The sequence below is a fragment of the Bacillus sp. UNC322MFChir4.1 genome (genome assembly GCF_000746135.1).
GTDB lineage: Bacteria > Bacillota > Bacilli > Bacillales > Bacillaceae_G > Bacillus_A.
This window is the reverse complement of record NZ_JQKQ01000001.1, coordinates 288,358-403,700: the sequence shown is the minus strand read 5'-3', so window position 1 is coordinate 403,700 and position 115,343 is coordinate 288,358. Positions and strand designations below refer to the sequence as shown.

Here is a 115,343-nt window from a genome sequence, read left to right as displayed (position 1 = left end):
GATGCTCTACGTCTTGCAAAAGGTATGACATATAAAAATGCAGCAGCTGGTTTAAACTTAGGTGGTGCAAAAACAGTTATTATCGGCGATCCACGCAAAGATAAGAGCGAAGCAATGTTCCGTGCATTAGGTCGTTACATTCAAGGATTAAATGGTCGTTACATCACAGCTGAAGATGTTGGTACAACTGTAGATGATATGGACATTATTCATGAAGAAACAGATTTCGTAACAGGTATCTCACCTTCATTCGGTTCTTCTGGTAACCCATCTCCAGTAACTGCTTACGGCGTATACGTTGGTATGAAAGCAGCTGCAAAAGAAGCGTTTGGTACAGATAGCTTAGAAGGTAAAGTAATTGCTGTTCAAGGTGTGGGAAATGTAGCTTATCACTTATGCAAACACCTACATGCAGAAGGTGCGAAATTAATCGTTACAGATATTAATAAAGAAGCAGTACAACGTGCTGTAGAAGAATTTGGTGCAAGTGCTGTTGAGCCAAATGAAATTTACGGTGTAGAATGTGACATCTATGCACCATGTGCATTAGGAGCAACAGTAAACGATGATACAATTCCACAATTAAAAGCGAAAGTAATTGCTGGTTCTGCAAATAACCAATTAAAAGAAGATCGTCACGGTGATATCGTTCATGAAATGGGCATCGTATATGCACCAGACTATGTAATTAATGCAGGTGGTGTAATTAACGTAGCGGACGAGTTATACGGATACAATAGAGAGCGTGCATTAAAACGTGTAGAAGCAATTTATGACACAATTGAAAAAGTAATCACAATTTCAAAACGTGATGGTGTGCCAACATATGTAGCAGCAGATCGTCTTGCTGAAGAGCGCATCGCAAGCTTAAAAAATACACGCAGCACATTTTTAAGTAACGGCCATAATATTTTAAGCCGTCGCTAATTCATAGAAAAAATAAATGTGAAAGCAGTAGCGACTTCATTTTGCAGTTGCTACTGTCTTTCTGAATAAATGGTGGAGGGAGCAGCCTTGTCCGTGAATCGAATTCTTGTCATTAATCCTGGTAGCACATCTACGAAGATTGGTGTTTTTGATAATGAAAGACCTGTTTTAGAAGAAACAATTCGTCATGATGAAGAACAGATTGGGAAATATAAGCGTATCATTGATCAATATGAATTTCGTAAGCAAACTATTTTAGAGGTTCTTCATTCTCATGGCATTAATATTTCTAAGTTAAATGCTGTATGTGGTCGCGGCGGACTACTTCGTCCGATTAAAGGCGGTACGTATACAGTAAACGAAGCAATGCTAGAAGATTTGAAAAATGGTTATAGTGGCCATCATGCTTCTAATTTAGGTGGGATTTTAGCGTATGAAATTGCTTCTGGACTTAACATTCCATCGTTTATTGTTGATCCAGTAGTTGTAGATGAAATGGAAGATATTGCTCGTATTAGTGGGATAGCAGGCATGGAGCGAAGAAGTATTTTTCATGCGCTAAACCAAAAAGCAGTAGCTCGTACAGTTGCAAAAGAACTTGATCGTAAATATGAAGATTTAAATTTAATCATTGCACATATGGGCGGCGGTATTTCAGTTGGTTCTCATAAAGAAGGAAAAGTTATTGATGTAAATAACGGTTTAAATGGAGAGGGACCATTCAGCCCAGAGCGTGCAGGAACGGTTCCAGTAGGTCAGCTTGTAGAAATGTGTTTCTCTGGCGACTATTACCGTGATGAAATGATGAAAAAAATCGTTGGACAAGGTGGCTTAGTAAGCTTACTTGGTACAAATGATGCAATTAAAGTAGAGAAAATGGTAGAACAAGGCGATCCAGAAGCAACGCTTGTTTATACAGCAATGGCATATCAAGTTGCAAAAGAGATCGGTGCGGCAAGTGCAGTTCTTCATGGTAAAGTAGATGCCGTTGTTTTAACAGGCGGGCTTGCATACAGTAAAATTCTTGTTGATGAAATTAAAGAACGCGTTCATTGGATTGCAGATGTTATTGTGCATCCGGGTGAAGATGAATTACAAGCATTAGCAGAAGGTGCACTTCGTGTACTTCGTGATGAAGAAACTGCAAAAGAGTATGCACTGCGTGAAAAAGAAACAGTAGCTAGGGGTTGAGTGATATGGCAAAAGAATACGATTTAGTCATCGTTGGCGGTGGTACAGGCGGATATGTCGCTGCTATTCGTGCATCACAATTAGGATTAACAACAGCGCTTGTTGAAAAAGAAAACCTAGGTGGTACTTGCTTACACAAAGGATGTATTCCTAGTAAAGCGTTACTTCGCAGTGCTGAAGTTTTTGCAACTGCGAAAAAAGGTGAAGAATTCGGCGTTGTAACAAGCAATGTAGAATTGAATTTTGCAAAAGTACAAGAACGTAAAGAAAAAATCGTTAGCCAACTTCATAAAGGTGTTCAGCATTTAATGAAGCAAGGGAAAATTGATGTGTACGAAGGAATTGGTCGTATTCTAGGTCCATCTATTTTCTCACCGATGCCAGGTACGATTTCTGTTGAATTAGCAAGCGGAGAAGAGAATGAAATGCTTATTCCGAAAAATGTAATCGTTGCAACAGGATCACGTCCAAATTCTTTACCAGGACTTGAACTTGATGGTGAATATGTCATGTCATCCGATCACGCCCTAAAAATGGAAACACTTCCTAAATCTATTATTATTGTTGGTGGCGGCGTAATTGGTATTGAGTGGGCATCTATGCTTGCAGATTTCGGCGTAGAAGTAACTGTACTTGAATATGCAAAACACGTCTTGCCGCTTGAAGATCAAGATGTTTCTAAGGAAATGCAACGTTTGCTTAAGAAAAAAGGCATTAAAGTTGTAACTGGTGCAAAAGTGTTACCAGAAACTTTAGTAAAAGATAACGGTGTAACGATTCAAGCTGAATTGAATGGTGCAAATAAAGAATTTAAAGCTGAAAAAATGCTTGTATCTGTTGGCAGACAAGCAAACACACAAAATATCGGCTTAGAAAATACAGATATCGTTGTTGAAAAAGGCTATATTCAAACAAATGAATATTATCAAACGAAAGAATCGCACATCTATGCGATTGGTGATGTAATTGGTGGCCTACAACTTGCACATGTTGCTTCACATGAAGGAATTGTAGCGGTTGAACATATTGCTAGAAAAGAACCGATGCCAATTGATTACTCGATGGTATCTAAATGTGTATATAGCAGCCCAGAAGTTGCTTCTGTCGGTTTAACAGAGCAAGAAGCAAAAGAAAAAGGTTACAAATTAAAAGTAGGTAAATTTTCATTCCGTGCAATCGGTAAAGCGCTTGTATATGGAGAATCTGATGGTTTTGTAAAACTTGTTGTTGATGAAGAAACAAATGATATTCTTGGTGTTCATATGATTGGACCGCACGTAACAGATATGATCTCAGAAGCAGGTCTTGCAAGAGTATTAGACGCAACACCTTGGGAAGTTGCACATACAATTCATCCACATCCATCATTATCAGAAGCGATTGGTGAAGCTGCGTTAGCAGTTGATGGGAAAGCGTTACACGGCTAAAAGAAATAGCGAGTGTATTGTTCTTGCTTTATAATAGAGCGGGGTAAAAAGGATTTAGGAGGGTGTTAAAATGGCTGAAGTAAAAGAAAAACGCCATGAAGAGCTTGGATTAAGCGATGAGCAAGTATTAGAAATGTATCGCACGATGTTACTCGCACGTAAAATTGACGAGCGTATGTGGTTATTAAACCGCGCGGGGAAAATCCCGTTTGTAATTTCTTGTCAAGGACAAGAAGCTGCACAGGTAGGAGCAGCGTTTGCGCTGGATCGTGAAAAAGACTACGCACTACCTTACTATCGTGATATGGGTGTGGTGTTAGCATTCGGTATGACAGCGAGAGAGCTTATGTTATCTGGATTTGCAAAAGCAGAAGATCCAAACTCTGGCGGACGTCAAATGCCTGGACACTTTGGACAAAAGAAAAATCGCATCGTAACAGGTTCTTCACCAGTTACAACGCAAGTACCACATGCAGTAGGTATTGCGTTAGCAGGAAAGATGGAAGGAAAAGATTTAGTAACATTTGTTACATTTGGTGAAGGTTCTTCCAACCAAGGTGATTTCCATGAAGGTGCAAACTTTGCTGGAGTACACAAGTTACCTGTTATTTTCATGTGTGAAAATAACAAATATGCAATCTCGATTCCTGTTGAAAAACAATTAGCATGTAAAAATGTATCTGACCGTGCAATCGGTTATGGTATGCCAGGATACACAGTAGACGGAAATGATCCGCTTGAAGTATATAAAGCTGTAAAAGAAGCAGCAGGTCGCGGACGCCGTGGTGAAGGTCCAACATTAATTGAAACAGTATCTTATCGTTTAACAGCACACTCTAGTGATGACGATGATCGTGTTTATCGTGACCGAGAAGAAGTAGAAGAAGCTAAGAAAAAAGATCCAATCTATACATTTGCAAATTACTTAAAAGAAGTAGGCATTTTAACAGAGGAATCTGAAAAACAAATGTTAGATGATATCATGCATATCGTAAACGAAGCAACAGAATATGCAGAAAATGCTCCGTATGCAGATCCAGAGTCTGCATTAAAGCACGTATACGCGGAATAAGGGGGAACGTTTCATGGCTGTTATGTCTTATATTGACGCGATTACATTAGCAATGCGCGAAGAAATGGAACGCGATGAGAAAGTATTTGTATTAGGAGAAGACGTTGGTAAAAAAGGCGGCGTATTTAAAGCGACAAATGGATTATATGATCAATTTGGTGAAATGCGCGCACTTGATACACCACTTGCAGAATCTGCAATTGCTGGGGTAGCAATCGGTGCAGCGATGTATGGAATGCGCCCAATTGCAGAAATGCAATTTGCTGACTTCATTATGCCAGCGGTGAACCAAATTGTTTCCGAGGCAGCAAAAATTCGTTATCGCTCTAACAATGATTGGACTTGCCCAGTAACAATCCGTGCACCATTTGGCGGCGGTGTTCATGGTGCATTGTATCATTCTCAATCTGTAGAAGCACTTTTTGCGAACCAACCTGGTTTAAAAATTGTAATTCCTTCTACACCATATGATGCAAAAGGTTTATTAAAAGCAGCAATTCGTGATGAAGATCCAGTATTGTTCTTTGAACATAAACGTGCATATCGCTTAATTAAAGGTGAAGTGCCGGAAGATGATTATGTATTACCAATTGGAAAAGCAGACGTAAAACGTGAAGGTGACGATATTACTGTTATTACATACGGATTATGTGTTCACTTTGCTCTTCAAGCTGCTGAAAAATTAGCACAAGATGGCATCTCTGCTCACGTTCTTGATTTACGTACTGTATATCCATTAGATAAAGAAGCAATTATTGAAGCAGCTTCAAAAACAGGTAAAGTTCTTCTTGTAACGGAAGATAATAAAGAAGGAAGCATTATGAGTGAAGTAGCGGCAATTATCGCTGAAAATTGCTTATTTGATCTTGATGCACCAATTGCTCGTCTTGCAGGTCCAGACGTTCCAGCAATGCCATATGCACCAACAATGGAAAAATTCTTTATGGTGAATCCAGATAAAGTTGAAAAAGCAATGCGCGAACTTGCGGAATTTTAATCGGGGGGACTATACATGGCTGTAGAAAAAATTACAATGCCTCAGCTTGGGGAGAGTGTAACAGAGGGTACAATTAGTAAGTGGCTTGTTTCTGTTGGTGATCACGTAAATAAATATGATCCACTTGCAGAAGTAATGACAGATAAAGTAAATGCGGAAGTACCTTCCTCTTTCAGTGGGGTTGTAACAGAATTAATCGCTGGCGAAGGTGATACACTAGCTGTCGGTGAAGTGATTTGTATGATTCAAGTTGAGGGAGCAAATGAAGTAGCTGCAACAGCTGTAGAAGAGAAAACGAAAGAGGCGCCAAAAGCAGAGGTAGCTGCACCGGTATCAGCACCGAAGGCAAAGCAACCAACTGATGGTAAACCGCGTTTTTCACCAGCTGTATTAAAGCTTGCAGGTGAACATAATATTGACCTAGATGCAGTAGTAGGTACAGGAGCAAATGGTCGTATTACACGTAAAGATATTTTAACATTAGTTGAGTCTGGCAATATTCCACAAGTAGGTGCGAAGCAAGAAGCTACGCCAATTACACAAGAAGCACCAAAAGCAGCAGCTGCATCGGCACCAGCAGCTCCTAAAGCAGAAGTGGCAAAACCGGTATCTGTACCAACAGTACCTGGAGATATTGAAATCCCAGTGACTGGTGTTCGTAAAGCAATTGCTGCAAACATGCTACGCAGTAAACATGAAGCACCACACGCCTGGATGATGATTGAAGTGGATGTAACAGATCTTGTTTCATACCGTAATTCAATTAAAGGTGAATTTAAAAAGCGTGAAGGCTTTAATTTAACATTCTTTGCATTCTTCGTAAAAGCTGTTGCACAAGCTTTAAAAGAATACCCACAAATTAATTCTATGTGGGCTGGCGATAAAATTGTTCAGAAGAAAGATATTAACCTTTCGATCGCAGTTGCAACTGACGATGAATTATTCGTTCCAGTTATTAAGCATGCTGATGAGAAAACAATTAAAGGTATCGCTCGTGAAATTACTGAACTTGCAACAAAAGTACGTACGAAATCATTAAAAGCTGACGAAATGCAAGGTGGAACATTTACGATTAATAACACAGGATCATTTGGTTCTGTTCAATCTATGGGTATTATTAACTATCCACAAGCAGCAATTTTACAAGTAGAATCTATCGTGAAACGTCCAGTAATTATGGATAACGGTATGTTCGGTGCACGTGATATGGTTAACTTATGCCTATCCCTTGACCACCGCGTATTAGACGGATTCATTTGCGGTAAGTTCTTAGGACGCGTAAAAGAAATTCTTGAAAATACATCTGCAGATAATACTTCTGTATATTAATGAAAAAAGCTCGCCAATTGGCGGGCTTTTTTACATATTCAATTTCTCCATATAAGTCGCTCCAGAATGTACACACGGAGAGATCATACGTCATGTCATTGTTCAAGAAATTCACCATATCGGTCAGTTATCTATATGGGCACGTGAAATAGGTAAGGAGCCTGTTTCCGCAAATTTGAGAGGAAGAGGGCTATTCGATAATTAGACTGCCTTTGCCAATTTCGCAATCGGGCCATTTAGTGTAAGAAGAGAAATGAAAATCCATCTCCCTTTATGTCTTAGTTAACACAAACTGTGAATAAAATATTAAAAGAAAACAAGTGAACAAACTGATTTTTTTGAATGTAATGTTCGAAACTAAAATAAGTAGGGAGACGGTGCAATGAGCGAAATAGATAAACAAAATAGATTAAGTAAAGAACCTTTTGCCCATCAAATAACGAAAAAAGGAACGGTAATAATCTATTACGAAGGTAAACAAATTAAAATTGTTAAGGATAGGGAGGCAGAGCGTCTTATAGCAAGAATCAAAGAGGTTGAAGATAATATAACAGCAGTACAGTTATTGTTAGCTAAAATTACGGGTAACTTTAAACGTGGTAATGAGAAATTTGGTAAAAATAAAAGTAAATAAACTAAGCCTTTACTTTGTAGTTCGCAAACAATGTTGGAGGGTTTAATAATCGGATGTTATTTTTTGAATAAAACTTAGATTTTTAAACGACTGTATTGTTATATTTTTTAGTGTAGTGAAGTGAAGTATCTTACATCAAGAGTAAACAACTATATTTTTAACCTCGTCCTAAATTTAGAACGGGGTTATAGTTGAAACTTTATAATGTTTTTTACATAGACAATATAATTAAACGCAAACTAAAAGGAGGAATTTAATTAAGGGGTGCCATCTATTATGCATATGCACATATTTGAAGGAGCAAAGCATCTTTCGAGTTTCGAGTGGATGCTCCGTGCTATAGTGGCATATATATTTTTAATTATTGTGGCAAAAGCGATGGGACAACGCTCTATTGCCCAGCTTCGTTTTTTAGATCTTATTCTCGTGCTATTATTAGAGGGAAATCTAACGAATGCATTGTCTGATGAAAAAGTAGGTCTTTTGGGTTCTATGATTACATCGTTTATTCTCGTCGTACTTCATATAGTAAGTTCTATTTTGACATTAAAGTGGGATCGGTGGAGACGGTTTTTAGAGCCTGCACCCATTATTCTTATACATAATGGTTCCGTTCAGTTAAATAATTTAAAGAAAGCGCGGATTACAGTCGAGTATTTATTTTCTGAGCTGAGATTGCAAGGTATAACAGATATTCAAACAGTAAAACTAGCTTTATGGGAAGCAAGTGGGGTTGTTTCTGTATTTCAATATGCGGCACATGAAACAGTGTCTCGAAAAGATATGAAAATATACACAGAACAATCACCTATTACATTTATCTTAATAAAGAATGGGAATATTCAAAAGGATGTTCTCGCTTTAATAGAGAAAACAGAAGAGTGGGTAAAAGACGAGTTAAAGCAGAAAGTACCAATTCAATCGATTCAATTAGCAACGGTAGATGAAAAGGGACAAATAAATATTTTGCTTAAAAAGTAAAAAAATGATCATTTTTCCATTTTATACATATGATACAATGGTGTGGACAAGGAAATAAAAAGAAGGGTTTGTTGAAATGGGATATGTGGAGGAATTACGGAAAGTAGTTGGTCATCGCCCGTTAATTTTAGTCGGTTCAGTTGTTCTTGTATTGAATAAAGATGGGGAAGTATTATTACAACAAAGACAAGAACCGCATGGAAAATGGGGCCTTCCTGGTGGATTAATGGAGCTGCGGGAGTCACCAGAAGAAACTGCATACCGTGAAGTGTATGAAGAGACAGGCATTCATGTGAAGAATTTGCAGCTTATTAATGTGTTCTCAGGTGCAAAACATTTTGTGAAACTAGAAAACGGCGACGAGTTTCAAGCAGTAACGACTGCATATTATACGCATGATTATGAAGGAGAACCTACTGTAAACAAAGAGGAAGCGATACAAGTAAAGTTTTTTCCGATTACAGAATTGCCAGAGTATATTGTAGGATCGCATAAAAGAATGATTGAAGTATATGTAGAAATGATGCAAAATAAGTGAAAATTGTAATATAATGGTGAAAGAGATGCGAAAACACAGTTCCGGTTGGTAGTCCGGACGCATAATTTTTTTAATCCCGCTACTAACGGGCAGTAGCCCCCTACCTTAAGATTCAGAGAAAGCGAAGAGGGAAGGGGATAACTGCCCGTAAGAGCCCGATTGGTTCAACTAATTAGCAGCAAAAAATCGTGCTGCTAAAAGTTTCACTTTATGTCAGTAACCTTCCCCTCCGGGATGTCCAGCATTTCTGAATATGCTTGTAAAGGAGGGACTGTCAGTGAAATTGACAGTATATCATGACGGTCAGTATTTTGTAGGAATGATTGAGCGAGAAGAAAAAGGGAAGTTGTATGCAGTACGGCACATTTTTGGTGCTGAACCGTCTGATGAAGAAGTGTTTTTGTTTGTAAATGATACGTTATTACCGTATTTTAATCGTTATGCGAAATGCGGAGTAGAAATGAAACAGCAAAAGCGTCCGAAAAATGTAAAGCGCATGATTCGGCAAGCAGCAAAGGAATTAAACAGTTCAAAGTTTACGAAAGCACAAGAAGCGATTCAGTTATCGTATGAAGTGCATAAGAAAGAAAAGCAAGTGCAATCGAAAGAAATACGAGAAATGGAAAAGCGGAAAAAGCGTGCGTTAAAAGTGCAAAAAGCGAAACAGAAGCATCGTGGTCATTAAGGAAAACGTCTTAGAGTCCTTTCTCTAAGACGTTTTTCTTAATGGCAAAGCAAGTAAGTTTACTTGTGTTTTCGAAATCATTACTGGTAATATACAAATAGGTATATAAGAGGAGGGAAAGCTTTGATTAACTTCAACTTTTTTATGAATGACGTTGTTCGTCAAGCGCGTGAAGAAATCGTGGCAGCTGGTTATGCAGAATTAACAACGCCAGAAGCTGTAGAGGAAGCACTGCAAAAGAAAGGTACAACACTTGTAATGATAAATTCTGTATGCGGCTGTGCAGGAGGAATTGCTCGTCCAGCAGCAGCTCATTCTATTCATTATGATAAACGTCCAGATCATCTTGTTACTGTGTTTGCAGGTCAAGATAAAGAGGCAACAGCACGTGCCCGTGAATATTTTGAAGGATATCCGCCATCTTCTCCATCGTTTGCACTATTGAAAGATGGAAAGATCATGACGATGGTTGAGCGTCATGAAATTGAAGGTCATGAGCCAATGCAAGTTATTGCGAAATTACAATCGTATTTTGAAGAACATTGTGATGAAATGTAATATGCGTTTTTGGAGCCGTTAAGAATATAATCTTAGCGGCTCTTTTTTATGCATAAAATAAGTTCATTATGCATATAATTATGCAGTGTATAATGATTGATTTCCGTTATGGAGAGAAAAATAAATTTATTTTTATTTTATTTATTGCATAAAAATAAATTTATTGCTACAATACATTCATCGAATAAGTATTCTATAAAATAAATAAATATGCATCAATTAGGAGGGACAGTAATGAAGAAGTTTTTATCAATTTCAGTTGCACTTATTTTAATCATGAGTATATTCACTGCTTGTAGTAAGGATGGAAATGCAGGAAGTGATAATAAAAAGAAAGTGTTAGTTATGGGAACGTCTGCAGATTACAAACCGTATGAATACGTGGATGCAAAAAAGAGTGAAGACATTATCGGTTTTGATATCGATGTTATGAACTATATTAGTAAAGAATTAGGTTATAAAGTGAAAGTCAAAGATATGGACTTTGGTGGGCTGTTAGCATCATTAGAGGCTGGGAAAGTTGACTTTGTTATGGCGGGAATGACACCGACAGCAGAGCGTAAGAAAAATGCTGATTTTACAGAAATTTATTTTGTCGCTAAAAATGTAATCATTTCTAAAGAAGGTTCAAATATTAAAACGTTGCAAGATCTACAAGGAAAAAAAGTAGGAGTACAAACAGGATCTATCCAAGAAGAAAAGGCGAAAGATTTACAAAAACAAGTATCGTTCCAATCTGAAGGACGTGATCGTGTACCAGAACTAATTCAAGAAATTCAAGCAGGACGTTTTGATGCAATTATTTTAGAAGATACAGTAGCAAAAGGATATTTAGAAAAAAATAAAGCGTTAAAGAGTGTGGAAATTCCAGAAGCTGCAGATGAAGCTGGTTCAGCAATTGCGCTTCCGAAAAATAGTGATAAGACAGAAGAATTTAATAAAGTAATTAAGAAAATGAAAGAAAATGGAGAAATGGATAAATTAGTGAAGAAATGGTTTGGCGGCGATAAATAAGCCGCCTTTCCTTCTTCTGGAGAGGACTGACTGAAAATGAACTTGGATTTTTCGCAAATAGCGCCTTCAATACCATATATATTGAAGGGGTTAGAAGTTACATTAAAAATTGTTGTGGTTGCTTCTTTGCTTGGTTTTGCGCTAGGTACGTTATTAGCGCTTTGTAAAATTGCTAGAATAAAAGTTTTAAGTATAATTGCTGATTTTTATACATCTCTTTTTCGTGGTACACCGCTTGTACTACAATTAATGATTATTTATTACGGATTTCCGCAAATAACAGGATATGATATTTCAGCGTTTTTAGCAGCAGTGTTAGCATTTAGCTTAAATTCAGGCGCATACATGTCAGAAGTGATTCGTGCTGGAATTCAAGCGGTTGATAAAGGACAAACAGAAGCGGCAATGGCACTTGGTATTCCATATGGTAAAATGATGCGAAATATTATTTTACCGCAAGCATTAAAAAATATTTTACCGGCACTAGTAAATGAATTTGTTACATTAACAAAAGAGTCTGCGGTTGTGACTGTAATCGGTGCAACAGATTTAATGCGCCGTGCGTATATTGTTGGCGGTGAGACATTGTCTTATTTTGAGCCGCTTTTATTTGTCGGCATGATTTATTATATTCTTGTTATTATTCTTACATTCGTTGGGAAAGCAGTTGAAGGGAGAATGAAGAAAAGTGATTAAAATTAATGACCTTCACAAATCATTTGGAAATAACGAAGTATTAAAAGGGATTACAACAACAATTGGACAAGGTGAAGTGGTTGCAATTATTGGACCATCTGGATCAGGGAAATCAACGTTTTTACGTTGCATGAATGTATTAGAAGTACCATCTAGTGGACAAATTTTGATTGGTGGTCAGGATGTAACGAATCCGAATACAAATATTATGGAAGTTCGTCAGCATGTTGGAATGGTGTTTCAGCATTTTCACTTATTTCCTCATATGACAGTGCTAGAAAATATAACGTATGCTCCTCTTACTGTAAAAGGTACCGTAAAGGAAGAGGCAGTAAAAAAAGCTGAAGAATTATTAGAAAAAGTGGGATTACTTGAGAAAAAGGATGCCTATCCGAATCGCCTTTCTGGTGGACAGAAACAGCGTGTTGCAATTGCAAGAGCATTGGCAATGGAACCTGACGTTATGCTATTTGATGAACCGACTTCAGCACTAGATCCGGAAATGGTGAAAGAAGTATTAGAAGTTATGAAATCTCTTGCAACGACAGGAATGACGATGGCAATCGTTACGCATGAAATGGGATTTGCAAAAGAAGTAGCAGACCGTGTGCTCTTTTTAGATGGTGGAAAACTTGTAGAAGATGCGAAGCCGGAGAAATTTTTTACAGCACCGGAAAGCAAACGTGCCCAAGAATTTTTGCAAAAAATGTTGTAACATGTAAACGTTACGTGAATAATAAGGGAAAAAGGATGACATTATGTCATCCTTTTCTTTATACTTACTTTATGTTGAAAGGTAACTACTCAGCCATACATTTCATTTTTCATTTTCCGGCATATAAATTGCTACCATGAAGATAAAAATGGCAATGCATCTCGCTGCCTGTCTTTGTTTTAAAACTTTGCGAGTGGCAGGAAAAGGCACTGACCGCTACTATACATAGCCAGTCCCTCCCAGGCCATTTAAAAAGATGCTTTTCTATCGTTTTTTCATAGAGTGACTGAGTAGTTATGTTGAAAGTACATAATAGGAGCGTTAACATGTTTAAAATTGGATATCGAACAGTGAAAACAGCAGCTGGAACTGCCTTGGCTGTGTGGATTGCTCAATTACTTCATTTGGAGTTTAGTAGCACGGCTGGCATTCTTGTCATTTTATGTGTACAAAATACAAAAAGAAAATCATTAGAAGTATCTATTCATCGCTTTGTAGCTTGCTTACTTTCTCTGGTGTTTGCATTTTTTATTTTTGAATCGATAGGATATACACCGTTGGCACTTGGAGTTTTATTACTTCTGTTTATTCCAAGTGCAGTTATGCTTAAGATTCAAGAGGGGATTGTTACAAGCGCTGTTATTGTTATGCATTTATATTCATTGCAAAAAATTACGTGGTCCATTGTTGGAAATGAGATTGCCATTTTAACGGTTGGAATTAGCGTTGCTTTATTAATTAATTTGTACATGCCAAGTGTTGAAAATGAGTTGGAAGCGTATCAACAAAAAGTAGAAGCGAATTTTAAAACGATCCTTTTGGAAATGGCCGCATATTTAAGAAATCGTGAAAGTGTGTGGAATGGAAAAGAGTTAATTGAAACGGTAACATTACTTGAGAGAGCAAAAGAAGTATCTTTTATAAAGCTGGAAAATCAGTTTATGCGTGAAGATGATTATTACTATCGTTATTTTCAAATGCGTCAGCAACAGTTTGAAATTTTAGAAAGAGTTATGCCGCTAGTTGCTTCGTTATCTTGGTCATATGAACAAGCGGGTATGGTAGCGGATGTAATTGAAAATGTCGGGAATGCAATCCGCCCAGAAAGTACAGGGGTTATATCATTAAGACAGCTTCAAGAGATGCGAGAAATCTTTCGAGAAATGCCGCTCCCAGAAACACGAGAAGAATTTGAAACGCGTGCTAAGCTCGTTCAGCTCGTCTATGAAATAGAACAATTTATACTCATTAAAAGTCAATTTATAGGGAAATATAACATCAAAGAATTAATATAAGAAGGACGGAATGAGCTATGCCATATCTTCTTTCATTTCTATTATTTATTTCCCTATCGCCTCTTTGGCCGCTCGGTGATAATCCGCGTGTTGGCGATCCACTTATAGTCGTCAATAAACAAACGAACCGACTTGCATATATTTATGATGGAAAAGTACAAAAAACATTTCCAGTCGGGACGGGTAAAACGAATGATTTAACACCGGAAGGTACATTTGATGTTGTGATGAAGGCGAAAAATCCGTATTATATTGCGAAGAATATTCCAGGTGGTTCACCGGCAAATCCGCTCGGTTCAAGGTGGATAGGTTTTAATGCTAGGGGTACAGATGGTAGTAAATATGGGATACACGGAACGAATCAGCCAAGCTCCATTGGCAAGTATGTTTCGCAGGGGTGTATTCGAATGCATAACAAAGATGTAGAGAAGTTGTACGATCTTATCCCCATTGGAACAAAAGTATGGGTTGTAAAATCAAAAAAATCATTTGAGCAGCTTGCGAAAGAAAAGGGTGCAATTGCTTACGAAGAAAGCCAACAGTATATGTTGGCTTTTTGCTATATTATATCTTGTCTTGACATGTGTACATATAACATGCGTTAATGATAGTAAAAAGTAAAATTTCTATCAGGAGAACTAGTACTTCTCGTGAATACAATATAAGAAAAGATTATATGAAAAGGAGTTGCAACGATGCATACGAATCATAGACTGCCATACATTCAGTTCTTAATTGGTGCTCTTGCAATTATTACTTTCATATTGGCAACTTTTAATATATGTCCATTTTCGTTATCTGTCTTTTCTATTGCTCTTCTTAACTTTACTTTTGCACTAAGCGCTTTTTATGAGCAGCAATATCCAAACTTTGTTCTTTCGCTCGGAATGGGAATTGCCTTTAGTATTGCAGGAGTTATTATTATGACAACATAAAAGGGAGAAAATATCTCCCCCTTTTTTACCAAAACATGCTTATGCCAGTAAGCAGTGTTGTAACAAGCATTGAAATTAACATGACATAAACCATAATTTTTTGCATTTTTTTACTCATCATGATCCTCCTTGCGAATCTCCTTAATCCTATTGTATATACAAACGAAATTTGGTACAAGGGTCTATTATGAGACATTTTCCGCATAAATGCATTTTAACCTTTCAACATATAAGTCTTTGCTATGTTGTAATAAAACATAAGCTGTACTTGCTTTCGTCTTTGGTTTTCATCCTTGCCCGTGGCAGAAATAGGTCCTGATCGTTTCTATGCATGGCCAGATGCTCTCGCCCTCCTAAAAAAGAGCTTTTTTATCTGTAAAATTTGAATTGTAACTAGCAGAGATAAAGAAAGCTTTAATTGATCAAAATTTCACTTTATATATCTTCTCCTTCGAAACTTTTCCAGAATTCTGTTATAATAGTCATTGTTACATACATAACAGGAGGCGCATTCTCATGATTAATCAAGAACGTTTAGTGAATGAATTTATGGAACTTGTGCAAGTAGACTCTGAAACAAAATACGAAGCTGAGATTTGCAAAGTGTTAAAAGAAAAATTCTCTTCTTTAGGCGTTGAAGTATTTGAAGATGATACAATGGGTGAGACTGGTCACGGTGCTGGAAACTTAGTTTGTACATTACCAGCAACAAAAGAAGGCGTAGATACAATCTACTTTACTTCTCATATGGATACAGTTGTTCCTGGTAAAGGAATTAAGCCTTCTATTCAAGATGGTTATATCGTATCTGACGGTACAACAATTTTAGGTGCCGATGATAAAGCTGGACTTGCATCTATGTTTGAAGCAATTCGCGTGTTAAAAGAGAAAAACATTGCGCACGGAAAAATAGAATTCATCATTACAGTTGGTGAAGAATCAGGTCTTGTTGGTGCAAAAGCATTAGATCGTGAACGCATTACAGCGAAATATGGTTATGCATTAGATAGCGATGGAAAAGTTGGAGAAATCGTTGTTGCAGCACCAACGCAAGCGAAAGTAAATGCAATCATTCGCGGGAAAACAGCTCACGCTGGTGTAGCACCAGAAAAAGGTGTATCTGCAATTACAATTGCAGCAAAATCCATCGCGAAAATGCCACTTGGCCGCATTGATTCTGAAACTACTGCGAATATCGGTCGTTTTGAAGGTGGTACACAAACAAATATCGTTTGTGACTATGTAGAAATCTTTGCTGAAGCACGTTCTTTAGTAGACGAAAAAATGCAAGAGCAAGTTCGCAAAATGAAAGAAGCATTTGAATTTACAGCGAAAGAAATGGGCGGAGAAGCAGAAGTAGAAGTAAAAGTAATGTACCCAGGATTTAAATTTGCTGATGGCGACCACGTTGTAGAGGTTGCGAAACGTGCTGCTGAAAAAATCGGTCGTACACCATCACTTCACCAAAGCGGTGGCGGTAGCGATGCAAACGTAATTGCAGGTCACGGTATTCCAACAGTAAACTTAGCAATTGGTTACGAAGAAATTCATACAACAAACGAAAAAATTCCTGTTGAAGAACTAGTGAAAACAGCAGAATTGGTTGTTGCGATTATTGAGGAAGTAGCGAAGTAATCAAAGAATCGACCAAGTTGAAACGCATGGGTGAAATAACCCATGCGTTTTTTATTGCTTTACGCAAATGATTTTCAGCCATATAAATACAAGTTGAAAAAAAGACATATAAACCCTTTTCTTTTTAGATGGGCAAGAGCATCGGGCTGTGCATAGTAGCGGTCAGGGCCTTTTCCTGCCACATGCGAGATTTTAAAATAAAGGGAGAAAATGAGTACAGGTCAATTTTTTTCTCCATAGCAGCGGCTTTTACGTCGGAAAATTAAAATGGATTTGTACAGCTTAACAATGCAATAGTTCTTTTATTGTTTTTACATTTTGGTGATAAATTTGCGGAGAAGGCCAATTTTTGTAGTCGTTAGGTAACGGAATCGTTTCGATCTCATTGTGTTTTTGTGCAGTGGCAGTTAAGTTATGTATATAATCGATTATTTGTAAGAAATTCAGCTTTGTACCTACCGAGCCATGACCTGGTATAGCTATATCGATATCCATCCGTTCAACCTCTTTTAAAATATGAATCCAATTTTGCGGATTTGATTCTTCAAAAAATGTAGGATGGCAATCAACAAATAATAAATCACCCATGAATATCACTTTATCTTCTGGGATGTATAGCATAGCATCGCAAAGGGAATGTCCCCCTCCTAATGTGAAAAGCTTTGCACTACGTTTCGTCCCAAGGAACATAACTTCATCTTTAAATGTTTGTTGAGGTAGTACTAACTCGAGTGTAGGTAATGAAATTTCTAACTCACTTAAAAAATTAATTTGATGTTCTAAATTCATATCATAAGTTTGCGTTACTTGGTTCTGTAAAGATTGAATATAATTTCTTAGACCATGAATATCATTTTTTTGTTTTGTGATTCTTGATGGATGAGTGGTCTTCATTTTGTTATATGTCATTTCACTTGAAATAATCGTGCTATCTTTAAACGTTTGGTTCCCTCGAATGTGGTCTCCGTGCCAATGACTGTTGATTACCCAAGTAACGGGCTGATTTGTTATCGCTTCTGCTGCATATTTTAAATCCTCAGAAGCTTGTTGGGTATTAAATGTATCAAAAACAATAGTTGTATCCCCTAAATCAATAAAGCCAGCATTTGCTGCAGCACCGCTACCTTCTTTTGCAATTGCCGCATAGATCCCGTTACGAATTTTTTCGAGCCTAAAGTGTTTGCTATCAAATTCTTCGTTCATTTTCTTCTCTCCTTAAGTGTGTTCGTTATTTTGATTCTATTGCCTTTACAAGACGAATAAACCAGTACAGAAAAATCCATGGAAGAATGTACAAAGTTGAAAAAGACAATAGAGATGAAAGAAGCCAGTAAGCATTAATTCCTATGATTGGAAGTAGGAAATAGATGAGCAACAAAAAGAAAATAGAAAGTAAAATGAGATAAAGAGGTTTTAGATGTGTAGTCATTTCTATTTTGCCTCCTTAAAATTCCCGTGTGGACATACTTCTATATAGTAACGATTCCATCCTTTTAAATATTGATTTTTTTACAAGTTTTTTGATAAAATAAAGAACAAACGTTCCTTTGGTGGTGAGAAAGATGCGTGAAATGTATCCGAAAAATGGCCGTGTCATTTTACATGTTGATATGAATTGTTTTTATGCATCTGTTGAAATTGCCCGTGATGCATCGTTGCAAGGAAAACCATTAGCGATAGCTGGCAATGCGAAAGAACGAAAGGGTATTATTGTAACGTGTAGTTATGAAGCAAGGGCGAAGGGAGTTCGTGCAACAATGCCTGTTTGGGAAGCAAAGCGGCTATGCCCAGATCTCATTATAAAACATCCAAACTTTGAGTTATATCGAGAGGCTTCTTTTGCATTGTTTCAAATTCTGGCACGGTTTACAGAAAAAATTCAACCAGTCTCAATTGATGAAGGATATTTGGATATTACAGATTGCTACGGGCTCGGTTCACCGTTAGAAATTGCTCAAATGATTCAACAAACATTACTTACAGAATTACAACTTCCGTGTAGCATTGGGATTGCTCCAAACTTATTTCTAGCTAAAACAGCCTCTGATATGAAAAAACCTCTAGGTATTACAGTACTTCGTAAACGTGATATACAAGCGGTGCTTTGGCCACTTCCAGTTGGGAAAATGCATGGGATCGGAAAGAAAACAGCAGAAAAATTAAAAGATGTACATATACATACGATTGGGGATTTAGCTACTGGAACAGCCTCTATTATTCGTTCTGTAATTGGAAATCATGGATTGGATTTACAACAACGGGCAAATGGTATCGATAATAGAGATGTTGATCCAAGTCAAATGGGGCAATATAAAACGATTGGAAATTCTATAACGCTGCCAAAAGATGTAGACGAAGAGCAGGAGTTGTTAAGTACGTTAGAGCACTTGTCTCAATCTGTTAGCAGGAGATTACAAAAACGTACCCTTGTTGCATATAATATTCAAATTACGATTAAATATTATAATCGCCGAACGATTACGCGCAGTAAAATGTTAGAAAATGCAATTTGGGAATGGCGGGATATTTTTCAGGCGACAATACGGTTATGGAAAAAACATTGGGATGGTGACCCTGTCCGATTACTTGGAATAACTGCTTGTGAATTAGAGTGGAAAACAGAAGCAATTAAGCAGCTTGATTTATTTTCATTTGAAGAAGATGCGAAAGTAGAACCACTTTTGACAGTGATGGAGCAATTAAATGATAAATATGGAACGAAGATTATTCAGCCTGGTAGTCAATTGCTTCGGCAACAAGAGAGAACATTTCAACAAAATTTAGAGAATAAATTTACATAAAAAAATTCGTATGTAAGTTTATGTACTATATATACAAGTTAAAAACCGATATAAAAACTCTTTTTTTAGAGGAGGACGAGAGCGTCTGGCTGTGCATAAAAGCGGTTGGGGCCCTTTCCTGCCACATAAAGGGAAATGCAGGTCATCATGTTATATTCTACATGGCAGCGATTTATACGTTGAACAATGAAAATGTATTTGTATATACTAAAAATCTCGCAGGAGATATCTTCTGCGAGATTTTTAGTATATTTGTTCTTCTTAAGAAACGTAATCAATCTTATACTCGTGTTTGGCTAATACTAGTACTTTTTTTGCTATTTGGAGTTATTTCATTAGCGATTTCCATACTTGCCAAGTTTAAATTTGTTGGCATAACTGCTCTTGTTCTATTTTGCATGTCCCGAAATAACCGCTGCAACGGTGTTATCATATTGAAGTTTCGGCTTGCTACTAATCCAAAAACTGTTCCTATACCTAGTAAAGAAATCCAAATCCAATTTCTATTAGTTCGTCTAATTCCAAATAATTGAAACACTCGGCGCGTTCCTCTTCCGAAATTGAATAATGATATCAACCAATTTAAAATGTTCATTTTCGACTCCTTATAAAAAAATTAGGGATAGATAATTAACGCCACTCCCTATGGTTTATATTGTTGATATTTATAAGGATTTATGATGGCAACTTATGTTAATATTTGATATTCTTCTTGCCTAAATATTTTAAATAAAAAGGTAACGGAGGCAGCATCAATGTTTTTTGGATAATTGATTTGTGTGCATAAGTACTGCACTTAATCTGTATTTCCTATTCATATAAAACATAAAAAGATATCGGAAGCTGATACCTTTTTATGTTTTATATAGAAGAGCTTTCGTAAATGACAATGTCTGTATTGGTTGGAGTAGAAATGCGCTGTGCATAATATGTGATAGAAGAAGGGATATATTCTGGTACGGTTTGAACTGTATGCAATGCTATATATTCATGAATTAACTCTTTTAACGTAGACCATTGTAATTCTGCTGGTGTTTCAGAAATAAATAAACTTACCCAACGATCAAAAGAAGAAGAAAAGTCAGTTTGTAAACGAAATGCTTCTTTCATGGTTTAGCCACCTTCTATAAATGATACTATTATTTTACTACAAAACACGAATGAATGTGTTTTTAAAAATTGTTAACGTTCGTTTTGTGTAGTTGTCTATATGGGCTGTTCATATAAAGTTGAGTTGCCATTTTTGTTTATATTCCGTAAGATAACAATAGAGATTATGAAATGCTTGGAGGATGCAACGTGGAATTTGTATTTTTAGGAACAGGAGCTGGCGTTCCGGCAAAAGGAAGAAACGTATCAGCAATAGCTTTGCAATTATTGGAAGAGATAGGTGAAACGTGGCTATTTGACTGCGGCGAAGCAACGCAGCATCAAATTTTACATACATCAGTGCGTCCGCGTCGCATCGAGAAAATATTTATTACGCATTTACATGGGGATCATATTTTTGGACTGCCAGGTTTGTTAGGGAGCCGTTCGTTTCAAGGAGGGACAACGCCGTTAACTGTATATGGTCCAAAAGGGATTAAACAGTTTGTTGAAGTCGCCTTGTCAGTAAGTACAACACATGTGAAATACCCACTAGAGATTATCGAAATTACCGAAGAAGGTATTGTATATGAAGATAAACAATTTCTTGTGGAAACAAAGCGATTATCACACGGTATTGAATGTTTTGGGTATCGCATTGTAGAAAAAGATATTCCAGGGCATCTTCTTGTAGATAAATTATTAGAAGAAGGAATTAAACCAGGACCACTCTTTAAGCGTTTAAAAGATGGAGAAACTGTAGAGCTTGAAGATGGACGTGTACTTTGTGGACAGGATTTCATCGGACCATCACAAAAAGGGCGAATTATTACAATTTTAGGAGATACACGTTATTGCGAAGCGAGTATTCAATTAGCACAAGATGCTGATGTACTTGTACATGAAGCGACGTTCGGTGCGGAAGATTCACAGCAAGCTCATGATTATTACCATTCTACAACAGAACAAGCGGCAAATATTGCGATGCAAGCAAATGTAAAACAAATGATTCTAACTCATATTAGTTCTCGTTATCAAGGGGAAGCATGTAATATGCTTCTTGAAGAAGCGAAGCGAGTATTTCCAAATACGGAAATTGCAGCGGACTTGAAACGTTTTCTCGTATCAAGATAACGAAAAAACAATGGAGCTGTCTCATAAGTCGAATTTTTGACTATGTGACACTCCTTTTTGTTTTAGAAGCGTTGATATATCAATGTTTTTAAAACAAAAAGAAGAAACTACGCTTGAACTGCATATGTGAAAAAAAGTATGTCCTTAATTTGAAATATAAAAAAATTTAAATTCTGCAAAAAAGGGGTTATAATGAAAGCGTATTCATTATAATTGTACAGTATAAGATTATATTTTGTTTGTTTTTGTAAAGAAAAGTAGTAAATCAACAAGTGACAAGAGAGCGCTTATATATTATGATAGCTGATGGTGTGTGTCAATTTAATGAATAATTTATATAAGTGTTTTGAATGAATTATATAAGTTTATTAGAACATATACAAAAGCAAAGAGAACAGCAATTTAATAGACTATTAGTAAGTAACTTTTTTGTAATGAAGATTTAGGGGGAACTATTATGAAATATCGTTCAGTTTTTGATATTATTGGTCCAGTTATGATTGGACCATCTAGTTCGCATACAGCAGGTGCAGCAAGAATGGGGCAAGTTGCTCGTCAACTGTTTCGCCATGAACCAGAAAACGTTACCATTTCGTTATACGGTTCGTTTGCAAAAACATATCGAGGTCATGGCACGGATGTAGCACTTGTAGGAGGAATACTAGGATTTGAAACGGATGATCCTCGCATTCCGCAAGCGCTTGAAATTGCAAAAGAACGTGGAATTAACGTTACGTTTATTGAAGAAGAAGCACAAGCAGTCCATCCAAATACAGCGAAAATTCGTTTATATAAAGATGAAGATGAAATTGAAGTCGTTGCTTGTTCAATTGGCGGTGGGAAAATTGAAGTAGTGGAGCTAAATGGGTTTGATTTGCAGTTAACAGGTACAAGTCCGGCGCTTCTAATTGTAAATAATGATCGTTTCGGAACAATTGCTTCTGTTACATCTATTCTTGCAAAGCACGAAATTAATATTAGTATGATGAGTGTTTCGCGTAAGGAAAAGGGAAGAAAAGCGCTAATGGTTATTGAAACAGATGAGTTGTTAGCAGATGAAATCATCGATGAAATGAAAGCGCAGCAAAATATTTGTCAAGTAACAATTATGGATTAATAGCAGGGGGGACACATCATGTTTCGGAATGTAGCGGAACTAGTTGCACAAGCAGAAGAGAAAAATGTAAAAATTGCAGAGATTATGATTCAATGTGAAATGGAAACAAGAAAGCTTTCTCGTGAAGAAGTAATCGCTGGTATGGAAAAAAACTTAGTTGTAATGGAAAAAGCAGTTGAGCGCGGAATTCAAGGTGTGAAATCTCCGACTGGACTTACTGGTGGAGATGCAGTGAAAGTCCAGGCGTATATGAAAAGTGGAAAAGGTTTGTCTGGGGATACAATTTTAGATGCAGTAAGTAAAGCTGTCGCAACGAATGAAGTAAATGCTGCAATGGGGATTATTTGTGCAACGCCAACAGCTGGTTCTGCGGGGACGGTACCAGGTGTGCTATTTGCATTAAAAGAAAAATTAGACCCAACGCGCGAAGAAATGATTGATTTTCTATTTACAGCTGGTGCATTTGGTATGGTTGTAGCGAACAATGCTTGCATTGCCGGAGCAGCTGGTGGATGCCAAGCGGAAGTTGGTTCAGCAAGTGGGATGGCAGCTGCAGCTGCTGTTGAATTGGCTGGCGGTACACAAAAGCAAGCAGCAACAGCAATGAGTATTGCACTTAAAAACATGCTCGGATTAGTATGTGATCCTGTTGCAGGACTTGTAGAAGTACCGTGCGTAAAACGTAACGCAGCTGGTGCATCAAATGCGATGATTGCAGCTGATTTATCATTAGCTGGTGTAACGAGTGTTATTCCGTGTGATGAAGTAATTGAAGCAATGTATCGCATTGGACAAACGATGCCAAGTGCACTTCGTGAAACCGCAGAAGGTGGTCTTGCAGCAACGCCGACAGGTCGTCGTTTACAGGAAGAAATTTTTGGAAAGAAAAGCGAATAGGGAAAAACCTTGCTAACTCAGCAAGGTTTTTTATTTTTCACTTACAAACTTCTCTAACGTTTCACCAAGCTCATGAGAACGTTTTGTTGCTTCTGTAATACATTGAATTAGTGCTTCTTGAAATTGAAAGCTTTGCAACACTTCAATGCCAGCTTCTGTCGTTCCTCCTGGCGATGTAATTTCTTTTCGTAATATAGAAGGGTGCTTTTCGTTTGTTTTTAACATCTCTGCGGCGCCAATCATTGTTTGGAGAATAAGTGATTTTGCAACAGTTTCCTCTAAGCCAATTTGTTTTGCTGCGTTTTCCATTGCTTCCACAACGTAATAAATATAAGCTGGACCGCTTCCTGATAAAGCGGTAACAGCATGCATATGCTTTTCTTCTACAACAGACACAAGACCGATTGTTTCAAAAAGCGTTTTTGCGAGCATAATATGTTCATCTTTTGCATGAGCAGAAGGAGAAATGGCAGTAGCAGATTTTAAAATTGCTGATGATGTATTTGGCATTGCCCTAATAATAGGGACATCCTTTTTCAGTAAAGTGACAATGGATGTCGTGGATACGCCAGCTAGTAATGAAATGATTAATTGATTTTTGGTAATATAATCTCGTAATGGAGTAAGAGCTTCCACAACATCTTTCGGCTTCATTGCTAAAAATATAATATCAGCGTGAGTAATCAGCTCTTTTTTATCATGTGTACCATGTACACCGTAACGGTGATGCAACTCTTGCAGCCTTTTTTTATTAGAGTGATTACTAACAACAATTTGTTTTCCTTTTACAACTTGGGCTTGTAATAATCCAGCAATTGTAGCTTCGGCAATTGAGCCTGCGCCGACAAAAGCAATTTTTTGTATTGACATGATGTGTCCTCCTTTTACTATGCGTATACGAAAAGCTTGTTTAAATTTACATACATTCGGCCCTTCATAGAAAATCCCTTCTTTTTATCTGAAAATAATGACAAATTTTCATGTTAGATGTAAACTGAAGGAAGATTCATTTTTGAAACGGAGAAACAGAGGGGGCTTATAGTATGACAGTTATTCATAGATTGGAAATTCCTGTTCCATTTGCGGTGGAAATCGTTAATGTTTTTTTAGTGGAGGGAGAGACACTAACATTAATTGATACAGGAACGAATACAGAAAAATCGAGACTAGCATTAGAGAAGCAACTAAATACACTAGGATATAAGGTAGAAGATATTGAAACAGTTGTGCTGACACACCACCATGCAGATCATTGCGGACTATTGGATATATTCTCTAATCAAACAAATATTGTAGGCCATCCGTGGAATGAACCGTGGATTACACAAGATCCGCAATTTCTAAAGCGATATCAACAATTCTTTTTAGAAGAATCTAGACAATTGGGCGTCCCAGAAACATGTTTAAAACAAAGTGCATCGTTAACGAAAACAATGATTTACTCTTGTAAACGTTCGCTTACACATACGGTGAGGGAAGGGGACCGCGTTGCTTCGTTGCCGGAATTTACGGTGATTGAAACACCAGGACATGCTTCTACTCATATTTCTTTATATCGTGAAAAGGATGGATTGCTAATTGGCGGTGATGCCTTAATTGGTCATATTTCCTCTAATCCAATTTTAGAACCGCCATACGAAGGAGAAACAGAACGAGCGAAGCCGATGCTGCAGTACAATGAGACATTAAAGCGCTTAGCTAGTATGAATATTTCACGCGTTTTACCAGGGCATGGGGAAGATGTTATCGATGTGAAAAAATTAGTAAACGAGCGTCTTCAAAAACAAGAGACACGAGCCTTTAAAGTGTTAAATTTATTAAAGGAACAACCGATGACAGCATTTGAAGTGTGCGTTAAACTATTTCCTGTGCTATATGAAAAGCAGTTACCGCTTACAATCTCTGAAACAGTTGGACAATTAGACTTTTTAGCATATAATCAACAGGTGATGATTGATAAGTCATCAGAGCAATGGATTTACTATGCAAAGTAGGTGACAGCCATGAATAGGCGTTTACAAGATAAAGTAATCGTCATAACAGGAGCTTCAAGTGGAATTGGAGAAGAGTTAGCGATGCAAGCAGCGGAGTGCGGTGCAATCCCTGTCCTAATTGCTCGTACAGAAGAAAAATTACGAGCGCTCAAACAAAAAATTGAAACCGCATATCGTACTTCTTGTCATTATTATGTGTTGGATGTAAGTAATGAAGAAGAAGTAAAACTTGTTTTTGCACAAATGCTTCAAGATATAGGACGTATTGATATACTAGTCAATAATGCTGGCTTTGGGGTGTTTAAAACGTTTGTTGATGCATCCGTTCAAGAAGTTAAAGATATGTTTGATGTAAATGTATTCGGTTTAGTAGCGTGTACGAAAGCGATTTTACCTTATATGATTGAACAAAATAGTGGGCAGATTGTGAATATCGCTTCACTGGCAGGGAAAATTGCAACGCCGAAATCAAGTGCATATGCAGCAACGAAACATGCGGTATTAGGGTTTACAAATAGCTTGCGTATGGAACTTGCCAATACAAACATTACGATAACAGCAATTAATCCAGGTCCAATTGACACAAACTTTCATACGATAGCAGATCAATCTGGTACATACGTAAAAAGTGTTGAACGTTACATATTAAAACCAAACTATGTAGCGCAGCAAATTGTAAAAGCAATCGTAATGAAAAAGCGTGAAGTAAATTTACCGAAGTGGATGAATTTAGGACCGATTATTTTTTCATTGTTTCCAGGGTTATTCGAGCGTGTTGCTGGAAAATCATTAAGTAAAAAATAGGAGATTCTCAAATAGAGAATCTCCTATTTTTTGTTGGTTAAATCTTCTATGGCTGATACTAATTCAGTATTTTCTTTGTAATAATATCCGTTAATTTCAGAAGTCGTGAAATGGCCTACTTCTTCGTCTTTGTTATACATTTTTATGGAATATAAATATCCAACTTTTTTCTCTTGGCTTTCTTCTGATGTAAATATAATTGACTGCATGTGATTGATCCATTCGTCGATATGTGTTTGATTTGTAATAATCGTATTTTCTCCATTGCCTTTCGTTATTTCTATTTTTGTTACATGAATACGAGGATAAATGTCTGTGAAGTTCATGGTGTTATCTTGGCAAGCTGTTAAAAAGAAAGTAAGTAATCCGAGAAGAATAAAAATTTTTTTCATTTTTCATAATCCTCCTTTTCATGCTTCATACTCCTTTAACATGTTATAAGTTTTTCAATTTTTACGATAGCGTAATGTATTCATATACGACATCCTCTATTGCTTCATACAAGTCAACCTCTGTATTACTAGAAAGTATGTTTTGAATACGTTCTATAAGCATTTTATAGTCTTCTTGTAAAGTTGGCGCACATTGATATTGTTGAAAACTTTTTGTAATCATTTTTTCGATTAATTTTTCATTCATGATTTTTCTCACCTATATGTATATATGTATTGTTTTTATTGTACTTGAATTTGAAAAGAAAATCTCCATATCTTTGTTTTTGCATAAAAATTCATTTGTTATAAAAGTTTTATCAGTAAAGTGTCTTTAAAACGTTAATTTTAATAGTTTATAAATTTATAAATATTTAATTGACTCTATAAATATACAATATTATAATCGTATTTAAATCTAAAAGGTAATGAGGAGGAATTATGAAGGCGGCGATTATTGGGGCAACTGGATATGGAGGTCTTGAGCTTTTACGGTTATTAACACATCACCCAATTTTTACGGTGACATCGGTACATTCTTATTCGCAAATTGGAGAAGTCATGACGATACCATATCCTCATTTATCTACTTTTGTTTCCCATTCATTAGCAGAGGTAGATGTTGAAAGGATTGCGAAAGAGGCGGATCTTGTGTTTTTAGCAACGCCGGCTGGGGTGTCGGCAAATTTGACACCGAGCTTACTAGAGGCTGGGGTAAGAGTGATTGATCTATCAGGAGATTTTCGAATTCGAAAACCGGCTATATATGAAGAGTGGTATAACAAAACAGCTGCGAAAGAAGCGGTATTACAGCAAGCGGTGTACGGATTAACGGAGTGGAAAAAAGGCGAAATCAGAGCTGCAAACTTAATTGCGAATCCAGGATGCTATGCAACTGCCACTTTGCTGGCGGCAGCGCCATTAGTAAAAAACCGAATCATCGAAGTAGATTCCCTTATTATTGATGCAAAATCAGGAGTTTCTGGGGCAGGAAAGACGCCGACAAGTATGACGCACTTCCCGGAAATTCACGATAATTTATACATTTATAAAGTAAATGAACATCAGCATATTCCAGAGATTGAGCAAATGTTGCAAGAGTGGGATGAGAACATGAAACCAATCACGTTTAGTACACATCTGATTCCAATTACGAGAGGAATTATGGTCACGCTCTATGCAAAGGCGAAGCAAGAAATAACAGATGTTGTGCTTCAGCAAGTTTATGAGGATAGCTATTGTCATTCACCGTTTGTAAGAATACGAGAAAAGGGAGTTTTTCCAAGTCCAAAAGAGGTAAGGGGATCCAACTTTTGTGACATTGGAACGGCTTATGATAAACGAACAGGCCGAATTACGATTGTGGCAGTCATTGATAATGTAATGAAGGGGGCAGCTGGGCAGGCTGTGCAAAATGCAAATCTATTAGCAGGGATAGCGGAGACGGAGAATTTACAATTCATGCCGTTGTATCCGTAAGGGGGAGAAAGCATGATTGAAACAGTATTATGCGCGAAGATAGAAAACGGTTCAATTGTAACACCAAAAGGATTTGCCGCGATCGGCATTCATGCAGGATTAAGAAAAGAGAGAAAAGATATAGGAGCAATCGTATGTGAAGTACCAGCGAGCTGCGGGGCTGTCTATACGCAAAATCAATTTCAAGCAGCTCCGATTATCGTGACGAAAGAAAGTATTGATACTAAGCAAAAATTACAGGCTATTGTTGTGAATAGTGCAAATGCGAATTCTTGTACAGGTGTAAAAGGTTTGCAGGATGCATATGAAATGCGTGCATTAGCAGCTAAACAGTTTCGTGTAGAGGAAAACTACGTTGCGGTAGCGTCCACAGGCGTCATCGGAGAGCCTTTACCCATGGAGAAAGTACGTAGTGGTATTTTTTCATTACAACCATCAACAGAAGTAGGGGTTGCGACATCGTTTTATGAAGCAATTTTGACGACAGATTTAGTTGCGAAACAATCATGTTACAAGTTTTCAATTGAAGGGAAAGAGGTTGCAATTGCCGGGGCTGCGAAAGGATCGGGGATGATTCATCCAAATATGGCAACGATGCTTGGGTTTATTACGACTGATGTGAATATAGAAAGTGAAACATTACAAAGAGCTTTATCTCAAGTTACAAATCATACATTTAATCAAATTACAGTCGATGGGGATACGTCGACAAACGATATGGTGCTTGTTATGGCGAGTGGGTTATCTAATACAACTGCAATATACGAAGAACATCCAGAATGGGAGAAGTTTTTATTTGCTTTTGGAAAAGTATGTGAAGATTTAGCAAAGCAAATTGCGAAAGATGGAGAAGGAGCGACAAAGTTAATTGAGGTAAATGTGCATGGTTCGCGAACTGTAGAAGAAGCAAATATGATCGCGAAGCAAATTGTTGGCTCCAATCTTGTGAAAGCTGCTGCATTCGGTGAGGATGCAAACTGGGGGCGGATTATTAGTGCAATTGGACAAAGTGGTATTGTGATTGAACCACGTGCGGTTGATATTTCTATTCAATCGATTGCGGTGTTAAAGAATAGTGAACCTCAATGTTTTTCAGAAGAGGAGATGAAACAAATGCTGCAACAAGAAGAGCTGGTTATCGATGTGTATCTACAAATGGGCAAGTCAAGCGGAAGAGCATGGGGATGCGATTTAAGTTATGAATATATCAAAATTAATGCTTGTTATCGCACATAGGGAGAGACGAGATGAGAGAACGTATTGTAATAAAATGCGGCGGCAGTATGTTGGCTCGTTTAGGCGAAACATTTTTTCAATGTATGAAACAAATTGCGCAAATGTATGATGTGATTATTGTTCATGGTGGTGGGCCTGAAATTGATGCGACGCTAAACAAATTAAGTATTCCCATTGAAAAGAAAGATGGATTACGTGTGACAACAACAGAGGTTATGAAAATTGTACAAATGGTATTATGCGGCAGTACAAATAAGACATTTGTTTCAAAATTAAATGACCAAAAAATTGATGCGATTGGACTATCTGGATGTGATGGAAGGTTATTGCAAGTCGCTCCGCTAGAAGCAGAATTTGGTTATGTTGGTGAAGTGAAATTTGTTCGAACAACATTATTACAGTGTTTGTTAGCAAATCAGTATATTCCTGTAGTTGCGCCCGTTGGAGTAATGGATGGACAGCTATATAACGTGAATGCAGATACAGCAGCGGCGGCAATTGCGACAGCAATGAATGCGGAGAAATTAATTTTTATTACAGATGTAGATGGCGTTATATATAAGGATAAGCTCATTGAGAAAGCAAATGAACAGCAACTTCTCGAACTTATCGATAATGGGGCGATTACTGGTGGGATGATTCCGAAAGTAAAAGCTGCACTAGCATCATTAGAGCTAGGTGTAAAGGAGGCTGTAATTGTGAACGGTACACAAGGTTTTTTGACAAACAAAGAGGAATGGATTGGCACAACAGTAACAAAAAGGGGGAGAGGTAGTGGGAAAACATGTTTTTCCAACATACAGTAGACGAAATATTGAAATTGTGAACGGAAACGGCACAAAGGTTACAGATAAACAAGGAAAGCAATATTTAGATTTTACTTCTGGCATTGCGGTATGTAATTTAGGGCATTGTCATCCAGTGGTCGTAAATGCTGTTGAAAAGCAATTACAAACAATATGGCACATTTCAAATTTATTTCCTCATACAGTACAAGAAGAAGTTGCTAAGTTATTAACAAACAATCGCGAGTTACACTATGCATTTTTTTGTAATAGCGGAGCGGAAGCAAATGAGGCAGCACTGAAGTTAGCACGTAAGTATACCGAGAAATCGGTTGTGATTACGTGTAAACAATCATTTCATGGACGAACTTTTGCGACGATGAGTGCAACAGGACAATCTAAAATTCATGATGGATTTGGACCACTTCTTCCAAGTTTTTTACACCTTCCATTTAATGATATCACCGCGTTTCAAGAAGCGATGAATGAAGAAGTCGCAGCTGTTATGGTGGAAATTGTACAGGGAGAAGGTGGTGTTCTTCCAGCAGATGTTACGTATTTACGTGAAATTGAGAAGTTATGTCATGCATACGGTGCACTTTTCATCGTCGATGAAGTGCAGACCGGAATGGGAAGAACAGGGACGTTATTCGCATATGAACAAATGGGAATTTCACCTGATATTGTCACAGTTGCAAAAGCGCTTGGAAATGGTATTCCGGTCGGAGCGATGCTTAGTAAAAAAGAGTTAGGATCTGTTTTTTCTCCGGGAACACATGGCTCGACGTTTGGCGGGAATTTTATTGCAATGGCAGCTGCAAAAGAAGTATTACAAATTGTTTCTTGTACCTCTTTTTTGAAAGAAGTACAAGAAAAAGGAACGTATTTTTTACGGAAATTACAAGAAGAATTAGAGGATAAGGAGTGGATCATTGATATTCGCGGAAAAGGACTCATGATTGGAGTTGTTTGCAAAGGAGAAGTTAGTGCGATGGTAGCCGCGTTAGAGAAAGAAGGTCTTCTAATTTTGCAAGCTGGCCCTAATGTATTGCGTATATTACCGCCGCTTATTGTAACGAAAGCAGAAATAGATGAAGCGGTGCAAATGATGAATCGTGTATGTAAACAAGCGCTGCTAAAATAGAGGAGGAATTTGGATGCAAATCGTGTCTGTACCAAAACTGCAAACAAAGGATATTTTAACATTAGAAGAATTAGCACAAGAAGAAATCATTGCAATTATTGAGTTTGCGATGTACGTAAAAAAAGAAAAAACATTACCTCTCTTAAATGGGAAAATCTTAGGATTGATCTTTGACAAACATTCTACTCGTACACGTGTATCTTTTGAAGCTGGAATGATTCAGCTTGGAGGATATGGTATGTTTTTAAATGGTAAGGAACTGCAACTTGGAAGAGGAGAAAGTATTGCAGATACTGCAAAAGTGTTATCACAATATATAGATGGAATTATGATACGAACATTTTCACACGCGGAAGTAGAAGAATTAGCAAAGGAAGCGACAATTCCTATTATTAATGGATTAACAGATGATCACCATCCGTGTCAAGCATTGGCAGATTTAATGACGATTTATGAAGAAGTAAATACATTTAAAAATATTAAGCTTGCTTACGTTGGTGATGGAAATAATGTTTGTCATTCATTGCTCCTTGCGAGTGCAAAAGTAGGGATGAACATTACAGTTGCAACGCCTCTAGGCTACGAAGCAAATGAAGAAATAGTGAAGCGTGCGATTGAAATTGCAAAGGAAACAGGAGCTAAAATTGAGATTACATATAATGCAAAAGAGGCGGTCAAAGAAGCAGATTTTATTTATACAGATGTTTGGATGAGTATGGGGCAAGAGGATAATAAAGAGAAATATAAATTGTTTCAGCCATATCAAGTGAATGAGCAACTTGTCCAAGAAGCAAAATCAACTTATCGTTTTCTACACTGTCTACCAGCACATCGCGAAGAAGAAGTCACCTCAGAAATTATTGATGGTCCACAATCCATTGTGTTTCAACAAGCGGAAAATCGCCTGCATGTACAAAAGGCATTATTAGTCAGTTTATTACAAGAAAAACAACCTTCTTCATAATAGAAGGTTGTTTTTCATTTGAAATGTCTTATCTAGCTTTCGCATTTTCTCGTTACATACTTTATAATAGTAAGAAACAGAAAAATATAAGAGAGATGGTGTAGATGCGAGTAAATAAGAAAACATATTCATTCTTTCAACGTATTTGGCGAGGAGTGAAGGTAAATTATTATAAATTATTGCGTGCACCAGAAGGCGCGAAAATTGTTTCACGCGGATTTGCTGTTGGTTTTGGAATGGAGATGTTAGTTATTCATACGGCTTCGCTCGTATATCTTATTTTTTATCCGCTTGTTCGATTACTGAAAGGTTCGTTTCCTGCAGCGGTTATCGGTAATATTATTGGTAAATTAACATTTTTACCTGTTCTGTTAATTCCCTTTGCGCATGCACTAGGAAAACTTATTTATCCTTTTGAGATAAAAAAAATACCGCTTCACCATTATACAATAAAAGATTTTTTTTCAGTAAATGGGTTAACAATCTTAAAAGGCTTATTACAAAGTGAAGTCTATGTAATAATAGGTATGACGATTTTAGGGATTGTACTTGGCGTAATTGCTTATTTTGTTATGTACTATTTGTACGAGAAAAATCGTAAATTACGACTGACGAAAAGAAAGAAACAAATAAAAAGCCCAATTGTACAACTATAATGAATGCACATCACATTTCCTTTTTGAATATGCTTCTAAAAAGGAGGAAATGTGATGTTTTTTTCTTATTATGATCCAAGGTACCATCCACAAGTTAAGTATTATCCTGTTCCATATATAAGGCAAACTGTGCAACCATTACAAGAAAGTAGACCGTATTTAACTACTTGGCCATATTCAAATGTATATTATGGAAATTATTACGAAGCATAAAGCTGCTGACCTAAAAGGCATATAAGTGCCCTTTAGATCAGTAGCTTTTTTCCGTTATCGACCGTTCTTTGCAATATACCGGCGCTTCGACACGATTTAAAGACCCCTTGACGATATTTGACATACAAGTAGTCGATTCGCTGAGTTGAATCATACCAAAAAGTGAAAGGAGGTGACTAAAAAGTAGACTTTTTAGTCACCTCCTTATATATTCGCTTTCAAAATTACATTTTGGATTGTTTGCAATGAATGGGTTAACTGTTCCCGATCGCTTGCTGATAATGTTTGTAAATTTTCTTTTAGTTTTTTTAAAAGGAATTGTTTGTATTGATTGACTAATGATTTTCCTTCAGCTGTAAGAGACATTAAAATAACACGCCGATCTTTTTCGCTATAGTGGCGCTCTACAAGCTTTTCTTGAATGAGTTTATTTAACAGTGGTGTCATATTCGGTCTTGAAATAGCTAACCGTTTGCCGATTTCTGAAACTGCTAATGTATCTCGCTCATGCAATAACAATAATACCTGCGTATGTGATGGCGGCATATGTCGCTGAGAAGAAAACTCTCCAGGAAGCATAAACTTGCGATAAAAAAGAGGCACTAGCGAAAGGAGATGATCAACAATGTGTTCCCACTCACGTGAATCCATATAACAGCCCCCTTCTGTCCTTATTGTAACAAAAAAATACAATGTTATAAAAATAGAATGATTTTTGTGTGAATCTAAGGCGAAAAACCGCCTATAAGGGTTCGATTAGTTCAACTATATAATTCCCTTTTGTTTTAAATATTGCACGTGGCAGGAAAAGGAACTGACCGCTACTATGCATGGCCAAATGCTCTTGCCTATCTAAAAAAGATGTTTTTAGGTCGTTGTATTTATATAACCATAGGTAGGAACGTCGCCTACTTATATGATAACACTTGTTTTGCAAACGATTCGGCGATTTTCTCATATCCTTTATCATTTGGATGAACTTGATCATATAGTAAATCTTTTTGATCATTTGGCAATAAATTACGAATCGGTAAGACGAGTGAAGGTTGATTTTCTTTTGAAATCGAATAGATCACTTTATTCCAATTGTCTAAGAAAACACTTGCGTAAGAAGCAATGGCATCCTCTAGTTTTAATGGATTATAGAGTTCAGAGAGAATGATGAGCGCATTCGGATTAGCGGCACGAATCGTTTTTACAATGTTTTGTAAGTCTTGTTCAAAATAATCTTTCTCTTCATTTAATAACTTCATTCCTTCTAAAGCACCGACGTTTCGGTTGATGTGTAAAACATTATTTCCGCCAATACTAATTGTAATCATGTTGGCTTCTTTTATTTTTTGCTTCATTTCTTCGGTTTGCATCATTTGAAGTAACCGGTCTGTTGTTAACCCATTTTTTGCAAGATTATCGACGATAATTTGTTTTTGTAATTGTGTTTCTAATATATGAGAAGCAACTTGTACGTACCCACCTTGTGTAGACCCGTAACCTTTTGCAAGAGAATCACCTAGAACAAGATGATGAAGCGTCGCATCAGTTTGTGTATCAATCCAGTGTGGAACGGTTGCTACTGAAGATTCTTTTTGAACATTTGTCTCATTTTTCTTGTCACAATACAAAAGTGTAATGATAAGAAGGAGGAGACAAACTGTAGATAAAAGAAGTTTTTTCATTATGTTATCCTCCTTATAAATGGTTATTTTATCATATTCATGATGAGAAGCAATGGAATACACATTACGTGTTCACAAAAATTTTACAATACTTTAACATAAAATTTGTAGAAGTACGTCAAAATTTGTTGACGATATAAACGACAGTTCGTTATGATGAACTTTAGATGGGGTAAATTTATCCAAATCGCAAAAGAAGTAGGACAACTAACGTCTTGGCAATTTGGGTGATTAAGAAGTAGGGACACTGATCCCATCGTATATTTTATAACTAGGGACTATGTTATAAGGGGGATTTTTTGTGAAGAAATCAACAAAAACGTTGGCTGGTGCTGCACTTGCAATAGGTGTTATTGCTCCGCAAGTATGGCCTACACCTGCACATGCAGAAGGAGAGGAAAGTGCTGTAAAACTAAGAATATTAGAAACATCTGATATTCATGTGAACTTAATGAACTATGATTACTATCAAACAAAAACAGATAATAAAGTAGGATTAGTTCAAACAGCGACTTTAGTTAATGAAGCACGTAAAGAGGCAAAAAACTCTGTTTTATTTGATGATGGAGATGCATTGCAAGGAACGCCGCTTGGTGATTATGTAGCAAAAGTAAAAGGTTTAGATGGAGGCTATGTCCATCCATTATATCGTTTAATGAATATGATGAAATATGACGTCATTTCTCTTGGAAACCATGAATTTAACTACGGTTTAGATTATTTAAAACAAGCAACTAGCAAAACACAGTTTCCTGTAATTAACTCGAATGTATATGATGCGAAAACTGGTGAAAATTATTTCAAGCCATACCATGTGTTTGAAAAAGAAGTAGAAGATGAGGCTGGTCAAAAGCATAAAGTAAAGATTGGTGTAATGGGCTTTGTTCCACCGCAAATTATGGGATGGGATAAAGCGAATTTAGAAGGAAAAGTAATAGCGAAGGATATTGTAGAAACAGCGAAAGAAATGGTACCGAAAATGAAAGCGGAAGGCGCGGATATCATCGTTGCGCTAGCTCATTCGGGTGTTGATAAAAGCGGTTACAATTCTGGAATGGAAAATGCATCTTATTATTTAGCAACAGAAGTTCCTGGTGTTGACGCAGTGCTGATGGGGCATTCTCATACAGTAATAACGGACAAGTATGAGAATGGTGTTCCTGTTGTAATGCCAGGTGTTTTCGGAAGTAATTTAGGAATGATTGATATGGAATTAAAGCAAGTGAACGGAAAATGGGAAGTACAAAAAGAGAAATCGAAACCTGCCGTTCGTCCAATTGCAGATAGTAAAGGAACTGCTTTAGTAGAATCAGACCAAAAATTAGTAGAAGCAATAAAGGATGACCATGAAGGAACAATTAAATATGTAAATACACCAGTTGGCGAAACGACAGCGCCAATTAATAGTTACTTTGCGCTTGTACAAGATGATCCATCTGTTCAAACTGTAACGAATGCACAAAAGTGGTACACAGAGCAGAAGATGAAGGGTACGGAATTTGAAGGGCTGCCAATTTTATCAGCAGGTGCACCGTTTAAAGCAGGTGGCCGTAACGGCGCTACATATTATACAGACATTCCAAAGGGAACGCTTGCAATTAAAAACGTTGCAGACTTATACGTATATCCAAATACATTATATGCAGTGAAAGTAAATGGGGCTCAGTTGAAAGATTGGTTAGAAATGTCTGCTGGTCAATTTAATCAAATCGATCCAAAGAACAAAGATGAGCAAAAATTAGTGAATGTTAACTATCCAACATACAATTTTGACGTATTAGACGGTGTGAAATATGAAATTGATGTAACGCAGCCAGCTAAATATGACAAAGATGGAAAAGTTGTAAATGAAGCTGCAAATCGTATTGTGAACTTAACGTTTGATGGAAAGCCAGTATCGGATAGTCAAGAGTTTGTTGTAGCAACGAATAACTACCGTGGTAGCAGTAAAACATTCCCAGGTGTAAGTAATGGGGAAGTAATTTTACAATCTCCTGATGAAACACGTCAAATTATTGTAGAATATATGAAACAAATAAAAACAATTAACCCGACAGCAGATAAAAACTGGGCATTTAAACCAATCACTGGTGAGAAATTGAATATTACATTTGATTCTTCTCCAAATGCTCAAAAATATATAACAAAAGACGGCAACATTTCTTACGTTAGTCCATCAGAAAATGAATTTGCTAAATATGCAATTGATTTATCAAAAAAAGATGAACCAGCTGGTGGCGATAATGGAACTGATGAGCCGAAAACGCCAACAGATAACAACAATGGCGGAGATCAGCCGAAAACAACAGAAGATAATAAAAACAACGAAGAGAAGCCGGCAGCAACAGACGCAGGTAAAGAGCAAGCGAAAACAGACAACAACTTGCCAAAGACAGGAGCGAATATGTTTACGACATTAGGAGCAGGTCTTGCGTTTATTGGGGCAGGTGCGATTGCGTTATTTAGAAGAAAGAAATTAAATAAATAAGAAAGAAAAAGTCCGCTGCTTAGCAGTGGACTTTTCTTTCTATTCCTTATTTCATGAAAGAATGTAGGAATCGTTCCAGCACTAATTAATGTATCAACCAGTAAAAAGATAAAAATGGCAAATTAGCTGAAATACCAATTCATACTTCGTTCTGTACTGGTTCGCACCATTCACCAGATTTCTGAAATCTTGAAGCGAAATACTACTAAATCCTATCATCGCCGATTCATATCGTGGTAGTAAATTTTTATTATATAAAATAGAAGGAATATCAACAGTTATTTTTGAAGTTATATGATAAAGAAAAGGATATAAATTATCTTTTTGTTCTTTATAATGAATATGAGGAGGGGAAAATATGAAGGTAAAGATCATAACGATTTCAATGGTGTTCACAGTCATTTTTGGTGCTGGAATTTATACAGCATTTGCGTCATCTCCTAATCCAATAAAGAAAAGTGTTGAAAAACCAAAAGAAACAGTGAGACAAGATGAAGAAGAAATAATGAAAAAAACAGCAGATAAATTCGGAATTTCTACAGAAGGAAAACCAAAAGAACAGATTCAAAAAGAAATAAGTGTAGTGCGTTCTGAAAAGCGACAAGAGCTTCTTCGTGAGCATGCGAAAGAGCTTGGAATCGACGTAGAAGGTAAAACGGACGAACAGTTAATTCAAGAGATTGGTAAAATTCAGAGCAAAAAATAGGGCGACTTATCATAGGATAAGTCTTCTTTTTTTAGAACATGGTTCCATGAAAAAGAATTGACAGTATTTGCCCTCTAATGTTAACCTTTTAAACAAACAAGTTAACATTAGAGGTGACAATCATGACTGTGAGGAGCATGGAGCAAACTTTTACATATGAGGAACTAGCTCAAAAAAATAAAGATTATGTATGGCATCCATTTACCCAAATGAAAGATTATTTGGAAGATGATCCTGTCATTATCGAACGGGGAGAAGGAAGAAAATTATACGATGTGAATGGAAAAGGCTATTGGGATGGTGTGTCTTCCATTTGGCTCAATGTTCATGGTCACCATGTTCAAGAGCTAGATGATGCGATTCGTGAGCAGTTAAACAAAATTGCGCACTCTACATTGCTAGGTATCGCGAATGTACCAAGTATTTTATTAGCCGAAAAAATTATTGAAATTGTACCTAATGGACTAAAGAAAGTTTTTTATTCTGATTCTGGTGCAACGTCAGTTGAAATTGCAATTAAAATGGCCTTTCAATATTGGCAGCATAAAGGAAAGCCTAATAAGAAGAGATTTGTTACGATGAAAGAAGCATATCACGGTGACACAATTGGAGCGGTATCTGTCGGGGCAATTGATATGTTTCACCAAGCATATAGTACGCTTTTATTCGATACGTTAAAAGTACCATATCCGTATATATATCGTTCTCCTTATGGGGAAGATGGGCAAATGATTGTGAAAAAACATTTAGAAGAAATGGAAGATTTATTACGAGAGAATCACGAAGAAGTAGCAGCTGTTATTGTTGAACCGATTGTCCAGGGGGCGAGCGGGATTATTACAATGCCAGATGGTTATTTAAAAGGATTAAGAGAGCTTTGTACAGCATACAATGTTCTTCTTATTACAGATGAAGTAGCAACGGGATTTGGCAGAACAGGCAAAATGTTTGCATGCGAACATGAAGGAATCACACCGGATATTTTAACTGCTGGAAAAGGGTTAACAGGAGGATATTTACCGGTTGCTATTACCGTAACGACAGATGAAATTTATCGTGCTTTTCTAGGTGATTATGAGGAACAAAAAACGTTTTTCCATGGCCATAGTTATACAGGAAATCCACTAGGCTGTGCAGTAGCGCTTGCAAACTTGAAATTATTTGAAACGACTAATCTTATAGAATCTGTTAGTCATAAAGCAGAATATATCGAAAAGCGCTTAGAAGTTTTGCATGGATTTAAGCATGTGGGAGATATTCGTCAGCGAGGCTTTATGATTGGCATTGAGCTCGTGCAAAATAAAGAAACGAAGGAAGCATATTCTTGGCAGGAACGAGTCGGTGTGAAGGTTTGTAGAAGAGCACGTGATTTAGGAATGATTCTTCGTCCACTAGGGAATGTTGTTGTCTTTATGCCGCCGCTTGGGTCAACGATAGAAGAGCTTGATGATATGATTGCAATTTTACAGCAAGCTATTCAAGAGGTAACGGAGGAGAAATGATGAGTGGTTTCTTTGTGACAGCGACCGATACGGAAGTAGGGAAAACGGTTGTAACAGGTGCATTAGCTGGTGTGCTTCGCGAGCGCGGATACAATATTGGCGTGTATAAACCATTGCAAAGCGGTCATCTTGCCTCTCATCCAGAAGGAGACGCTGCTCGGTTGAAAGCTGCTGCCGGTGTAACAATATCATGTGAAGAGATTTGCCCTTATTCAGTTGAAGAACCGCTTGCGCCTCGCTTAGCAATGAGGCGGGCAGGAAGGCAAGTGCTATTATCAGATATTACGAGTCATTACAATGAATTATCAAAACAATTCGACTCTTTGTTTGTAGAGGGCGCTGGCGGACTTGTCGTTCCTTACACAACTGATGCCCTCGTTGTCGATTTTGCGAAACAGCTGCAATTACCAGTGCTTATTGTAGCAAGGCCAACGCTTGGGACAGTGAATCATACTATTTTAACGGTTTCTTATGCAAAAGCACACGGTCTTTCAGTCGCGGGTATCATTTTATCTGGATGCCGAGAACATGAAAAAGAAAGAGTAATAGAAAACAAAGAAATGATAGAAGAATTAAGCGGCGTACCGGTTATTGGATTGCTGCCAGCGCTCCGTGAAAACTTTACGAGAAATGAACTATTACAAGCGGCAGAAGAGAGTATTGCTATCTCAAAATTAGAGGAGTTTTTACGCAATGAATCCAGTGTGGGAAACGCATTTTCAGTCTAAGCTATCGAGTCTTATAGAAACGTCACAGCACCGAAAATTGTTGGCAACGGAGCACGCCGAACAAGCGTGGCTCGTTCGAAATGGAAAGAGATTATTAAATTTAGCTTCAAACAATTACTTAGGATTAGCTGGTGATGTACGGTTAAAAGAAGCTGCAATTGAAGCGACAAAAACGTATGGGACCGGAGCGACGGCGTCCCGTCTCGTTGTCGGGAACTATCCGTTATATGAAGAAATTGAACAGCGAATATGCGCTTGGAAAGAAACTGAAAAAGCACTAATTGTGAATAGTGGTTATACGGCAAATGTCGGAGCAATTTCTTCACTTGTAGGTCGTCATGACATTGTATTTAGCGATAGGCTGAATCACGCCAGTATTGTAGATGGCATCGTATTAAGTGGTGCTGAGCATAAGCGCTATCGTCATAATGACTTAGAGCATTTAGAGCAATTACTGAAATCTGCTAAGGCAGACAAGCGAAAACTTATTGTGACGGATTCTATTTTTAGCATGGATGGAGATAGGGCTCATTTAGAAGATTTAGTGATGCTAAAAGAAAAGTACGGAGCGCTTCTTATGGTTGATGAGGCACATGCGGGCGGAATATACGGGAAAAACGGAGCGGGTCTTGCTCATGAGTATCCGAAATTAGCCAAGTCGATAGATATTCATATGGGTACATGTAGTAAAGCATTGGGTTGCTATGGTGCATATATTACCGGAAATGCTGTTTGCATCGAGTATATGATCAATACGATGCGTAGTTTTATTTTTACAACTGCTTTACCACCAGGAACGCTTGGTGCAATCGGAAAAGCAATTGACATTGTGAGAAAAGATGAAACACATCGTCATATATTAATAGAAAATGGCCGATATTTTCGAACAGGTTTGCAAGAAGCTGGTTTTCATATTGGAGACAGCACGACGCATATTGTTCCTGTAATTGTAGGGTCTAATGAAGCAGTGCTCCGTTTTAGTATGAAATTGCAAGAAGCAGGAATAGCAGCGATTGCTATTCGGCCGCCTACTGTTCCGCAGCATAGTTCTCGCATCCGCTTTGCCGTAACAGCTCACCATACGAATGATGATTTACAATGGGCAACGCAGCGGATTGTACAAATTGGAAAAGAAGAAGGAGTGATTTCATGACGCAGCCTAGTCTTATTCTCATTCCCGGATGGGGCATGGAAGAACTGGTTTGGGAAGCATTCCTTCCGCATTTACATGATTTTCCCGTACATGTTGTTCATTGGCGTAATAGTGAAGATAAACAGGAGTTTCAACGTCGAATTATAGAGGTAGCAGAAGGGAAAGAAGTAATTTTAGTTGGCTGGTCACTTGGAGCATTGGCCGCTCTTCAAGTACATCATTCATTGCAAACGAAAGGGATTGTGTTACTAGGAGGAACAGCGAAATTTACAACTGATTCCGATTACATACATGGCTGGAAAAACTCTTTTGTTGAACGAATGAATCGAAATCTTTTGAAACAAAAAGATGATACGTTGAAACGGTTTTATGTGAGTATGTTTTCCAAGGCGGAGCAGGAAAACGGACATGATATTGCATTCTTGAAAATAGCGGAACAATTTCAAGGTGATTCGATTCATTCTTTGCAATGTGGACTCCAATATTTAATAGAAACAGATGTTAGAGAACAGCTATTACAAATAGATGTGCCAGTATTACTCCTTCATGGAAAAGATGATATGATTTGTCCTCTCTCTGCTGCGGAGTATATGCAAGAAAAAATAAACGCATCACTCACGATTATAGAAGAAGCTGGACATGCACTTTGTTTCACACAAGCAAAGCGATGTGCAAAAGAAATGATACAGTTTGTAAAGGGGATAGAGCGAAATGATTAACAAGGCGTTATTACAAAAACGATTTAATCAAGCGGCTGTATCCTATGATCAATATGCAAGTGTTCAAAAAAAGATGGCGGATCGGCTGCTTGCTCGTATGAAAGAGCACTTCGATGAAGCGGCACAAATTCATATTTTAGAACTTGGCTGTGGCACAGGTTATGTCACAGAGCAACTAGCAACATCCTTTCCGAAGGCAACGATTACCGCTGTTGATTTTGCAGAAAGTATGATTACAAAAGCAAAAACAAGGTGTAATGTAGAGGCTGTTACATTTCGATGTGAAGACATTGAACGTATTACACTTCACGAGCGATATGATGTAATAATCTCGAATGCAACATTTCAATGGTTAAATGATTTATCAGCTACATTAGTACATTTATATAAAAATTTACGTGAAGATGGTGTGCTGTTGTTTTCAACATTTGGAAATGAAACGTTTCATGAGCTTCATACATCATTTGAGCGTGCGAAAACAGCGAATGCCATAGAGAATACTACAACTGTTGGGCAAAGATTTTTAACAGGGTTACAGCTGCAAGGGTTGTGTAAAAGAATAACAGGGGATATACAGATTACTGAAACATGTTACATAGAAACATTTGCTACAGTTCGTGAATTTTTACAATCGATTCGTAAAGTTGGAGCAACGAACAGTAATGAAGAATCTTATTGTCAAAGCCCTTCTATCTTTCGTAGTATGCTTCGCATATATGAACGAGATTTTACAAAATGTGAACGAATTGCAGCAACATATCATGCTTTATTTTCTTATATGAAAAAAGAGGGGAAGAGAAGAAATGAAACATGTCCAAACGAAAACAGATTGGAAGCAAATCGCATTTGAAGTAGTAGAGGGAAGAGATGTAACGAAAGAAGAGGCACTCAGTATTTTACAAGCAAATGACGAAGAAATTTTAGAAATTATGAATGCGGCGTATGTAATTCGTCATCATTACTTTGGGAAAAAAGTAAAATTAAATATGATTATTAATACGAAGTCAGGTTTATGTCCAGAAGATTGTGGGTATTGTTCGCAATCAATCGTATCCGAAGCGCCGATTGATAAATATGCTTGGTTAACACAAGAGAAGATTGTAGAAGGTGCGCATGAAGCAATCAAGCGTAAGGCAGGCACATATTGTATCGTTGCTTCTGGCCGTCGCCCAACGAATAAAGAAGTTGATCATGTTATTGGAGCGGTACAAGAAATTCGCGAAACGACTGATTTGAAGATTTGTTGCTGCCTTGGATTCTTAAATGAAGATCAAGCGGAGCGCCTTGCAGAAGCTGGCGTACATCGTTACAATCATAATTTAAATACACATGTAGATAATTACGAAAGCATTTGTTTAACCCATACATTTGACGATCGTGTAGATACAGTTGAAAAGGCGAAGCATGCGGGGATATCACCGTGTTCTGGTGCAATTTTCGGAATGGGTGAAACGACGGAACAACGCGTAGAGATTGCATTCGAATTAAAGCGTCTAGATGCGGATTCTATTCCATGTAACTTCCTTGTTGCTGTGAAAGGAACGCCGTTAGAAGGGCAAAAAGAATTAACACCAACGCAGTGCTTAAAAGTATTAGCGATGATGCGTTTTGTAAATCCGTCAAAAGAAATTCGTATATCTGGCGGACGTGAAATTAATTTGCGATCTGTTCAACCGCTTGGTTTATTTGCAGCAAACTCAATTTTCGTTGGAGATTATTTAACAACTGCTGGCCAAGAGCCAACAACAGACTGGGGAATGATTGAAGATTTAGGGTTTGAAATTGAGGAATGTGCATTGTAGGCCCTATGCTAACTTGAGAAGAAAGCTCTCTATGAAGGAGCTTTCTTTTTTTGTAAATAAAATGTAATAAAGCGTATATAAGTGTTGGAATCATTGGATCTGTAAAGAGATGACATAATATGTATTCGAATTTCCAATTCTGCAATTGTACATAGTAAGAGGGAGTTTAATCGTGATTTGGGGGATTCGAATGCATAAACATATATTAGCGTTTATGAGTTTTCTTATTTTATGGAAAGCAGTTAGTGCCGACCCAGTAAAAGCTGTTGAAAATCCTGAACAGAAAGATTTGCAAAAGAGGGTTGAACAGCATTTTCGGCACCAAGCTGCGTACTTTGGAATTGAAACAGAAGGAAAAAATTTAAAAGCAGTGCGTCAAGAACTACAAATTGTGCAAGAAGGAAAAGCAGAAAAATAAAAAGAGGCCGAAGCCTCTTTTTGTTCGAAATGTAATCAGTTGATCCCGCTCAAATGGCTGGTAAGAAGTAAGCGCAGGAAGAAAAACAAACCAGCCATAAGAGCCCGATTGGGTGGGCTAACTTCTTGTGAGAAAAAGCGTTTTACAAGAGGAAGTTTCACTCTATGCCCACTGGCGGGATAAGTTTGCCATTTCAATCGCTGCAATGGCTGATTCCCAGCCTTTATTGCCAGCTTTTGTACCAGCGCGTTCAATTGCTTGTTCAATCGTTTCTGTTGTTAACACGCCAAAGATAACAGGAATTTCTGTTTGTAATGAAAGAGAAGCTACGCCTTTTGCGACTTCATTGCAAACATAATCATAATGTGTTGTTGCGCCGCGTATCACTGTTCCAAGTGTAATGACAGCATCGTATTTTCCGCTGTTTGCCATTTTCTTTGCAATTAACGGAATTTCAAATGCACCAGGTACCCAAGCGACATCAATGTTATTTTCTTCTACCCCGTGACGCTTTAAACCGTCTAATGCACCGCCTAATAGCTTGCTTGTAATAAATTCGTTAAAACGACCAACGACAATACCTACTTTTAATCCTGTACCAACTAAATGACCTTCAAATACCATCATGTATCTCTCCCTTAATCTATTTAAATTTATATTAATTTTTCCAACATAGAAGTTGCTGCTATGCAAAGCAAAATATGATTTGCCCTCGCCTACCCAAAAAGAAAGGGTTTTTAATGACTGCTCCTTTTGTTTCAAACCTAGCATGTGGCAGGAAAAGGCCCCGACCGCTCCTATACGTGGCCAGACGCTCTCGCCCTCCCCTAAAAAAAGGGTTTGTATGTCATTTTTTTAATTTGCAGCTATATATTATAGATTTAATAAATGACCTAATTTTGTTGATTTCGTTTGTAAATATGCTTTATTTTCTTCTTTTGCTGGAATTTGGAGCGGCACGCGTTCTACAACTTCTAAATCATAACCTTGTAAGCCTGCAATTTTACGTGGGTTATTTGTTAATAGGCGAAGCTGTTGTAACCCTAAATCTTTTAAAATTTGTGCGCCAATACCATAATCACGAAGATCAGCTGCAAAGCCGAGTTTTTCATTTGCTTCTACAGTATCGTAGCCCTCTTCTTGCAGTTTATATGCTCGTAATTTATTAAGCAGTCCAATGCCTCGTCCTTCTTGACGCATATACAGAAGAACTCCTGTTCCTTCTCGTTCAATTTGAGCGAGCGCTGCATGAAGCTGCGGACCACAGTCGCAGCGGCAAGATCCAAACGCATCACCAGTTAAGCACTCAGAATGGACGCGTACAAGCACTGGTTCCTCTGTAGAAATATCACCTTTTATAAGAGCGATATGTTCTTGATGATCTAGAGAATTGGAGTAGCCGATGGCCCGAAATGTACCAAAGTCAGTTGGTAATGTAATTTCGACTTCGCGCTGCACTAATGTTTCATGATGGCGGCGATATGCAATTAAGTCTTCAATTGTAATCATTTTTAAATGAAATTGCTTTGCAATTTCTAATAAGTCAGGCACTCGTGCCATCGTTCCATCTTCATTTATAATTTCACAAATAACACCTGCTGGCTCGGCGCCGCATAATTTTGCTAAATCTACAGCAGCTTCTGTATGCCCAGCGCGGCGAAGAACGCCACCTGCTTTTGCGATTAAAGGGAATATATGTCCAGGGCGTTTAAAATCACTTGCTGCAGCTTCAAGATTTAATAGTTCACGTACAGTTGTCGCACGTTCATGCGCACTAATACCAGTTGTCGTCGAAATGTGATCGACGCTAACTGTAAAAGCCGTACCGTGTGAATCTGTATTTTGTGAAACCATAGGTCCTAACTCTAAACGATTGGCATATTCTTCTGTGATCGGAACGCATACAAGGCCGCGCCCATGTGTAATCATGAAGTTGATTGTTTCAGGGGTAATATACTCGGCTAAAGAAATAAAATCCCCTTCATTTTCTCTATTTTCATCATCGCATACGATAATAACTTTTCCTTGTTTTAAATCTTCTAGCGCTTCTTCAATTCGATGAAACATTTCATTTCCTCCTTTATAGGAATCCATTATCTTGTAAAAAGCTTTCTGTAATTGAGCTCTTTTTAGATGTTGGCTTTGTAATAAAACGCTCAATGTATTTTCCAATCATATCGCACTCAATGTTCACGATATCGCCAGCAGCTTTTATTCCGATTACTGACTGACTTAATGTGTGTGGAATGAGAGAGATCGTGATGGAAGATTCCTCAACTCCAAAGATTGTGAGACTTGTACCATCAATGGCAACAGCCCCTTTTTGTAAACAATAGCGAAGCAATTCATTTGGTAATTGAATTTTGTAATATACAGCGTTATAGCTTCTTTTTTTATCAATAATTGTTCCAATGCCGTCAATGTGTCCTGTCACAAAATGCCCACCAAAGCGGCCGTTTGCACTCATAGCGCGCTCTAAATTTACTGTTGAACCGCGAGTAAGTGACTGCAAAGACGTTGCGCGCATCGTCTCAGGCATGACATCAACGGTAAAAGAATGGGTTGTATAAGAAGTGACGGTTAAACATATTCCGTTAACAGCAATGCTGTCACCTAAGTTTACGTCTTCCAAAATGGTCTTTGCCGAAATTGTCAGTTTCATAGCTTCGCCAGTTTGCTGCATATTAGCGATTGTTCCAAGTTCTTCAACAATTCCTGTAAACATAAGGCACCTCTTTTCTTGGGGTGGCAACTATTTTAATATCATCACCAATTTGTTTCATCGATTGAATGTGCAGCGCGAGTGCATCTTCAAGTTGTGTAAAACCATTTCCGCCAAAACATGTTGGGGCCTCTTTACCACCAATTAGCTTTGGACTAATATAAGTAATCAGTTCTTGAAAACATTTTGCTTCTAAGAAACTTGCATGAACTGTTTGTCCGCCTTCGACAAAGAGAGAAAGAATATTTTTTTCTCCGAGAAGATCGAGCAGTTCGTTTATTTCAATACGATTCGTTTTCATTTGCAATACAGATACCATATCTGATTGAAATGTTGCGATTCTCTCTTTTGAAACGCCATTTCCAACGATAAACCATGTTGGGGCCTCGCCATCTGTAATTACATGAGATGAAAGCGGTGTTCGTAAATGTGTATCAAGTACGATGCGAATCGGATTTTTTCCGCCATTTACAATTCGCGTTGTTAAATGCGGATTATCAGTAATAATTGTATTTACACCAACGAGAATGGCATCGTGTGTATGACGATAACGGTGTACATCAGCGCGTGCTTCTTCACCGGTAATCCATTTACTTTCTCCTGTCCGAGTAGCAATTTTTCCATCTAAACTCATTGCTGTTTTTAGTGTGACAAATGGACGCCTTGTTTTCATGTAGTGGAAAAAGTAACGATTTAATTCTTTTGCTTCTTTTTCCAGAACACCAATTGTTACGTCAATCCCAGCTTCTTGTAATCGTTTGACACCTTGACCTGAAACGAGCGGGTTGCTATCTAGTGCTGCAACAACGACTCGGTTAACGTTCTTTGCGATGAGTAAATCACAACAAGGAGGCGTTTTTCCGTGGTGACTGCACGGTTCTAGTGTTACATATACTGCTGCACCGTGCGCATTTTCACCAGCCATGCGGAGGGCGTGAACTTCAGCATGTTCAGTTCCCGCTCGTAAATGGGACCCTACTCCAACGATATTCCCATCTTTTACAACAACAGCACCGACCATAGGATTAGGACTTGTTTGCCCAGCTGTATGTTTTGCTAATTGCAAAGCAAGTGCCATATATTCTTGATCTGTCATAAACTCACCTCTCCTAAAAAAAATCAAAAAACCCCAAGGATAGAATCCTTGGGGTGAGAGAGACGATGTTTCTAGAAATATAAGAAGGATACGAGAGTATACGAAAGAAACCTAGCGTTAATCGATATGTTTGCATAGAAAAGAATCCCAGCAAATATCTATTTTTTTACATGCTAGTGTTATTGTATGATTTCAGCAAAGAAAACAATGGTATACGAAAGAAAACATATGTATGTTTAAAAATAAACAGTACAAATGTGCATGCTGAAATAAACTTATCCTATTATACGTACTAGAAAACATATCCTTCTCCCATCCAGACTATACTGTCGGCTCTAGAGTCTCACTAGATCCACCGTTTTCAACTTGAAAACGGGTCACGGACTTAGAAGTGTGCACTTCATCACCGCCGGTTGGGAATTTCACCCGACCCCGAAGGATGCTGTTTGCTCACATTATAGCACAAAAAAGACAAAAGGCTATAAAAATATTTGAATGTGAAGAATTGTATGAAAATAAAAAGGACTTAAATCGTGCATTAGCAAAGAGAATAAATTTGTTATACTAGTGTAGAAAAATTTTATATAGTGTTTAAAACGAGGTGGAAGTATGAAATATATTGCAGTAGGAATAGGCGGCGTTATCGGAGCCTTAGCTCGCTATGGAGTAGGACAGCTTTTTGAAACAACATCTTTTACTAGTTTTCCATTAGCAACATGGTTAGCTAATATGAGTGGCAGTTTTTTGTTAGCATTTTTAACGATGTCTATCTTTCGGATGAAACAGGTTTCACCGCTTATGATAAGTGCTATTGGTACAGGGATAATTGGTTCATATACAACGTTTTCAACTTTTAGTGTAGACACGCTAAAGTTATTGCAGCATGAATCGTTCACAATGGCTTTTTTATATGTGAGCACAAGTATGATAGGAGGATTGCTTTTCTCTTTTGGCGGATTTTATGTTGGGAATAAGCTATATGAACGTAGTAGGAGGAAAGAAGGAAACATATGAATATATTACTTGTTAGTATCGGTGGTTTTTTCGGGGCAATTGCCCGTTTTTTTATTAGTACGATAGCGAAAGAAAAATATGGGGATTCTTTTCCTTATGGAACATTTTTTGTGAATATGATGGGTTCGTTTTTACTCGGTCTGTTATACGGTGCTGGAGTAGCTAAAATGTGGGTATTATTATGTTGCACAGGATTTATGGGAGCATTTACGACTTTTTCAACATATCAACTGGAATTGATCCAATTGATACATAAACGAGAAGGTCAAAAGGCATTATTATATTTTGTTATGAGTTATGTAATAGGTATTGGTATTGCTTTTTTAGGATTTTATGTGGGAAGTATGTAAAAAAACGCGCACATGTTTTTGTGCGCGTCTTGTGTTATTCTTTCGGTGCCCTTACAGCAGATTCAAATTGTCCTTTATGTGAACCATCGCAATACGGCATATTTTTTGATAACCCGCAGCGACATAGTGAAAATGCCGGCTTTGCTGGAAATGCATTTCCTTCCGCATCGATTAGTTCCACATCCCCTGTAATGCGAAACGAACCATTATCATTTACTTTAATTTGTACTTTCCCCATTGTTACACCTCCTCACCAAACGCATATGCTTATCATATACTTACTAGAATGACTTGACAATGTTTAGAAACAATGCTTTTTGTGAGAAAATAGAAATGATATAATAAGTTATATACTGAAAACATATTAAGGTGAACATAAACATGAAAAAACAATTACGTACATTACAAAATATCGCAACAGAGCGAACGTGGGTATCGTTTTTAAATGATAACCATCCCTACAGTTTACTTCATTGGTCAATTGCCGGTGTGCAGCAGGAAGTAAAGGATGTATGGTTATTACAAGATGAAGTAACATTTCAAACAACAGAGTTTTCATCACTTGATGAAGCAATAAAGTGGATTTCTGAAAATATGGATCAAGTTACAGATGTATTGGCGTAATAGGCCATTGTGAATCTAAGAAAACTTTTGCTGTTGGTTGGGATAGGAAAGAGGCTCATTCATTTGGAAATGAATGAGCCTCTTTGTGGTGTAGTTTCTAATGCATAAAAACATACAATGTGTGCAACATACAACCGATAGAAACAGCAAAGAAGGTGGAAGTTGTTGCGGAAACGATTGTTTATAATAAGTATTATCATTTCCTTTTGCATAGCCGGATGCAATAAAGAAGAGCAAGCTAATCGATCAAGTGTAAAAGGTATTTTATCCGCTCATCAAATAGATCTTGTTATTAAAAATATAAGTCGTGTACCGCATTATGATGTATGGACTGCAAAAAATGATTACACGCTTCTTGTCGTAAACTTTTCGTTAAAGAACAGTAGAAATAAAAGTATTATTGTAAAGCAGGCGCAGTTTAATGTTATTTCAGAGACCGGGAAAATATATGGAGCTGTTCAAACGAAAGGGAATACAAGCATATTGCATGATAGAAAGTTAAAATCATACGATACATTGCAATCGGGCATTATATTTGAAATACCTAAAGAAGAGAGAGCATCTGAATTATTGTTTGCTCCTTCGTTTGCTAAAGATAAACCAATTGTTATTTCGTTAAAATAAAAACAGGCTTATGCGAGCCTGTTTTTTGTTTCGTTTACGTATGTTGTTAAAAAGTGATCAACAGCATATTCATATTCTTCTCTATTTTCTGCATAAGAACAAGCATGAGCACCTTTTTCAGCAATAAAGAGTTCTTTTGCACCTTCCTTTGCCTCATACAATGATTGTGTCATATTGCATAAAATGTAATCGTCATCTTTACTATGGATGAACAATACAGGATTTTTTATGTTTTTCACACAATCAATTGGAGAAACCTCCCGAATTGTATAACCATCACGTACTTTCAAAAACGTATTAGCGAGTGGTAAAAGAGGCCATTTTGGTAAATGAAACTCAACCTTTAAACGATAATGAAGCTGTTCGTAAAAATCAGAGAACGGACAATCAGCGATGTAAAAATCAGCTCCGTCCTCGACCATACCTGCATATTGTAATAACGTTGCTGCTCCCATTGATTCACCATGGATACCAAGCGTAATATTTGAACCGAATCGTTGTTTGAGCCAATCTACCACCGTCTTTAAATCGTGTTTTTCGTAGTAGCCATAACTTGTTGTTTTGCCTCCTGTTTGGCCGTGGCGGCGATGATCATAAATAAATACGTTGAATCCTCTGTTTAAAAATAAATTTGCATACTTTATAGAATTTATTTTGTTGACGGTGACGCCGTGACAAAAAATCATGAACTTATTTGAATGGTTAACAGGAATAAAGTAACCATGAATGTTATAACCAAATTGAGAAGAGAGGCATACTTCTTCTTTCTGCATGGCTTCATAATCCTCCAAGCGAAAATGCTGTTTTGTTTCACGTTCTAAAATCTCTTCTTCTGTTTTTTTCTTTAAATACATAACTTTATTCGTAAAGAAAATGCCAATTCCAATAAGAGTACCAATTATCGTTAATAATGCTTTCGAAAACGCTTTCATACTCTCTCTCCTCCAAGTTACAGTACATATAATAATTACATTGTATCATAACCAAATAAAAAGGTGAGAACGGCAAGCGGAAAGGAGTGAGAAAAATAGAAAATTGACTACAATAGGGATATAATATTACATGAAATTTAGTTTGGAAATTTTTTTTGTAAGATTTATAAAGGGATTGAATAAGAAAAATATCTTTGTTTTATAAATAGGAAGTTTTTTTATAAGAAGAAATTATTGGAAATAAATAAACGCAATCATTACGTAAAGGTACATATTTGATAATTTCACAGACCAGTATAAATCATATATAGTTATTTTAATGAGTAAAATAAGAAAAGGAGCGATGAGATGATATTTTTCTTTCAATTAGCAGTAATTTTGTTAAGTACAAAACTTGCTGGTGACTTAAGTGTTAGACTAGGACAACCATCTGTACTTGGAAAACTTATTGTAGGTATTATAATTGGTCCTGCAGTGCTGGGGTTAATTGATAATACGGATTTACTAAGGCAATTAAGTGAGGTTGGGGTTATTCTTCTCATGTTTATGGCCGGTTTAGAAACGGACTTAAAAGAACTGAATGAAAACCGTAACTCTTCTTTTGCAGTAGCAGTTGGGGGAATTATTTTCCCGTTTGTAGGTGGCTATGTTGCCGGTCTTATTATGGGAATGGAGCAAGCGAATGCGGTATTTTTAGGCTTACTTCTTTGTGCAACTAGCGTTAGTATCTCAGTACAAACGCTTCGAGATTTAGGGAAAATGAAAACACGTGAAAGTACAACAATGCTTGGCGCAGCGGTGTTTGATGATATTCTTGTTGTTATTTTACTTGCATTTGCAATGAGCTTCTTAGGTGCAGATGATGTAAATTTAACTATGGTTATTTTGAAAAAAGTTGTCTTCTTTGCAGCTATTATCCTAATTGGATGGAAGGGCGTTCCGATGATTATGCGCTGGCTTTCTCCGCTTCGTGTGTCGGAATCTATTATTAGTACAGCTCTTATTATTTGTTTTTCTTTTGCATATTTCGGAGAATTATTAGGAATAGCTGGCATTATCGGAGCGTTTGCGGCAGGGATTGCAATTTCTCAAACAGATTATAAACATGAAGTTGAGAAGAAAGTTGAACCAATTGCATACGCAATGTTTGTTCCTATTTTCTTTGTAAGTATTGGGATGAATATTACATTTGCAGGAATTGGGGATAAAGTTGGGTTTATTGTCATTTTAACGGTGATTGCTGTATTAACGAAATTAATTGGCTGTGGTCTTGGAGCGCGTATGACAGGATTTGATTTACAGTCTTCTACAATCATTGGTTCTGGAATGGTTTCCCGCGGTGAAGTAGCGCTCATTATTGCTGGGCAAGGTCTTGCGTCAGGGTTATTAGCACAAGATTATTTTACAGCAATCGTTATTGTTGTTATTTTAACAACGATGATTACACCGCCGATGTTGAAGAAAACATTTGCGATAAAAGATAAACAATTGAAAGAGGGAAGAAGTGCTGTGTAAGCACTTCTTTTTTTATGTAACAATTTTCAGAAATATAAAATAATATTCTTGACGTACCATTTAATTTGTTTTACGGTGTAAATGTAAAGCATTTCCATGTTGAGGGGTGAAGAAGTGGCAACGATTCGCGATGTTGCAAAGTTGGCGGGAGTTTCAGTCGCAACAGTTTCACGAGTGTTAAATGAAAAAGGATATGTACATGAAGATACAGTCAAACAAGTGAAGAAAGCAATTGAGGAGTTGCAGTATAAACCAAATGCGGTGGCTAAAGCTTTATTTAAAAAGTCTTCCACCATGATTGCTTTACTTGTATCTAACATACAAGATCCAGCATCTTTATCCTTGCTTACGGTTATTGAAGAAGAAGCTTACAAAGAAGGATATCAAATCGTTATATGTAATATGGAGCACAAGCATGGTTATATGGATATATTGGAGCAAAATAATATTGCTGGTATCCTTATGACGCGTGATGTATATGAAGGATTACAAAAAGAAAGAGTATCAGTTCCGTTTGTAATTATCGATTCAAGCGAGGAAATGATTTCACAGTACTATAATGGAGCAATACAAGCTGTTTCGTTATTAAAAGAGAAAGGATGCCACTTTCTTGCTTATATTCATGAAGGACCGAGTCATGAAGCAATGGAGGAACATTTCGCTGGTTTTTTAGATGCGGTTTGGGAGAAAAACATATCTTACCGAGTGATCGAAATGTATAGAAGAGAGGAAAATTCAGAACAAATTGCTGCGGAAGTATTGCGAAAACATCCATATATAGATGGCATCGTCACTTGTAGTGATACCGCCGGAATTGATTTTATCCGTGCTGCGCAAACATTACATATCTCTATTCCAGAATATTTGCAAGTTATTGGTTTAAATGGAACTATGCAAGGAGAGTGGTCTACACCGTCATTAACGACGATTGCTCGGCCAATCACAAGTATAGGGGCAGTAGCTATCCAGAAATTAATTGCAAAAATAAAAAAGGTAGAAGATAACCATGAGATAGTAAATTTAGATTTCGAACTAATTGAGAGAGGATCAACAAGATGAAAGGTGCGTGAGTACACGCACCTTTTTCTATTTTTCTCTTTGTAGACAGCTAGAATCCGGTTTGATGGGAGTTTCATTTTGAACAAGAAGCATGCTTCTTGCAGTGCATAATCCGTTTCATGAAATATAGAAAAAATCGAAGTATTCACGGGTGTAGCAAGAAGTGCTCTTGTTTAATTTCAAGTAACGTTTCTGTAAAACGTTCATGTTCTTCAAAATGTGGAGAGTGGGCTGAGTTAGGAAACCAAATCATTTTTTTAATCGGAGCTTTCAAAACATTGCAATATTGTTGGACAAGTGCATAAGGCGTTTGATAGTCATAGCGCCCAGAGCAAAAATAGACAGGAAACGATACGCTTGGAATTTGTGAAAAGAAATCAATAGTTAACATTTCCTTCCATAATTCGCCGGATTTTATACTTCCGCTAAAAAATTTTATCCAATCTATTAATGTGTATTCAGATGAGAAAAATCCTTTTCGAATGAACGAAAAAAATGTCCCATTTTGAGTAGCACCACCAAAGATACCAAGCCATTTCCTTTGAATAAGCAGTCGTTTTGTATCTAGAAATGGTGGTTTTCCAAGCTTTTTTAAGGATGCGAGCGCCCGGTCATGTCTATGCTTTTTTGCGGATCGAATTAAATGTTCAAAAAGTAACGTCTCATTTTGCTTCATATGCACAATTTGACCAACTCCAATATAGGCTTCGATAGATTGAGGAGATTGCTGTGCAGCAGATAATCCAATAATGCTACCCCAGGAGTGCCCAAGAAGAAATAACTTCTTTTTTTGAAACTTGTTTAGCAGATAATCGATTAGTTTATGTGTATCCAAAATAAATTGCTCAATTGTTAGGGGCTCTTTGAAATCTCGCCATGAAAAGGATTTTCCTGCTCCGCGTTGATCCCAGTTGACAACAATAAAATGTTTCTCAAGTTCTACTTGAAAATGGCGTACAAACCCAATATGAGCCATTCCTGGTCCACCGTGCAAACATAATAAAAGAGGTTGATTGAGATCTTGCCCACGAATAAGCAACGATTGTTTACGATTGTTTATAAGAACAGTTTCAATTGTAGCAATGCTATTTGGAATCAATTGTTTATTTTTATCGTAAAAAGAGGGGGTGCCGCTGCGATTGAACATGAGAGAGACCTCCTTTCGAGTGCGATATAGTGAACGGTGTCGATTTGTCATCATATACTAAATATATTAATAAGAAATCATTGTATCATAACATAATAACTTTATCCTGTATGAATGAGAAGTAAAATGCTTAAAGATAGGAGTTTCAAGTTATGTATAAGAGAGGTGGAATGAGGTGGATATTGGTGAGATTATTGATCGCTTAAATAATCATGAATCGATCGCAATGGTTGCGAAACGACTAGAAATGAGTCCATATACACTATCAAAGAAATTACGATTGCTCGGATATGAATATGATAGTGGGCAGAAAAAAAGGATGTTTGTTGGGGAGGGAGAAGAACCACGTCATTTACAATTAAAAGAAGCTGCGAGCATACAGCGAGAAAAAATAGATTATCAACGTCTTATTTATGAACAATTGCAAAGTATTTATAAGTTGCTGCAAAAACAGGAGTATGGAATGTGTATTACTTCTGTCCAAACAGGAGAGAAAAAAAGACGTACGTTCTCTTTGTCAAAACAAACTTTAGAACAGCTAGACTGTTTTTCTATTAGAAATGGTGTACACAAGTCTAAAGTTGTTGAAGTTGCTCTGGAAGAATATTTAAAAAGATATCGTGAAAAAGAATAAAAGCGGGAGCTCCCGCTTTTATCCAACTATATAAATCAATTTTATAATGACTAATTTATTTTTTGAATACGACCTTCAATTTTTGCTTCAATTGGTGATTTTGCTTGTTTCACATAATCTACTAGTGCTTCTAAATCATTTGGTCCTGTTTCTGGATTTTTTCCGTTTCTAAATGAAACAAAACCATCCCCACCAGAAGCTAAAAAGGCATTTGCTACGACAGTATATGTTTGTGAATCAACAAGTGCTTCACCATTTGCTAAATGCACATCAGCGACTTTTTCACCAACTGCTTTACTATCATCCCATTTATATGTGATACCAGAAATTTGGAGCATACGTGTTCTATCTTTTTGCCACTGCTGATTTAAAATGTCACGAATATCTTTTCCTGTCAATGTTGACTTTATTAATTGATTTCCAAAAGGTTGAATGCCATATAATTCTCCCCACGTAATATCTCCAGCATCTAAATCGTTGCGAATACCACCAGGATTCATAATGGCAATTTGGCCATTCATCGCACTGCGCTGTGCATCAGCTATTAAGTTACCAAGCGTAGATTCCCCAGCTGGTGATTGTGTTCTATCTAAAGCAACTGCAGATTTACCGATAACTTCACTTACAAGAGGAGCGACTTTTGCTTGATACTGTTCCATTTTTTTCTTAATTTGCGGATCTGGTTGGATGCCGTCATGGGACGTTGAAACAATCTCAGCCTTTTTCTCTACAATATCTTTTGTTTTCTTATCAATTTTTAAATCAACATCTGCGAAAGCCATGCCGTACGAATAAGCTTGTACAATAAGTTTTCCGTTTACAGTGCCGTTTACATATGCATGGTTATGACCGCCAAAAATGACATCTACTTCTGAGTCGGTATTTTGAGCTAAGCGAACAAGATCTCCATCTGTAATCCCTTTATCATCCGTTGTACCAGGATTGTGTGCTAGTACAACAATTGCTTTTACGCCTAATCGTTTTAATTGTGCGGCAGACTTGTTAATTGCTTCTACTTCATCTGTGAACTGTACATTTTCAATCATTTTCGGTATAACAACGTTTGGTGTTTCAGTTGTAACAACACCAATAAAACCAACCGGAACTCCTTGTACCATTTTTACTGTAAATGGTGGTAAAAATAAGCGTCCTGTTGTTTTATTGTAAACATTGGCTGCAACGTAAGGAAACTGAGCACCTTTAAAATTTCCAGTTTTTTCATGATAACCGCCATAAATAAGGCGACGCATTTCGTCTATACCTTCATCAAATTCATGGTTACCAATGGTTCCAACATCAAAGCCAAGGTCATTGAAGATTTCCATTGTTGGTTCATCTTGTAATAAAGCTGAAACTGGTGGACTTGCACCAACTGCATCTCCAGCATGAACAAGTAGCGTATTTGGGTTTTGTTTTTCGCGATTACGTAAGTGTGCAGCTAAGTACTCGACACCACCTACATCCTTATTGTTTAATTTTTTCACAGTGTCCAATTGACCATGAAAGTCATTAATACCTAGCATTTGAACGTCAATATAACGATTTTCCTGTGCTGGTGTAGAAGTTGGTGGTGCTGCAAATACGCTTGAAAATGTAACAGTACTTAAAACAGCGACGGCAGGTATAATTTTTTTCCACATGTTTTTTGTTTCTCCCCTTTTATATAAATCTGACATCATACGACATAATTTTAATAGATTATGAGAAAACAATCTATAAAAATTATGATGTTTTAAGAGAATTCACAAAAAAAACTTTTGTTTTTATATAGAAAATAAACAATTAATTGTAAGCGGTTAACTCTATAAACCTATTTTGATATTCAATATATACATAAATACGAATTTTAAAATCGACATAAAAACCCTTTTTTAGAGGGGGACGAGAGCGGCTGGCCGCGCATAGAAGCAGTCAGGGGCTTTTCCACCCTTGCACCAAAAGGAGTAGGCCAGTAGCGAACGTGTAATATTTTGCATAGTTACGATTTGTCTGTTAAAAAATCAAAGTGGGCGGTTATGTAGAATAAAAAATAATCTACAATTAAAAGAAGGATGTTTTTTTACTTGTATATAGAGAGGTAAGATTAGTACCACTTAATAGTGATACTGCTCTATTAGTTGCTGCTAATTTACACTTTCTACTATAATAAAGAAAAAGATAAAAGGTGATTACATTATGGCAAAGAAAAAACAAAAGCGTACGCAGAACCAAACAGCAATGAAAATGGAAAAGGAATCAATAACAATTGGGGATCAATTGAACGAAGCTTTAATGAAGCAGCTAAAAAGTAAACAGAAAGAGCTGAAAGAGCAAGAAGTACAGAAACAGGAAATGGAGTTAGAGAGAAAGCGTAAGGAACAGCGTGAACGTGAAAAAAATAAATCATTTGAAGAATTATTAAGTGAAAGTGCTTTATCATGGAAAGACTTTAAGTAAGAAAAGAATATAAGGGGGATGGGCATGAGAAAGGTGGAAGTAATGCCCTATGAAAATCACTGGGCAGAAAAATTTCAGAAAGAAGCGAAACGTTTAAAGGAAGCAATGCCAGAACATGTGAAAGTTCACCATATTGGTAGTACATCCGTTCCAGGATTAGCCGCAAAACCCATTATTGATATGATTATGGAAGTTACGAATATTGACAAAGTGGATAGTTGGAATGATGTACTCCAAAAACTAGGTTATACACCAAAAGGTGAAAATGGTATTTCGGGACGGCGTTTCTACATACACGGTACGGAAGAAAAGCGAAGCTATCATTTACATGTGTATGAAACAGGAAATCAAGAAATTATCCGTCATCTCTCTTTTCGCGATTACATGATGGAGCATTGTGAAGAAGCTGAGGCGTATGCAACGCTAAAGCAAGAGCTCGCGAAACAATTTACATATGACATTGAGCAGTATATTGAAGGAAAAGATGCATTTGTTCGTGAGAGGGAACAAAGAGCGCTAGAGTGGATGAATAAAAAATAACGTGCCATGTGTGTGGCACGTTATTTTTATTATTGCTTTATGGAATTAATAAAATCTTTCCTGTGCTTTTTCGACTTTCTAAATAATGGTGTGCTTTTGCACCTTCGCTTAATGAAAATGTAGTTGGTTTAGATAACTCGATTTTTCCTTGTTGAATCCATATGAACAGCTCGTTAGAACGAAGAACGCGTTCGTTACGAGACGTGAGTACATTCCATAAATCTCCGCCGGTTAGCGTCTTAGATGTATCCATAAGCATGCGCGGGTCTACAGGTGCTGGATCGCCTCCTGCCATTCCGTAAAAAACAACGGTTCCTCCAATGCGTGTCGCTTCAAAGCTGTCCATCAACGTAGAACCAACCGATTCATATACGACATCGACACCTTTTCCGTTTGTCACATGCATGACTTTCTGTTTCCAATCATCCTCATATAAAAAGGCCCAGTCTGCACCAACAGCTTCGGCAGCTTTTGCTTTTTGAATAGAAGAAGTAAGTGCGATCACTTTACCGCCTAGTAATTTTATAATTTGTACAAGAAGCTGGCCGACACCACCGGCAGCGGCGTGTACGAGTACAATATCACCTTCTTTTACCGCATAGCTATCTCGGGTTAAATAGTGAGCTGTTAAACCTTGAAGTAAAATAGAAGCAGCAGTTTCATGTGAAATATGTTCAGGAAGTGGAATTGCTTTCTCTATTGGAACCGCTACAAGCTCTGCATTTGCATAAGGAACATCTGCAAATGCAATAGAGTCTCCTTGCTTGATGGTTGTAACATCAGTTCCGACCATTTCTACAATTCCAGCGCCTTCATAACCTAAAATGTATGGCGGTTTACCGGCAAGATGATAATTACCTTTTCTTCTATAAACATCGGCAAAATTTAAGCCAATTGCTTTCATTTTTACAAGAATTTCATTAGGTCCGATAGCAGGATTAGGGATTTCTTTATATTGTAATACTTCTGGTTCTCCAAATGTGTTAAATACAAGAGCTTTCATTTTTTTTCCTCTACTTTGTGTATTTTATTTTACGCTTACACTGTAAGATAAAAGGTTGAAGAAAGCAAGGAATTACGCTTTGGAAAAAGTGGGAAAGGAATTGCTTGCTTCTATGTATGGGCAGATACTCTAGTGTTGGTTTGAAATTGTCTAAAATATATAAAGTCATAAAAAATAAAGGGTGGTACATATTAGCCGTGACTAATATGTACCACCCTTTTCCTTCTTGTTCCACAAACATGTCCAATTGCATAAGAAAAGAAAATCAAATATGAAAAATCTCATAAACTACAACTTTTGACTTTTAATAATAACGGTAGTGGGAAGCGCTTTTGCTTTCTCATAGGAATACCATCTGTTTGAGTGCCTTTGAATATCTTCATCGGACAGGCAAACATCCTCAACCACTCTTTCAATTTTAAATCCAGTGTTAATTAATGCATTGATATATGTACTTAGTCTATATTGTTGCATAATTGCAGGATGACTCCATGCTTCATGATAATAAGAACCTTCCTCATGATAGGGTTTTTGAAACGTTAGGGTACCGTTCGTATTACTTACACGGTTATAAATTGGATGTTCCCAACTGAAGATAAATATTCCACCTTGTTTAAGATATTTATTAACATTTGCTAATGTTTTTTCTAGATTAGTTGTCCATCCTATTGCGTATATAGAAAAAGCAATGTCAAAATAATTAGTGGGTAAGCCAGGATTAACCTCCATTGGCGATTCAAATAACTTTACCGGTGAATTAGAATTCTTTAATAACATTTTTGCTGCATTTATCTGTTTATTTGACAGGTCCAATCCCCACAATTCACCAGCTTTCTTCTGGTCCATATATTGTAATGAATGCCCACTTCCACAACCAATTTCTAAAACTTTTAAATTGGTAACATCGCCAAACAAATTTAATTCTTCCTCACTAGGTGCCAGTGGCCCATATTCGGGAAGAGGATTTCTACCAAAAAAACGGTGTGCAGCTTCATCCCAACTATGCTTATTTATGGTAAGAGACTCAACGTCCATTTTCTTAAACCTCCCTAATAATTATAAAAACAACTATTCTATACTTTTCATTATCTTCCTGCAAAAGCTACCTTTTAAAGTTTATCAACGGTTGTTAGTACATATTTAATCCAGGCTTATTTCTTAATATAACAAGATTATGTGAACAAACCGCTTTTCTTTTGACTTTTTATTTTTTTCTTGTTGAAATGGAGGAAAGGAGGAGGTTTTTATGCATATTTCAACAACAACACTTCATAACGGCGTAAAAATGCCAATGCTCGGTTTAGGAGTATATAAGGCGAAAGAAGGAGAAGAAGTAAAACGAGCGGTGAAGACAGCGCTTGAGATTGGATACCGTTCTATTGATACAGCTACTATTTACGAAAATGAAAGCGGTGTCGGAGAAGCGATTCGTGAATTTGGAATTGCTCGGGAAGAGCTGTTTATTACAACGAAAGTATGGAACGATGAACAAGGGTATGAAACGACGCTGAAAGCTTTCGAAATGAGTTTAAAGAAATTACAGATGGATTATGTTGATTTATATTTAATTCATTGGCCGATACGCGGGAAGTATGTGGATACATATCGTGCACTAGAAAAATTGTATGAAGAAGGGAAAGTGCGCGCGATTGGTGTATCAAACTTTCATATTCATCATTTAAAGCATTTATTAGCAAACTGTCACATTAAACCGATGGTGAATCAAGTTGAGCTTCATCCGATGTTGGCACAATTTGAACTTCGTAATTTTTGTCAGCAAGAACAAATTCAAATGGAAGCGTGGAGCCCACTTATGCGAGGAGGAGAGGTGTTTGAGCATCCTATTATTCAAGGAATCGCTAAGAAATATGGGAAAACACCTGCTCAAGTTATTTTGCGCTGGGATATTCAAAGCGGCATTGTAACAATTCCGAAATCTGTTACACCATCTCGCATTGCTGAGAATTTTCATATTTTTGATTTTTCATTAACGGAAGAAGAAGTGTGCCAAATTGATACTTTAGATTGTAATAAGCGTTCAGGAACAAATCCAGAAAAATACGATACGATGTAAAAAGCTACCGATTTTCGGTAGCTTTTTTAGCGATGAGATTCATATGTATCCAATTTTAAAAGTGATTGAATATGTTTATATTGTTTGTCTGTCAATGCATTTGTAGTGCCTGCTTTTATGTTTTCACGTAATTGGTCAATTGAGCTAGCGCCTGGAATGAGAGCTGCAATTGTGGGATTATGCAGGCAATATTGAAGTGCGGTTTCTGTTAGTGAGCGCTCATCTGTTATTTCTTTTATATGAGAGACAGCTTGAGTTACTTCATCAAAGCTGTAAGAGAGATAGTCCTTTTCTTTCACTTTGGCTAATTTTTGTTCATTGTTATGAGTTAATAAACCTTTTGCAAGTGAACCGCGGGCAATGACGCTAATATTGTGTTCTTGTAAGAATGGGAACCATTCTTCTGGGCGGCGATTAAGCATGCTGTATTCCATTAAAACACTTACAATATTAGAGCGTTCTGCATATTGGCGAATGACATTAGGACGAATGGAAGAAATTCCGTAATGACGAATCAATCCTTCTTGTTTTAGTTCTTCAAATGTTTCAATGATTTCGTCGAAATGATCTTCAATTGTTCCGCCGTGCAACTGATATAAATCAATATAATCCGTCTTTAATCGGCGCAGGCTTTCTTTTACTTCTTCTTTTATATATGCCTTAGAAGGATCCCAGGACCAACCGTTTTTTTCTTCTGTCCAGCGGTTTCCAACTTTTGTGGCAAGGGTGACGTGCTCTCGTTTCCCTTGTAGTGCTTTTCCAACAAACTCTTCATTTAATCCATAATTATATAAATCGGCTGTATCCAAGAAATTAATGCCTAAATCTAACGCTTCATGAATGATTTGAATGGCTTCCGATTCATTTGTCCCAAGTGACATGCATCCAAATCCAATTTCACTTACATATAAATCTGAATTTCCTAATTGACGTGTTTTCATAATATTCCTCCTTACTTGTATTGTACGAAAGCGTAAGGAGTTTCACAAACACTTTACATTTGTGTATTTGTAATCCAGTCATGAACGGTTTTATAACGTTGTTCATATTGTTTTAGCATATGACGAATTTCCCAAGCTTTTCCGACTAACGTTACTCGATTTGGTAAAATATATATTTTCATTTTCATCTCGCTCCCTTCAATGTGATAGAATGTATGAAGAAAGATTAGGAAATAGAACAGGGAGATGAAGTCTTATGAGTAATCTTGAAGAAAGAACGATTGCGACTGAGCCTATTTTTGATGGAAGAGTAATTAAAGTTCGTGTTGATGAAGTAGTATTGCCAAATGGTGAGACGAGCAAACGTGAAATTGTGAAGCATCCTGGTGCGGTAGCGATTATTGCGATTACAGATGATAAAAAAATTGTGTTAGTTGAGCAGTATCGGAAAGCGATGGAAAAAGCGCTTGTAGAAATTCCTGCTGGAAAGTTGGAGCAAGGAGAAAAACCTGAAGTCACAGCAATTCGTGAATTAGAAGAAGAAACAGGGTACATATGTGATAATATGGAACTCATTACGTCATTCTACACTTCACCAGGGTTTGCAGATGAAATTGTATACGTATATGAAGCAACTGGCCTGAAAAAGAAAGAGGACAAAGCGGATCTAGATGAAGATGAGTTTGTTGAGTTAATGGAAGTATCATTAGAAGAAGCGCTGCAACTAATAAACGAGCAACGTATTCATGATGCAAAGACAATGTTTGCAATTCAATATTTACAATTAAAAAAATAAACACTCGCTTTATGCGAGTGTTTATTTTTTTAGAATGTGAAAATGACTAGCTACTTACTTTATTGTATTTTTGCATATACACACGTATCACGTAAACTACCATCAGGAGCAAGGAAATCATTTTCGTGCGTACCTTCTAGAATAAACTCTAGGCGCTCTGCAACTAATCGTGCGTTTGTATTATTCGCATCACAGCGAATTTCAAGACGTTTTGCCCCAAGTTTATCGAAAGCGAATTGAACTGCCCCTTTTAATGCTTCTGTCATATATCCTTGTTTTGTATAAGAACTATGAATCCAAAAGCTAATAGAAAACTTTGGGATATCCCAATTTTCTGGATGAAGAGTGAGTGCACCGATGAAAGTACCCGATGTTTTCTCGTATAGATGGAACGGTAATGTTTCGCGGAGTAAAAATTTTCCATGTGCCGCTCTAACTGCTGATTCTGCTGATTCTTCAGTTTCGTGTGTAATAGCCATCCATGGCTGCAGGTCTTCTAAAGAAGCTTGAATTGCTTCGTAAACTTCCGCTCCATCACCTGGGAACGGTTTCCGCACTTGTAAGCGCTCAGTCTGAAATAATGTTGGAAAATCTAATAATAGTTGTTTCAAACGAAATCCCTCCTATTCTCTTCTTTTAAGTTTAGCAAAGTGGCGTGGAATTTCAATGTTAATTCGTCATACTTTTTTCTTTCTATCATACATTCTATATAGATACAAATTGAAAAACCGACATAAAACCATTTTTTATCGGTGGGCGAGAGCATCTGGCCATGCATAGAAGCGGTCAGGTCCTTATTCTGCCATATGAGAAGTGAAAACAAAGAGTGTAGGTTCTTTTTCTGTATAGCTAGACAAAGATGTCGAAAATCAAAATGAATTTAAATAGTAAGGGAAAGGACGGAGGGAATGAAAATGCTAAGGAAATCATCTTGGCAAGATCGTATAACATATCATGTACAAGAGCATTCTTCACTATATGTATTTGTAGCAGTTCTTTTATTAATGGGCGTTATTTTTGGAGCGATTCTTGTGAATAGTTTACAAGTAAGTCAAAAGCAAGATTTATACTTTTATTTGAGTCGTTTTTTTGGACAAGTTTCCAAAGGACAATTTGCAAATGCAGGTGAGATGTTTCGAGAAAGTTACTTATCGCAACTGAAATACATTGGCTTTATTTGGATTTTAGGTATTTCCATCATCGGTTTACCACTTATTTTTATTTTATTATTTTTAAAAGGAGTCGTTGTTGGGTTTACAGTAGGCTTTTTAGTGAGTCAACTCGGTTGGAACGGTCTATTATTAGTATTTGTAGCTGTACTTCCACAAAATATAATTATCATACCGACGTTTCTTATTATGACGACGATTGCAGCTAGCTTTTCATTACGAATGATAAGGCATCAATTCATTCGTAAAGTAAATGAGCCATTGCTACCACTTTTTATGCGCTATACTTGCTTTTTTCTTATTATCGGTGTGGTATTAGCCGTTGCTTCAGGAATTGAAGCGTATGTATCGCCAACTTTTATGAAACAAGTCATGGATACTATTAATAAAAAATAATTACACTTTGAGAATTACTATCAAGTAATTTTGATTATTTTTCTTTTGACAGTTGCCCTTCTTCTGATATAATGGGGTAAGAGTGGCGAGGGAGGGAGTAGTACCGAATGGAAGAAAGAATTGATCGAATTAAGAAGCAATTACATGCAGCGAGTTATAAATTAACACCACAACGTGAAGCAACAGTTCGCGTGCTGCTAGAAAATGAAGAAGACCATTTAAGCGCGGAAGATGTTTACCTCCTTGTGAAAGAAAAGTCGCCAGAGATCGGACTTGCAACCGTCTATCGGACTTTGGAGTTATTATCCGAGTTAAAGATTGTCGACAAGATTAATTTCGGTGACGGTGTTTCGCGCTATGACTTACGCCAAGAAGGAGCATCACGTTTTCATCATCATTTAATTTGTACGGAATGCGGTGCAGTAGAGGAAATTCAAGAAGATTTACTTGGCGAAGTAGAAAAAAGAGTAGAACAAGAGTGGCGCTTTAAAGTAAAAGACCATCGCTTAACGTTCCACGGTATTTGTGAAAATTGTCAAGAAAAATTAACAGAAGAAAATTAACCTTTTCCTATTTAGTTAGGAAGAGGTTTTTTATTTGTAATTAGGTATAAATGATGAAAAGCTTGGCATATGTTGTAATAACATATATTTTGGAGGAAATTACAATGCGCCGAGCAATGAAAGTTATTTTTGATAGTATGAAAGTATTTTTATTGTTTACCAGTTGTACCATTTTGTTTTATTTCGCTATACTATGGATAAATGAAGAATATGAAAGTTATCATCGTTATGAAAAACCGAAGGAAGAAATGGTAGAAAAAGTATCCGGAACAGAAGAACCAGTGAAAGATGCTTTCGTAAACAGAATAATTTTTTTCTATGAAAATGGGGAGTAGAGAAGAGTGGAAGATCAATTACAAGATTTTATTCATTATATGGTTGTTGAAAAAGGATTAGCTAAAAATACAGTTGTATCATATGAACGTGATCTAAAAAGCTATATGAAGTATTTACAAAAAGTAGAGGGGATTACATCTTTTCAGGATGTAACGCGAATGCATATTGTAAACTTTTTGCATCATCTAAAAGAGAATAATAAATCTTCGAAAACGATGGCGCGTCACATTGCATCTGTACGATCGTTTCATCAATTTTTATTACGTGAACGTGTTGTAGAACATGATCCATCTGTACATATTGAAACGCCTCAAGCTGAGCGGAAATTACCGAAAGTGCTATCTATTGATGAGGTAGAAGCATTATTACAAACGCCAAAAGCAACGAGTGCCTTCGGAATTCGTGATAAGGCTATGCTAGAGTTATTATATGCAACAGGGTTACGTGTTTCTGAGTTAATAGAATTAAACATAGCTGATGTACATTTAACAATGGGTTTTGTTCGTTGCGTTGGAAAAGGAAATAAAGAGAGAATTATCCCTCTTGGCAGCTTAGCGGCAGAAGCGATTCAGCATTATATTGAAAAGGGAAGACCAGAACTATTAGGAAAGAAAACGGCAGAAGCACTCTTTTTAAATCATCATGGAAATCGTTTATCACGCCAAGGGTTTTGGAAAATTTTAAAGAGACTTGCAAAAGAAGCTAATATTCAAAAAGAACTTACACCGCATACGTTGCGTCATTCTTTTGCAACGCATTTATTAGAGAATGGAGCAGATTTAAGGGCGGTACAAGAAATGCTCGGGCATGCTGATATTTCAACAACACAAATTTATACACATGTTTCAAAAACTAGATTAAAAGATGTATATAAACAGTTTCACCCAAGGGCATGAGTTTTCATGTCCTTTTGCTATTATGGTGAAAAAACTTCACAAAAACTTCACAAATATTTCGTACATTGTTTTCAGCAGAAGGCTAGAATATGACCGTTTATTTCCTCTATACTAATATAGAACGAGGGAGGAAGTTATAATGAAGAAACTTTTAATTACATTATTTATCGCCATGCTAGCCTTAGCTGGTTGCAATACGAAATCGGATGAGAAAGCGAAAAAAGATAAGCCGCTTGAAGAAGTAAAAGTAGAAGTAAAAACAAATCCTGAAACAATAAAGCCAAATGAAAAAGTAGAAGTACAAGCAATTGTTACACAAGGGAAAGAGAAAGTAACAGATGCAGATGATGTGAAATTTGAAATTTGGAAAAATGGCGAAGAGAAAAAAGAAATGGTAAATGCAAAGCATAAAGGGAACGGCGTTTATACAATTGATAAAACATTCCCATCTGAAGGTGTTTACCATATTATTGCACATACAAATGCACGTGATATGCATGTAATGCCAGAAGTAAAAGTAGCTGTTGGAAATGCAAAAGTAACAGAAGAAAAGAAAGCTCATGATAGTCACGGGGCAGGTCATGGTGATCATAAAAGTGAGACTATGATTCATCTTATGGCAGATGGCGTAAAAGCAAATACAGAGTCTACAATGAAAGTACACGTAAAACAAAAAGAAGAAACACTAACTGGTGCGGAAGTTCAACTTGAGATTTGGAAAGATGGTTCAGAAAAGCACGAGTTTGTTCCAGCAAAAGAAGGGAATAAAGGTGAATATACAAGCACGCATACATTTAAAGAAACAGGCGCATATAAAGTGAAGGTTCATGTACGAAAAGGTGATCTTCATGACCATAAAGACGAAACGGTTGAAGTGAAGTAAGGAACAGCTCTTTGAAAGAGCTGTTTTTTATTTATTGTTTCAAGTTATATATAACTTGAAACAATAAATAAAAAAACCGTAACTACTCAGTTACTCTATGAAAAAAAGGCAGAAAAGCAATTTTTTTAAATGGTCGAGAAGGACTGGCTATGTATAGAAGCGGTCAGGGCCTTTTCCTGCCACGTGCAAAGTTTTAAAATGCGAGGTGCATTACCATTTTTATCTTCATGGCAGCAATCTATCTGCTAATGAAGTGTATGGTTGAGTAGTTACAAAAAAACCTTTCTTTTTAGATGGGCGAGCCACTTCCACATTTCTTTATTGTCCAGCTCTAGCGGCTAGAATCTCCGGCCGTTTCGCCCCCCTCGGACGAGGCAAAAAGCACCTCTCCGTCTTTGGCGTGGGCGCCCTGTGATTCTGAGCGAGCCGCTTCCGCTTTTCTTAAGAAGTTAGGTGGGAGATAAACTGCCTGTAAAAGCTCGATTGGTTCAACTAATAATCAGTGGGGGATGAAAAAACCCCCACTGATTAAAGTTTCACTTTATATGTTGAAAAAACCAAGATGGATTTATATATTAGTTTCATTAGCACTTCTGTGAAGAATAGATTACAATAAAATGTGTAGAAAATATGAAATGTGAAAAAATTTATTAAAAAGAAAGCGTGAACATGTTATGATAGCTGTATAAGACGTCTGACATCTGACTTAGAAGAAGAAGGAAGTTTTTACAGCAAATTGAACATACTACATTAGTAGCATATATAGGAGGTTACAGTTGTGAGCAAATATAAACGTATTTTCCTTATCGTAATGGACTCCGTAGGAATTGGAGAAGCACCAGATGCTGAGAAATATGGCGATAAAGGTTCTGACACATTAGGTCATATTGCAGAGCATATGGATGGATTACATATGCCAAACATGATGAATTTAGGTTTGGGTAACATCCGTGAAATGAAAGGGATTTCGAAAGTAGAGAAGCCGCTTGCATGTTATACAAAAATGCAAGAAAAATCTACGGGTAAGGATACAATGACAGGACATTGGGAAATCATGGGCCTATACATTGATACGCCATTCCAAGTGTTCCCAGAAGGATTCCCAAAAGAATTGCTGGACGAGTTAGAAGCGAGAACAGGGCGTAAAATCATTGGGAATAAACCGGCTTCTGGAACAGGGATTCTAGATGAGCTTGGACAAGAGCATATGGAAACAGGTTCATTAATTGTGTATACATCTGCTGATAGCGTGCTACAAATTGCTGCTCATGAAGAAGTTGTACCACTTGAAGAATTATATAACATTTGTAAAATTGCACGAGAGTTAACACTCGATGAAAAATATATGGTTGGTCGTGTGATTGCTCGTCCATTCGTTGGAGAGCCAGGAAACTTTACACGTACACCGAACCGTCATGACTACGCTTTAAAACCATTTGGTCGCACAGTTATGAACGAATTAAAAGATTCTAGCTATGATGTGATTGCAATTGGCAAAATTTCTGACATTTATGATGGAGAAGGTGTAACAGAGTCTCTTCGTACAAAATCCAACATGGATGGCATGGATAAACTTGTAGATACATTAAACATGGACTTTACTGGTTTAAGCTTTTTAAATCTAGTTGACTTTGATGCACTGTTCGGTCATCGTCGTGATCCTCAAGGATATGGAGAAGCATTACAAGAATATGATGCACGCCTTCCTGAAGTGTTTGAAAAGTTAAAAGAAGATGACTTATTACTTATTACAGCTGACCATGGTAATGACCCAATTCACTACGGTACAGACCATACGCGTGAATATGTACCATTATTAGCATATAGCCCAAGTATGAAAAATGGTGGACAAGAATTGCCACTTCGTCAAACATTTGCTGATATCGGTGCAACAGTTGCAGAAAACTTTAATGTAACAATGCCAAAATACGGAAAAAGTTTCTTAAACGAGCTAGGTAAATAGGAGGAATATAAAATGAATCGTGAATTAATTACAAAATCTGCATCATATTTAAAAGGTAAATTTTCAGAAAGACCAACAGTAGGACTAATCCTTGGTTCAGGTTTAGGTGTTTTAGCTGATGAAATTGAAAACGCAGTAGCTGTACCTTACAATGAAATTCCTGAGTTCCCTGTATCTACAGTTGAAGGTCATGCTGGCCAATTAGTATTCGGTACACTTCAAGGAGTGACAGTTGTAGCAATGCAAGGTCGTTTCCATTACTATGAAGGATACGATATGCAAAAAGTAACATTCCCAGTTCGTGTTATGAAAGAATTAGGTGTAGAAACAGTTGTTGTTACAAACGCAGCTGGTGGTGTAAATACATCATATGAGCCAGGCGATTTAATGTTAATCTCAGACCACATTAACTTTATGGGACACAATCCATTAATCGGACCAAATGATTCTGAAATGGGTGTACGTTTCCCTGATATGTCTGAATCTTATAGTAAAGATCTTCGTGCAATGGCGAAACAAGTTGCAGCTGATTTAAATATTAAAGTACAAGAAGGCGTATATGTAGCGATGACAGGTCCAGTATACGAAACACCAGCAGAAATTCGTATGATCCGCACAGTTGGCGGCGACGCTGTCGGCATGTCAACTGTACCAGAAGTTGTTGTAGCGCGTCATGCTGGTATGAAAGTACTTGGTATTTCTTGTATTTCAAATATGGCAGCTGGTATTTTAGATCAGCCACTTAATCATGAGGAAGTAATTGAAACAACAGAGCGTGTAAAAGCAAACTTCTTAGCACTTGTAAAAGAAATTGTAAAACAAATGAAGGGATGAGTTTACAATGAGAATGGTGGACCTAATTGCGAAAAAGCGTGATGGCAAAGCATTAACGACAGAAGAAATTAAATTTATCATTGAAGGGTACACAAATGGTGATATTCCAGATTATCAAATGAGTTCACTTGCAATGGCAATTTTCTTCCAGGATATGAATGAGCAGGAACGTGCTGATTTAACGATGGCAATGGTAAATAGTGGTGACACAATTGATTTATCAGCGATTAAAGGCGTAAAAGTAGATAAGCATTCAACAGGTGGTGTTGGTGATACAACTACACTTGTATTAGGTCCATTAGTAGCTGCTTTAGGTGTACCAGTTGCGAAAATGTCTGGTCGTGGTCTTGGGCATACAGGTGGTACGATTGATAAACTAGAAGCAGTTCCAGGATTCCATGTAGAAATTGAAAACAAGGAATTCATTCGTCTCGTAAACGAAAATAAAATTGCTGTTATTGGACAAAGTGGTAATTTAACACCTGCTGATAAAAAGTTATATGCACTTCGTGATGTGACAGCAACGGTAAACTCTATTCCGTTAATTGCCAGCTCTATTATGAGTAAAAAAATTGCAGCTGGTGCGGATGCAATCGTTCTTGATGTAAAAACAGGTGCGGGTGCATTTATGAAAACGGATGAGGATGCGAAGCGATTAGCAGAAGCAATGGTTCGTATCGGGAACAACGTTGGGCGTAAAACAATGGCTGTTATCTCTGATATGAGTCAGCCGCTTGGTGAAGCAATCGGTAACGCTCTAGAAGTAAAGGAAGCGATTGATACATTACAAGGAAAAGGACCAAAAGACTTAGAAGAGTTATGTTTAACACTTGGAAGTCAAATGGTATACTTAGCTGGACAAGCTTCTTCTTTAGAAGATGCACGTGAAAAGCTAATTGAAGTAATGAACAATGGCAAGGCATTAGAAGCGTTTAAAACATTCTTAGCAGCACAAGGCGGCGATGCTTCTGTTGTTGATGATCCAACGAAACTTCCGCAAGCGCAATATATGATTGAAGTAGAAGCAAAAGAAGATGGCTACGTATCTGAAATTGTAGCAGATGAAATTGGTACAGCAGCGATGCTTCTTGGTGCAGGCCGTGCAACGAAAGAATCTGAAATTGATTTAGCAGTTGGTCTAATGCTTCGTAAAAAAGTTGGCGATAGCGTGAAAAAAGGTGAATCACTTGTAACAATTTACGCAAACCGTGAAAATGTAGAAGATGTAAAACAAAAAATTTACGAAAACATGAAAGTGTCTGCGGAGCACGTCGATGCACCGCAATTAGTACACGGTATCGTTGAAAAATAAAGTGACAATTTGTTCGCGAATTGTGAGATAAAAAAGCTAAGGAGTTTTCTCCTTAGCTTTTTTTGCTTATAATAAGAATGGGTGAAATTATGATAAGAATTTGTGCAGTAACAAAGGAAAATGAAGTATTATATGACGTACCATTAGAAGAAACGAAGCGAGAAGATATCGTATGGTTTTGGTTAGACTTGTGTAAACCGACGAAAGAAGAGTATACATATATTTTACAAGATTATTTTAAATTCCATCCCCTTGCGATTGAAGATTGTTTGGAGTATGTCCAAAGGCCGAAAGTGGACTTTTATGAAGGATATAATTTTTTAGTACTTCATGCTTTTAGCGAAGAGGGGTTAGAGCCTCATGAAATTGATTTATTCGTTAGCGATCAGTTTGTTGTATCTTTTCACTTTTCGCATAATAAGGCGATTGAACGAGCTTGGAATAAACTTGGAGAAAAGCAGCGCATAAAGAGAAGTACTCTTCATGTAACCCATATGATTATTGATCAAATTGTCGATGATTATTTTGCTCCTGTATATTATATTGAAGATCATTTAAATGCTATTGATGATAACTTAACGGGAGATACAGCTGGTACTGTATTAGAAGAGGTATTTGATATTCGCTCTGATTTATCAAAATTACGACGAACAATTGTACCGATGCGCGATTTATTATATCGTATTTTAAATTCAACGCGCTTTTATGGTGCAAGTGACCACGAAATTTATTTCAAAGATATTCACGATCACCTTTTAAAGCTTGCCGAAATGATTGAAGCAAGCCGAGAGCTGACAGCTGATATTCGCGATAGCTACTTTTCACTTAACTCTCACCATATGAATAACATTATGAAGACATTAACGGTTTTTTCAACTATTTTCATGCCATTAACATTTATAGTTGGTGTGTATGGAATGAACTTTGATCATATGCCAGAGTTAAAATGGGAATATGGTTATTATATTTGTTTAGCCGTAATGGCGTTTATAGGTGGCGGAATGATGGTCTGGTTTTATAAGAAGGGCTGGTTTAAATAATAAAACGCCGGGAATTCCCGGCGTTTGTGTTTTAGCCAATGGCATGCAGCACAAACATGGCTAAGAAGAGACATGTGATAACATAAAGCGGTTTTGCAACTTGTTTATGTTTACCAAGTGCTACTTTTAAGATTGGATATGCAATGAATCCAAATGCAATACCATCAGCAATGCTATATGTGAGCGGAATCATAACGATGATTAAAAACGCTGGAAATCCTTCTGAAAAATCATTCAGAGGAATTTGTTGAATGTTTGTAATCATTAAGCCGCCAATAATAATTAAGATTGGAGCGATTGCGCTATTTGGAATTAATTTTACAAACGGCAGTGCAAATAATGAGGCAAAGAATAAACTACCAGTGACGATAGACGTCATACCTGTCTTGCCGCCCGCTGTAATACCAGCAGCACTTTCTACTGTAGAAACAGTTGGACTAGTGCCAAATAGACCGCATGTCATCGCTGAAATTGCATTTGCTTGATAAGCACGAGGGAATTTACGCTGATCTTCTAATAAACCGTGCAAAAGTCCCATGTTTTCAAAAATGAGTACCATACTCAATGAGAACGTTGCGATTAAAAATGGTAAAGAAGTCAATTTCCCAAACGACATTGCGCCAAAAACATCACCATAGTTAGCAAAGGAGAATGAACTATTGCCAACTTGACTTGTATCAACAAGACCAAATAACCAGGAAATTCCGGTTCCAATTGCAATTGTCCATAAGAAGTTTCCACGTACGTTACGAATAAATAAAACTAATGCAACGATAAGAGTAAGCAGTGTTGCTAGAACAACGGGACTGCTTAATTTTCCTAATGCAACAGCAGTATTTGAATTTGCAACGACAAGGCCACCTTTTTGCAAGCCGATAAATGCTAAAAAGAGTCCGATACCAACAGTTATCGCTTCTTTTAACGACTTTGGAATTGCGGCAGAAAGTGTGCGAGCAATTGGTGTAAAAGCGGCAATTGCAAAAATAATACCAGCGACAAATACCGCTGCTAATGCTTCTTGCCAAGTTAAGCCAAGCGTATGCACAGCTGTGTACGTAAAAAACGCATTTACTCCCATACCTGGTACAAGAATCGCCGGTGCATTTGCCCAAAATGCCATTAATAGACATCCGACAAATGAGCTGAATACTGTTGCTAAAATGCCTGCCTCTAGAGGAATGCCAGCATCTGATAAAATGGATGCATTCACAATCATAATATAAACAATTGTGAAAAATGATGTTACACCAGCGAGCACTTCTTGTTTTGGTGATGTTTGATGTAAGTCTAATTTAAATGTTTTCTCAAGAATTCCTTTCATGTTAAACCTTCTTTTTCATATCCCTCTCCCACCCGTGATAACCTTATGTAAGGCCCACCGTCTATTATTATAGCAAAACAAAAGTTTTTTACAACAATAAAAATGATAACGTTTTCTTTATTGCTAGATATATAGTTACAAATAGGTAAAAACAGCACGTACAGTTGAAATAATTTCGATCTCACCTGATTGAATAGGAGGAGCGCCGCTATGAACAGCGGAATACGCAACAAATTCCCGCGGCATATGAGAAGACTCTTCAACGATAGAAAGAGGAACGGGATTTATATTTAAATTATATGTACTAGCAATTGTCCTTGCTTTTTCTTGCGCGTTTTGCACAGCGAGCATTAATGCTTGTTTATAATAGGCATTCGGTGCAGAAACACGAAAGACAAGTCCTCTAGCAACATTAGCTCCGTTTGTAACAGCTGCTTCAAATACTTCGCCTGCTTTTTGTACATTGAGCACAGTAATTTCATATAAATGCTCAACTTGATAACCTCGCAATGCAGGCTTTTCGTTTACGATTTCATATTGCGGTGTAATGGTGTAAGAAAGTGTTTTAATATTTTGCTCTGTAATTCCAAGTTGTTTTAAAGAAGTAAGTAAATTAGTAGAAAGAGCAGCATTTTCTGCTTGTGCTTGTTTCACATTTTGATCTTCAGTACGAACACCGATTGTTAAAACGACAACATCCGGTTTTGCTTTCATGACACCTTCACCTTGTACAGTAACCGTTGCTTCCTTGCCATTACGTAACTCATGTGGATAGGGGGGCATGCCCATTTGCATAATTGTTCACCTTCCTTTCTTTATTTATATGAAAGAAGGAAGTCCATTTTTTCTTAAATTTAGAAAAATGGTGGAAAATCTAAGTAGAAAGAAAATATATACAATTGTGGTATTCATGCATTATAATATGTGTAAATATTATAAAAAAGGATCGAGAACAGTGAACGAAAAACGAGAAGCTCTTATTTTAAACTTATCTACTTCTTTTCGGAGAATGCTTCGCCTATTACAAAATGATATTAATGAACTTTTTTCTGAATATATGCCATGGAATGAATTTTCTGTACTGCGTGCGTTATATTGGAAAAGTCCGCAAATGGCATCTCAAATTGCAAGTGAAGTGAATGTTACATCCAGTCATATTACAGCAGTTACAGATCGCCTTACTCGTAAGGGGCTTGTAATAAGAAAGCGATCTAATACGGACAGACGTATTGTGTATTTAGAAATTACAGATAGCGGACGAGAAGTTGCTGAAAAACTGGAAAATGTTCGAAAAGAATATTATAGAGAGAAGTTTCAGAACTGGAGCGACGAGGAAATAGAAATAGCATTAGAGCTCTTTGATAGAGTTCTATGAAGATAGAAAAGCAGAGATTGCTTTTCTATTTTTTTTATGTGTAAAAATAAATACAAATTAAAAAATCGCTATAAAACCTTTTTTCTTTTTAGGTGGGCGAGAGCATCTGGCCGTGCATAGTAGCGACTAATATGTTGAAAAGATAAAATGGATTTATTGGGGAATCGTTGCATTGTATAAAAATAGCCTGAAATTCTTATACTTTACGTATATGGAATAGGAGGCATACAATGAAGCGGATTGTTTCTTTTGGCATTATCGGTATTTGTTTATTATGGTACGGAACTGAGATAAGTGCAGCGTCTCCCAATCAAATTGTCCAAAAAGAACTGGAATATATATCAAATCATAAAACCGTTTTATATTCAAAGTTATGGATGCGTTCGATGCAAACGTCTGTATTATTTCATCACAATGATCGCATTCACCATCAAGATACTTTACATAATATAAAACATTCTTCTCTCATCAGCATAAAACAAATGTCACTAACGAAAGCTTCCATTTATATGCCGCGAGTTTCTCAGTATGTATCAAAATTTGGAAAAGAAAATGTACAAGTGTACTATTTAGCTGTGCAGTATGATGTGAAAAAAGAAAATACATATCAAATGAATGGAACGAACTACTTCTTACAAGTATTTGTACAAGAGTATGGAGACTGGAAAATTGCCGAAAGTATTGTTGCACCAACCGATCAAATTGTGACAAACCACGATGGATTTGGGACAGATGAGGAGAAGAACTATAGTGAAAGAAGACAGAAGATAAAATAGCCTCCGAGGAGGCTATTTTGCATATAAAGAAAGTTTATGTTTTAACACTCGCTGTAAAATGACATATGTCAAAATGCCAAACCCGATAAAATACATATAGTGAAGTGGGATAGATGTACTGCCATCAGTGAACACTTCACTACCAAGAAGTCCGAAACAAATGGAAGTACATATTGAAAAATAGATATGAAGTTTTTGATATAGCAATATCTTCCCATTTTGTTCATTTGGTGAACGTGCATATAAGTAGCTTCCTAATGGAAGACAGATGAGAATATAAATTATAGGACTCAATAGTGCCCATGCAGACGGGATATGATGATAAGCAGGTCCCGCATGTACCTCGCCGTATTCATCTTTTATATCATCTCTGCTTGGATCATAAGTGTAGTCAATTGTAAAATGGGAAAGTGGCGCTACAATACTTGTATTTTCTATATGCATAGAACTTTTATTATAAATGTTATTATATTCTTTTTGTGTATCCACATGTAATGCAACGAACGGAAACGCAAGCTGAAAAATATAGAGAGGGAAAATTACTATAATATAACTTAGTGCTCCTTGTGAGATCACATTTCCTGTAATCGTTCCAATAAAAAGTGATAATGTGTATACAGCAATGAGCGTAATAATCGTATACACGAAATATAGATGAAATGGTGTAAAAGATTGATACTCGCCATGTATCGTTGTGTTATAGACAATATACATAAGAATCCAACTTATACTTAGTGTACTCACAATATGAACCGAACCAAACAACCATTTTGATAAAAATAAATGTGAGCGTTTAAATGGCATGGACCATAAAAAATCATTTGTTTGATTATGACGTTCCCAGCCTATTAATATGACAGCTAATCCGATTAAAAGCAGGCCAGGGAAAAATGTAGGATTATCTCCGCTCAAGTGATAGGAATAATATGTATCCGTCGTTTCGCGTAAGTACTCAGCTCTGTGCAATGCGTCGCTATAATATTGATAGGGTAAGAAATATAAGGTACTGAACCAGAATAACATAATAATATATTTCCCTTGCTTCCAGTTTCGCATCCATAATGCTTTATGAAACATACCGTTTCCCCCAGTTCATTATATTGCTAGTTTGTAAACTTAAGCTTATCTAGTATTGAAAGAAAACTTCCATTTGAGTAGGCGAGCTACAATTATATAACTAATAATACTTGTTACGAGAAACCCAAAATAATATGCCCATATTGAATCGTTTCCGCCGAATACTTTTCCTCCGAGTAGTGCAAAACACATAATTGTACAAACAGCAAACGATTTTTGAAGTTTCTGGAATAAGACCATTTTTCCGTTTTGTTCATTAGGAGAACGTGTATATAAGTATGCACCTAAGGGCAAGGATAGCAGAATGACCAAAATTGGACTTAACAGCTTCCAACTAGATGGAATTTGGGAATGATTCGGCTTTTTATTTAAGTTTGATGAAACAATATTGCCATATCTGTCATGTTCATATTCTGGATGATAATCGAATTCAACTTTGAATTTTGTAATTGGGTTCAATGGACTTGCATGTAAAAAAGCATCATCGTATTTACATTCAAAACAAGTTCTTGCTTTAACAGAATCCCCAGCATGTATAGTGACTAACCCTGAGATAAGTAAAGGAAGACCAAATGGTAAAAATAAGCATATGGTTGCTAGTAGACCGTGCGAAATAATATTTCCTGTGATTGTCCCAATGAATAAAGAGAATGTATAAATTGCAATTAGGACAATTGTTGCATAAAGAAAATAAAAATGAAAAGGTGTAAACACTTGATATGCATGATGAAATGAATTGTTATAGATAATATACATACTAATCCAGCATATTGTTTGTACACTTGAAATATTTATAACCCCAAACAACCATTTTGCTAAGAACATATCTTTTCGTTTAAACGGCATGGCCCATATAAAGTCTATGGATTGTGTATGTTTTTCCCAGCCGATAAAAATACACGCTAGTAATAGTAATAGTACGATTTGTCCAAGGATAGTGCCTTCTAAATTAAATCCATATTGATAATAATGTGTATAATCAGGATTTTTTATTTTTGAAAGATGAAACTGTGATTGAGCTAAACTAAGGTACTTATAGGGAAGCATATATAAACTACTTAACCAAAACAATAAAACAATAAATTTTCCCTGCTTCCAGCTGCGCTGCCACAATGCTTTATGAAACATGTAATTCACCTCTATTTGTATGTATTTGCTTCGTGATTAAAACACCTTGCTGCCTTTCTTTGTTTTAAAATTTTGCGTGTGGCAGGAAAAAAAGGACCTGACCGCTCCTATACATGGCTAGTCCCTCTCTACCATTTTAAAAAATACTTTTCTGAGTCTTTTTCACAGATCGACTGAGTAGTTACAAAATATCGTTATCTTCCACCAAAAGAAAACTTCCATTTTAGTAAGCGAGTTAAAATCATATAACTAATAAACCCTGCTCCTAAAAAGGTTATATAGTAAATCCATAAAGCACTTATTCCAAATGTTCGTCCTGCGAGTAATGCAAAGCAAAGGACTGTACAGCCAATAAACCATTTTTGTAGCTGTGGAAACAATAAGATTTTTCCGTTTTGTTCATTAGGAGAGCGTTTATATAAAATGATTGCTAATGGTAAAAATAGAATGATATAAACGAATGGATTCAGCAATTTCCAAACAGGTGGAATCGATGTTTTCTCCATAGGGTCTACGGTAGGTGATTCTGAAATTTTATGACCGTCACGATCAAATGTCATTTCAGGCTGGTAGCTGTAACTAATATAAAATTCATGGAACGGTGCAATGATGCTTACTTGTTCTAAGTAATATCTAGTTTTACTCTCAATTTTATATCGATCCTCGGTTGCCCCTCCAGTATGAACAAAGACAAATCCAGATACTAGTAAAATTAAACCGTACGGAAGATATAAAATGACCGCAGTTAAAGTGCCTTGTGAAAAAATATTTCCAGTAATTGTTCCAATAAATAAAGAGAATGTATAAATAGCAATTAGCACAATTGTTAGGTAGATAAAATAAGTATGAAATGGACTGAAATCTTGATAAGCATTATGAAAAGATGCTTTTTTTATTCCCCACATACTAATCCAGCAAACACAATTCACGATTATAATATTAAAAACCCCAAACAACCATTTTGTTAGAAAAATATCTTTTCGCTTAAAAGGCATAGAGAAAAGAAAATCCGCTGATTGATTGTTGCGTTCCCATCCAATTAAAACACAAGCGAGTGCGATGAGCGCAATGCCTTGTATTAGGATAGGTTCATCTAATTGAAAATGATAGGAATAATAATATACATGATTATCCCATTTCATTTTTGACTGTCGAAGCTCTGATTGTGCGGCACTATAATATGCATAAGGAAGCATATATAAACTACTTAACCAAAATAGTAGCAGTACATATTTCCCCTGTTTAAACGTCCGTATCCACAACGCCTTATGAAACATGTGACCCCTCCTCAAAAGCCGTAACGAATACATCCTCAAGTGACATCGGCAGTTCTTCTAATAAGAGTGGCTGCTCCTTATGAAACTTTTCTAACGTAGTTGCTACATTACCTTCGATTAAAACGGTATATACTTTTCCTGTTTGTTGTAAAACTTTCACGTTGCTTAAGTTTTCTAGTTTTTGTGGTAATGAACGTTCATAAGCAACTTGAATTTTTGCATAGCGTGATTTTGTATCGTCTAAAGCTGTGATAGATGCGATAGTATGATCTTTTAAAATGATGACTGTGTCTGCAATTTTTTCAATTTCATCTAAGTGATGTGTAGAAATGAGAATGGTAATTTCGCGTTCGGCTACTTCTTCAATTAAAAATTGCAGGATTTGTCTTTTTACAATTGGGTCAAGTCCGTTTGTGGGCTCATCTAAAATAATGTATTCTACGCCGGTAGAAAAAGCTAAGATCATTGCTAATAATGCTTTCATTCCGCGGGAGTAGCTGCGAATGCGTTTGTCTGGTAAGTTAAAGCGCTCAAGTAACTCATAGAAATAGTCTGAATTGAAATGATGATAGACTGCTTTATAAAATTTTACGATTTCTTTTATTGTGTATCCGCTTAATACATTTGTAGAGTCTGGAACATATACGACTTTTTGTTTCACTTCAGGATGTTTGTGCACATCAATTTCGTTGTATGTAACAGTGCCTTCATCTGGATTTAAGATTCCAACGAGTGTACGTAATAAAGTTGTTTTTCCAGCTCCGTTTCTTCCGAGTAATCCGGCAATGCTCCCCTTTTGTAAAGTAAATGAAATATCTTCTAATATCGTTTGATTATCAATTGTTTTCTTTACATTCGTCACTTTTAACATGAGTATTTCCTCCTAGCTCTTTATAGTATGAATCAATCCAATCATGAATTTTTTCTTTTGAAATACCAAGATACGAAGCTTCTAGTAACAATTGATGGAATTGTTTTTCTACCATAGCAATTTTCCTTTCATCTTGTGCGGGAGTAATGGATTGCGAGACGAATGTTCCTTTGCCGCGCAGCGTTTCGATAATTCCTTGTCGCTCTAATTCTTGATAAGCCTTACTCACTGTGTTTGGGTTAATCACAAGTGAAGAGGCAAGTTCACGAACCGAAGGGAGTTTATCGTTAGGTTCGAGCATCCCTTTTAAAATGAGCTCTTTAACATTATGAACAATTTGTTCCCATATCGGAGTGTTGCTTCTTGGATCTAGTTGAATGTGCAAGAGCAAAGTCTCCTTTCTAATAAAAAGTATGAGTGTACTAATAGGTGTAATACACTTAATACAATATATAGTGCATTATCATTTGTCAACTATATTTTTTAGAAAATTATGGTATAAAAACCCTTCGTTTGGAAAAAATAGGTGTGATATAGAATGGAGGGTTAGTCATGAAGCGATTAATAGGAATACTTGTTTGTTTCATGTTATTGCTTTCCGCTGTTCCAGTTGGTTTTGCGCAATCTGAGAAAAAAGAAGTGGAAGCGGAAGCAAAACCGAAACTAGCGGAACAAGCATCGTCAGCAATTGTGATTGAGCAGGATACCGGGAAAGTTTTATTTGAAAAAAGTCCAAATGAAAAGTTGCCGCCTGCTAGTATGACAAAAATTATGACCATGTTACTCATTATGGAACAAATTGAAAAAGGGAAATTAAAACTGACAGATAAAGTGAGAACGAGTGAACATGCCGCTTCTATGGGAGGTTCACAAATTTTCCTTGAGCCTGGTGAAGAAATGACAGTCGATGAAATGTTAAAAGGTATTGCCATTGCTTCCGGAAATGACGCATCAGTTGCAGTTGCTGAACATATCGCTGGATCGGAAGAAGGATTTGTAGAAAAGATGAATAAAAAAGCAAAAGATTTAGGACTAAAAAATACTCATTTTCAAAATCCGACAGGTCTTCCAGCAAAGAATCATTATTCAACGGCATATGATATGGCAGTTATGGCAAAGGAATTGATGAAATATCCATTAATCCGTAAATATACAGGGAAATATGAAGATTATTTACGTGAAGATACGGATAAGAAATTTTGGCTTGTAAATACAAATAAGCTTGTTCGTTTCTATCCAGGTGTTGACGGTGTGAAAACAGGATTTACAACAGAAGCAAAATATTGTTTAACAGCATCGGCAGAACGCAATGGGATGCGTGTTATTTCTGTTATTATGGGCTCTCCAACATCGAAGGAACGAAATGCGGAAGTAACAAAGCTTCTTGATTATGCATTTAGTCAATATATGACGAAAAAGATGTATACAAGAGGAGAAAAGATCAAAACGGTCAAAGTAGGAAAAGGAAAAAAAGAAACAGTCGACTTAGTAGCTGCTGATAATGCTTCCCTTTTAATGAAAAAAGGAGAGACAATGAAGGATATTAAAAAAGAAATAGTTGCTGAGGAGAAGGTGAAAGCTCCGATTAAAAAAGGAGATGCCTTAGGTACACTAGTTATAAAAAAAGGTAATGAAGTGTTACTCAAACAAACAATTGTTGCAAAAGAAGATGTTGCAGCAGCGAGTTGGTGGGAGTTATTTAAACGAAGTTTGGGGATGTTTTCAACATCGAAATAGCGGCAATATAGTTGCCGCTTTCTCTGTTAATAGTTTTGATAATGAGAGCGGTTTCTATATGAATCCATTTTCGTTTTTCGACATATAGATTTTGGCTAGGTGCTTGCAGTTGCTTTCTACCTTTATTTTACCTTGTATGTGGCAGGAAAAGACCCTGACCGCTCCTATACATAGCCAGTCCCTTCCAGGTCATTTTAAAAAAATACTTTTCTGTCGGTTTTTGAATTTGGATTTATACAGAAGGTTCATTTTATGGCGAAATAGTACTTCTTTTGTCAGGTGGAAGGATTCTACATTTATTTTAGAGAAAAACTTCTTATATATTTTGCGTGTATACGCGAATTTTGAATGTAAGGAGGAAATAGAGTGAGTCTTTCCATCCATTTAGAAGTAAAGCGTGACGTCTTATGTGTTCGTTTAGCTGGCGAACTAGATCATCATACTGCCGAAGAGTTGCGAGTGAAAGTAACTGATATGATTGAGACGCATCATGTTCATCATATTATTTTAAACTTAGAGCAATTAGCATTTATGGATAGCTCTGGTCTTGGTGTTGTGCTAGGAAGATATAAACATGTCAAAAGCTTAGGCGGCGAAATGGTTGTTTGTGCAATTTCTCCTGCTGTAAAGCGCTTATTTGAGATGTCAGGGCTATTTAAAATTATTCGATTAGAAGAAAATGAAGAGCACGCGCTCGCGACGTTGGGGGTGGCATAGATGAGAAATGAAATGAACCTTCAATTTTCAGCATTAAGTCAAAATGAATCGTTTGCTCGCGTTACAGTTGCCGCTTTTATTGCACAGCTTGATCCAACGATGGAAGAGTTAACGGAAGTGAAGACTGTTGTGTCTGAGGCGGTAACAAATGCCATTATCCATGGATATGAAGAGAATTCAAATGGCATTGTCTATATTACGGTTATTTTGGAAGATGACATGGTAAAGTTAACAATTCGTGATGAAGGGATTGGAATTCTAGATTTAGATGAGGCAAGGCAACCCCTTTTTACAACAAAACCCGAATTAGAGCGTTCTGGAATGGGATTTACCATTATGGAAAATTTTATGGACGAAGTAGAGGTTATTTCTAATGAATCTTTCGGGACAACGATCCATTTGACGAAGTATCTATCAAAAAGTAACGCTCTATGCAATTAAGGAGAATTGCCTATGGACATAGAGGTCAGAAGTGAAAAAGGAAAAGGACAGTTAAAGGATCAGGAGTTAAAAGAATTAATTAAAAGAAGTCAACACGGTGATCAAGGAGCAAGAGATTTAATTATACAAAATAATATGAGGCTTGTTTGGTCCGTTGTACAACGTTTTTTAAATCGTGGTTATGATCCGGAGGACTTGTTTCAAATTGGCTGTATTGGGTTGCTGAAATCTGTCGATAAATTTGATTTATCTTTTGATGTAAAGTTTTCAACGTATGCAGTTCCAATGATTATTGGAGAAATTCAACGTTTTTTACGTGATGATGGAACAGTGAAAGTAAGTCGTTCATTAAAAGAAACGGGCAATAAAATTCGTAAAATGAAAGATGAATTATCAAAAGAGTATGGCCGTGCACCGACAATTACCGAAATAGCAGAGGCGTTAGAGCTAACGCCGGAAGAAGTTGTAATGGCGCAAGAAGCAAGCCGGGCACCATCATCGATACATGAAACGGTGTATGAAAATGATGGTGATCCCATTACTATTTTAGACCAAATTGCGGATCGCTCTGAAACAAAGTGGTTTGATAAGATTGCGTTAAAAGAAGCGATTCGTGAATTAGATGAGCGTGAACGGTTGATTGTATATTTGCGGTATTATAAAGACCAGACACAATCGGAAGTAGCAGAGCGTTTAGGAATCTCTCAAGTACAAGTATCAAGGCTAGAAAAGAAAATATTAAAGCAAATGAAGGAACGAATAGGCGAATAGTCTATTCGTTTTTTTATTCCGCATTAACGGGCAGTAATACTCTCACCTCAAAATTGAGCAAAAACAAAGAAGTTAGGTGGGAGGTAAACTGCCCGTAAAAGCCCAATTGGTTCAACTAATAATCAGTGGGGGATGAAGAAAACCCCCACTGATTAAAGTTTCACTTTATTTTAAAAAAGTTGTATTAGAAAAATTTCCAATATCCATACTACAAGTACGAGGAATAGTTAAGAGGTGATTGGAGTGGAGCAAACGATATATGTAAAGATGAGGAATCGTCTACAAGTTTCGCCTGCTTATGAAATTAAAATTGGTGACGTTGCGCAAGTGGTTGGGGCCTCACATATTGTAGATGAGATTAAACGACAGGTTATATACAAAATTACAAAGAAAGATAAAACGCATGTAGTAATTGATGTGATGAAAGTGATTCAAAGTATTCGGCAGTATTCTAGCAGTTTAGAAATTAATTTGCTCGGTTCAGCACAAACGATTGTTGAAATTGTATATGAAAAAAAACAAGTAAATCCAGTTTTCTTTGGAATGGTGTGGTTATTGCTGTTTGTAGGAGCAGCTCTTGCGATCATTTATTTTCATGAAGACGTTAGTATGCAGCAAGTGCATCAACGTTTGTATTACATGATTACAGGAGAAAGTAACAAAAAGCCGCTTTTATTTCAAATCCCATATTCGCTAGGGCTTGGACTTGGAATGATTCTTTTTTTTAATCACGTTTTTCAAAAGCGTATTAATGAGGAGCCAAGCCCATTAGAAGTTGAAATGTTCCAATACCAGCAATCCCTCGATCAATATGTAATGATGAACGAAAACAAAGAAATGATCAAGAACATCCAAAATGATTGAGTATATTGTGGTCATTTTTATTGGATTTGCTGGTGGAATTGCTGTTGGAGGAGGATACGTTGCATTTTTAACTGTGTTGGGTGTGATTCCAAGGCTCGCTCAGTTAACGAAAAGTGGTCATCGTGGGCAATCTTATGAATGGGCTGTTGTGAGCGGTGCGTTAGGCGGTACGTGGTGCAGTTTACGCGATGTTACATTGCTGGCTTCACCGTATTGGCTTTTGCTCCTTGGATTGTTATGCGGCACATTTATCGGAATGCTTGCTGCTGCTTTAACTGAAGTGCTAAATGTACTTCCCATATTAGCAAAGCGTGTTGGGGTTGATGGGAAAATTGTAATTCTTCTTATCGCACTTGTTCTTGGTAAGGTAGTAGGATCTTTATTTCATTGGATTTATTTTGTGAAATAGGAGGCATGTCAATGGCACTGCATAAATTAAAAGATGATTATACGAATAACGTGAAAGAGTATCATCCAAAGCCTAATTATATGATGAATTGTATAAAGGCTTTTATTGTGGGAGGGCTTATTTGTACATTAGGTGAAGCTTTGATGAAGATGTATATACATTATTTTGATTTTACGGAGAAAAGTGCGGGGAATCCGGCAATCACAACGTTAATATTACTGTCGGCCATTTTAACAGGGCTTGGTGTATATGATAAACTTGGACAATTTGCAGGAGCAGGATCAGCAATCCCGGTAACTGGATTTGCAAATTCAATGGTGAGTGCAGCAATGGAGCATCGCAGCGAAGGAATTGTTCTTGGAGTTGCCACAAATATGTTTAAGATTGCTGGAAGTGTAATTGTATTTGGAGTTGTTGGGGCGTATGTTGTAGGTCTCATTCGGTATACATGGAAGCTCCTCCAATGATGAAAGTTTCAGCTTATGTAAGTAAAGGAGAAGATAGATGAGATTAACTGGGAAACAAACGTGGCTATTTCAAAATGATGTATATGTAAATGCGACGGGGACGGCTGTTGGACCGGATGAGGCAAAAGGGCCACTTGGAGATAGTTTTGATATTACATATGATGATTTGCATTGCGGAGAAGAGAGCTGGGAGTTAGCGGAAAGAAGGTTAATGAGAGAGTCGATTCAACAAGCATTGCGAAAAGAAAAGGTGCAAGCATCTGATATTGATTTTTTTTTAGCTGGAGATTTATTAAATCAAACAGTTACGGCAAATTATGTTGCAAGAGAGCTTTCCATTCCGTTTTTAGGCATGTTTGGAGCATGTTCTACCTCGATGGAGACGTTAGCTGTAGGCGCAGCATTTATTGATGGTGGATTTGCAAATCGCGTGTTAGCTACAGTGAGTAGTCATAATGCCACAGCTGAACGGCAATTTCGTTATCCAACGGAGTATGGGGGACAAAAGCCATCTACAGCGACATTTACTGTTACAGGAGCTGGTACAGCGTTAATTAGTCGTGAAAGAAGTTCAATTAAAGTCACATCAGCAACCATTGGAAAAGTTCAAGATTTAGGTATAACAGATCCGTTTGATATGGGATCTGCAATGGCCCCTGCTGCAGCTCATACAATAGGGCAGCATTTTGAAGATTTAAACAGAAGTGCTGTTGATTACGATTTGATTGTGACTGGTGATTTATCGGGAGTTGGAACACCAATTGCGCGGCAACTTTTGTTAGATGAAGGCTATGATCTAGGGAATGTCTATAATGATTGCGGTTTAATGATTTATAGAGATGATCAGCAAGTATTTGCAGGAGGAAGTGGCTGTGCTTGTTCTGCGGTTGTAACATATGGACATTTAATGAAAGAAATGGAAAAGGGGAATTTGGGGCGGATTTTTGTCGTCGCAACAGGTGCCTTATTAAGTCCGATTATGATTCAACAAAAAGAATCGATTCCAACAATTGCACACGGTATCGTATTTGAAAGAATAAAAGGGGTGTAATATGTGGAATTTATATATGCGTTTTTAGTTGGAGGAGCGATTTGTGTTGTCGGACAACTCCTGTTAGATTTTGCGAAATTAACATCTGCACATGTGATGGCAACATTCGTAGTCGCTGGTGCTATTCTAGATGGTTTTGGCATTTATGATAAATTGATTCAGTTTGCAGGAGCAGGAGCAACTGTGCCAATTACAAGTTTTGGTCATTCTTTATTGCATGGTGCGATGGAAGCGGCAGAAAAGTATGGTTATCTTGGGATTGGAATGGGAATGTTTAAGTTAACATCTGTTGGAATTTCAGCAACGATTTTGTTTGCATTTTTAACAGCACTTATTTTTAAACCGAAAGGATAAATAAGATGAGAAGAAGGGTTATTTTGGTGACAGACGGAGATGAATATGCGAAGCGAACAATCGAGTTACTGGCAAAGGAGTTTGGTGGACGATGCATTTCGGCATCGCAAAGTAATCCAACGAAATTAACAGGGAGAAAGATTGTTGAGCTTATCTTGCAAACACCACATGACCCTGTTTTTGTTATGTTTGATGATAGTGGATATATTGGGGAAGGATCAGGAGAAAAAGCATTAAAATATGTGGCGACGAATAAACAAATTGATGTACTGGGCGTGTTAGCGGTTGCTTCGAATACGCATCATTGGGAATGGGCACGCGTGGATGTGAGTGTTGATCGAGAAGGACGATTAACTGAGTATGGCGTTGATAAATTTGGATTGGCAGATATTGAAATTGGAAGAATTAACGGTGATACCGTTTACTGTTTAGATGAACTACATGTTCCTATTATTGTTGGAATCGGTGATATTGGGAAAATGTACGGCAATGATGATTGGAAACGTGGGTCACCAATTACAAAACAAGCAATTCAATTAATTTTAGAAAGGAGTGGATTTTATGACCAACACAAAAAAGATTAATATACCAATTTCTTCATTTTTAAGTGACAATGAAAATTATTTGAAGCAAACAGTTGGACTTGGCGTTACCTTTGATGTGGGGATTCGTAAATTTCAAATTTTAGATAAAGAAATTGGTGTTTTGTTTGTAAATGGTTTATGTGATACAAACTATATCATACACATTCTCGAAGAGGCTGTTGATACGAATGAAATACAAAGGTACGGAGAAGGTACAGTAAAGTTATTAGAAAATCGTCTGATTCATCAGCAAGTAAGTAAAGTAAAGACGATGGATGATGTCATATTGCAAGTTTTATCAGGATTAATCGTTATTTTTGTTGAGGGAGAAACAGAAGCGTTTGTAATCGATGTTCGTAGTTATCCAGGACGAACTCCGACAGAGCCGGATACGGAGAAAGTTGTTAGAGGTGCGCGCGATGGATTTGTTGAAAATATTATTGTAAACACAGCTCTTATTCGGAGACGTATTCGTGATCCTCGTTTGCGACATGAAATTATCCGGGTAGGAGAGCGGTCACACACAGATCTTTGTATCGCATATATACAAGATATTGCGAATCCTGATTTAGTGAAAATAATAAAGCAAGAGATAGAAAATATTCAAATCGACGGTGTCACAATGGCAGATAAAACAATTGAGGAGTTTCTTGTGAAACAAGGATATAATCCTTTTCCACTTATTCGCTATACAGAAAGACCAGACGTCGCAGCGAATCATTTGTTAGAAGGACATGTTTTACTCCTGACAGATACTTCTCCTAGTGCAATAATTACACCGACAACATATTTTCATCATGTACAGCATGCAGAGGAATTTCGGCAAAATCCTGCCGTTGGAACATTTTTACGATGGGTTCGTTTTGTAGGGGTTGTATTTTCACTGTTTTTATTGCCACTTTGGCTTGCGTTTGTACTGGATCCTGCTTTATTGCCAGAAAAGTTAGCGTTTATTGGACCAAATAAAGTGACCAACTTACCGATTGCCTTGCAAATTATTTTAGCAGAAATAGGACTTGAATTTCTGAGGATGGCATCGATTCATACACCAACACCGCTGTCATCAGCAGCTGGGTTAATTTCGGCTATATTAATTGGTCAAATTGCAATCAATGTCGGCCTATTTGTACCAGAAGTCATTTTATATACGGCCATTTCTATGATTGGATCTTATGCAACGCCAAGTTATGAATTAGGGTTAGGGAATAAAATTGGTAAGTTATTCTTAATCTTATGTACTGCTTTATTTCAAGAAATAGGATTTATTATCGGGATGACAGTGTTAATTTTATTTTTAGCATCGATTAGAAGTTTACAAACACCGTATCTTTGGCCATTCCTTCCATTTGATTGGGGAGCGTTGGTAAAGGTTTTAATTCGTCCATCTATTTCTAGCTTGAAAGTACGTCCGAGCATCGTCCATCCTCAAAATATAAAAAGGCAAAAATGAGCAGAAGAATAAATTCTGCTCATTTTTGTGATAAATTTATCTGTTGTTAACAAAAACATAACATTTCTTTTGTACACTAGGAGTAAATATGGTGTATGGAAGGGGAGATGAGATGATTAAGTTGTTCGTTAGCGATTTAGATGACACACTCGTTTATGACGTGAATCGGATTCATCGTGACGATGAAAAAGCATTATGTTGGTTAGCAGAGAAAGGTACGAATATTTGTTTTGCTTCTGGTCGTTTTACTCACCGGATTCACGCTGTTGTGAAACATTTCGCTTTCCCTTATTATACGACAGGATTAAATGGCGCCGTTTTATTTACGAAAGAAGGAGAAATACTAAACGAATCAACGTTTGATGGTGAGGTTGCCCGGGAAATATATAAATATATACATGAAAAAAAGTTGGCGGATATTGTATGTGCAAAGGAGCATCGATATACAAAAAAGAAAAATGAACATCATCGTACGTTTGAAGAATATATTCAAGGGGAAATCACAGAAATAGAGACATTAGAGGAAGAGTTCGGACAAACTATTTATCCGGCAAAATTATTTGTTTATGGAGAAGAAGAGAAAATCACATTGCTAGATCAAGAGTTGCGAAACCAGTTCCAAGGCGAGGCGGAAGTCGTAATTTCAGGAAAAAGATACGTGGATATTATGCCAATTGGGATTAGTAAAGGAAGTGCACTGCGGCTTTTAATGGAACATTTACAAATTGAAGCACATGAAGTAGCGTGTATCGGAGATTCTTTTAATGATATTTCTATGTTGTCTGTGACACCGCATTCCTTTACACTGCATCATGCTCATCCATATGTGAAAGAAAAAGCGAATCATGTAGTTCGTTCAGTAGAAGAAGCGATTATGAAACTACCATTGTTAGCATAAGAAAAAAGCTCGTTACTAACGAGCTTTTTTAAATTCATTTTGATATAAGTCGCTACTATGCAGAACGAAATATGACCTGTATTTGCTTTTTCCCTTTGTTCGAAACTTGTCATGTGGTAAGAAAAGGCCCTAACCGTTTCTTACCACATGACAGAAGCTCTTGCCCACCTAAAAAAGGGGCTTTATATCATTTGTTCAATTTGTATATATACTACTTGAACAGTGACTTAATAAAGTCTATAAAGCTAGCGAATACGCCTTTTAACTTTTCTAAAAAGCCTTGACCTTCTTCAGAACCTAAAAACGATGAAACATGTTCTTTTGCCTTATTTAATTGGTTACTAACTTGATCCCAATCAATATTCAAGTTTTTCATTTTGTCAAAGAGTGCTACTAAATTATCAAGTTGTTCATCAGTTAATGTAATTCCGAGCTGATCAGCAATCCTTTTAATAAGTGAACGTAAATCTTCTTTTGTTTTTGGTTGTTCTTTTGCGATCTCTTCTTTAACTTTAGTAACAAGTTGTACAGCTTTATCGTTTCCGATTTGGTCACCAAGTTTTGCAGTTTGAACCATTTCTTCATTAGCTACTTTTTTAACTTCTTCTGGAATTTCTTTTTTCGCTGTTGTCTCGTAAGCCTTCATTAAACCTGTTAAAGCGGCAGTTCCTGATACTTTAAACGGTGCTGTAATGTAAATATTCGCATCTTTTACACCTGCTGTAATTAATGCGTTTGTATACATTGCATCTGTTACCCAATTGATATTATGCGCTTGAACAACAAGACCAGATCCTTTTTTTGTATACGTAATCATAGAAGAAGAAATTGCTTTCGTGCCAATTTGAGCGTTTGGTACAACTCCATCTAAATATTTATGTTCTTCCGCATTTGATACCGTAATAATTTGCGCATCTTTTGGCGCTTTCATTTCTTGGAGAAGCTGTTGTTTTTGCTGTTCTGTTAAATTTTCTCCTAATGTAACAATAGACTCTCCCTCAATCACGTCTGCGTATGAAGCTGTTGGAATTAAAAAGACCATAACAGCTAATAGCAGTGCTAACAATTTCGTTTTCACGAAAAATCGCTCCCTTTCTCTTTCTGAAATTTTCGGGCAACAAAGTAATTATAGTATATTTTTTATGTTTGTCATCCGTCTTTAGGTTGATTTTAGAAAGAAATAGCAGGATTGTCGGATTTTTTCTTACTATTTGTGAGCAGTAAGGTCTTAATGATGAGGTTTGAAATAGAGAAGTATATGTTTGTCATCCAATTCATTTGAAAGGAAGAGATAGAGTGCGACCGTTGTTGAGGGTGAAAGCGCTGATTTTTAATCATAATATGAAAAATATATTGGTTCAATGTGATACAAACGAAGGATTTTATCGCTTACCTGGTGGATCGATTGAGTTTGGAGAAAGTGCTGCAGTGGCAATTGAAAGAGAGTTTGCGGAAGAATATGATTTACAAGTAACAGTAGAACGCTTTGCTGCTGTGAATGAACATATTTTTGAGGTAGATAATCAAAAATATCATCATTGTACGCTATTTTATTGGTGCGCTGTTGAAGAAGATGAGCAGGTAGTAAGGTCACATAAAGAGCATCCTGATATTATATTGAAATGGAAAGAAATTAGCGAATTGAAAACAAAGCTACTATATCCAGAAGGGGTTATGAAAATTATTGAACAGAATCAAAAAGAACCTGTGCATTGGCTTACGAACGTAACATACTAAATTTATAGAGGATTTCATAATAATATTTTTGTTTATTACAGTGAGTGTGGTAATATAAGGCTGAGATTGTTGAAAGGAGCTTATTATACATGAAAACTTTAGGATACATATTAATGGAAAATGGTGAAAAAATCGAATTAGAATTTTTCGCAGAGGAAGCACCAAAAACAGTAGAAAACTTTAGAAAATTAGCTAATGAAGGCTTTTACAATGGAGTTACTTTCCACAGAGTAATTCCTGGTTTTGTAAGCCAAGGTGGCGATCCAACAGGAACAGGAGCAGGTGGTCCTGGCTACTCTATTCCTTGTGAAACAGCTGGAAACCCTCACAAACATAAAGTAGGGGCACTTTCTATGGCGCACGCTGGAAGAAATACAGGAGGAAGCCAATTCTTTCTTGTACATGAACCACAACCGCATTTAGACGGCGTTCATACTGTATTTGGTCAAGTAACAACTGGCATTGAAACAGTATTAAATATGCGTCAAGGCGATGTTATGAAAGAAGTTAAGGTTTGGGAAGAGTAAAATGTTAAGAGGGGGCAAAGTGCTCTCTCTTTTTTTATAGAATTTATGTATCTTATGTGCCATTTGAGTTTTTCGGCACATAAGTCGCTGTAAAGCAGAAAACAAGAGGGTGTCCCGGAAGTTTTACTTTTCGGTATGATTCAGCTCAGCGAATCGACTACTTGTATGTCGAATATTGTCAGAGGGTCTTTATCTCGTGTCGAATCGCCGATATATTGCAAAGAATGGTCGATAACGGAAAAAAGGAGTGACTTTAAAAAGTACTTATGTGCTTTTTGGGTCAGCGCCTTGTTTTAAACATTGCACGTGGCAGAAAAAGGCCCTGACCGCTTCTATGCATGACCAGACGCTCTCGCCCCCCTAAACAAAGAGTTTTTTATATGTTTTTTATCATATCTGGCGAGAAGACCCCCAACCTCAAGCGTGCAATGGTAGGTGGGGGTAATTCAATTACATAGATCCGAACAATACAATCCTACTAGCATAATATAAACAAAATATCAACATTTGACTTCCATCCTCCCTCTTTGTATGATTATAAAGTTGTTTTTAGGCAAGCCTTCTCAGTAGGTTAGAAATGTTGTAAAATAGACATGATATAAACATGCTGAATAAGGGGATATGATTTGTAACTTTTGTAAGAAGGGATAAATTTCATGTTAATTCGTTTTAAAAAAAGTTATGAAAAAATTGCAATGGGACTTCTTTCTTTTATGCCAATGGAAAAAGACATAAAGCGATTACAAGCAACGATGAAGGATTATGAGCAAAATGACGATTGGCAGCTGTACTTATGGAAGGAAGACGATGCGATTGTTGGGATTATTGGGACGGTAAAACACGATAATGGTGTACTAGAAATTCAACATATTAGTGTGAATCCTTCGCATCGTCAAGCGGGAATTGGAACGAAAATGGTGCAAGAATTACAAACAATGTTGCCGAATATTAAGGTATGTGGAAACGAACAAACATCTAGTTTTTGTGAGAAATGCAAAGAAGTTGAACATAATGTGCATTAGTAAAAGCAGAGATAACTTTATCTCTGCTTTCTCTTTTGTAATTGTATATCTCGCTCGTTAATTACATCTTCACGATTACGGCGGGAGTGTTTATGAATAATATCCTCGCTTGGAGTAGAAGAAGTCTCTTTCCACGGTAATCCTTCCGTTTTGCATAATTGTATGCATTGGTGTTCTAAATTCAAATCAGCAAAAGGAAGAAATAATGTTGTGTAAGAATCATGATTTTGAATGATGTACAGTCGTTCCTCAAGAAGTAATAGTAGTTTCGAATACTCTAAACCTAATGCTTCTATATGTTGTTTTTCATTCTGTAAGATGAATAGGGCACTCCTCATCATTCGCTCAGCACCGTTCCAATTAGATCGTCTATGGTGATATAAGGCAACAGCAATTTGAATGAGTCCAACCCAATGCTGTTCTCGTTCTCCGCGTGGCTTTATTTTCCAATGTTCTTCTAAAACTTCGTGACATTCAAAGTAGTCGTAATCACTATGAAAATGAATTAAAAACTGTATGTATGCTTTATGATACATGTTTTTCACTCCCATTCTAAGTAGCGTTGTATACAGTGTATCATAAATATAAAGCGACTAGAGAGTGCTCTAGTCGCTTTATGTCAGTTAGCAAAAACAAGCTGCGCCGACAATAATTAATAAAATAAACAACACAACTAGTAGAGCGAATCCGCCGTGGAAACCGCCAGAAACATGACCCATAGTTTGTAACCTCCTACAATGTACTCATTACACTGTCATCATATGAAGGGGATGGGCATTGTGGCCTAGGTATGCGTCTATTTTTAATTAATTTTTTGAAAAAGGTTGGATAGTACATAAGTATGCTCTATACTTAGAATGTTACAGAAAAAATGTGGTGGGATGATTTGTGCAATATAATTTTAAAGTTGAGGCATTTGAAGGCCCTTTAGATTTACTATTACATTTAATTAATCGTTATGAAATTGATATATATAATATTCCTGTAGCGGAAATTACAGAACAATATTTATCATATATACATGCGATGAAGGAATTACAGCTTGATGTTGCGAGTGAATATTTAGTTATGGCTGCGACGCTATTACAAATTAAAAGCAAAATGCTGCTTCCAAAGTATGAAGAAGATGTAGAAGATAGTAGTGAAGAGTTTATGGAAGATCCTCGCCAAGAGTTAATGGAGCGCCTAATTGAGTATAAGAAGTATAAGCAAGTTGCAACTCAATTAAAAGAGAAAGAACAAGAACGAGCGCAGTTATATACACGGCCTCCTCTTGATTATATGATGTTTCAAAAAGAAGAAGCGGAAAAGCTGCCGATTGATGTTACGTTATATGATATGTTAGCTGCGTTCCAAAAGCTCATGCGTCGAAAAAAAATACAACGACCGGTAACAGCTACAGTTACTAGGCAGGAAATCCCAATTGAACAGCGAATGGACGATGTTTTAAAACAATTGGAACTTGCAGGAGGTCGTCAAAGTTTTTACGATTTATTTGTAGATGATGATCGAGATGTGATTGTTGTTACATTTTTAGCAATTTTAGAACTTATGAAACATCAAAAAATTGCTATTGAGCAAGAGCAAAATTTTGATGAAATCTTCTTAATGAAACAATAGCTGTAATGTGTGACCGAACGCAAATTGTTGTTCGGTCTTTATAACGTATATGGAGACATAGAATGTGAGAAAGGAGCTTTTAAAGTTGGAAAGACAAGAACAAAAGGCAGTTATAGAAGGGCTGCTGTTTGTAGCAGGAGATGAAGGGATTTATCCAGAACAAATTGCAAAAGTATTAGAGGTAGAAGTGAAAGATGTAAAACAGCTTGTAGAAGAGCTGCAGGAAGAATATAATCAACTGAACCGCGGCTTACAGATTGTTCAATTTGCAAAAGTGTATCGTTTTACAACGAAAAAAGAACACGCCGCGTATTATCAAAAATTAATGGATGCACCAACAGCTGCATCTTTATCGCAAGCAGCGCTAGAAACATTAGCGATTATCGCCTATCGACAGCCGATTACAAGAACCGAAATTGAAGAGGTTCGCGGTGTGAAAACAGATCGAGCTCTTCAAACGCTTGTATCTCATTTGTTAATTAAAGAGGTAGGACGTGCAGAAGGGCCGGGACGTCCTATTTTATACGGTACAACAAAAGAGTTTTTAGATACATTTGCATTACAAACATTAGATGAACTACCTTCTCTATCAGAAGAAGGGGAAGGAATGAATGAAGCGGATTTATTCTTTGGTTCTTTACAAGAAATTTCGAAGTGAAAGCTTGGCATTTTGCCAAGCTTTTTTTGTATATGAAATTAAAGCTGCGTCATACTAAATAGAAAAAGGAGAAGGTGTATGAAAGATCTGCGTATCGCTCTTATTCTAATTTCGGCAATATTATGTATAACTTTAAATAGTGTAAATCCTATACAGCAGTATGCTTCTATACATATGGTTTCCTCCTTTTCAAGTCAGCGTACGCATTTAGGTAAGATGACTGTAAGTTTTTTAAAAGTTGGGCAAGGTGACGCAACAATTATTTCCTTACCAAACGGGAAGACAATTTTAATTGATGGTGGTCCGTATGAGGCTGGGGAGCTTATTATGGAGAAATTAATTAAAAAGGGAATTAAACGCTTAGATGTTGTTATCGGTACACATCCTGATATGGATCATATCGGAGGACTAATTCCAATTATTGAACAAATGCCAGTTTCTCTTGTACTAGATAGTGGGAAATTATATAGTTCATTTACATATCATTCGTATATAAGAAGTATTAAAAAAAGAGGAGTCCCATTTTTACGTGTAAAGGAGGGGCAATATATTCCATTAGATCCTCATATTTCTGTTCAAGTATTAAATGATGGAAAAACAAAACGAGAAAATAATGAGTCATCTATCGTATTGAAAATTCGTTACGGTAAGGCTGATTTGTTATTCATGGGGGATGCTGATACACATACAGAGGAAGAAATTATGAATAAGTACGATGTGCATGCAGACGTGTTAAAAGTTGGCCATCACGGTTCATATACTTCAACGAGTGAAGAGTTTATAACGGCTGTTGCACCGCAGTTTGCTATTATTTCATACGATAAGAAGAATACGTATGGTCATCCGCATCGAAGTGTAATGAAACGATTGCATCGGCATGGCGTGACTGTACACACTACCGTGAAAAAAGATATTGAAATTGAAACAGATGGTCAGTGTATCATATTCCAGCATCAGCTACCATTGCCATTGTTAAAATAGTGTTTGTATCATTCATTTCAGCAGCATATGAAAGAAATCAAAGCTGCTGAAATTTAATTATAGTTAAATTTGTTCATGCATAATACGATGTATTTCTATAAGTGTAGTTGCTTTTTTTTGTTTCGTGTAGGAGGGAGTACTCTGAAAGTTCTTTTGAGTAAAATGACTGTTTTATATTATTATTATTAGAGAAAAAAACTACCTCTTTAAAAATTAGGGTTAATTGTATAGACAACTATTCGTGCGTGTATTAAAATAGAGATAGGGATTACACGGGAAAGGATCGATGAAAATGAAAATGAAAATGCAAGTCGTTATCAATGCTAAAATTTATACAGGGTGTGAAGTGTTAGAAAGCGGCTTTATTCGTTACACGGATCAAATTCAAGAACTTGGATTGATGGCTCAGTATGTACCACAAGAAAATGAAACGGTTCATGATATGAAAGGGAATATAGTCATTCCAGGTATGATTGATGTTCATATTCACGGTGGATACGATGTTGATGCAATGGATGCAAATAGCGACGGATTAGTAACTCTCGGTAAACAGATGTTACAAGAAGGGGTTACAACTTTCTTTCCAACAACAATGACGCAATCTCCTGAAGCAATTGAAGCGGCGCTGAATGCTGCAAAAGAAGCAAAGGAAAAAGGTGCGCATTTCGAATATATTCATTTAGAAGGTCCATATGTTTCAAAAAAACGTGCAGGTGCACAGCCGCTAGAATATATTGTCTCTGCAAATATTGAGCAATTTAAGCAATGGCAAACGACTAGCGGGAATTTAATTAAACTCGTAACATATGCTCCAGAAGAAGAAGGTGCGCGTGAGTTTGAAGAATATCTCGCAGAAACGGATGTCATCGGTACAATTGGACATACAGATGCAACGAATGAACAATTAATTGGGAGAAACATTACACATGCAACGCACCTTTATAATCAAATGCGTGGTTTGCATCACCGTGAGCCAGGTGTAGTTGGCCATGTGTTATTAAATCCAGATGTAATGGTCGAAGTAATTACAGATGGTATTCATATTCACCCGGATATGGTGAAATTAGCATATAAATTAAAAGGCGCTAGAAAAATGAGTGTCATTACGGATGCAATGCGTGCAAAAGGGTTAGCAGATGGATTATATGAACTTGGTGGACAACCAGTTATCGTAAAAGATGGTAGCGCACGATTAGAAGATGGGACATTAGCGGGCAGTATTTTGAAAATGGACGAAGCGTTGCGTAACGTGATAGCGTTTACTGGATGCTCCATTGAGGAGGCTGTTCTTATGACATCAATTAACCAAGCTGAGGAATTTGGATTAGTAAACAAGGGTGTTTTAGAAATAGGAAAACATGCGGATTTCGTTATTATGTCTGAAGATTTATATATACGAGATACAGTCCGATTAGGAATTCATATGAAAGAGGGGAAATAAATGAATATCGTCGTTGTAAAAACTCCAGAAGAATTAGCAGATGCGGGTTATAAATTAATTGAACACGTTATAAAGACAAAAGAAAATCCAGTATTAGGAATGGCTACAGGTAGCTCCCCATTAGGGATTTATGCATTGATAAGAAAAAATAAACTTGATACAAGCCGTACAACCACTGTAAACTTAGATGAGTACGTAAATTTACCACACGAAAACAAAAACAGCTATCATTATTTTATGCAAGAACAGTTGTTTAATCATCTTTCGTTTAAAGAAACATATGTACCAAATGGAATGGCAGACGATTTACAAGAAGAATGTAAGCGTTATGAAAGTATTATTGATGCCAATCCAGTTGATTTACAAATTCTTGGAATCGGTGAAAACGGTCACATCGGATTTAATGAGCCGGGAACATCATTTGATTCTGTAACTAGCATTGTGGAGTTAACAGAATCTACCCGTCAAGCTAACCGGCGTTTCTTCGAAAAAGAAGAAGATGTGCCAACGCATGCTATTACAATGGGGATTGGTAGCATTATGAAAGCAAAGCAAATAGTACTTGTTGCTTCTGGATTGAATAAAGCAGGAGCGATTAAGGAAATGCTACAAGGGAAAGTAAGTGAAGGGTGTCCGGCTACAGTTTTGCAACATCATCCAAATGTAACCGTAATCGCAGATCAAGAAGCTCTATCTTTATGCAGTGAGGCGATTGCTGATGAATATCGACAAGTATTCACCATTTCCGATCTATTATCAGATTCAGGAGTGGGTGAAGCAACTAATTGAATCCGGTGAATGGAAGCCGGGAGATAAAATTCCATCTGAAAATGAATTATGTGATAAGTTTGAAGTAAGTCGAATGACAATCAGACAGGCCATTAATAACTTAGTTGAACAAGGGTATTTACATCGAAAACGTGGAATTGGAACTTTTGTACAACTTCCAAAGGTTGAACAAAAGTTGCAAGGTATGACAGGATTTACAGAGGATATGCTCTCTCGTGGAATGAAACCAAGTAGCGTATTATTAAGCTTTCACCTTGTTCCAGCTACTGCTGCAGTAGCAGAGAGGCTTAGAATTCAAGCGGGAGAATCGGTTTACGAGGTGAGACGAATTCGCCTAGCTGATGATGAACCAATTGCGTTTGAGACAACGTATTTGTCACCATCTCTTGTAAAAGATATTAATGAAGAAATTTTACAGCAATCATTGTATGAGCACTTAGAAGAAAAACTAGGCTTTAAGTTAATTAGTGCTACACAATCTATTGAGGCATCTATTGCAACGGATGAAGAAGCAGAGCATCTTCATATTCCGAATAAAGCACCAGTGCTGGTAATGAGACAATGGTCATATGCAGCAGGCGAGTTGCCGCTGGAGTATGTAAAATGTATTTACAGAGGAGATCGCTATAAGTTTATTACGAATATTTCACGCAATAAGTAAAACGTGGAGCTATATGCTGTGAGATAAAGTGGTACTTCCGTTAGCGGGCGAATCTTCGCTGATCGTTATTTGAACGAATCGGGCTTTTCGGACAGTCTACCTTCTTCAGGTTTTTTACAATCTTGAGGCGGCTGCTTTATTGTCCGTTAATGCAGGAAAAATATGACTCATCCTTATAAGGGGTGAGTCGTATTTTTTTGTTTTTGATTATAACGAAGAACATATTCGATTGCATCTTTAACAGAGGAAACAATATGTGATGCATGCTGCTTTACTGCATCATCTGCACCTGCCATTGCAAAGCTATGAGGTGTTAAAGCGAACATAGGAATATCGTTATATGAATCACCAATGCAAGCTACTTCATTAGGTTTAATATTAAATTCATTTAATAAAACAGAAATAGCGGAACCTTTGCTAATGTTAGGAGGCATAACATCTAAACATTGTTCAGCGGAAATAAAAGTACTTACTTTTCCTTTGAAATTTTCCTCAATTTGTTTTTGAAGAATAACTAAATCTTCTTTTGTACCACCGACTGAAATTTTATTTGGGAAAATTGTTGTATCAATTTTTGCGAGCAAGTTTGGTTCTTCAACGGAAGTCATTTTTACCTGCTTTTCAAGTTCATGAATAAATGGTGTTTTTTCCTCAATGTAATAATTATATTCATCACTTACATAACGAAAGAATGGTTCATTATTTGTTATAGACAGCAGTTCGGGTAAAATAGTAGAATCAAATGTTGCAGATAAGAGTTGTTTGTTTTCGTGTGTATATACAAATACACCGTTCACGCTAATACGATGAAAATTCATATCAACTTTGTTCATTAAATCAGCAATTTCATTATCAAGTCTTCCGGATGCGAAACAAAGAGTTATATTTTGATTAGCAAGGCTACGCAATGCATCTACATCTTGGTTATCGATTACACCTCCGTGTTGCATCATTGTGCCATCGATATCGCTTATAAACATTTTAATCATGATAGGGCTCCTTTCAACTAGACGTATGCTTTTATATTATACGTATCTCGTACATTCATGTCTAAAAATTGACTTTTTAAAAATGGTAGATGTTTAACATTGACGGAAAATAAGGTTGTTCTGTAACATGAAAGTAGACGTTTTATGTGCAGGGGTGGTGTTGTATGGATAATTGTCTCGAAATTAAAAAGGTTTTAAATAATAATGTCATTATTGCTGCTCATCCAGAACACGAAGAAGTGGTCGTTATTGGAAAAGGGATTGGGTTTGGGAAAAAATCAAAAGAAATGTTAGAAGTAGAACAGATTGAAAAAATGTTTGTATTAACAAATGAACGTGAACGTGAACAATACAAACTGCTAGTTCCGCATGTGAGCGAGAATTTGATTGAACTAATGAATGATCTCATGTTTTATATTCAAGATCGAGTAGAAACACCATTAAATGAGCATATTCATATTTCTTTAACTGATCATATTGCTTTTGCTATAAAGCGATTAAAGCAAGGGTTTACAGTAGATAACCCATTTTTAGTGGAGACAAAAGTGTTGTATCCAAATGAATATAAAATTGCCGAAGAAGTTGTAGAATTAATTAATTCCCGCTTAAATATTCATCTTCCAGAAGGAGAGATTGGATTTATTGCACTTCATATTTATAGCTCAGTTACAAACTCTGAAGTATCTGCTGTTAATCAAAATTCTAGATTAATTGCTCATCTTGTCTCTTTAATTGAAACAAATTTACAACTAGAATTAGACAAAGAGAGCATTCATTATCTACGTCTTGTCCGTCATCTACAATTTGCAATCGAACGTATAAAGAATGGTGAGAAAGTAGAAGAATCACAAAATTTTGCAGATTTATTAAAAGCTGAATTTCCAGAGTGCTATAATTTAGCTTGGAAACTTGTGAAAGTTATGCAAAAGCAATTGCAACTTCCTGTGTATGAAGCAGAAACGGTTTATTTAACGATGCATTTGCAGCGCTTAAAAAAGGTTGAACAAGTTTAAACTTTGTCAGAAATGTAAACGTTAAAAAAATCTATTGAATCGCTTACAATTGTTATGTATAATCAGTTATACAAAGTTCTACTAAATTCGACAAATGAATAACAGTGCACAAAGAAAACGTTTACTTTAATTTGTGAACTTATTACGTATACCTATTTTTGACACGTGTTACTGATTCGATCAGGCATGAGTGAAGAAAAGTTAGGCATGTAAGCTAAAGAAAGGGACATACTACCCTTTGTATAGCTATCGTCCTACCTTTTTTCCTCATGCCTTTTGGCGTTTGTCGAAAGTACCAATTATAATAAGAGAGGAAGGATCATTATGTTTAAGAAGATCTTTGGTGTTCTTCAAAAAGTCGGTAAAGCACTTATGCTACCAGTTGCAATCTTACCGGCTGCAGGGATTTTACTTGGATTTGGTAATGCGTTCCAAAATCCACAGTTAACAAATCATATCCCTGCGTTAAAAGCAGATTGGTTTGTTCTAGTTGCGAAAATTATGGAACAATCTGGTGATATTATTTTCGGAAACCTGGCACTATTATTCGCAGTAGGGGTTGCCATCGGGTTAGCAGGTGGAGACGGAGTAGCTGGGTTAGCAGCGTTCGTAGGATACTTAATTATGAACAAAACGATGAGCGTATTCTTAGGAGTAGAGAAATTTGTTACGATTGTAAGTGACAAAGTTCCAGTTAAAACTGGCTTTACAGATCAAGCATATGCAAACGTATTAGGTATTCCGACACTTCAAACGGGAGTGTTTGGTGGTATCCTTGTAGGGATATTAGCAGCGTATTGTTATAATAAATACTTTAATATTGAATTACCATCATATTTAGGATTCTTTGCTGGTAAACGTTTCGTGCCAATTGCAACAGCAACATTCTCTTTACTTTTAGGGATTTTAATGTGCTTTATTTGGCCAACAATTCAAGGCGGTTTGAATTCATTCTCGCATCAAATGATTGATACAAATAGAACGTTAGCAGCATTTATATTCGGTTTAATTGAACGTTCTTTAATTCCATTTGGATTACATCATATTTTCTATGCACCATTCTGGTTTGAGTTTGGTCAATATACAAATGCAGCGGGTGACGTTATTCACGGTGACCAAAAGATTTTCATGGCACAATTAAAAGATGGTGTTGAGTTAACAGCTGGTACATTTACAACAGGTAAATTCCCGTTCATGATGTTTGGTCTTCCAGCAGCAGCGTTAGCGATGTACCATGAAGCACGTCCAGAAAATAAAAAAGTAGCAGCTGGTATTTTAGCTTCTGCAGCGTTAACAGCTTTCTTAACTGGTATTACAGAACCGATTGAGTTCTCATTCTTATTTGTAGCACCTGTATTATTTGGAATCCACGCAGTATTTGCTGGTTTATCATTTATGACTATGCAAATTTTAAACGTTAAAATCGGGATGACATTCTCTGGTGGTTTGATTGACTTTATGTTATTCGGTGTATTACCAAACCGTACAGCATGGTGGTGGGTAATTATTGTTGGTCTTGTACTTGCAGTGATTTACTACTTCGGATTCCGCTTTGCAATTCGCAGATGGGATTTAAAAACACCAGGTCGTGAAGTTGTTGAAGAAAATGACGGAGCAGGAAAAGTAGAAGCAGGCGAGCTTCCAGGTGAGATTTTAGTAGCACTTGGTGGAAAAGAAAACATCGCTTCTTTAGATGCTTGTATTACACGTTTACGTGTACAAGTAAAGGAACAAAAGGATGTAAACAAAGCTCGTTTAAAAGAGCTTGGAGCAGCAGGTGTTCTTGAAATTGGTAACAATATTCAAGCTATCTTTGGTCCAAAATCAGATACATTAAAATCACAAATTCAAGATATTATGGCAGGCCGTGCAGTGCATGTTGCAAAAGAAGCACCTGCAAAAGTAGAAGCACCTGTTCAAAAAGATACAAATGAAGTAATTGCGACTCCGATTGAAGGTAAAGTTTTACCGATTACTGAAGTACCAGACCAAGTGTTTTCTGGAAAAATGATGGGAGATGGCTTTGCAATCGAACCAACAGAAGGGACAGTAGTATCTCCTGTAAATGGTGAAATTGTGAACGTATTCCCAACAAAACATGCAATCGGTATTCAATCAGAAGGCGGAAGAGAAATTTTAATTCACTTCGGTATTGATACAGTAAAATTAAATGGAGAAGGCTTTGAAGCGTTAGTTTCTCAAGGAGATAAAGTAACACAAGGCCAACCGTTATTAAAAGTAGATTTAGCGTTTGTAAAAGAAAATGCACCTTCTATTATTACGCCAATTGTTTTCACAAACTTACAAGAAGGACAGAAAGTTGAAATCAAAAAGCAAGGTAATGTCAAGAAAGGTGAAACAAACGTTATTGATATTCAGTAAAATTTAGACGCAAAATGTTTATAATTATAATAGGCGATGCGGTTGACCGAACATCGCCTATTATATACAATATAGATGGTGTTATACTCACATCTATACAACCTCAAATATATTGTATTTTAAAGGAGATAGATCATTATGGAAAAAATCTTTAAAGTAACTAGCGACTCAGGAATTCATGCTCGTCCAGCAACTTTACTTGTAAACACTGCAAGCAAATTCGGTGCAGATATCAACTTAGAATATAATGGTAAAACTGTAAACTTAAAATCAATCATGGGTGTTATGTCTTTAGGTATTCAACAAGGCGCAGAAATCAAGATTACTGCAAATGGTGATGATGCAGCTCAAGCAGTAGCAGCTATTGAAGAAACTATGAAAAACGAAGGATTAGGAGAATAATGACTCTTAACATTAAAGGGATTGCTGCATCAAGTGGTATTGCCATTGCAAAGGCATTCCGTCTAGAAAATCCTGAATTTAACATTGAAAAGAAAACGATTTCGGATGAAGCTGCGGAAATCGTACGCTTAGAAGCTGCGCTTGAAAAATCAAAATCTGAATTAGAAGCAATTAAAAATCATGCTTTTACTGAGCTTGGTGCTGATAAAGCTGCGATCTTTGAAGCACATTTACTAGTATTAAATGATCCAGAACTAGTAAACCCAGTAAAAGATAAAGTGACAAGCGAAAAAATAAACGCTGAATTCGCGATGGATGAAGTTGCATCAATGTTCATTACTATGTTTGAGAGCATGGATAACGAATATATGAAAGAACGTGCAGCCGATATTCGTGATGTGACAAAGCGTGTTATTGCACATTTACTTGGAATTAACTTCTCAAACCCTAGCACAATTTCTGAAGAAGTAATCATTATTGCAGAAGATTTAACACCATCTGATACAGCTCAGTTAAATCGTAAATATGCAAAAGGTTTTACAACTGATATTGGTGGACGTACATCTCACTCTGCAATTATGGCTCGCTCTATGGAAATACCAGCTGTTGTTGGTACAAAAGTTGTTATGGAACAAATCCAAAACGGCGATATCGTAATTATCGACGGTTTAGACGGAGAAGTAATTGTAAACCCATCTGAAGAAACTCTTCGTGTTTATGAAGAAAAGAAAGCACAATTTGAAGAACAAAAAACAGAGTGGGCAAAATTAAAAAATGAAGCGACAGTTACAGCAGATAATCAACATGTTGAGCTTGTAGCAAATATCGGTACACCGAAAGATGTAAAAGGTATTATTGATAACGGTGGAGAAGGCGTTGGCTTATATCGTACAGAATTCTTATACATGGGCCGTGACAATCTTCCAACAGAAGAAGAACAATTTGAAGCATACAAAGCTGTTCTTGAAGGTGTAGGAGAAGGTCAGCCAGTTGTCGTTCGTACACTTGACATTGGTGGCGATAAGGAGCTTCCATACTTACATTTACCAAAAGAAATGAACCCGTTCTTAGGCTACCGTGCAATTCGTTTATGCTTAGAAGAACAGGATATCTTCCGTACACAACTTCGTGCTTTACTTCGTGCAAGTGTATACGGTAACTTAAAAATTATGTTCCCGATGATTGCAACTCTTGATGAATTCCGTCAAGCAAAAGCAGTATTATTAGAAGAGAAAGAAAAGCTTGTGCAAGCTAATGTAGCTGTTTCAGACGCTATTGAAGTAGGTATGATGGTTGAAATTCCTGCTTCTGCAGTATTAGCTGACCAATTTGCAAAAGAAGTAGATTTCTTCTCTATCGGAACGAACGACTTAATTCAATACACAATGGCAGCGGATCGTATGAATGAACGCGTATCTTACCTATATCAACCATATAATCCAGCGATTTTACGTCTTGTAAAAATGGTTATTGATGCAGCTCATAAAGAAGGAAAATGGGCTGGTATGTGCGGTGAGATGGCTGGGGATGCCCTGGCAATTCCGTTGTTAGTTGGATTAGGATTAGATGAGTTTAGTATGAGTGCAACATCTATTCTTCCAGCGAGAACACAAATTCGCAAGCTTTCAAAAGCACAAATGGAAGAATTAGCACAAAAGGCTTTAAACATGTCAACTGCTGAAGAAGTAGTAGAACTTGTAAAAAGTATTTAATGAAAAAAACCTGGGACTGATTTGAAATCGGTCCCAGGTTTTTTCATATAATTTATTTATAACTTTGAAATTAAGTTTAATTGAAAATAGCCCACAAACTCTTATTCTACGGTACATAAAACGAATCCGTTTTGAAAAAAGATCTCATAAAAATAAGCTCTAAACATATTTTATGAGATTATTTTTTATAAAAAAGTTTGTTTAAAACCCACTTAGAATTCTTTAATCGAAAAGGAATAAAACGATGCAACTTTTTTTGTAAACTGTATAACTTTCTTTAAAACGGTACATCTTTTTTATAAACAGTACGACTTTATTTCAAAGCTACATCGTTTTTTAAACGGTTTTGTATGCTAGCTAATTGTTTTCGAATTAATCAACCTTTGATGCTTGTGAGTAGTTAAATAAATAAAACCAGGAAAGCAATTGCTTTCCTGGGAATTATTCACTCATTTTAGAAAACGATAGCTACAACGTCATCTGGGCAAACACGTAATAAACCTCCACCTGGTATACTGCCTCCTGAGAAAAGTGCTACGCCATTTGAGAAGCCTTCAAATACAACGTTAGTAAAAGTACCGTTATCTCTAATTGTTAATAGAGTGACTCGAGTACCGACTGAAAGATTTCTAAGAACGTTACAAAAACGATTTCTATTACCAGTACGGCGATCGTCGTGTTTAAAGCTACGGCGGCCGCTGCGTCTATCGCTACGGCAGACGTTGTGTCTATTGCTACGGCGACCACAGTCATCAAATCCAAAACATCCTCCGAACATAATTCTCACCCCCTTCACATTAATAAGATATGCTCTAGGTACATGCTTTGTTTGGACATAGTGTAATTTTTTTAAAAGATTTTTTCCTATTTTGTAGGAAAAGAATAAATGTCTTAGGTAGACTGTTGCGATTCTTCTTATAACATATGAGAAGGGAGAAATGAGAGTTTGGACAAAAGCTGATATGGAAATAAAAAAGACTGCCCCTTTTTTGTAATGACCCAGTAAAATGAGACAAGGATAAAGCACCCCCCACTGTCGTATGTAAATGTAAACGACAAATTGGAGGTGTTTTTTCTATGGGTAAAAAGAAAAATTATTATTCAGAAACTGTGAAGAGACAAGTGATTGAATTGAAGTTAGAGGGGAAATTAACCAATCGTGAAATTATGGAAAAATTGGGAATATGTAATGTGGGACAGATCAAAACATGGATGAAATGGTTTCGAAATGGAGAAGAACATCGATTAGCACAACCAATCGGCAAACAGTATAGTTATGGAAAAGGTCCTGCAGACTTAACTGAAATAGAAGAATTAAAACGAACAAATTGAAAGTAGAACTATTAAAAAAGTATCAGGAAATCGAAAGGAGATGGTCCCAGAAGTCATCGTCACGCTCGTAGAAGAAATGAAAAATCGATATTCCATCAGTCTCATCTGTGAATGCATGGGCATCTCCCGTGCTACTTATTATCGCTGGAGGAGAAAACCATGGGGCTTGTCTCCTCTAGAAAAGCAAATTAAAAGGCTTTGTACAACTTACAAATTTCGAATTGGACATCGCACCGTCACGGGGTTATTACGAACAAAATTAGCAATACAAGTTAACCGAAAGACCGTACAAAGAATTATGCAAAAATATGACCTTCAATGTAGAGTAAAACCAAAACGAAAAGTGAAGATAGTAGGAGAAAGTCAGAAAGTGTTACCAAATCGTTTAGAACAAAACTTTCAAGCAGACAGACCGAATCAAAAGTGGGTAACGGATATTACGTACTTGCCTTTTGGAGAATCTATGATGTATTTATCAACAATTATGGACCTGTATAATAACGAAATCATCGCTTATCGTGTGAAAGAAACTCAAGATGTAACTCTTGTATTAGAGGCTGCCAGTAAGAACAGAGAAGTAAAAGGTGTTACCCTTCATAGTGATCAGGGATCCGTCTATACTTCTTATGCTTTTCAGGATTTATCCGAAGAAAAAGGCATTATCACAAGCATGTCCCGGAAAGGAAACTGCTTCGATAATGCCGTCATCGAATCCTTCCACTCCACCATAAAGTCGGAAGAATTCTATACCCTAAAAAGGGTACGCCTTACAAATTCTATTGTACTAGAAAACGTGAATGATTTCATGCATTATTATAATCACATGCGACCGTTTAAAAAATTAAACTACCTGTCCCCGGTTGAATATAGGGAACAGGTAGCATAGGTGTTTTATTCCTGTCTCACATCAGTGGTCCAGTTCATTTTTAGGGCAGTCTTTATATTTTTTTGCTTTTATATAAAACAATGATATATACAGGAAGTGCTAATAGTAACGGTGCAAAGGAGCGAGAGGTATACTGACTAACTTCTGATTGAAGCGTTGTTTCTTTTGAAAACTGTAGCATCGCAATATTTGTCATATCCCCAACGAAGTACAGAAGCAGTACTGTGACTATGTAGCATAATATGGCGATAAAGCTTCCATATAAATTCAACGAAAATCCCTCACTTGTTATCAATTTGTTACTATTGTATCACAATTGTAACAAAAAAGCACCTTTAGACTACATTCTGTTATTATTAGGTAGTAATCCGCTCTTAATATTTAGAGAAAAGTGAAGAAGATAGATATGTACAAATAAAATAACGATATAAAAAACCTTTTCTTTTTAAGGGAGGACGAGAGCATCTGGCCATACATAGAAGCGGTCATGTTGTATTCTCCACAGCAGTGACTTAAATGCTGAATAACCGCTGTCAGATTCATAGTTGGTGAGAATTTCATTAGTGAGGAATAGAAAAAACCCCCATAGATGGAGGTTCACATTAATTTGCCCATTCTGTTACTTGTTCTACGCTCATACGTGGTGCTGGGTGTCCTGCTAATGTAGATTCACCAATTGTAATTAACATAATTGGAATGTAACGAGAAGAAACGTTAAACTCTTCCATTAATGCTTGTGGATTGAATCCTCCAATTGCACATGTATCCCAACCAGTTGCTTTTGCTGCAAGCATAAGCTGCATTGCTGCTAAAGAGGCGTTTGAGAATGCTGCATCACGCGGGTATTGTTCACGTTGATATGCACCTTCAATATTTTGCGCTAAACGATTTTTTGCTTCTTCCTGCATAAGTCCTTGTTCTACAAGTGGGCCGTATACAGAATCAACACTTTTATATGCTTCTAGGTCGCCTAAAATAGCAACAACTGCAGAGGCATCGAGAATTTGTTGCTGATTATATGCAATTGGATGTAAACGACGTTGTGCATCTTCTCCTTGGAATACAAGGAATTTCCAATGCTGTAGATTCCATGCTGATGGTGCTTGGCCAGCTGCTTTTAAAATATCATATAGTTCCTCTTTTGAAATTTCTTTTTCAGGGTTGAAAGCACGATTAGATGTACGTTCGTATAAAACAGTAAAGAAATCTTGCTTTGTCATTATAGTTCCTCCAAGTATCGTTTTTAATTGTAAATATTTTCGAATGAAAAAAATGTTCTTTACTTACATTTTGTTAGTTGATACTGTAAAAGGATATAATATATACATTTCTATTGTCAAGTATTTTGAAAAAGATGTGGGGAATAGAAGGTATTCGCACAGGAGTCTGATTTATTGTTTACATACAATAAAAGATGATACAGAGATTCAATTCGTTACCATGTGATAGTTTGTTGAATAGATTTAGTTCTTTTAAGTTTGTTAGAATGGGATAAATAAAGTGAGTGAAAGCCTAATGGTGAACATTCTACATTTTTTATTGGAACATACAGTTTTTCAAAATGTATTAAAGGATCTCGATATGAATGTCTTGTATATCGAAGATGGTCATAACGAGAGACACACAATTGCAATGATAAAGCCAAAGTGCTTGTTTTTGGCACATAGTTTTGAAGAAGGAAAAATATTGTTTGAAAAAGTTCAGCCGCAAATCGTGATTATATACATTACGAAAGCTTCTCAGGTTGATTTTGTGAAGGAACTATTTAATTCAGATATTTCATTTATCGTTGTATGGAGTGAAGAAGTGACATATCAATTTGTTGACTTAATTAAACTTGGTGTACGAAACATCGTCTTACCACCAATTACGCCGCAATCTGTACTTGCTGAAGTACAAAAAAGTGTGTATGAGTTGTCATTAGTTAAACAAGTCATATTACAGCAAGAGTTACTTCAAATGATATTTGATTTTCAAAATGATTTATTGTTTATTCTAGAAGATGATGAAATTATAGATTGCAATACAAATTTTTTACGGTTTTTCGGATACGAAGATCTTATGTCATATCATGAGCACCATATGACATTTGCAGAACATTTTGCCCAAGAGAATGAATATTATATTGCGGAAAATAATACAATGTGGATTGATGATTGCTTAACGCACTCAAGAAAAATTAAAATGTATAATGAAATTGGAGAAGCAAGAATATTTTTGTTACGTATTGCTCCGTTACCTAATGATGTATCGAGATTCATCGCGACATGTACAGATATTACAGCGTTAGAAGAAGAATATAAAGAGCAAGAGCGCTTAGTAACAACTGATTCTCTGACGAATATTTATAATAGAATGAAGTTTCAAATACTATTCTCAGAAGGCTTGGAAACTGCTGTACGAATGAATCAATCATTTGCTCTTGTTATATTTAATCTGGATAATTTTCAAAAAGTAAATGACACGTATGGGTATGATTTTGGAGACTTAGCGCTAGTACAATTGGCGGAACTTGTAACAACAAAATTACAGACGCATCATGTTTTTGCACGGTGGAGTGGAGAAGAATTTATTATTTTTTTATCTCAAACAACAGAAAAAGAAGCATTTCAAATTGCGGAAGCACTCCGGTTTTTTATTGAAACAAAAAATTTTTCTGGAATATCAAAGATAACAGCGAGCTTCGGTGTTGCGGCATTTGAAAATGGAATTACAAAAGAAATGTTAATGCATCGAGCAAATATTGCACTATATGAAGCAAAGAAAAAGGGGAAAAATCAAGTGTGTTTATATCGGAAAGAAAAAATGTAATTTTTTCGCAACAAATTGTTGCGATTTTTTTTTATTAACGGATAATGGGAAGGAGGGGAGGAGTAAATACTTAAGATGCGATGGAGGATTATTAAGAAATGAAGACGTTATGGAGTACAATTATTTTTTTACTTTCTATTTTATTAGTAGGAAGCTATTTCTTTTTTAAAGTACCTGCTAAAAAAGAAGCTCAATCAATAAAAACAACTGCCCCTGCTAATACAACGAAAGAAAAACAAAAAGAAAAACCAAAAGAAATTGATTATACCGCTGTTACTCAAAAACTAGATCAGTATTTAAAAGACAAACAATTTAATGGATCAGTCCTTGTTACCTATAAAGGGCGTACAATATTAAATAACGGGTATGGCTATGCGGATATACAAAAGCAAATTGAAAATACACCGCAAACAAAATATCGAATTGGTTCTATTACAAAAACGGCCACTGCTGTATCGATTTTACAGTTACAAGAACAAGGGAAGTTAAATATACAGGAAAATGTACATACATATATTCCATCTTTTCCTGCGAATAAAAATATTACATTATATCATTTATTAACGCATACATCAGGACTACCTGGGCATGGGAAAGGTAAAGTTAATGCGGCATCACGGCTTAATTTAGTAACGTGGCTTGGACAACAACCAACTGCTTTTCAACCGGGGCAAGGCTGGTTATATACAGATTATAATTATATGTTACTAGCTTATATTGTGGAAAAAAGATCGGGACAATCTTTAGCACAATACGTTACAGAACACATCTTTATTCCAGCGGGAATGACAGAATCAGGAATGGGAGAGACACCAGAAGGAGATGTGAATTTTACAAAAGGATATAAAAAGCAAGAGAATGAGCTTGTATTAGCTCCAAAATTAAATATGAATTGGTTATATGGATGCGGTGAGATGTATACAACGGCACATGATATGCAAAAATTAGACGAAGCAATTATGACAACTAAGCTTATTTCGCCTGAAAGTTTAAAATTAATGGTAACACCATCTGCGGAAAAAAAATACGCATTTAGCTTTTACATATATCCAGATTATTATCACAACCATGGTGTACTTTCGGGATGGAATACATTTAATAACTTTAATTGGGATAAAAAATTATTTGTTACTGTATTTTCAAATGTGCAAAATGGAATTAATGATGAGTTTAATTCAGAATTTCGTAAACTTGTGAGTGATTTGTTAGAAAAAGAGGAGATGAGAAAATGAAGCAGTTATTACCACCAGCTTCTATTGGTTTTGTTGGTACCGGTGTTATGGGAAAAAGTATGGTACGTCATTTACTAAAGGCAGGCTATACTGTGTACGTATATAATCGTACAAAAGAAAAAACTGCGGATTTAATTGAAGAAGGCGCACAGTGGTGTGATTCTCCAAAGGAAATTGCAGGAACAGTAGATGTAGTAATGACTATGGTTGGATATCCGCATGATGTAGAGGAAGTATATTTTGGTGAAAATGGAATTCTTACTCAAGCAAAACAAGGAACAATTACGATCGACTTTACAACATCAACACCAACTTTGGCGAAACGGATTTACGAAGAAGGAAAGAGTAAGGGGATTTATGTATTAGATGCCCCTGTATCGGGCGGAGATGTTGGAGCAAAAGAAGGGCGTCTTGCAATCATGATTGGTGGAGACGAAGAAGTATATACAGCCTGCTTGCCATTATTTGAACTATTAGGTAAAAATATAATATTGCAAGGAAAAGCAGGTAGTGGTCAACATACAAAAATGTGCAATCAAATTGCAATTGCATCCAATATGCTTGGTGTATGTGAAGCACTTGCTTATGCAAAAAAGGCAGGGTTACAACCAGAAAAAGTGTTACAAAGTATTTCTACTGGTGCAGCAGGCAGCTGGTCATTAAGTAATTTAGCACCTCGTATGTTACAAGATGATTTTGAACCAGGATTTTATGTGAAGCATTTTATAAAAGATATGAACATTGCCTTAGCAGAAGCAGAAGAGCTTGGATTATCTGCACCTGGCTTAACTCTTGCTAGAGAATTATATGAGCAATTGATGCAAGATGGTGAAGAAAATAGTGGAACACAAGCATTATATAAACAATATATAAAGGAATGATTGTATGAGTTTAGAAAAGTTCGATAATATTATTCGCACAGTACAGTGTACAGAAACGACTCTTATTAATGATAAACAACAGGCGGCGTTTAAAAAGAAGTATAACTTTGAACCGTTATTTGAATATGGTAGAGATGCAACAGGGCGTTATGTTATTCGAACAACGAAAGAAATGCTAGAAGAGATGAAATTTTATTTAGCATTAAAATATGAGCGTGATCTCATTGATTTATATATGAATGCAGAAGTAGACGGGAAATTTTATGTTTCGGTTAGTTACGGAGACGATGCGCTTCATTTACAAGAGCTGTTTCAATTTTTAGAAGAAAATAAGTAAAAAAGTCCTCGTTATGAGGACTTTTTTATTTAGGAAAGGCTTGTTGCCCGGCGTGCTTTTTCAATTGGAAAGGGAATCACTTCAGCTATTCTGTTTTGAGTAAATCGTTTTGTGCGAGCGTGACGTAATATATAGAAGGCAAACAGGATACCGACAGGAACTGCACCATATAAACCGAAAAATAAAGCGCTTACAGTAGATGCGACGAAACCAATCATACCAATTTCTAACTCATCCATAATAGCTCCCAAAACAGCAGGTATAGCCCCGCAAACGACACCAAAAAGAATTGCTAAAATTAACTCCATATATTCCCTTCCTCCTTTTACAATATCGTTCTTTTTTTCTATTATTTGTATTATAACATAGTTTAAACAGAATTTTCAGAAAAAATTCATAAAATGTTCATAAAATTGTAAAAAAATTTCAACAAAAAAGAAGGATTATCTCATTAAGGAGATAATCCTGTCCATAGGAGGAAATATATGTAGAGTGAATAAAGGGAAGGAAAAGGGGAAGCAATCCCCTTTATTCAACATGCTACCTTAATAAAGTGAAACTTCCATCAGTGGGGGGGTTCATTCCCCACTGGTGGTTAGTTGAACCAATCGGGCTTTTACGGACAGTTAGACTCCCACCTATCTTCTTTGCTTCTCTCCCAATCTTGAGGTGGGAGTCTTACTGTCCGTTAATGCGGGATAAATAGGAACACAACCTTCAGTTGTTACAAAAATACGAATTGCGACAACTTGACGATCATTTTGAAGAGAAAAATAATGTCTCGTGTTTTCAGGAACCGAAATTAAATCTCCAGGTTCAAGTTCAACGTCGAAGAATGGACCATTTTTTCCTTGGATGGTAAAAATGCCATGCCCGCTGACGATAAAGCGAACTTCAT

General features: G+C 36.7%; 129 protein-coding genes, 3 pseudogenes and 1 riboswitch (2 of these 133 only partly in view). Of the genes and pseudogenes, 93 read left to right on the top strand and 39 right to left on the bottom strand.

The window, feature by feature from the left end; genetic code table 11:
- From BR72_RS02015 to BR72_RS01935, 18 genes and pseudogenes are all read left to right on the top strand, one after another.
- A protein-coding gene (locus BR72_RS02015; RefSeq protein ID WP_035429507.1) for a leucine dehydrogenase crosses the window boundary here: on the top strand, positions 1-927 show its 3' portion. Its footprint begins 174 nt before the window's first position; 927 of the gene's 1,101 nt are visible here — the last part of the coding sequence; the start codon falls outside the window, past its left edge; the stop codon is at positions 925-927.
- An 87-nt stretch (positions 928-1,014) separates the two neighbouring features.
- Positions 1,015-2,118 carry a butyrate kinase gene (buk, locus tag BR72_RS02010; RefSeq protein WP_035429506.1) on the top strand — a complete coding sequence of 368 codons (1,104 nt, stop codon included), beginning with the start codon at positions 1,015-1,017 and terminating at the stop codon, positions 2,116-2,118.
- 5 nt (positions 2,119-2,123) lie between these two features.
- Complete coding sequence (gene lpdA / locus BR72_RS02005) at positions 2,124-3,545, top strand: dihydrolipoyl dehydrogenase (RefSeq protein ID WP_035429505.1); 1,422 nt, start codon at positions 2,124-2,126, stop codon at positions 3,543-3,545.
- Positions 3,546-3,615: 70 nt separating this feature from the next.
- Positions 3,616-4,617, top strand: a complete 1,002-nt coding sequence (bfmBAA, locus tag BR72_RS02000; protein ID WP_035429504.1) for a 3-methyl-2-oxobutanoate dehydrogenase subunit alpha — start codon at positions 3,616-3,618, stop codon at positions 4,615-4,617.
- Between the two features lie 13 nt (positions 4,618-4,630).
- The gene (gene bfmBAB / locus BR72_RS01995; protein ID WP_035429503.1) at positions 4,631-5,614 is read left to right on the top strand and encodes a 3-methyl-2-oxobutanoate dehydrogenase subunit beta; all 984 of its coding nucleotides are present in this window, start codon (positions 4,631-4,633) and stop codon (positions 5,612-5,614) included.
- A 15-nt stretch (positions 5,615-5,629) separates the two neighbouring features.
- Positions 5,630-6,943, top strand: coding sequence for a dihydrolipoamide acetyltransferase family protein (locus BR72_RS01990; protein WP_035429502.1), 1,314 nt, complete (start codon positions 5,630-5,632; stop codon positions 6,941-6,943).
- Positions 6,944-7,007: 64 nt separating this feature from the next.
- A pseudogene (locus BR72_RS25150) lies at positions 7,008-7,148 on the top strand (DinB family protein); the annotation flags it as partial.
- Positions 7,149-7,325: 177 nt separating this feature from the next.
- Positions 7,326-7,577, top strand: coding sequence for a hypothetical protein (locus tag BR72_RS01985; protein WP_035429501.1), 252 nt, complete (start codon positions 7,326-7,328; stop codon positions 7,575-7,577).
- A gap of 276 nt (positions 7,578-7,853) precedes the next feature.
- Positions 7,854-8,558: a DUF421 domain-containing protein gene (locus tag BR72_RS01980; RefSeq protein ID WP_035429500.1), complete on the top strand. Its 705-nt coding sequence runs from the start codon at positions 7,854-7,856 to the stop codon at positions 8,556-8,558.
- Positions 8,559-8,634: 76 nt separating this feature from the next.
- Positions 8,635-9,096, top strand: coding sequence for an NUDIX hydrolase (locus BR72_RS01975; protein WP_035429499.1), 462 nt, complete (start codon positions 8,635-8,637; stop codon positions 9,094-9,096).
- Positions 9,097-9,373: 277 nt separating this feature from the next.
- A complete protein-coding gene (locus BR72_RS01970; RefSeq protein ID WP_035429498.1) occupies positions 9,374-9,781 on the top strand; it encodes a YjdF family protein in 408 nt (135 codons plus the stop codon).
- Between the two features lie 144 nt (positions 9,782-9,925).
- Complete coding sequence (locus BR72_RS01965; RefSeq protein WP_035429948.1) at positions 9,926-10,339, top strand: BrxA/BrxB family bacilliredoxin; 414 nt, start codon at positions 9,926-9,928, stop codon at positions 10,337-10,339.
- Between the two features lie 234 nt (positions 10,340-10,573).
- On the top strand, positions 10,574-11,353 hold the full coding sequence (locus BR72_RS01960; protein ID WP_035429497.1) for a transporter substrate-binding domain-containing protein: 780 nt from the start codon (positions 10,574-10,576) through the stop codon (positions 11,351-11,353).
- 36 nt (positions 11,354-11,389) lie between these two features.
- On the top strand, positions 11,390-12,049 hold the full coding sequence (locus BR72_RS01955) for an amino acid ABC transporter permease (protein ID WP_035429495.1): 660 nt from the start codon (positions 11,390-11,392) through the stop codon (positions 12,047-12,049).
- On the top strand, positions 12,042-12,764 hold the full coding sequence (locus tag BR72_RS01950; protein WP_035429493.1) for an amino acid ABC transporter ATP-binding protein: 723 nt from the start codon (positions 12,042-12,044) through the stop codon (positions 12,762-12,764). Before BR72_RS01955 ends, BR72_RS01950 begins: the two co-directional genes overlap by 8 nt.
- Positions 12,765-13,090: 326 nt before the next feature.
- A complete protein-coding gene (locus tag BR72_RS01945; RefSeq protein ID WP_035429491.1) occupies positions 13,091-14,059 on the top strand; it encodes an aromatic acid exporter family protein in 969 nt (322 codons plus the stop codon).
- A gap of 17 nt (positions 14,060-14,076) precedes the next feature.
- Positions 14,077-14,664, top strand: coding sequence for a L,D-transpeptidase (locus BR72_RS01940; RefSeq protein ID WP_035429489.1), 588 nt, complete (start codon positions 14,077-14,079; stop codon positions 14,662-14,664).
- A gap of 90 nt (positions 14,665-14,754) precedes the next feature.
- Positions 14,755-14,994 carry a DUF3894 domain-containing protein gene (locus BR72_RS01935; protein WP_035429487.1) on the top strand — a complete coding sequence of 80 codons (240 nt, stop codon included), beginning with the start codon at positions 14,755-14,757 and terminating at the stop codon, positions 14,992-14,994.
- A gap of 25 nt (positions 14,995-15,019) precedes the next feature.
- Here BR72_RS01935 and prli42 read toward each other — a convergent pair whose 3' ends face one another.
- On the bottom strand, positions 15,020-15,112 hold the full coding sequence (gene prli42, locus BR72_RS26930) for a stressosome-associated protein Prli42 (RefSeq protein WP_090914459.1): 93 nt from the start codon (positions 15,110-15,112) through the stop codon (positions 15,020-15,022).
- 398 nt (positions 15,113-15,510) lie between these two features.
- On the opposite strand from prli42, the gene BR72_RS01930 reads away from it, so the two are divergent.
- Positions 15,511-16,629, top strand: coding sequence for a tripeptidase T (locus tag BR72_RS01930; protein WP_035429485.1), 1,119 nt, complete (start codon positions 15,511-15,513; stop codon positions 16,627-16,629).
- A gap of 282 nt (positions 16,630-16,911) precedes the next feature.
- On the opposite strand, the gene BR72_RS01925 is transcribed toward BR72_RS01930, so the two are convergent.
- Positions 16,912-17,832 (bottom strand): MBL fold metallo-hydrolase, encoded by a 921-nt coding sequence (locus tag BR72_RS01925; protein WP_035429483.1) that lies wholly within the window; start codon positions 17,830-17,832, stop codon positions 16,912-16,914.
- 25 nt (positions 17,833-17,857) lie between these two features.
- The gene (locus tag BR72_RS01920) at positions 17,858-18,058 is read right to left on the bottom strand and encodes a hypothetical protein (protein WP_035429481.1); all 201 of its coding nucleotides are present in this window, start codon (positions 18,056-18,058) and stop codon (positions 17,858-17,860) included.
- A gap of 133 nt (positions 18,059-18,191) precedes the next feature.
- Here BR72_RS01920 and BR72_RS01915 point away from each other — a divergent pair, with 133 nt between their 5' ends.
- The gene (locus BR72_RS01915; RefSeq protein WP_035429479.1) at positions 18,192-19,430 is read left to right on the top strand and encodes a DNA polymerase IV; all 1,239 of its coding nucleotides are present in this window, start codon (positions 18,192-18,194) and stop codon (positions 19,428-19,430) included.
- A gap of 280 nt (positions 19,431-19,710) precedes the next feature.
- On the opposite strand, the gene BR72_RS25145 is transcribed toward BR72_RS01915, so the two are convergent.
- Positions 19,711-20,025 carry a hypothetical protein gene (locus tag BR72_RS25145; RefSeq protein ID WP_081904751.1) on the bottom strand — a complete coding sequence of 105 codons (315 nt, stop codon included), beginning with the start codon at positions 20,023-20,025 and terminating at the stop codon, positions 19,711-19,713.
- A 266-nt stretch (positions 20,026-20,291) separates the two neighbouring features.
- A complete protein-coding gene (locus BR72_RS01905) occupies positions 20,292-20,540 on the bottom strand; it encodes a DUF3932 family protein (RefSeq protein WP_035429475.1) in 249 nt (82 codons plus the stop codon).
- A gap of 189 nt (positions 20,541-20,729) precedes the next feature.
- Between BR72_RS01905 and rnz the strand changes: the two genes are divergently transcribed.
- From rnz to sdaAA, 3 genes are all read left to right on the top strand, one after another.
- A complete protein-coding gene (gene rnz / locus BR72_RS01900) occupies positions 20,730-21,653 on the top strand; it encodes a ribonuclease Z (protein ID WP_035429473.1) in 924 nt (307 codons plus the stop codon).
- Positions 21,654-22,110: 457 nt separating this feature from the next.
- A complete protein-coding gene (sdaAB, locus tag BR72_RS01895) occupies positions 22,111-22,770 on the top strand; it encodes an L-serine ammonia-lyase, iron-sulfur-dependent subunit beta (RefSeq protein ID WP_035429472.1) in 660 nt (219 codons plus the stop codon).
- Positions 22,771-22,788: 18 nt separating this feature from the next.
- Positions 22,789-23,667 (top strand): L-serine ammonia-lyase, iron-sulfur-dependent, subunit alpha, encoded by an 879-nt coding sequence (sdaAA, locus tag BR72_RS01890; protein ID WP_035429470.1) that lies wholly within the window; start codon positions 22,789-22,791, stop codon positions 23,665-23,667.
- Between the two features lie 30 nt (positions 23,668-23,697).
- Here sdaAA and proI read toward each other — a convergent pair whose 3' ends face one another.
- Entirely contained in the window at positions 23,698-24,537 is an 840-nt protein-coding gene (gene proI, locus BR72_RS01885; RefSeq protein WP_035429469.1) for a pyrroline-5-carboxylate reductase ProI, read from the bottom strand.
- 173 nt (positions 24,538-24,710) lie between these two features.
- On the opposite strand from proI, the gene BR72_RS01880 reads away from it, so the two are divergent.
- Positions 24,711-25,661, top strand: coding sequence for an MBL fold metallo-hydrolase (locus BR72_RS01880; protein ID WP_035429467.1), 951 nt, complete (start codon positions 24,711-24,713; stop codon positions 25,659-25,661).
- Positions 25,662-25,670: 9 nt separating this feature from the next.
- Positions 25,671-26,465 carry an SDR family oxidoreductase gene (locus BR72_RS01875; RefSeq protein WP_035429465.1) on the top strand — a complete coding sequence of 265 codons (795 nt, stop codon included), beginning with the start codon at positions 25,671-25,673 and terminating at the stop codon, positions 26,463-26,465.
- Positions 26,466-26,488: 23 nt separating this feature from the next.
- Here the strand turns inward: BR72_RS01875 and BR72_RS01870 are convergent, their stop codons facing one another.
- Together BR72_RS01870 and BR72_RS01865 are read right to left on the bottom strand one after the other, a co-directional pair.
- On the bottom strand, positions 26,489-26,857 hold the full coding sequence (locus BR72_RS01870; protein ID WP_035429463.1) for a hypothetical protein: 369 nt from the start codon (positions 26,855-26,857) through the stop codon (positions 26,489-26,491).
- 61 nt (positions 26,858-26,918) lie between these two features.
- The gene (locus tag BR72_RS01865; RefSeq protein ID WP_035429461.1) at positions 26,919-27,104 is read right to left on the bottom strand and encodes a YqzH family protein; all 186 of its coding nucleotides are present in this window, start codon (positions 27,102-27,104) and stop codon (positions 26,919-26,921) included.
- A gap of 233 nt (positions 27,105-27,337) precedes the next feature.
- Between BR72_RS01865 and argC the strand changes: the two genes are divergently transcribed.
- The 7 genes from argC (at position 27,338) to BR72_RS26615 (ending at position 33,373) form a co-directional block, all read left to right on the top strand.
- Positions 27,338-28,375, top strand: a complete 1,038-nt coding sequence (gene argC, locus BR72_RS01860) for an N-acetyl-gamma-glutamyl-phosphate reductase (RefSeq protein ID WP_035429460.1) — start codon at positions 27,338-27,340, stop codon at positions 28,373-28,375.
- A gap of 12 nt (positions 28,376-28,387) precedes the next feature.
- A complete protein-coding gene (gene argJ / locus BR72_RS01855) occupies positions 28,388-29,611 on the top strand; it encodes a bifunctional glutamate N-acetyltransferase/amino-acid acetyltransferase ArgJ (protein WP_035429458.1) in 1,224 nt (407 codons plus the stop codon).
- An 11-nt stretch (positions 29,612-29,622) separates the two neighbouring features.
- Complete coding sequence (gene argB / locus BR72_RS01850) at positions 29,623-30,417, top strand: acetylglutamate kinase (RefSeq protein WP_035429456.1); 795 nt, start codon at positions 29,623-29,625, stop codon at positions 30,415-30,417.
- The gene (locus tag BR72_RS01845; protein WP_035429454.1) at positions 30,386-31,540 is read left to right on the top strand and encodes an acetylornithine transaminase; all 1,155 of its coding nucleotides are present in this window, start codon (positions 30,386-30,388) and stop codon (positions 31,538-31,540) included. The genes argB and BR72_RS01845 overlap by 32 nt, the downstream gene beginning before the upstream one ends.
- Before the next feature lie 13 nt (positions 31,541-31,553).
- Positions 31,554-32,504 carry an ornithine carbamoyltransferase gene (argF, locus tag BR72_RS01840; protein ID WP_035429452.1) on the top strand — a complete coding sequence of 317 codons (951 nt, stop codon included), beginning with the start codon at positions 31,554-31,556 and terminating at the stop codon, positions 32,502-32,504.
- 104 nt (positions 32,505-32,608) lie between these two features.
- Entirely contained in the window at positions 32,609-33,160 is a 552-nt protein-coding gene (locus BR72_RS01835) for a DUF2062 domain-containing protein (RefSeq protein ID WP_035429450.1), read from the top strand.
- Positions 33,161-33,214: 54 nt separating this feature from the next.
- Positions 33,215-33,373 carry a hypothetical protein gene (locus BR72_RS26615; RefSeq protein WP_177206863.1) on the top strand — a complete coding sequence of 53 codons (159 nt, stop codon included), beginning with the start codon at positions 33,215-33,217 and terminating at the stop codon, positions 33,371-33,373.
- Positions 33,374-33,577: 204 nt separating this feature from the next.
- On the opposite strand, the gene BR72_RS01830 is transcribed toward BR72_RS26615, so the two are convergent.
- Together BR72_RS01830 and BR72_RS01825 are read right to left on the bottom strand one after the other, a co-directional pair.
- Positions 33,578-34,048 (bottom strand): MarR family winged helix-turn-helix transcriptional regulator, encoded by a 471-nt coding sequence (locus tag BR72_RS01830; protein WP_156107888.1) that lies wholly within the window; start codon positions 34,046-34,048, stop codon positions 33,578-33,580.
- A gap of 233 nt (positions 34,049-34,281) precedes the next feature.
- Positions 34,282-35,049, bottom strand: a complete 768-nt coding sequence (locus BR72_RS01825) for a GDSL-type esterase/lipase family protein (RefSeq protein ID WP_035429447.1) — start codon at positions 35,047-35,049, stop codon at positions 34,282-34,284.
- A 301-nt stretch (positions 35,050-35,350) separates the two neighbouring features.
- On the opposite strand from BR72_RS01825, the gene BR72_RS01820 reads away from it, so the two are divergent.
- From BR72_RS01820 to BR72_RS01780, 9 genes and pseudogenes are all read left to right on the top strand, one after another.
- A complete protein-coding gene (locus BR72_RS01820; RefSeq protein WP_035429445.1) occupies positions 35,351-37,537 on the top strand; it encodes a bifunctional 2',3'-cyclic-nucleotide 2'-phosphodiesterase/3'-nucleotidase in 2,187 nt (728 codons plus the stop codon).
- 358 nt (positions 37,538-37,895) lie between these two features.
- Positions 37,896-38,243, top strand: a complete 348-nt coding sequence (locus BR72_RS01815) for a hypothetical protein (RefSeq protein WP_035429443.1) — start codon at positions 37,896-37,898, stop codon at positions 38,241-38,243.
- Between the two features lie 122 nt (positions 38,244-38,365).
- Positions 38,366-39,745 (top strand): adenosylmethionine--8-amino-7-oxononanoate transaminase, encoded by a 1,380-nt coding sequence (bioA, locus tag BR72_RS01810; protein ID WP_035429441.1) that lies wholly within the window; start codon positions 38,366-38,368, stop codon positions 39,743-39,745.
- The gene (gene bioD, locus BR72_RS01805; RefSeq protein ID WP_035429439.1) at positions 39,745-40,473 is read left to right on the top strand and encodes a dethiobiotin synthase; all 729 of its coding nucleotides are present in this window, start codon (positions 39,745-39,747) and stop codon (positions 40,471-40,473) included. Before bioA ends, bioD begins: the two co-directional genes overlap by 1 nt.
- Complete coding sequence (gene bioF / locus BR72_RS01800) at positions 40,439-41,626, top strand: 8-amino-7-oxononanoate synthase (RefSeq protein ID WP_035429436.1); 1,188 nt, start codon at positions 40,439-40,441, stop codon at positions 41,624-41,626. Before bioD ends, bioF begins: the two co-directional genes overlap by 35 nt.
- Entirely contained in the window at positions 41,623-42,345 is a 723-nt protein-coding gene (locus BR72_RS01795) for an alpha/beta fold hydrolase (protein ID WP_035429434.1), read from the top strand. Before bioF ends, BR72_RS01795 begins: the two co-directional genes overlap by 4 nt.
- Complete coding sequence (gene bioC / locus BR72_RS01790) at positions 42,338-43,195, top strand: malonyl-ACP O-methyltransferase BioC (protein ID WP_035429433.1); 858 nt, start codon at positions 42,338-42,340, stop codon at positions 43,193-43,195. Before BR72_RS01795 ends, bioC begins: the two co-directional genes overlap by 8 nt.
- Positions 43,149-44,147 carry a biotin synthase BioB gene (bioB, locus tag BR72_RS01785; protein WP_035429431.1) on the top strand — a complete coding sequence of 333 codons (999 nt, stop codon included), beginning with the start codon at positions 43,149-43,151 and terminating at the stop codon, positions 44,145-44,147. Before bioC ends, bioB begins: the two co-directional genes overlap by 47 nt.
- Positions 44,148-44,337: 190 nt before the next feature.
- A pseudogene (locus tag BR72_RS01780) lies at positions 44,338-44,553 on the top strand (hypothetical protein); the annotation flags it as partial.
- Between the two features lie 174 nt (positions 44,554-44,727).
- Here the strand turns inward: BR72_RS01780 and ribH are convergent.
- From ribH to ribD, 4 genes are all read right to left on the bottom strand, one after another.
- Positions 44,728-45,189, bottom strand: a complete 462-nt coding sequence (gene ribH, locus BR72_RS01775) for a 6,7-dimethyl-8-ribityllumazine synthase (protein ID WP_035429429.1) — start codon at positions 45,187-45,189, stop codon at positions 44,728-44,730.
- A 249-nt stretch (positions 45,190-45,438) separates the two neighbouring features.
- Positions 45,439-46,632 carry a bifunctional 3,4-dihydroxy-2-butanone-4-phosphate synthase/GTP cyclohydrolase II gene (locus tag BR72_RS01770; RefSeq protein ID WP_035429428.1) on the bottom strand — a complete coding sequence of 398 codons (1,194 nt, stop codon included), beginning with the start codon at positions 46,630-46,632 and terminating at the stop codon, positions 45,439-45,441.
- A 13-nt stretch (positions 46,633-46,645) separates the two neighbouring features.
- On the bottom strand, positions 46,646-47,290 hold the full coding sequence (ribE, locus tag BR72_RS01765; protein ID WP_035429426.1) for a riboflavin synthase: 645 nt from the start codon (positions 47,288-47,290) through the stop codon (positions 46,646-46,648).
- Complete coding sequence (gene ribD, locus BR72_RS01760) at positions 47,271-48,383, bottom strand: bifunctional diaminohydroxyphosphoribosylaminopyrimidine deaminase/5-amino-6-(5-phosphoribosylamino)uracil reductase RibD (protein WP_035429424.1); 1,113 nt, start codon at positions 48,381-48,383, stop codon at positions 47,271-47,273. The genes ribE and ribD overlap by 20 nt, the downstream gene beginning before the upstream one ends.
- Before the next feature lie 300 nt (positions 48,384-48,683).
- A riboswitch (FMN riboswitch) is annotated at positions 48,684-48,827 on the bottom strand.
- A gap of 165 nt (positions 48,828-48,992) precedes the next feature.
- On the opposite strand from ribD, the gene crcB (BR72_RS01755) reads away from it, so the two are divergent.
- Together crcB (BR72_RS01755) and crcB (BR72_RS01750) are read left to right on the top strand one after the other, a co-directional pair.
- The gene (gene crcB, locus BR72_RS01755) at positions 48,993-49,397 is read left to right on the top strand and encodes a fluoride efflux transporter CrcB (RefSeq protein WP_035429422.1); all 405 of its coding nucleotides are present in this window, start codon (positions 48,993-48,995) and stop codon (positions 49,395-49,397) included.
- Positions 49,394-49,747 (top strand): fluoride efflux transporter CrcB, encoded by a 354-nt coding sequence (crcB, locus tag BR72_RS01750; RefSeq protein WP_035429420.1) that lies wholly within the window; start codon positions 49,394-49,396, stop codon positions 49,745-49,747. The genes crcB (BR72_RS01755) and crcB (BR72_RS01750) overlap by 4 nt, the downstream gene beginning before the upstream one ends.
- A gap of 34 nt (positions 49,748-49,781) precedes the next feature.
- Here crcB (BR72_RS01750) and BR72_RS01745 read toward each other — a convergent pair whose 3' ends face one another.
- Complete coding sequence (locus tag BR72_RS01745) at positions 49,782-49,985, bottom strand: CDGSH iron-sulfur domain-containing protein (RefSeq protein WP_035429419.1); 204 nt, start codon at positions 49,983-49,985, stop codon at positions 49,782-49,784.
- Positions 49,986-50,128: 143 nt separating this feature from the next.
- On the opposite strand from BR72_RS01745, the gene BR72_RS01740 reads away from it, so the two are divergent.
- Positions 50,129-50,371: a DUF2552 family protein gene (locus tag BR72_RS01740; protein WP_035429417.1), complete on the top strand. Its 243-nt coding sequence runs from the start codon at positions 50,129-50,131 to the stop codon at positions 50,369-50,371.
- A gap of 165 nt (positions 50,372-50,536) precedes the next feature.
- Positions 50,537-50,995, top strand: a complete 459-nt coding sequence (locus BR72_RS01735) for a DUF4352 domain-containing protein (RefSeq protein ID WP_035429415.1) — start codon at positions 50,537-50,539, stop codon at positions 50,993-50,995.
- Positions 50,996-51,003: 8 nt separating this feature from the next.
- Here BR72_RS01735 and BR72_RS01730 read toward each other — a convergent pair whose 3' ends face one another.
- The gene (locus BR72_RS01730) at positions 51,004-51,927 is read right to left on the bottom strand and encodes an alpha/beta hydrolase (protein ID WP_035429414.1); all 924 of its coding nucleotides are present in this window, start codon (positions 51,925-51,927) and stop codon (positions 51,004-51,006) included.
- A 348-nt stretch (positions 51,928-52,275) separates the two neighbouring features.
- On the opposite strand from BR72_RS01730, the gene BR72_RS01725 reads away from it, so the two are divergent.
- Positions 52,276-53,442, top strand: coding sequence for a cation:proton antiporter (locus BR72_RS01725; protein ID WP_035429413.1), 1,167 nt, complete (start codon positions 52,276-52,278; stop codon positions 53,440-53,442).
- Between the two features lie 114 nt (positions 53,443-53,556).
- Positions 53,557-54,501, top strand: a complete 945-nt coding sequence (locus tag BR72_RS01720; protein WP_035429412.1) for a LacI family DNA-binding transcriptional regulator — start codon at positions 53,557-53,559, stop codon at positions 54,499-54,501.
- A 145-nt stretch (positions 54,502-54,646) separates the two neighbouring features.
- Here BR72_RS01720 and BR72_RS01715 read toward each other — a convergent pair whose 3' ends face one another.
- Positions 54,647-55,648: an alpha/beta fold hydrolase gene (locus BR72_RS01715; RefSeq protein WP_035429409.1), complete on the bottom strand. Its 1,002-nt coding sequence runs from the start codon at positions 55,646-55,648 to the stop codon at positions 54,647-54,649.
- Positions 55,649-55,823: 175 nt separating this feature from the next.
- Between BR72_RS01715 and BR72_RS01710 the strand changes: the two genes are divergently transcribed.
- Complete coding sequence (locus tag BR72_RS01710) at positions 55,824-56,282, top strand: ribbon-helix-helix domain-containing protein (RefSeq protein ID WP_035429408.1); 459 nt, start codon at positions 55,824-55,826, stop codon at positions 56,280-56,282.
- A 50-nt stretch (positions 56,283-56,332) separates the two neighbouring features.
- Here the strand turns inward: BR72_RS01710 and BR72_RS01705 are convergent, their stop codons facing one another.
- Positions 56,333-57,922, bottom strand: a complete 1,590-nt coding sequence (locus BR72_RS01705) for a bifunctional metallophosphatase/5'-nucleotidase (protein ID WP_035429407.1) — start codon at positions 57,920-57,922, stop codon at positions 56,333-56,335.
- 535 nt (positions 57,923-58,457) lie between these two features.
- Here BR72_RS01705 and BR72_RS01700 point away from each other — a divergent pair.
- Together BR72_RS01700 and BR72_RS01695 are read left to right on the top strand one after the other, a co-directional pair.
- On the top strand, positions 58,458-58,718 hold the full coding sequence (locus tag BR72_RS01700) for a YqkE family protein (protein WP_035429406.1): 261 nt from the start codon (positions 58,458-58,460) through the stop codon (positions 58,716-58,718).
- A gap of 24 nt (positions 58,719-58,742) precedes the next feature.
- Positions 58,743-59,258 (top strand): GrpB family protein, encoded by a 516-nt coding sequence (locus tag BR72_RS01695; protein ID WP_035429405.1) that lies wholly within the window; start codon positions 58,743-58,745, stop codon positions 59,256-59,258.
- A gap of 37 nt (positions 59,259-59,295) precedes the next feature.
- Here the strand turns inward: BR72_RS01695 and BR72_RS01690 are convergent, their stop codons facing one another.
- Both BR72_RS01690 and BR72_RS01685 read right to left on the bottom strand, forming a co-directional pair.
- Complete coding sequence (locus BR72_RS01690; protein ID WP_035429403.1) at positions 59,296-60,261, bottom strand: quinone oxidoreductase family protein; 966 nt, start codon at positions 60,259-60,261, stop codon at positions 59,296-59,298.
- A 288-nt stretch (positions 60,262-60,549) separates the two neighbouring features.
- Complete coding sequence (locus tag BR72_RS01685; RefSeq protein ID WP_035429402.1) at positions 60,550-61,296, bottom strand: class I SAM-dependent methyltransferase; 747 nt, start codon at positions 61,294-61,296, stop codon at positions 60,550-60,552.
- A 211-nt stretch (positions 61,297-61,507) separates the two neighbouring features.
- On the opposite strand from BR72_RS01685, the gene BR72_RS01680 reads away from it, so the two are divergent.
- Positions 61,508-62,335: an aldo/keto reductase gene (locus tag BR72_RS01680; protein WP_035429400.1), complete on the top strand. Its 828-nt coding sequence runs from the start codon at positions 61,508-61,510 to the stop codon at positions 62,333-62,335.
- Between the two features lie 26 nt (positions 62,336-62,361).
- Here the strand turns inward: BR72_RS01680 and BR72_RS01675 are convergent, their stop codons facing one another.
- Together BR72_RS01675 and mciZ are read right to left on the bottom strand one after the other, a co-directional pair.
- The gene (locus BR72_RS01675; protein WP_035429398.1) at positions 62,362-63,276 is read right to left on the bottom strand and encodes an aldo/keto reductase; all 915 of its coding nucleotides are present in this window, start codon (positions 63,274-63,276) and stop codon (positions 62,362-62,364) included.
- A gap of 53 nt (positions 63,277-63,329) precedes the next feature.
- Entirely contained in the window at positions 63,330-63,458 is a 129-nt protein-coding gene (gene mciZ, locus BR72_RS01670; protein WP_035429397.1) for a Z-ring formation inhibitor MciZ, read from the bottom strand.
- A gap of 74 nt (positions 63,459-63,532) precedes the next feature.
- Between mciZ and BR72_RS01665 the strand changes: the two genes are divergently transcribed.
- Positions 63,533-64,072 carry an NUDIX hydrolase gene (locus tag BR72_RS01665; RefSeq protein ID WP_035429396.1) on the top strand — a complete coding sequence of 180 codons (540 nt, stop codon included), beginning with the start codon at positions 63,533-63,535 and terminating at the stop codon, positions 64,070-64,072.
- Positions 64,073-64,131: 59 nt separating this feature from the next.
- Here the strand turns inward: BR72_RS01665 and BR72_RS01660 are convergent, their stop codons facing one another.
- Positions 64,132-64,683, bottom strand: coding sequence for a GNAT family N-acetyltransferase (locus tag BR72_RS01660; RefSeq protein WP_035429395.1), 552 nt, complete (start codon positions 64,681-64,683; stop codon positions 64,132-64,134).
- A 303-nt stretch (positions 64,684-64,986) separates the two neighbouring features.
- Between BR72_RS01660 and spoIIM the strand changes: the two genes are divergently transcribed.
- The 9 genes from spoIIM to corA all read left to right on the top strand — a co-directional run bounded on the left by spoIIM (position 64,987) and on the right by corA (position 73,464).
- Positions 64,987-65,637, top strand: a complete 651-nt coding sequence (gene spoIIM / locus BR72_RS01655) for a stage II sporulation protein M (protein WP_035429394.1) — start codon at positions 64,987-64,989, stop codon at positions 65,635-65,637.
- Between the two features lie 107 nt (positions 65,638-65,744).
- Positions 65,745-66,200: a ferric iron uptake transcriptional regulator gene (fur, locus tag BR72_RS01650; RefSeq protein WP_035429393.1), complete on the top strand. Its 456-nt coding sequence runs from the start codon at positions 65,745-65,747 to the stop codon at positions 66,198-66,200.
- A 104-nt stretch (positions 66,201-66,304) separates the two neighbouring features.
- Entirely contained in the window at positions 66,305-66,535 is a 231-nt protein-coding gene (locus BR72_RS01645; protein ID WP_035429944.1) for a YqzK family protein, read from the top strand.
- Positions 66,536-66,541: 6 nt separating this feature from the next.
- Positions 66,542-67,432 carry a site-specific tyrosine recombinase XerD gene (xerD, locus tag BR72_RS01640; protein WP_035429392.1) on the top strand — a complete coding sequence of 297 codons (891 nt, stop codon included), beginning with the start codon at positions 66,542-66,544 and terminating at the stop codon, positions 67,430-67,432.
- Positions 67,433-67,571: 139 nt separating this feature from the next.
- Entirely contained in the window at positions 67,572-68,315 is a 744-nt protein-coding gene (locus BR72_RS01635; protein WP_035429391.1) for a FixH family protein, read from the top strand.
- Positions 68,316-69,093: 778 nt separating this feature from the next.
- Complete coding sequence (deoB, locus tag BR72_RS01630; RefSeq protein WP_035429390.1) at positions 69,094-70,278, top strand: phosphopentomutase; 1,185 nt, start codon at positions 69,094-69,096, stop codon at positions 70,276-70,278.
- A gap of 12 nt (positions 70,279-70,290) precedes the next feature.
- Positions 70,291-71,112, top strand: a complete 822-nt coding sequence (locus tag BR72_RS01625) for a purine-nucleoside phosphorylase (RefSeq protein WP_035429389.1) — start codon at positions 70,291-70,293, stop codon at positions 71,110-71,112.
- A 7-nt stretch (positions 71,113-71,119) separates the two neighbouring features.
- Positions 71,120-72,424, top strand: a complete 1,305-nt coding sequence (locus tag BR72_RS01620; RefSeq protein ID WP_035429388.1) for a pyrimidine-nucleoside phosphorylase — start codon at positions 71,120-71,122, stop codon at positions 72,422-72,424.
- 77 nt (positions 72,425-72,501) lie between these two features.
- The gene (gene corA / locus BR72_RS01615) at positions 72,502-73,464 is read left to right on the top strand and encodes a magnesium/cobalt transporter CorA (protein WP_035429387.1); all 963 of its coding nucleotides are present in this window, start codon (positions 72,502-72,504) and stop codon (positions 73,462-73,464) included.
- 31 nt (positions 73,465-73,495) lie between these two features.
- On the opposite strand, the gene BR72_RS01610 is transcribed toward corA, so the two are convergent.
- A complete protein-coding gene (locus BR72_RS01610; protein WP_035429386.1) occupies positions 73,496-74,785 on the bottom strand; it encodes an NCS2 family permease in 1,290 nt (429 codons plus the stop codon).
- A gap of 135 nt (positions 74,786-74,920) precedes the next feature.
- A complete protein-coding gene (locus BR72_RS01605) occupies positions 74,921-75,580 on the bottom strand; it encodes an SIMPL domain-containing protein (protein WP_035429385.1) in 660 nt (219 codons plus the stop codon).
- A gap of 160 nt (positions 75,581-75,740) precedes the next feature.
- Between BR72_RS01605 and BR72_RS01600 the strand changes: the two genes are divergently transcribed.
- Positions 75,741-76,160, top strand: coding sequence for a MarR family winged helix-turn-helix transcriptional regulator (locus BR72_RS01600; RefSeq protein ID WP_035429941.1), 420 nt, complete (start codon positions 75,741-75,743; stop codon positions 76,158-76,160).
- Positions 76,161-76,390: 230 nt separating this feature from the next.
- Positions 76,391-76,936, top strand: coding sequence for a hypothetical protein (locus BR72_RS01595; RefSeq protein WP_035429384.1), 546 nt, complete (start codon positions 76,391-76,393; stop codon positions 76,934-76,936).
- A 12-nt stretch (positions 76,937-76,948) separates the two neighbouring features.
- On the opposite strand, the gene BR72_RS01590 is transcribed toward BR72_RS01595, so the two are convergent.
- From BR72_RS01590 to BR72_RS01570, 5 genes are all read right to left on the bottom strand, one after another.
- A complete protein-coding gene (locus BR72_RS01590) occupies positions 76,949-78,013 on the bottom strand; it encodes an ABC transporter permease (protein WP_035429383.1) in 1,065 nt (354 codons plus the stop codon).
- Between the two features lie 45 nt (positions 78,014-78,058).
- Positions 78,059-79,141, bottom strand: coding sequence for an acetoin ABC transporter permease (locus tag BR72_RS01585; protein WP_035429382.1), 1,083 nt, complete (start codon positions 79,139-79,141; stop codon positions 78,059-78,061).
- Positions 79,142-79,335: 194 nt separating this feature from the next.
- Positions 79,336-80,418 (bottom strand): ABC-2 transporter permease, encoded by a 1,083-nt coding sequence (locus tag BR72_RS01580; protein WP_035429381.1) that lies wholly within the window; start codon positions 80,416-80,418, stop codon positions 79,336-79,338.
- Positions 80,408-81,289: an ABC transporter ATP-binding protein gene (locus tag BR72_RS01575; protein ID WP_035429380.1), complete on the bottom strand. Its 882-nt coding sequence runs from the start codon at positions 81,287-81,289 to the stop codon at positions 80,408-80,410. Before BR72_RS01575 ends, BR72_RS01580 begins: the two co-directional genes overlap by 11 nt.
- Positions 81,255-81,674: a GntR family transcriptional regulator gene (locus tag BR72_RS01570; protein WP_035429378.1), complete on the bottom strand. Its 420-nt coding sequence runs from the start codon at positions 81,672-81,674 to the stop codon at positions 81,255-81,257. Before BR72_RS01570 ends, BR72_RS01575 begins: the two co-directional genes overlap by 35 nt.
- Positions 81,675-81,841: 167 nt before the next feature.
- On the opposite strand from BR72_RS01570, the gene BR72_RS01565 reads away from it, so the two are divergent.
- The 12 genes from BR72_RS01565 (at position 81,842) to BR72_RS01510 (ending at position 91,032) form a co-directional block, all read left to right on the top strand.
- Positions 81,842-83,026 (top strand): D-alanyl-D-alanine carboxypeptidase family protein, encoded by a 1,185-nt coding sequence (locus BR72_RS01565; RefSeq protein ID WP_035429376.1) that lies wholly within the window; start codon positions 81,842-81,844, stop codon positions 83,024-83,026.
- A gap of 366 nt (positions 83,027-83,392) precedes the next feature.
- A complete protein-coding gene (spoIIAA, locus tag BR72_RS01560) occupies positions 83,393-83,743 on the top strand; it encodes an anti-sigma F factor antagonist (RefSeq protein WP_035429374.1) in 351 nt (116 codons plus the stop codon).
- Positions 83,744-84,184, top strand: coding sequence for an anti-sigma F factor (gene spoIIAB / locus BR72_RS01555; RefSeq protein ID WP_035429372.1), 441 nt, complete (start codon positions 83,744-83,746; stop codon positions 84,182-84,184).
- Between the two features lie 12 nt (positions 84,185-84,196).
- The gene (gene sigF / locus BR72_RS01550; protein ID WP_035429371.1) at positions 84,197-84,955 is read left to right on the top strand and encodes an RNA polymerase sporulation sigma factor SigF; all 759 of its coding nucleotides are present in this window, start codon (positions 84,197-84,199) and stop codon (positions 84,953-84,955) included.
- A 243-nt stretch (positions 84,956-85,198) separates the two neighbouring features.
- Positions 85,199-85,819, top strand: a complete 621-nt coding sequence (locus BR72_RS01545) for a stage V sporulation protein AA (RefSeq protein ID WP_035429368.1) — start codon at positions 85,199-85,201, stop codon at positions 85,817-85,819.
- A complete protein-coding gene (locus BR72_RS01540) occupies positions 85,812-86,228 on the top strand; it encodes a stage V sporulation protein AB (protein WP_035429366.1) in 417 nt (138 codons plus the stop codon). Before BR72_RS01545 ends, BR72_RS01540 begins: the two co-directional genes overlap by 8 nt.
- Positions 86,229-86,239: 11 nt before the next feature.
- Positions 86,240-86,695, top strand: coding sequence for a stage V sporulation protein AC (gene spoVAC, locus BR72_RS01535; RefSeq protein WP_035429365.1), 456 nt, complete (start codon positions 86,240-86,242; stop codon positions 86,693-86,695).
- A gap of 37 nt (positions 86,696-86,732) precedes the next feature.
- On the top strand, positions 86,733-87,746 hold the full coding sequence (gene spoVAD, locus BR72_RS01530; RefSeq protein WP_035429363.1) for a stage V sporulation protein AD: 1,014 nt from the start codon (positions 86,733-86,735) through the stop codon (positions 87,744-87,746).
- A 3-nt stretch (positions 87,747-87,749) separates the two neighbouring features.
- Positions 87,750-88,100, top strand: coding sequence for a stage V sporulation protein AE (gene spoVAE / locus BR72_RS01525; RefSeq protein WP_035429360.1), 351 nt, complete (start codon positions 87,750-87,752; stop codon positions 88,098-88,100).
- Between the two features lie 5 nt (positions 88,101-88,105).
- On the top strand, positions 88,106-88,684 hold the full coding sequence (locus BR72_RS01520; RefSeq protein WP_035429358.1) for a stage V sporulation protein SpoVABEA: 579 nt from the start codon (positions 88,106-88,108) through the stop codon (positions 88,682-88,684).
- Entirely contained in the window at positions 88,662-90,134 is a 1,473-nt protein-coding gene (locus BR72_RS01515; protein WP_035429356.1) for a spore germination protein, read from the top strand. Before BR72_RS01520 ends, BR72_RS01515 begins: the two co-directional genes overlap by 23 nt.
- 112 nt (positions 90,135-90,246) lie before the next feature.
- Positions 90,247-91,032, top strand: a complete 786-nt coding sequence (locus BR72_RS01510) for a Cof-type HAD-IIB family hydrolase (RefSeq protein ID WP_035429354.1) — start codon at positions 90,247-90,249, stop codon at positions 91,030-91,032.
- Between the two features lie 211 nt (positions 91,033-91,243).
- On the opposite strand, the gene BR72_RS01505 is transcribed toward BR72_RS01510, so the two are convergent.
- Complete coding sequence (locus BR72_RS01505) at positions 91,244-92,110, bottom strand: DUF1002 domain-containing protein (RefSeq protein WP_035429352.1); 867 nt, start codon at positions 92,108-92,110, stop codon at positions 91,244-91,246.
- Between the two features lie 218 nt (positions 92,111-92,328).
- Here BR72_RS01505 and BR72_RS01500 point away from each other — a divergent pair, with 218 nt between their 5' ends.
- The 3 genes from BR72_RS01500 to BR72_RS01490 all read left to right on the top strand — a co-directional run bounded on the left by BR72_RS01500 (position 92,329) and on the right by BR72_RS01490 (position 94,318).
- Positions 92,329-92,769, top strand: a complete 441-nt coding sequence (locus BR72_RS01500) for an NUDIX hydrolase (RefSeq protein WP_035429349.1) — start codon at positions 92,329-92,331, stop codon at positions 92,767-92,769.
- A gap of 89 nt (positions 92,770-92,858) precedes the next feature.
- A complete protein-coding gene (locus BR72_RS01495; protein ID WP_035429348.1) occupies positions 92,859-93,296 on the top strand; it encodes a peptidylprolyl isomerase in 438 nt (145 codons plus the stop codon).
- 656 nt (positions 93,297-93,952) lie between these two features.
- A complete protein-coding gene (locus tag BR72_RS01490) occupies positions 93,953-94,318 on the top strand; it encodes a GNAT family N-acetyltransferase (protein ID WP_035429345.1) in 366 nt (121 codons plus the stop codon).
- Between the two features lie 17 nt (positions 94,319-94,335).
- Here the strand turns inward: BR72_RS01490 and BR72_RS01485 are convergent, their stop codons facing one another.
- On the bottom strand, positions 94,336-94,854 hold the full coding sequence (locus tag BR72_RS01485) for a DUF309 domain-containing protein (protein ID WP_035429344.1): 519 nt from the start codon (positions 94,852-94,854) through the stop codon (positions 94,336-94,338).
- A gap of 87 nt (positions 94,855-94,941) precedes the next feature.
- Entirely contained in the window at positions 94,942-95,037 is a 96-nt protein-coding gene (locus BR72_RS25130) for a YjcZ family sporulation protein (RefSeq protein WP_081904749.1), read from the bottom strand.
- Between the two features lie 169 nt (positions 95,038-95,206).
- Here BR72_RS25130 and BR72_RS01480 point away from each other — a divergent pair, with 169 nt between their 5' ends.
- The 6 genes from BR72_RS01480 to BR72_RS01455 all read left to right on the top strand — a co-directional run bounded on the left by BR72_RS01480 (position 95,207) and on the right by BR72_RS01455 (position 100,468).
- Entirely contained in the window at positions 95,207-95,938 is a 732-nt protein-coding gene (locus BR72_RS01480) for a segregation/condensation protein A (RefSeq protein ID WP_035429342.1), read from the top strand.
- Positions 95,939-96,023: 85 nt separating this feature from the next.
- A complete protein-coding gene (gene scpB, locus BR72_RS01475; RefSeq protein WP_035429939.1) occupies positions 96,024-96,596 on the top strand; it encodes an SMC-Scp complex subunit ScpB in 573 nt (190 codons plus the stop codon).
- A 78-nt stretch (positions 96,597-96,674) separates the two neighbouring features.
- Positions 96,675-97,577 (top strand): ComEC/Rec2 family competence protein, encoded by a 903-nt coding sequence (locus tag BR72_RS01470; RefSeq protein WP_035429340.1) that lies wholly within the window; start codon positions 96,675-96,677, stop codon positions 97,575-97,577.
- A gap of 298 nt (positions 97,578-97,875) precedes the next feature.
- Positions 97,876-99,018, top strand: a complete 1,143-nt coding sequence (nagA, locus tag BR72_RS01465) for an N-acetylglucosamine-6-phosphate deacetylase (protein WP_035429937.1) — start codon at positions 97,876-97,878, stop codon at positions 99,016-99,018.
- Positions 99,019-99,807 (top strand): glucosamine-6-phosphate deaminase, encoded by a 789-nt coding sequence (locus BR72_RS01460; protein ID WP_035429338.1) that lies wholly within the window; start codon positions 99,019-99,021, stop codon positions 99,805-99,807. It begins immediately after the preceding gene.
- On the top strand, positions 99,737-100,468 hold the full coding sequence (locus BR72_RS01455) for a GntR family transcriptional regulator (RefSeq protein WP_081904748.1): 732 nt from the start codon (positions 99,737-99,739) through the stop codon (positions 100,466-100,468). Before BR72_RS01460 ends, BR72_RS01455 begins: the two co-directional genes overlap by 71 nt.
- Positions 100,469-100,641: 173 nt before the next feature.
- On the opposite strand, the gene BR72_RS01450 is transcribed toward BR72_RS01455, so the two are convergent.
- Entirely contained in the window at positions 100,642-101,457 is an 816-nt protein-coding gene (locus BR72_RS01450) for a Cof-type HAD-IIB family hydrolase (RefSeq protein WP_035429334.1), read from the bottom strand.
- A gap of 164 nt (positions 101,458-101,621) precedes the next feature.
- On the opposite strand from BR72_RS01450, the gene glcT reads away from it, so the two are divergent.
- The 4 genes from glcT (at position 101,622) to ptsP (ending at position 106,966) form a co-directional block, all read left to right on the top strand.
- A complete protein-coding gene (glcT, locus tag BR72_RS01445; protein WP_035429332.1) occupies positions 101,622-102,470 on the top strand; it encodes a glucose PTS transporter transcription antiterminator GlcT in 849 nt (282 codons plus the stop codon).
- Positions 102,471-102,794: 324 nt separating this feature from the next.
- Positions 102,795-104,852, top strand: a complete 2,058-nt coding sequence (gene ptsG, locus BR72_RS01440; protein WP_035429330.1) for a glucose-specific PTS transporter subunit IIBC — start codon at positions 102,795-102,797, stop codon at positions 104,850-104,852.
- A gap of 138 nt (positions 104,853-104,990) precedes the next feature.
- Positions 104,991-105,254, top strand: a complete 264-nt coding sequence (gene ptsH, locus BR72_RS01435) for a phosphocarrier protein HPr (protein WP_020059386.1) — start codon at positions 104,991-104,993, stop codon at positions 105,252-105,254.
- Positions 105,254-106,966 carry a phosphoenolpyruvate--protein phosphotransferase gene (gene ptsP, locus BR72_RS01430; RefSeq protein WP_035429328.1) on the top strand — a complete coding sequence of 571 codons (1,713 nt, stop codon included), beginning with the start codon at positions 105,254-105,256 and terminating at the stop codon, positions 106,964-106,966. Before ptsH ends, ptsP begins: the two co-directional genes overlap by 1 nt.
- 454 nt (positions 106,967-107,420) lie before the next feature.
- On the opposite strand, the gene BR72_RS01425 is transcribed toward ptsP, so the two are convergent.
- The gene (locus tag BR72_RS01425; RefSeq protein ID WP_051957196.1) at positions 107,421-107,744 is read right to left on the bottom strand and encodes a DUF3915 family protein; all 324 of its coding nucleotides are present in this window, start codon (positions 107,742-107,744) and stop codon (positions 107,421-107,423) included.
- 299 nt (positions 107,745-108,043) lie between these two features.
- Between BR72_RS01425 and BR72_RS01415 the strand changes: the two are divergent.
- Positions 108,044-109,184: pseudogene (locus tag BR72_RS01415) on the top strand (IS3 family transposase).
- A 52-nt stretch (positions 109,185-109,236) separates the two neighbouring features.
- Here BR72_RS01415 and BR72_RS01410 read toward each other — a convergent pair.
- Both BR72_RS01410 and BR72_RS01405 read right to left on the bottom strand, forming a co-directional pair.
- Positions 109,237-109,455 (bottom strand): hypothetical protein, encoded by a 219-nt coding sequence (locus tag BR72_RS01410; protein ID WP_035429324.1) that lies wholly within the window; start codon positions 109,453-109,455, stop codon positions 109,237-109,239.
- A gap of 331 nt (positions 109,456-109,786) precedes the next feature.
- The gene (locus BR72_RS01405) at positions 109,787-110,404 is read right to left on the bottom strand and encodes a nitroreductase family protein (RefSeq protein ID WP_035429321.1); all 618 of its coding nucleotides are present in this window, start codon (positions 110,402-110,404) and stop codon (positions 109,787-109,789) included.
- Positions 110,405-110,702: 298 nt separating this feature from the next.
- Here BR72_RS01405 and BR72_RS01400 point away from each other — a divergent pair, with 298 nt between their 5' ends.
- From BR72_RS01400 to BR72_RS01385, 4 genes are all read left to right on the top strand, one after another.
- Entirely contained in the window at positions 110,703-111,995 is a 1,293-nt protein-coding gene (locus BR72_RS01400; RefSeq protein ID WP_035429933.1) for a GGDEF domain-containing protein, read from the top strand.
- 98 nt (positions 111,996-112,093) lie between these two features.
- Entirely contained in the window at positions 112,094-113,227 is a 1,134-nt protein-coding gene (locus tag BR72_RS01395; protein WP_035429319.1) for a serine hydrolase domain-containing protein, read from the top strand.
- A complete protein-coding gene (locus BR72_RS01390; protein ID WP_035429317.1) occupies positions 113,224-114,108 on the top strand; it encodes an NAD(P)-dependent oxidoreductase in 885 nt (294 codons plus the stop codon). The genes BR72_RS01395 and BR72_RS01390 overlap by 4 nt, the downstream gene beginning before the upstream one ends.
- Before the next feature lie 4 nt (positions 114,109-114,112).
- Positions 114,113-114,445 carry a DUF3909 family protein gene (locus BR72_RS01385; RefSeq protein WP_035429315.1) on the top strand — a complete coding sequence of 111 codons (333 nt, stop codon included), beginning with the start codon at positions 114,113-114,115 and terminating at the stop codon, positions 114,443-114,445.
- 29 nt (positions 114,446-114,474) lie between these two features.
- Here BR72_RS01385 and BR72_RS01380 read toward each other — a convergent pair whose 3' ends face one another.
- Positions 114,475-114,753 (bottom strand): hypothetical protein, encoded by a 279-nt coding sequence (locus BR72_RS01380; RefSeq protein WP_035429313.1) that lies wholly within the window; start codon positions 114,751-114,753, stop codon positions 114,475-114,477.
- Positions 114,754-115,083: 330 nt separating this feature from the next.
- Positions 115,084-115,343 carry the end of a cupin domain-containing protein gene (locus tag BR72_RS01375; protein WP_051957195.1) on the bottom strand. It continues 310 nt past the right edge of the window, so 260 of the gene's 570 nt are visible here — the last part of the coding sequence; the start codon falls outside the window, past its right edge — the gene reads right to left on this strand; it ends in the stop codon at positions 115,084-115,086.

Bases quoted from the DNA above. Each gene is read 5' to 3' on its own strand.
- lpdA (WP_035429505.1), top strand. From the start codon at position 2,124: ATGGCAAAAGAATACGATTTAGTCATCGTTGGCGGTGGTACAGGCGGA.
- bfmBAA (WP_035429504.1), top strand. From the start codon at position 3,616: ATGGCTGAAGTAAAAGAAAAACGCCATGAAGAGCTTGGATTAAGCGAT.
- bfmBAB (WP_035429503.1), top strand. From the start codon at position 4,631: ATGGCTGTTATGTCTTATATTGACGCGATTACATTAGCAATGCGCGAA.
- BR72_RS01990 (WP_035429502.1), top strand. From the start codon at position 5,630: ATGGCTGTAGAAAAAATTACAATGCCTCAGCTTGGGGAGAGTGTAACA.
- BR72_RS01985 (WP_035429501.1), top strand. From the start codon at position 7,326: ATGAGCGAAATAGATAAACAAAATAGATTAAGTAAAGAACCTTTTGCC.
- BR72_RS01980 (WP_035429500.1), top strand. From the start codon at position 7,854: ATGCATATGCACATATTTGAAGGAGCAAAGCATCTTTCGAGTTTCGAG.
- BR72_RS01975 (WP_035429499.1), top strand. From the start codon at position 8,635: ATGGGATATGTGGAGGAATTACGGAAAGTAGTTGGTCATCGCCCGTTA.
- BR72_RS01965 (WP_035429948.1), top strand. From the start codon at position 9,926: ATGAATGACGTTGTTCGTCAAGCGCGTGAAGAAATCGTGGCAGCTGGT.
- BR72_RS01960 (WP_035429497.1), top strand. From the start codon at position 10,574: ATGAAGAAGTTTTTATCAATTTCAGTTGCACTTATTTTAATCATGAGT.
- BR72_RS01955 (WP_035429495.1), top strand. From the start codon at position 11,390: ATGAACTTGGATTTTTCGCAAATAGCGCCTTCAATACCATATATATTG.
- BR72_RS01945 (WP_035429491.1), top strand. From the start codon at position 13,091: ATGTTTAAAATTGGATATCGAACAGTGAAAACAGCAGCTGGAACTGCC.
- BR72_RS01940 (WP_035429489.1), top strand. From the start codon at position 14,077: ATGCCATATCTTCTTTCATTTCTATTATTTATTTCCCTATCGCCTCTT.
- BR72_RS01935 (WP_035429487.1), top strand. From the start codon at position 14,755: ATGCATACGAATCATAGACTGCCATACATTCAGTTCTTAATTGGTGCT.
- prli42 (WP_090914459.1), bottom strand. From the start codon at position 15,112: ATGAGTAAAAAAATGCAAAAAATTATGGTTTATGTCATGTTAATTTCA.
- BR72_RS01930 (WP_035429485.1), top strand. From the start codon at position 15,511: ATGATTAATCAAGAACGTTTAGTGAATGAATTTATGGAACTTGTGCAA.
- BR72_RS01925 (WP_035429483.1), bottom strand. From the start codon at position 17,832: ATGAACGAAGAATTTGATAGCAAACACTTTAGGCTCGAAAAAATTCGT.
- BR72_RS01920 (WP_035429481.1), bottom strand. From the start codon at position 18,058: ATGACTACACATCTAAAACCTCTTTATCTCATTTTACTTTCTATTTTC.
- BR72_RS01915 (WP_035429479.1), top strand. From the start codon at position 18,192: ATGCGTGAAATGTATCCGAAAAATGGCCGTGTCATTTTACATGTTGAT.
- BR72_RS25145 (WP_081904751.1), bottom strand. From the start codon at position 20,025: ATGAACATTTTAAATTGGTTGATATCATTATTCAATTTCGGAAGAGGA.
- BR72_RS01905 (WP_035429475.1), bottom strand. From the start codon at position 20,540: ATGAAAGAAGCATTTCGTTTACAAACTGACTTTTCTTCTTCTTTTGAT.
- sdaAB (WP_035429472.1), top strand. From the start codon at position 22,111: ATGAAATATCGTTCAGTTTTTGATATTATTGGTCCAGTTATGATTGGA.
- sdaAA (WP_035429470.1), top strand. From the start codon at position 22,789: ATGTTTCGGAATGTAGCGGAACTAGTTGCACAAGCAGAAGAGAAAAAT.
- proI (WP_035429469.1), bottom strand. From the start codon at position 24,537: ATGTCAATACAAAAAATTGCTTTTGTCGGCGCAGGCTCAATTGCCGAA.
- BR72_RS01880 (WP_035429467.1), top strand. From the start codon at position 24,711: ATGACAGTTATTCATAGATTGGAAATTCCTGTTCCATTTGCGGTGGAA.
- BR72_RS01875 (WP_035429465.1), top strand. From the start codon at position 25,671: ATGAATAGGCGTTTACAAGATAAAGTAATCGTCATAACAGGAGCTTCA.
- BR72_RS01870 (WP_035429463.1), bottom strand. From the start codon at position 26,857: ATGAAAAAAATTTTTATTCTTCTCGGATTACTTACTTTCTTTTTAACA.
- BR72_RS01865 (WP_035429461.1), bottom strand. From the start codon at position 27,104: ATGAATGAAAAATTAATCGAAAAAATGATTACAAAAAGTTTTCAACAA.
- argC (WP_035429460.1), top strand. From the start codon at position 27,338: ATGAAGGCGGCGATTATTGGGGCAACTGGATATGGAGGTCTTGAGCTT.
- argJ (WP_035429458.1), top strand. From the start codon at position 28,388: ATGATTGAAACAGTATTATGCGCGAAGATAGAAAACGGTTCAATTGTA.
- argB (WP_035429456.1), top strand. From the start codon at position 29,623: ATGAGAGAACGTATTGTAATAAAATGCGGCGGCAGTATGTTGGCTCGT.
- argF (WP_035429452.1), top strand. From the start codon at position 31,554: ATGCAAATCGTGTCTGTACCAAAACTGCAAACAAAGGATATTTTAACA.
- BR72_RS01835 (WP_035429450.1), top strand. From the start codon at position 32,609: ATGCGAGTAAATAAGAAAACATATTCATTCTTTCAACGTATTTGGCGA.
- BR72_RS26615 (WP_177206863.1), top strand. From the start codon at position 33,215: ATGTTTTTTTCTTATTATGATCCAAGGTACCATCCACAAGTTAAGTAT.
- BR72_RS01825 (WP_035429447.1), bottom strand. From the start codon at position 35,049: ATGAAAAAACTTCTTTTATCTACAGTTTGTCTCCTCCTTCTTATCATT.
- BR72_RS01815 (WP_035429443.1), top strand. From the start codon at position 37,896: ATGAAGGTAAAGATCATAACGATTTCAATGGTGTTCACAGTCATTTTT.
- bioA (WP_035429441.1), top strand. From the start codon at position 38,366: ATGACTGTGAGGAGCATGGAGCAAACTTTTACATATGAGGAACTAGCT.
- bioD (WP_035429439.1), top strand. From the start codon at position 39,745: ATGAGTGGTTTCTTTGTGACAGCGACCGATACGGAAGTAGGGAAAACG.
- bioF (WP_035429436.1), top strand. From the start codon at position 40,439: ATGAATCCAGTGTGGGAAACGCATTTTCAGTCTAAGCTATCGAGTCTT.
- BR72_RS01795 (WP_035429434.1), top strand. From the start codon at position 41,623: ATGACGCAGCCTAGTCTTATTCTCATTCCCGGATGGGGCATGGAAGAA.
- bioC (WP_035429433.1), top strand. From the start codon at position 42,338: ATGATTAACAAGGCGTTATTACAAAAACGATTTAATCAAGCGGCTGTA.
- bioB (WP_035429431.1), top strand. From the start codon at position 43,149: ATGAAACATGTCCAAACGAAAACAGATTGGAAGCAAATCGCATTTGAA.
- ribH (WP_035429429.1), bottom strand. From the start codon at position 45,189: ATGGTATTTGAAGGTCATTTAGTTGGTACAGGATTAAAAGTAGGTATT.
- BR72_RS01770 (WP_035429428.1), bottom strand. From the start codon at position 46,632: ATGTTTCATCGAATTGAAGAAGCGCTAGAAGATTTAAAACAAGGAAAA.
- ribE (WP_035429426.1), bottom strand. From the start codon at position 47,290: ATGTTTACAGGAATTGTTGAAGAACTTGGAACAATCGCTAATATGCAG.
- ribD (WP_035429424.1), bottom strand. From the start codon at position 48,383: ATGACAGATCAAGAATATATGGCACTTGCTTTGCAATTAGCAAAACAT.
- crcB (WP_035429422.1), top strand. From the start codon at position 48,993: ATGAAATATATTGCAGTAGGAATAGGCGGCGTTATCGGAGCCTTAGCT.
- crcB (WP_035429420.1), top strand. From the start codon at position 49,394: ATGAATATATTACTTGTTAGTATCGGTGGTTTTTTCGGGGCAATTGCC.
- BR72_RS01745 (WP_035429419.1), bottom strand. From the start codon at position 49,985: ATGGGGAAAGTACAAATTAAAGTAAATGATAATGGTTCGTTTCGCATT.
- BR72_RS01740 (WP_035429417.1), top strand. From the start codon at position 50,129: ATGAAAAAACAATTACGTACATTACAAAATATCGCAACAGAGCGAACG.
- BR72_RS01730 (WP_035429414.1), bottom strand. From the start codon at position 51,927: ATGAAAGCGTTTTCGAAAGCATTATTAACGATAATTGGTACTCTTATT.
- BR72_RS01725 (WP_035429413.1), top strand. From the start codon at position 52,276: ATGATATTTTTCTTTCAATTAGCAGTAATTTTGTTAAGTACAAAACTT.
- BR72_RS01715 (WP_035429409.1), bottom strand. From the start codon at position 55,648: ATGTTCAATCGCAGCGGCACCCCCTCTTTTTACGATAAAAATAAACAA.
- BR72_RS01705 (WP_035429407.1), bottom strand. From the start codon at position 57,922: ATGTGGAAAAAAATTATACCTGCCGTCGCTGTTTTAAGTACTGTTACA.
- BR72_RS01700 (WP_035429406.1), top strand. From the start codon at position 58,458: ATGGCAAAGAAAAAACAAAAGCGTACGCAGAACCAAACAGCAATGAAA.
- BR72_RS01695 (WP_035429405.1), top strand. From the start codon at position 58,743: ATGAGAAAGGTGGAAGTAATGCCCTATGAAAATCACTGGGCAGAAAAA.
- BR72_RS01690 (WP_035429403.1), bottom strand. From the start codon at position 60,261: ATGAAAGCTCTTGTATTTAACACATTTGGAGAACCAGAAGTATTACAA.
- BR72_RS01685 (WP_035429402.1), bottom strand. From the start codon at position 61,296: ATGGACGTTGAGTCTCTTACCATAAATAAGCATAGTTGGGATGAAGCT.
- BR72_RS01680 (WP_035429400.1), top strand. From the start codon at position 61,508: ATGCATATTTCAACAACAACACTTCATAACGGCGTAAAAATGCCAATG.
- BR72_RS01675 (WP_035429398.1), bottom strand. From the start codon at position 63,276: ATGAAAACACGTCAATTAGGAAATTCAGATTTATATGTAAGTGAAATT.
- mciZ (WP_035429397.1), bottom strand. From the start codon at position 63,458: ATGAAAATATATATTTTACCAAATCGAGTAACGTTAGTCGGAAAAGCT.
- BR72_RS01665 (WP_035429396.1), top strand. From the start codon at position 63,533: ATGAGTAATCTTGAAGAAAGAACGATTGCGACTGAGCCTATTTTTGAT.
- spoIIM (WP_035429394.1), top strand. From the start codon at position 64,987: ATGCTAAGGAAATCATCTTGGCAAGATCGTATAACATATCATGTACAA.
- fur (WP_035429393.1), top strand. From the start codon at position 65,745: ATGGAAGAAAGAATTGATCGAATTAAGAAGCAATTACATGCAGCGAGT.
- BR72_RS01645 (WP_035429944.1), top strand. From the start codon at position 66,305: ATGCGCCGAGCAATGAAAGTTATTTTTGATAGTATGAAAGTATTTTTA.
- BR72_RS01635 (WP_035429391.1), top strand. From the start codon at position 67,572: ATGAAGAAACTTTTAATTACATTATTTATCGCCATGCTAGCCTTAGCT.
- BR72_RS01625 (WP_035429389.1), top strand. From the start codon at position 70,291: ATGAATCGTGAATTAATTACAAAATCTGCATCATATTTAAAAGGTAAA.
- BR72_RS01620 (WP_035429388.1), top strand. From the start codon at position 71,120: ATGAGAATGGTGGACCTAATTGCGAAAAAGCGTGATGGCAAAGCATTA.
- corA (WP_035429387.1), top strand. From the start codon at position 72,502: ATGGGTGAAATTATGATAAGAATTTGTGCAGTAACAAAGGAAAATGAA.
- BR72_RS01610 (WP_035429386.1), bottom strand. From the start codon at position 74,785: ATGAAAGGAATTCTTGAGAAAACATTTAAATTAGACTTACATCAAACA.
- BR72_RS01605 (WP_035429385.1), bottom strand. From the start codon at position 75,580: ATGCAAATGGGCATGCCCCCCTATCCACATGAGTTACGTAATGGCAAG.
- BR72_RS01595 (WP_035429384.1), top strand. From the start codon at position 76,391: ATGAAGCGGATTGTTTCTTTTGGCATTATCGGTATTTGTTTATTATGG.
- BR72_RS01590 (WP_035429383.1), bottom strand. From the start codon at position 78,013: ATGTTTCATAAAGCATTATGGATGCGAAACTGGAAGCAAGGGAAATAT.
- BR72_RS01585 (WP_035429382.1), bottom strand. From the start codon at position 79,141: ATGTTTCATAAAGCATTGTGGCAGCGCAGCTGGAAGCAGGGAAAATTT.
- BR72_RS01580 (WP_035429381.1), bottom strand. From the start codon at position 80,418: ATGTTTCATAAGGCGTTGTGGATACGGACGTTTAAACAGGGGAAATAT.
- BR72_RS01575 (WP_035429380.1), bottom strand. From the start codon at position 81,289: ATGTTAAAAGTGACGAATGTAAAGAAAACAATTGATAATCAAACGATA.
- BR72_RS01565 (WP_035429376.1), top strand. From the start codon at position 81,842: ATGAAGCGATTAATAGGAATACTTGTTTGTTTCATGTTATTGCTTTCC.
- spoIIAB (WP_035429372.1), top strand. From the start codon at position 83,744: ATGAGAAATGAAATGAACCTTCAATTTTCAGCATTAAGTCAAAATGAA.
- sigF (WP_035429371.1), top strand. From the start codon at position 84,197: ATGGACATAGAGGTCAGAAGTGAAAAAGGAAAAGGACAGTTAAAGGAT.
- BR72_RS01540 (WP_035429366.1), top strand. From the start codon at position 85,812: ATGATTGAGTATATTGTGGTCATTTTTATTGGATTTGCTGGTGGAATT.
- spoVAC (WP_035429365.1), top strand. From the start codon at position 86,240: ATGGCACTGCATAAATTAAAAGATGATTATACGAATAACGTGAAAGAG.
- spoVAD (WP_035429363.1), top strand. From the start codon at position 86,733: ATGAGATTAACTGGGAAACAAACGTGGCTATTTCAAAATGATGTATAT.
- BR72_RS01520 (WP_035429358.1), top strand. From the start codon at position 88,106: ATGAGAAGAAGGGTTATTTTGGTGACAGACGGAGATGAATATGCGAAG.
- BR72_RS01515 (WP_035429356.1), top strand. From the start codon at position 88,662: ATGACCAACACAAAAAAGATTAATATACCAATTTCTTCATTTTTAAGT.
- BR72_RS01510 (WP_035429354.1), top strand. From the start codon at position 90,247: ATGATTAAGTTGTTCGTTAGCGATTTAGATGACACACTCGTTTATGAC.
- BR72_RS01495 (WP_035429348.1), top strand. From the start codon at position 92,859: ATGAAAACTTTAGGATACATATTAATGGAAAATGGTGAAAAAATCGAA.
- BR72_RS01490 (WP_035429345.1), top strand. From the start codon at position 93,953: ATGTTAATTCGTTTTAAAAAAAGTTATGAAAAAATTGCAATGGGACTT.
- BR72_RS01485 (WP_035429344.1), bottom strand. From the start codon at position 94,854: ATGTATCATAAAGCATACATACAGTTTTTAATTCATTTTCATAGTGAT.
- BR72_RS25130 (WP_081904749.1), bottom strand. From the start codon at position 95,037: ATGGGTCATGTTTCTGGCGGTTTCCACGGCGGATTCGCTCTACTAGTT.
- BR72_RS01470 (WP_035429340.1), top strand. From the start codon at position 96,675: ATGAAAGATCTGCGTATCGCTCTTATTCTAATTTCGGCAATATTATGT.
- nagA (WP_035429937.1), top strand. From the start codon at position 97,876: ATGAAAATGCAAGTCGTTATCAATGCTAAAATTTATACAGGGTGTGAA.
- BR72_RS01460 (WP_035429338.1), top strand. From the start codon at position 99,019: ATGAATATCGTCGTTGTAAAAACTCCAGAAGAATTAGCAGATGCGGGT.
- BR72_RS01455 (WP_081904748.1), top strand. From the start codon at position 99,737: ATGAATATCGACAAGTATTCACCATTTCCGATCTATTATCAGATTCAG.
- BR72_RS01450 (WP_035429334.1), bottom strand. From the start codon at position 101,457: ATGATTAAAATGTTTATAAGCGATATCGATGGCACAATGATGCAACAC.
- glcT (WP_035429332.1), top strand. From the start codon at position 101,622: ATGGATAATTGTCTCGAAATTAAAAAGGTTTTAAATAATAATGTCATT.
- ptsG (WP_035429330.1), top strand. From the start codon at position 102,795: ATGTTTAAGAAGATCTTTGGTGTTCTTCAAAAAGTCGGTAAAGCACTT.
- ptsH (WP_020059386.1), top strand. From the start codon at position 104,991: ATGGAAAAAATCTTTAAAGTAACTAGCGACTCAGGAATTCATGCTCGT.
- ptsP (WP_035429328.1), top strand. From the start codon at position 105,254: ATGACTCTTAACATTAAAGGGATTGCTGCATCAAGTGGTATTGCCATT.
- BR72_RS01425 (WP_051957196.1), bottom strand. From the start codon at position 107,744: ATGTTCGGAGGATGTTTTGGATTTGATGACTGTGGTCGCCGTAGCAAT.
- BR72_RS01405 (WP_035429321.1), bottom strand. From the start codon at position 110,404: ATGACAAAGCAAGATTTCTTTACTGTTTTATACGAACGTACATCTAAT.
- BR72_RS01395 (WP_035429319.1), top strand. From the start codon at position 112,094: ATGAAGACGTTATGGAGTACAATTATTTTTTTACTTTCTATTTTATTA.
- BR72_RS01390 (WP_035429317.1), top strand. From the start codon at position 113,224: ATGAAGCAGTTATTACCACCAGCTTCTATTGGTTTTGTTGGTACCGGT.
- BR72_RS01385 (WP_035429315.1), top strand. From the start codon at position 114,113: ATGAGTTTAGAAAAGTTCGATAATATTATTCGCACAGTACAGTGTACA.
- BR72_RS01380 (WP_035429313.1), bottom strand. From the start codon at position 114,753: ATGGAGTTAATTTTAGCAATTCTTTTTGGTGTCGTTTGCGGGGCTATA.